This is a genomic window from Mumia sp. zg.B21 (assembly GCF_019550855.1).
In the GTDB taxonomy this organism is placed as follows: domain Bacteria; phylum Actinomycetota; class Actinomycetes; order Propionibacteriales; family Nocardioidaceae; genus Mumia.
In genome coordinates, this window is the sequence record NZ_JAHWCJ010000001.1 from 387,454 (window position 1) to 499,965 (window position 112,512).

Genomic DNA, 112,512 nt, shown 5'->3' on the forward strand with positions numbered 1-112,512 from the left:
CGAGCCGCTGCAGGCGCCGAGCACGCCGGCGCCCAGCACGGTGGCCAGGACGAGGGTCACACGATGACGGGCGGACGAGGGGGAGAAGGCCATGCCCTCATCCTCACCCGCCGGAGGTTCATCGGTCGACAAGAGCGGCAGGGTGGGACGGAGCGTCGTTGAAACTCAGGCGTAACACAACCTGGTCAAGTGTCACCTCCATGAAACACAGCGTCGCTCGACCGGAAACGAACCGCCGCGAATCTGAACGCAACGAAGCCGACCCGGACACTGCCGTTCGAGCGCCGGTCACGTCTCAGATACCTAATCCCCTGGAGGTTCCATGGACACCGGCCACGCAGCCTGGATCCTGACCTCCGCGTCGCTCGTGCTCCTGATGACGCCGGCCCTGGCGCTCTTCTACGGCGGGATGACGCGGACCAAGTCCATCCTCAACATGATGATGATGTCCTTCAGCGCCATGGGCGTCGTCATGGTCGTCTACGTGTTGTGGGGCTACTCGATGTCCTACGCCTCCGGCGGCGAGGACAGCATCGGTGGCTTCTTCGACAACCCGTTCACCCTGTTCGGGCTGCGCGACGTCTCGGGCACCGACTACCTGACCGTCGCCTTCCAGGCGACGTTCGCCATCATCACGGCGGCCCTGATCAGCGGTGCGCTGGCCGAGCGCGTGAAGTTCTCCTCGTGGCTGCTGTTCCTGCCGCTGTGGGTCACGCTCGCCTACTTCCCGCTCGCGCACATGGTCTGGGGTGGCGGCTTCCTCTCCGGAAGCGCCGACGGCCTGGCCGCGGCCATCTTCGGCACCACCGACGGCGCCGCGACGATCGCCCCCATCGACTACGCCGGCGGTACGGTCGTCCACATCAACGCCGGTATGGCGGCGCTCGTCCTGGTGCTGCTGATCGGCAAGCGGAGGGGCTTCGGCAAGGAGCCGACCCGCCCGGGCAACCTCCCGCTGACGATGCTGGGTGCCGGCCTCCTGTGGTTCGGCTGGTTCGGCTTCAACGTGGGCTCGTACGTGTCGGTGCCCGACGAGCCGATCAGCGCCGGTGCGGAGGGCTTCGTCGAGAACACCATCGCCTACGCCACCGCGTTCTCCGGTGAGACCGGTCTCGTGTGGGTCAACACCTCCGTCGCCGCTGCGGCGGCCATCATCGGCTGGCTCGTCGTGGAGAAGATCCGTGACGGCAAGGCCACCTCGCTCGGTGCCGCTTCGGGCATCGTCGCCGGCCTCGTCGCCATCACCCCGGCGTGTGGCGCGCTGAGCCCGATCGGCGCGATCGCCCTCGGCATCGTCGCGGGTGGCCTCTGCGCCCTCGCGGTCGGCCTGAAGTTCCGGTTCGGCTACGACGACTCGCTCGACGTGGTGGGCGTCCACCTGGTCGGCGGCCTCGTCGGCACCCTCGGCATCGGGTTCCTCGCGGTCGAGGGCGGGCTGCTCTACGGAGACGGCATCAAGCTCTTCGTCGTCCAGGCCGCGATCGCTGCCTTCGCCATCCTCTGGTCGGGTGTCTTCACGCTGCTCATCGGCCTGGCCATCAAGGCGGTCATGGGCTGGCGCGTCGCCGAGGAGGACGAGGTGGAGGGCATCGACCTGGCCGAGCACGGCGAGTCGGGGTACGACCTCGCACCCGCGTCGGGCGTCGCCCGTCCCGTCACGGCGGCTACGCTGACCACCACCCCCGAAGGAGCCAAGGCATGAAGCTCGTGACCGCGGTGATCAAGCCGCACAAGTGGGAAGAGGTCCGCGAGGCCCTCGAGACCTTCGGCATCACCGGCATGACCGTGACGGAGGCCAGCGGCTACGGCCGTCAGAAGGGTCACACCGAGGTCTACCGTGGCGCCGAGTACGACGTTTCGCTCGTCCCCAAGATCCGGGTCGAGATCGTGACCGAGGACGAGGACGTCAAGGACGTCGTCGACGTGGTCGTGAAGTCGGCCGCGACTGGCAAGATCGGTGACGGCAAGGTCTGGGTCGTCCCGGTCGAGTCCGTCGTCCGGGTCCGTACCGGAGAGACGGACGAGGCGGCGCTCTGACCGAGGAGCTCAGCGCACGGCGCCGGTCCAGGGCGGACGCCCTGGACCGGCGCTTGCGTGAGTGCTTCACCGAGGCCGCCTCAGACCTGCCTGAGGGCGAGCGGCACGGCCTCGCGCTGGTCGCGGTCGGCGGCTTCGGACGTGCCGAGATGTCGCCCTTCAGCGACGTCGACGTGGTCCTCGTCCATCGCGACGGCGCTTCGTCTGCGCTCGTCGCGCAGGTCGCCGAAAAGATCTGGTACCCGCTGTGGGACGGGGGCGTCACGCTGGACCACGCGGTCCGCAGCGCCGGCCAGATGCTGCAGACCGCCGACGAGGACTACCGCGCCGCGCTCGGGATGCTCGACGCGCGTGCGGTGGCGGGTGACGCCGCCGCGGTGGTCGCGCTGCGGTCGGAGATCCTCACCGCGTGGCGCCGTACGGCCCGTCGTCGCCTCCCCGAGCTGGAGCGCGCCACCCACGAACGCGTCGAGCGGCTCGGCTGGCTCGCGCAGTCGGCGGTGATGGACCTCAAGGAGTCAGGGGGTGGCCTGCGCGACGGGACGGTCATGCGTGCCCTGGTCGCCAGCTGGCTGGTCGACGTGCCGCACCGTGAGCTCGAGGCGCTCCGCGCGGCGTTGCTGGACGTCCGTGACGTCCTGCACGAGGTCGCGGCCCGTCCCACCGACCGGTTGACACCCGACCTCGTGCCGGAGGTCGCGTCCGTGATGGGCTACGCGCCCGACCAGCTGGACCTCCACGTGCGCGACCTCGGCCGCCGCACCGCTCACCTGGCGAACCGCACGTGGCGACGCGTCGATGCCCTGCTCGGGGAGCGTCCGCGCTCCCGCAGCGCCCCAGGTCCTCGCCTGGACCCGGTCGCGCCCGGGGTGGCGGTCGTCGGCGACGAGGTCGTGCTGACGGGGTCGCCCGATCCCGACGAGGACGCGCTCGTGGCGCTGCACGCCGTGGCGGAGTCCGCCCGGCGAGGCCTCCCGCTGGCTGCGGCCTCCGCGGCACGGCTCGCCCGGGGCGCGGTGCCGCCCGAACCGTGGCCCCCTGAGGCGCGTCGTCTGCTGGTCGAGGGGCTGACCGCCGGACGCGGACTGGTCACCGTGTGGGACGAGATCGACCTCGCGGGTCTGGTCGACCGCTGGCTGCCGGAGTGGGCGCCCCTGCGGCTGCGTGGCTCGTCGTCCCCGGTGCACCGGTTCACCATCGACCGGCACTCCGTCGAGACGGCCGTCGTCGCCTCCGGCCTCATGCGCACGGTCGCACGCCCGGACCTCCTGGCGGTGGCGGCCCTGCTCCACGACGTGGGCAAGGGACGCGAGGGCGACCACAGTGAGGTGGGAGCACCGATCGCGCGTGCGGTGGCGACGAGGTGGGGCTTCGGGGAGGCCGACGCCGACACGATCGAGGACCTCGTCCGGCGGCACCTCCTCCTGCCCACCATCGCGACGCGTCGTGACATCGAGGACCCCGACACGGCCGCGAACGTCGCCGCGCTCGTCGGCGACGCCGACCGTCTCGACCTCCTCCTCGCGCTCACCGAGTCCGACGCCCGCGCGACGAGCCCGCAGGCCTGGTCCGCGTGGCGGTCCGGGCTGATCCGAGGGCTCGCGGCGAAGGTGCGGGTCGTGCTCGGCGACGCCGCGGCGCTGGACGACCCCTCGTACGAGGGCTGGCCGGCGGGACTCGCGGTCCCGTCGAGGGTGCTGGGGGACGCGCCGTTCCTGGTCGACGTCGCCGGGCACCACGAGGGATCGCTGGTCCAGGTCACCGCACCCGACCGTCACGGGTTGCTCGCCGATCTCGCCGGCGCCCTCAGCGTCGCCGGTCAGCAGATCCGGTCGGCGCGGCTGGTCGAGCGCGACGGGACGACGACCAGCATCTGGGAGGTGGCCGGTCGAGACGTGGACGAGGCACGTCTCGTCCGCCGGATCCGGCAGGTGCTGGAGGGTCAGCTGTCGCTGGACGACCGTCTCGCTCCGTCGGGGGAGGGGCCGACGGAGCCTCTTCAGGTGATGCTCCACCACGACTCGTCGACCTCGGCGGTGGTCGAGGTGCGCGCTCAGGATCAGCGCGGCCTCGTGTGGGCCGTCGCGCGGACCATCACCCAGGAGGGCTACGGCATCCGCTCGGCCCACCTCTCGACCTTCGGGCCGCAGGCTCGAGACGTCTTCTACGTCGTCGACGGCGCGGGCGCCACGCTGAGCACGGAGCAGGCGGACGCGCTGGTCGAACGGCTGCGAGGGCTTCCGCTCTGACGGGCGCATCCGCCCTCGACGACGCGACGGGCGTACGGGCGGAGGGTCGCTTCGGGGCAGCCGTTAGGCTGGAACCCGCGCACGCCGCACGTCGCGGCTGTCACGACACCTGTGAGGAACGGCTGTCTTGTTCGACACACTCCAGAACCGCCTGCAGACCACCTTCCGCAACCTCCGCGGCAAGGGCAAGCTGTCCGAGGCCGACATCGATGCCACCGCCCGAGAGATCCGGGTGGCTCTGCTCGAGGCGGACGTCGCGCTGCCCGTGGTCAAGGAGTTCGTCGCCCGGGTCAAGGAACGCGCCCGTGGCGCTGAGGTCAGCCAGGCGCTGAACCCTGCCCAGCAGGTCATCAAGATCGTCAACGAGGAGCTCGTCGGCATCCTCGGTGGTGAGACCCGTCGGCTCAGGCTGGCCAAGAACCCGCCGACCGTGATCATGCTGGCCGGCCTCCAGGGCGCCGGCAAGACGACGCTCGCGGGCAAGCTCGGCCTCTACCTCAAGGGTCAGGGTCACTCGCCGATGCTGGTGGCGGCCGACCTCCAGCGCCCCAACGCGGTGACGCAGCTGCAGGTGGTGGGCGAGCGGGCCGGGGTCGACGTGTACGCCCCGCAGCCCGGCAACGGTGTCGGCGACCCCGTCCAGGTGGCCAAGGACGCTCTCGCGGAGGCGCGCAAGTCCCTGCACGACGTGGTCGTCATCGACACCGCCGGTCGCCTCGGCATCGACGAGGAGCTGATGAAGCAGGCGTCGGAGATCCGTGACGCCACCGATCCCGACGAGGTGCTCTTCGTCGTCGACGCGATGATCGGCCAGGACGCCGTGCGGACCGCCGAGGCGTTCCTCCAGGGGGTCGACTTCACCGGCGTCGTGCTGTCCAAGCTGGACGGCGACGCGCGCGGCGGTGCGGCGCTCTCGATCGCGCAGATGACCGGCCGCCCGGTGATGTTCGCCTCCAACGGCGAGAAGCTCACCGACTTCGACGTGTTCCACCCCGACCGGATGGCCTCGCGCATCCTCGATCTCGGCGACATGATGACGCTGATCGAGCAGGCTGAGAAGGCCTTCGATGTCGAGCAAGCGCAGAAGGCCGCCGAAAAGCTCGCCGGCAAGAGCGGCGACTTCACGCTGGACGACTTCCTCCAGCAGATGCAGGCCGTCCGCAAGATGGGGTCGCTCAGCAAGATCCTCGGGATGCTGCCCGGCGCCGGCCAGTTCAAGGACCAGCTTGCCAACTTCGACGAGCGCGAGATCGACCGGATCCAGGCGATCATCCAGTCGATGACGCCGGCGGAGCGCCACAACCCCAAGATCATCGACGGCTCCCGCCGCTCGCGCATCTCACGTGGCTCCGGGACCCAGGTCAGCGACGTGAACCAGCTCGTCGACCGCTTCTTCGAGGCCCGCAAGATGATGCAGCAGATGGCCAAGGGCGGCGGGATGCCGGGGATGCCCGGGATGCCCGGGATGCCCGGGATGCCCGGGATGCCCGGCATGGGTGGCAAGCGTGCGGGTGCCCGTCAGCAGGCCAAGAAGGGCAAGGGCAAGGGCAAGCGCGTCTCCGGCAACCCGGCGAAGCGCGCTGCCGCGGCGCAGGCCGAGGCGGCCAAGCCCAAGGCCGACGGCGCCTCGGCGTTCGGCTTCGGCGGCACCCCGCAGCCCGACGGCGACGTGGAGATCCCCAAGGAGATCCGCGACCTCTTCTGAGGTGCGACCCGTCGGGTCCGCGCCGCCCGGAGGTCCACGGCCGCCTGAGCCGTACGGCGCCTGAGCCGTACGGCCACAGGTCACTGCCCCCGCGAGGGAAACCAGCCGGCCCGGCCGAGCTGCGCAGGAGCCTGGGGGAGCCCGAGTTGCTCGGAGATCCACGCGCCGGTCTCGGCGACCTGGGTCGGGCCGACACCGGTGGTGAAGCCGGAGCGGTGGAGCAGGTAGAGCAGGTCCTCGGTCGCCACGTTGCCGGTCGCGCCCGGAGCGAAGGGGCATCCGCCGATCCCGCCGGCCGAGGCGTCGAGGACCGAGACCCCGGCCTGCACCGCGGCCAGCGCGTTGGCGTAGCCGGTGTTGCGGGTGTTGTGGAAGTGCGCCCGGAGCGGCACGTCGGGCGCGAGGTCGCCGAGCGCGGAGACGAGCTCGGTCACCTGGGTCGGCACCCCGACGCCGATCGTGTCGGCGACCGCCAGCTCGTCCGGCGCCTCGTCCAGGACCGCGGCGGCAACGTCGCGCACGCGGCTGGTGGGGACCTCGCCGTCGAAGGGACAGCCGAACGCTGCGGCGAGGATCACCGACGTCCGTAGTCCTGCGGCGCGTGCGACCGGTGCGATGGCATGCCACGCGGCCACCTGGTCGTACGTCCCGACGCCTTGGTTGCGCACGGCGAGGCCTTCGGAGGAGACCACGACGACGGTGACCTCGTCGCAGCCCGCCGCGATGGCGCGGTCCAGCCCACGACGGTTCAGGACCAGCCCGATCGCGCTCAGTCGCGGGTCGTCGCGCACCGCCGCCATGAGGTCCTCGGCGTCGGCCATCTGGGGGACGCGGTCGGGCCGGGCGAAGGCGGTGACCTCGATCCGTCGCACCCCGGCGTCGAGGCTGCGGCGCACCAGCTCGGCCTTCACCGACGTGGGAAGGATCGTGGCCTCGTTCTGCAGACCGTCGCGGGGAGAGACCTCGACGATCTCGACCGCCTGGGGCATGGTGCTCGCTGTCATCGCGTCCTCCTGGGATCCCTGGGCGTCGGAGTCTATCTGATATACGATCTTGTCCATGTCAATGGAGCAGACGCCCGGCGCTCTCGCCGGGGTGCGTGTCGTAGAAGCGGGCCAGCTGCTCGCGGGTCCCTTCGCCGGACAGCTGATGGGTGACCTCGGCGCCGACGTGGTCAAGGTAGAGGCGCCGGGTGTCGGTGATCCGATGCGCCAGTGGGGCCGCGAGAAGCCGCACGGCCACTCGCTGTGGTGGCCCGTCGTGGCGCGCAACAAGCGCTCGGTCACCCTCGACCTCCGCCGACCCGAGGGCCAAGAGCTCTTCCTGCGCCTCGTCGAGCACGCCGACGTCGTCCTCGAGAACTTCCGGCCCGGCACGCTCGAGCGGTGGAACCTCGGCTACGACCGGCTCAAGGAGCGCAATCCCGGCATCGTCCTCGTCCGGGTCAGCGGCTACGGCCAGACGGGCCCGTACGCCGGCCGTGCCGGGTACGGGTCCATCGGTGAGGCGATGGGTGGGCTTCGCTACATCACCGGTGAGCCTGACCGACCGCCGTCGCGGACCGGGCTCTCGATCGGCGACTCGCTCGCCGCGACCCATGCGACCGTGGGGACGCTCGCCGCGCTGCTGCACCGGGAGCGGACAGGTGAGGGACAAGTCGTCGACAGCGCGATCTACGAGGCCGTGCTCGCGATGACCGAGAGCCTGGTGACCGAGTGGGACGTCGCCGGCTACCAGCGTGAGCGGACCGGTCCGATCCTTCCCAACGTCGCTCCCAGCAACGTCTATCCGACCGCGGACGGCCACACCATCCTCATCGCCGCCAACCAGGACACCGTCTTCCGACGCCTGGCTGCGGCGATGGGGGAGCCGGAGCTCGCCGAGCTTCCGTCCTACGCGACCCACGGGGCGCGCGGGGCCCACCAGGAGGAGCTCGACAGCCGGATCGCCGACTGGACGGCGAAGTACGACGCCGACGCCCTGCTGGTGCTGCTGCACGAGGCCGGTGTCCCCGCAGGGCGCATCTTCCGTGCCGCCGACATGCTCAAGGACCCGCACTACGCGGCGCGTGAAGCCGTGGTCCGTGTCCCGGACCCGACCTTCGGCACGCTCGCGATGCCCAACGTCGTCCCGCGCCTCTCGGGCACTCCCGGAAGCATCCGTTGGACGGGCCCGTCGCTCGGCGAGCACAACGACGAGGTGTACGGCACGCTGCTCGGTCTCTCCGACGACGAGCGGGCGGCGCTTGCCGAGGCCGGCGTCATCTGATGGAGCGCGGCGACGACTACGCGGCGGCGGGCTTCCTCGGCCGCCTGGGCTTCGGTGAGCGTCCGGCTGTGGTCGTGGTCGACGTCGTGACCGCCTATCTCGACCCGGAGTCACCGCTCAGCGATCGCGGTGGCCGCTTCGAGCGGGCTCGTGAGGCCGCAGCGCAGGTCGTCGACGCGGCCCGGACCGGCGGTGTCCCCGTGGTCTTCACCGAGGTACGGTTGATGGCCGGCGGCGCCGACGGCGGTCTGTTCCGGCGCAAGGTGCCGGCGCTCGCCGCCTTCGAGGCGGGCTCGCCGTGGGCGGCGTTCCCCGACGAGCCGGCTCCGCTGCCGGGAGAGGTCGTCGTGTCCAAGCAGTACGCGTCCGCCTTCTTCGGCACCTCGCTGGCCTCCACCCTGACGGCGTGGGGCGTCGACACGGTCGTGGTGGTCGGGTTCTCGACCAGCGGCTGCGTGCGCGCCACGGCGGTCGACGCCCTCCAGCACGGCTTCCGCCCGATCGTCGCTGCCGACGCCTGTGGGGACCGCGACGTGGACGTGCACGAGCACAACCTCTTCGACCTCGACGCGAAGTATGCGGACGTGGTCGCGGTGAGCGACGTGGTCGCTCACTTTCTCGCCCCATCCTTGTCCCGCACCTCAGAAGGAGCCGTACCGTGATCGAGCAGGATCTCTTCGACGATGCGCTGGAATGGGCGAGCTTCGCCCCTGCCGGTGCCGACCAGAAGGCGGAGATGGTGCTGCTGCACCAGTCCGCCGACGCCACCTCCCGCACCGTCCTCGTCCGTTTCCCCGCACGGTGGCAACGGGCCATGACCGGCAACCAGCCCGCCGGCGAGGAGATGCTGGTGCTCGAGGGAGCGCTGTCGATGTCGGGCAGCACGTGCCGTCCGGGGCAGATCCTCGTCGTGGAGCCGCGTGCCACCCGCTCCGAGACGGGCGTCGAGGACGAGACGCGTGCGCTCGTCTGGTTCAGCGGGGCGGCCGGCGGCTGGGTCGAGGGCGTCGCCCCTGAGCCCGGAACGATCGCCGTCACCGACCTCGCGCCGGGCGTCGTACGCCCTGGCGGAGGAGCGCTGTCCGGATCGGTGGAGCTGCGTGACGGCGCCGACCTCGGCGCTTTCCCGACGGACGCCGACGTCTACTGGCCCGCGCTGGGACGGTGGGCGCACCTCGCGGCCGGAGAGACCGCTCCCTCGGGTGAAGGCACGGCGGTCGTCCGCCACTGGGCCTGACGACGTCCCGAAACGAGTGCGAGCCCTCCACCCGACATCGGGTGGGGGGCTCGTCTGTCGTGTCAGCGTCCTGACAGCGCTCGTGCCGCGTCCTTGTCGTACGTCCGAGCGGCCCACCGCAGGATCAGGACGCTGGTGAACAGCGGCGGCACCAACGCCAGGAACGCGGTGTTGATCGATCCGGTGGCGTCGGAGACGGCGCCGATGAGCAGCGGCCCGCCTGCGCCACCGAGGCTGAGCAGGAACTGCACGACGGCGAAGCCGAGGCCTCGTCGTTCGGCGGGTACGACGTCGGCGGAGGCGGCTGTCAGGTTCGGGATGGCTCCCGAGAAGCCCACGCACGCCACCGCGACGAGAGCGATCCGAAGCCCGAGGCCCGGGAGCAGGACGACGCCGGTGATCGACACGGCGCCGACGAGCAGGAACCACATGCTCACGCGGATGCGCCACCCCGACCGCGTGCCGTGGTGCCGGTCGCCGATCCGGCTGCCGAGGACGATGCCGACCACGATGCCGACGCCGCCGATCCCTCCGGTGATGGCCGCCGCGGAGTCGTTCGCCAGTCCCTCGGTGCGCTCGAGCAGCGTCGGGAGCCAGTAGAAGAGGCCTCCCAGACCGAGGTAGAGGAACGCCAGGCTGATGGTGATCCCCCGCAGCGACGCGATGGCGAGGACCGCGCGCGCCTCCCTGAACATCGAGGTCGTGAGGCTCGGCGGCGTCGCCTCACCGTCGGGATCGGCAGCCGCGCCCGCCACCGTCGCGGCGCGGAGGCGGTCGATGCGGTCGCCGATCCCGCGGATCGGCTCGCGGACCGTGAGGACGAGCGCCGCGACGAGGACCCCGGGGACCGCGACCAGGAAGAACACGGACCGCCAGTCGAGCGCCTCGGAGATCGCGCCACCGACGGCGACGCCGATGGGGAGGCCCATGTAGTAGCCGGCCCGCTCCAGGCCGAATGCCTTCCCGCGGGAGGTCCCCGGGTAGAAGTCGGCGAGGAGACTGGACGACGGGGGGTTGTAGAGCTGACCCGCGGCACCGAGCATGATGCGCGTCATGAAGAACAGCGCGAACGTCGTCGCGAGGCCGCTCAGCACGGAGCAGACCGCCCAGACGAGCACGACGAGAGCGACGATGCTCGTCCGGCGACCCTTGTCCGCGAGCCGACCGGCAGGGAGGAGGAGCACGACGCCGGCCAGGGCGGCTGCGGTCGGGATGGCGCCGGCCATGGTGTCGCTGAACCCGAACTCCTCCTGGATGGCGGGCAGGGCGCCGGCGATGAGGTTGACCTCCACGCGGTCGATGAACGCCACGAGGGCGATCACGATGGCCGGCCACCACCCGAAGGGAGCGGGACGGGCCAGGTCGACATCGACCGGCGGGCGTCCCACGAACACGTCGAGCGGGACAGTGGTCTTCGCGCCGGCCGGGGGAGGCACCGCGTCCTGCTCGAGCGCCGGCGGCTCTTTCGGCTCGCTCACGTCCGGGTCCTCTCGTCGGCATTCAGGTTCGTGAAAGTCTAGGGGACGATCGTAGAAGGATATATGGTTTAGGCATGACAGTCGTACGCGTCGCCGCGATCCAGCTGGCCGTGACCGAGGACACCCAGGCCAATCTCGCCGGTGCCGTCCGCCTCGTCGAGGCCGCCGCCGGCCAGGGAGCGCAGATCGTCGTGCTCCCGGAGTTCGGCAATCACGTCTCCTGGTACGCCGACCGTGACCACGCGCGCCGGATGGCGCAGACGCTGGACGGCCCCTTCGTCGGGACTCTCGCCGCGACCGCTGCCGAGCACGAGCTCTATCTCCTCGTCAACTGCACGCTCGCCCAGGAGGATGGCCGGACGACCGGCAGCAACGTCCTCCTCGGGCCCGACGGTTCGGTCCTCGCCACCAGCGACAAACAGGTCCTCATGGGGAGCGAGCGTGACCACCTCGACCCGGCCACCGAGGCGTCGCCGGTCGTCGAGACACCGCTCGGCAGGATCGGCCTCTACTCCTGCATGGACGGCGTCATCAACGAGACGCCGCGCATGCTCGCCGTCGGCGGGGCGCAGATCCTGCTCAACAGTCTCAACTCCTTCGCGCTCGACGAGGCGTCGTTGCACGTCCCGGTGCGCGCCGTCGAGAACCGGGTGTGGGTGGTCGCGGCGAACAAGGTCGGTCCGCTGGTGCCCGGGCACAGCATCGACGCGGTCGCGACCGCGGTGGGCGTGCCGACCGAGCTGCTCCACGGGGCGGGGGAGAGCCAGATCGTGGCCCCCGACGGGACCGTCGTCGCTCGCGGGCCCCGGACCGGTGAGGCGGTCGTGATCGCCGACATCGACGTCGCCGAGGCTGACGACAAGCGACGGCCCGACGGCACCGACCTCCTCGCCTCACGTCGGCCGGAGCTGTACGGCGCGATCGTCGAGGCGCCGCGAGGTCGTCGCGCGCCAACCGGGAGGGCGACGCTCGAGGCCGCCGTGCTGGCCCCGCGCGAGGGCGACGACGTCCTCGCCCTCGTCCGCGAGGCGGCCTCCGGCGGCGCCGAGCTGGTGGTCCTCCCCGAGCTCGCCGGGTGGGCGCACGGTGTGGCCACTCCCGGTGCGTCTCCGCAGCTCACCACGGAGGCGCTCCGAGACGCCCTTGCCGGTACGACGACGCTGGCCGTCACCTCGGTCGTCGACGACGACCGGCACGTCGGCCTGGTGGTGGGTGCCGGTGGCGTGGTGCACTCGCAACCGCAGCTGCACACCTGCGCGCGGCACGCCGCCTGGGCGACAAGGCTCAGCGAGGGTCTCGACGTGATCGACCTCCCCTGGGGCCGACTGGCCGTGGTGGTAGGCGACGACGCCCTCTATCCCGAGACCTTCCGACTCGCGGCACTGCAGGATGCCGACGTGGTCGCGGTGCCGTTCACCACGGCTGCCGCGCACGACCTTGATCTCCTGCTGCTCGAGCGGGCCGCCGAGAACCGGCTCAATCTCGCTGTCGCCTCCCGACCGGGCACGCACGGTGCGGGCATGCTCGTCCCGCTGTCGGCCGACTTCACCCTGTGGAGCGGCGGATGGCAGTTCGACGGCGTCATCAGCAGGTCCGAGCCTGTCTTCTCGGCCGGCTCGGTGACGACCGCGACGTTGAGACCCGAGCAAGCGGTCAACCGCCTCGTCTCTCGCGGCACCGACGTCGTCGACGGTCGCCCGTGGGCCCTGGCCGACGCGCTCGTCCGCCCGCACGACCTGGCTGAGGCCTCCGCGTGAGCGGCGCGTCAGCCTGAGCGAGGACGCCGGCGCCAGATCGGGCGCGGCAGATCAGGCGGGGTCGATCAGGCGCTGTCGGCCACGTCGCGGCTGCCGAGAGCGGCCATCAGCGACCGCTCACTGGCGTCGAGATGGGCGATCCACGACTTCTTGAAGGCGGCAGCCTTGCCGTCTCGCGCGAGCTCGAGGAGCTCGCGGTGCTCGTCGATGCGCTGCTCCTTGGTCTCGGGAGCGTGGTCGAGGTCCTTCATGAGCAGGTGCAGGTAGCGGTCGGCCGAGTGCCAGAGGAGCTCGAGGACGTTCCTGTCGACGTTGCCCATCACATCGAGCAGGAGCGTCTCGTGGAAGGCGTGGTGGGCGGCCGCGAGAGTCGCGGGCTCGCGCTCGATCGCGGCGTACTCCTCGAGGGCCTGCTCGGCGTCGGCGAGGCGTTCCTCGGTCATGCTGCGGGCCGCCTTGACCGCGAGGTCGCCCTCGATCAGGCGGCGGAGGCGGTAGATGTCTGCCAGGTCCTCCGGGCTCAGCGCTGCCACGAGGGCGGACCGTCCGGGACGCAGGCTGACGATGCCCTCGCTCTCGAGGCGGCGCAGTGCCTCGCGGACGGGGATGTGGCTCACGTCGTACAGCTCGCAGAGCTCGACGATCGACACCGACGACCCGGGCTGGATCTCCCCCGTGAGGATCGATGCCCTCAACTCGCTCGTCACACGGTCGACGAGCGACACGTGGGCGATCGGGCGGGTGGCCCGGTCGGACCGGCTTCGTCGTGCCATGCGGGTGCTCCTCGGATCCGGGTACGGCGCTGTCCCTACATCATAGATTCTTGCGCATCTCACGCCGACTGGCGAGCAGCCGAACTGTCGTGTTGTAAAGATGGCGCAGGCGCAAGTTGATATTGTATATTCTCTACCACCTGAGGAGGTGGTTCGGTGGTGGAGTCGTCGACGTTCCGCGACGTGCTGGCCCAGTGGCCGAGCGGTGTCACCGTCGTCACGACCGTCGTCGACGGTGTGCGCCACGGCATGACGGCGAGCTCGTTCTCGAGCGTCAGCCTCGACCCGCCGCTCGTCTCCATCTGTCTCGACCGTCGGCTCTACACCCACGGTCTCCTCACCTCGAGCGGCGTGTTCGGCATCAGCGTGCTCGCGAAGGACCAGGGCGAGGTGGCGCGTCGGTTCGCCGGCATGGCGGGTGACGTGGGCGACCGCTTCGACGGCGAGACGTGGTCCACCGCGGCGACCGGCGTCCCGCTGCTGGACTCCGCGCTCGGCTGGCTGGACTGCCGCATCGTCCATGCCTATCCGGGCGGCGATCACACGATCTTCGTCGGCGAGGTGCTCGCAGGGCACGCGGCCCGCCGTACGGCGCCGTTGCTGTTCCACTCGCGAGGATGGGGGCAGTTCGCCGACGTGCTCCCCGACGTCGCGACGCTCGCGGACAGCGGACTCGTCTCGTCGTTGATCAGCCGCGGCGAGAGTGGTGACACCGTCCGCCAGACAGCGCACCACGTCGGCAGGTCCGGCATCCGCGTGCGCGTCGCCGATCTCACCGCGGACGCGCCGCTCGAGGCTCTGCCGTGGACGGGCCGTCAGCCGGAGGCCGGTGCCCGGGCTCCCCAGGAGCACAGTGCGCTCGTCGAGTCGCTCGTCCAGGCTCGTCAGGCGGTCGAGCGGGGGATCCCCGTCCTCGAGATCCGTGCCGACTGTCGCGACCTGCGCTCGGTCGAGGACGCCGCGGTGCTGCTGCGAGAGCTCGAAGCCATGCCCGACGTCCACGGCCGGGTGGTGATCCTCGAAGACGTGTTCGCGGTGCCGGGGGGCGACCACCCGCTCGCCGCGATCGACCTGCTCGCCAGCGCCGGCGCGACCGAGATCTGCCTCGACGACACCGAGGGTGCCGCGACCCCGCTCCAGGTCCGCGCCCTCCTCCAGGACGCCGTCGGCCTCGCGCGGCCCGTCCCGCTACGGCTGCGGCTGCGAGACAACGATCGGCTCGGCCTGGTGAACGTGCTGACCGCCTTGAAGTCCGGCGTCCACCACTTCGACACGACGCTGGGCGGTCTCGACGGCGCAGTCGCCACCGAGGACCTCATCCGTCTGCTCGGCACGCTCGACGTCACCACGCCGGCCGACGCCGTGGCGCTGGATCGTCTCGCACGCCGTGTCCGCGGTCGCACCGCGGTTCCTGCCGTCGCTCCGAACGGTTCTCTTCCGAACGGCTCCACCGCGAGCACCTCTCCCGAACCGACCCCCCTCCCCACTCTCTAGGAGCTGATGACGGCCATGCTGACCGCCGAACACCTCTTGACCGATCTCACTCCCGACGAGCGCGAGCGGGCGGCGCGGGTCGAGGCGATCCTCCCCGCCGTCCGAGACGCGGCCCAGGAGGCCGACGCCCGCGGCCAGTTCCCCGAGGGCCACGTGAAGCTCCTCGCCGAGGCCGGCCTGCTGGGGCTCGTCGTCCCCACCGAGTACGGCGGTCTCGGTGGCGGCCTGCGCGACCTGGTCGCCACGACGTACGCGCTCGGCACGGTCTGCGGATCGACCGCCCTCGCCTTCTTCTTCCACTGCTCGGCGTCCTCGCGTGGGTTGCTGCCGCTGGCCGCGCTCGACGCCGGCCTGTACGAGGACGACGAGGTCGCGGAGGTGCGAGGGTTCGCCGAGCGCGTCCTGCACCTGATGGGCACCGACAAGCGCTGCCTCGCCAACTTCGCGAGCGAGGCTGCGAAGGCCAGCAATGCCAACGTCCTCATCTCGACCACCGCGACCCCGGTCGAGGGCGGTTGGAGCCTCGACGGCGAGAAGTCGTTCGGCTGCCTGTCGGGCACGGCCGACTTCTATCTGGTGACCGCCCGCCGCGCCGACATCGACGGGATCGACGGCATCTCGCTGTTCCTCGTCGCCCGCGACTCCGAGGGCATCCGCCCGCGGCAGGAGTGGAGCGGCCTCGGCATGCGCGCGTCCGACAACTTCGGGCTCGTGATGGAGGACTGCTTCGTCCCTGCCGACCACGCGCTGGCGGTGCCCGCCGGGTTCGCCCGTGCGACGTCGATGTCGCGCGGGTCCTGGGTGGGCAACCAGATCGCGATCGCGGCGATCTACGCCGGGATCGCCCAGGGGGCGTGGGACTACGCCTTCGAGCGCACGATGAAGGCGCGCTTCGCCGACACGGGCAAGCCGATCGCCTCCTCGCCGATGCACCAGGTGCTGATCGGCGAGGCCCAGACCGACCTGACCGACATGCACCTGTGGCTGCGCTACCAGGTGGAGCTCGAGTCCAGCGACCCGCCGATCCTGCCCAAGCCCGAGGTCATCAAGAACTGGAAGCTCGCCAAGGGCTCGATCTGCGAGAAAGCCTTCGCCGTGGCGGTCGGATCGTTGAAGATGTGCGGGACGTCGGGCGCACTGCTCGACAACGTGATCGGTCGTTCCGTACGCGACACCGCGATGGGTCTGGTCCAGGCCTTCCCCGCCGAGCGGGGACGCCTCGACCTCGCGCAGCTGCTCGTCTCCGACGAGTCGTGGAGCGGCCTCACGACCCCCGACGCGGCCGATGCGGCGGCGAAGGCGAAGACGGAGGCGGGACGAGGATGACGAGTACGGCGGACACTGCGGGTCCGGCGGCGGTGACGCTGCCGGAGCTGGTCGAGGTCGTGGCGGGGGAGGTCGCCCCGGCGACCGGCACGCTCGACCTGTACCTGGAGGACCCATCCCGTGCCGTGCGTCTCGGCCCCGCGGTCGAGAGTGCACCGGAGTCGGTGGAGCGAGCCCTTCGCGCCGCCGACGCCGCCCACACCACGGGGACGTGGTCGTCGACCTCGCCGGCCGAGCGGGCCGACCTGCTCGACGCCGTCGCGACCGCGCTCGAGGCGCGTCAGCCCGAGCTCGCCGCTCTCGAGGCCTTCGCCACCGGCGTCCCTGTCCGTCAGACCTCCATCGTCGGCATGATCGTGCCGGGCGCCTTCCGCCTCGCCGCGGAGATGCTCCGCTCGGGCGCGCTGGTCGAGGCGCCGGTCACCGGCGCGAGCGGCCAGCCGGTCGAGGTGCTCCGGCTGCCGGTCGGACCGGCGGTCTGCCTGGTCCCGTGGAACGCGCCGGCACCGATGGCGGCCCACAAGGTGGCGAGCGCCCTGGCGGCCGGGTGCCCGACGATCCTCAAGCCCAGCGAGTACGCGCCGTACGCGACGACTCTGCTCGGGACGACCGTGGCGGAGGTGCTCCGTGACGCCGGCGTCGACGGGGGAGTCTTCCAGCTCCTCCAGGGCGGCCCTCGTGTCGGTGGGTCGGTCGTGACCGACCCCCGCATCCGCGCCGTCTCCTTCACCGGGGGTGCCGCCGGCGGCAGAGCGGTCGCGGTGGCCTGCGCCGAGAACCTCAGTGCGCTCCAGCTCGAGCTGGGTGGCAACAACCCTCTCGTCGTCATGCCCGACGCCGACCCGGAGGTCGCTGCGCGCGCCGCCGTCGACCTGCTCACGACGCTCAACGGTCAGTGGTGCCGCGCGCTGGGCCGCCTCGTGCTGCCCGAGGCGTCGGCCGACGCGATCATGGCTCTGGCGCTCGAGCGGCTCGCGGCGCTCAAGGCGGGGGACCCGCTCGACGAGTCGTCCGACCTGGGTCCGATCGTCCACTCGGTCCACCTCGCGCGTCTCGAGGGTGCGCTTGCGAGCCTCAAAGCCGCCGGTGGCGAGATCCATCGCGCGACCACGCTTCCTGACGCCGGCAACTACCTGGCGCCTGCGCTCGTCACGGGCGTGGCGCCCGAGGACGCCGTCGAGGAGGTCTTCGGGCCGATCGCCACGGTCCACACCTACGCCGACGAGGCGGAGGCGCTGGCGATCGCCAACGGCACGGCGTACGGGCTCGAGGGCTACGTCGTCGGGACCGACACCGAGCGCGCGCTGGCCTTCGCACGGCGCGTCCGCGCGGGCGAGGTCAAGGTCAACGGCTCTTCGATCATGAGCCTGCACCTGATGACGCCGCGACCCGCCTGGGGCATGTCCGGGCTCGGCGAGGAAGGCACGATCGAGACGATCCGCTGCTTCACCGGGGCTCGCGTCGTCGGCGTCGAAGGCAGCTTCGCGCTGCACGGCCGATGAGCGCCGAGGGGTCGTCGGCCGAGCGGCTCCGCGAGCTCCTGTCCGGCGACGCAGTCGTCCACCTGCCCGGCGTCCACGACGCGGTCACGGCACGACTGGCCGTCGCGTCCGGCGCACGGGCGGCGTGCCTCTCCGGCGCGGTGGCCTCGGCCGTCGGGCTCGGACTGCCGGACCTCGGCTTCGTCCACGGGAGCCAGATCGCAGCGCGCGCTCGCGACGTCGTCCCCTCGCTGGCGGGTGTGCCGCTGCTCGCCGACGCCGACACCGGGTACGGCAACGCGCTCCAGGCCCGCGAGACGACCCGCGTCTATGCCGCGGCCGGCATCGCGGGCCTCCACCTGGAGGACCAGGTGGCCCCGAAGCGGTGCGGCCACATGAGCGGCAAGGCGGTGATCGGGGTCGCCGAGGCCGCAGGCCGCGTCCGCGCGGCGGTCGACGCCCGCACCGGCATCGTGGTCGTGGCGAGGACCGACGCCCTCTCGGTCGAGGGCATCGGCTCGGTCGTGGAACGGGCGCGCGCGTTCGTCGACGCCGGCGCCGACGCGGTCTTCGTCGAGGGTGCCGCACCTGCCGACCTGGCCGAGGTCCGTGCTGCCCTCGGCACGCCTGCCCCGTTCGTGCTGAACCGTTCGGAGGCAGCGGGTTCCGACGGCGAGGTCCCGGACGACGCGACCCTGGCCGCGCTCGGCGTGCGGCTGGTGATTCATCCGGTCTCGGCCCTTCTCGCGGCGACGCGCGCGGTGGCCGACGTCTATGCGGCGATCGCGCGGTCCGGACGCGCCGGGGAGGCTCCGCGCTGGGCGTGGGACGACCTGACCGCCTTGCTCGGACTCGATGACCAGCTCCTGCTCGAGGAGCGCTATGCAGAGGAGGTGACCGTGCGATGACCGACACGGTCGTTGTCGTGGGCGCAGGCCCGGTCGGACTCACCGCGGCGTTGACGCTGGCTCACGCCGGCCATCCGGTGACGGTGCTCGAGGCGGGGGAGACCCTCTCGGCGGAGTCGCGCGCGAGCACGTACCACCCGCCGACGCTCGAGATGCTCGAGCAGCTCGATGTGCTCGACGCGCTGATGGAGCGCGGCATCGTCTCCCGGCTCTTCCAGTATCGTGACCGGCACGAGGGTCCGATCGCCGAGCTCGACCTCGGCGCGCTGGCCGGTGACACCCCGTACCCGTTCCGTGTGCAGTGCGAGCAGAGCAAGCTGACTCCCATCCTCCTCGAGCGGCTGCTTCAGCACGAGGGCTGCACGGTCGAGTTCGGCGAGCCGGTGACCGGCGTCGTCCAGGACGACGCCGGAGTGCGCGTGACGAGCGCGACCGGACGGGAGTGGTCGGCCGGCTGGGTCGTCGGAGCGGACGGCGCGAGCTCCGTGGTGCGCAAGGCCGTCGGTGCCGCGTTCGAGGGCATCACCTATCCCGAGCGCTTCCTCGTGGTCTCCACGACGGAGGACCTCACTGCCGCCCTCCCGGGGATCGCCGACGTCAACTACGTGTTCGACCCGTCGGAGTGGTTGGTCCTGCTGCGGACGCCGGAGCACTGGCGCATCCTCTTCCCGACCGACCCCGACAGCCCGGCGGAGGACGAGGTCGCCGCCGCCCGCGTGCAGGAGCGGCTTCGGCGCGTGGCCGACCTGGGGCGCGACTGGGCGGTGCTCCACGCGTCGCTGTACGCCGTGCACCAGCGCGTCGCCGACCGGTTCCGGACCGGTCGTGTGCTCCTGGTCGGAGACGCCGCCCACGTCAACAACCCGCTCGGCGGGATGGGGATGAACAGCGGCGTCCACGACGCGGTGCTCGCCGCGACCGCCCTTGCCGACGTGCTGGCCGGCACCGCCATCGTCGCCGACCTGGACGACGTGATGGAGCGCAGACGTGACGTCGCCCTCTCGTACGTACGCACCGTCACGCACGACAACTGGAAGCAGCTGCGCGAGCAGGACCCTGCCGCGCGCGCCACCCACCACGCCGAGCTCCGCGCCCTGGCAGCCGACCCGGCCGCAGAGCGGGCCTACCTTCGCCGGACGTCCATGATCGACTCGTTGCGGCCGCTCGACCCGACTCTCGGGGGCGCCCGGTGAGCGGTGCGGCCACCACGCCGCGGGAGAACCCGGCCCGCACCACCGAGATCGTCGGGGAGACGCCGGTCGCCAGCGCTGCTGAGGTCGACGTCGCGGTGGCCCGAGCCCGCACCGCCCAGGCCGGCTGGCTCGTCGTGGCACCTGCCGACCGCGCCGCGACGCTGCGCGCCGCGGCGGACCTGCTCGAGCCTGGCCTCGACGATCTCGCCGTCCTGATGGCGCGGGAGACGGGCAAACCGCTCGCGGACTGCCGCGGCGAGGTCGGGTTCGGCGTGGCCGTCCTGCGGTGGGCCGCAGACCGCGGGGAGGCCCTGCTCGTCGACCACGTCGTCGACGACGCCGAGGGCCGGCTCGTCCGCCGCCACCGGCCGTACGGCGTGGTCGCGGCGGTGACCCCCTGGAACGCACCGGTCGTCCTCACCATGCTCAAGGTCGCCCCGGCGTTGGTCGGCGGCAACGCCGTCGTCGTCAAGCCGTCACCCCTCGCTCCGTTCGCGGTCGAGCGGCTGCTCGCCACGATGGGGGAGGTGCTCCCCGAGGGGCTCCTCCAGACCGTCCACGGTCACGCCGACACCGCGACCGCGCTGGTCGGGCACCCCGGGGTCGATCGGGTGGCCTTCACCGGGGGCGACGTCGCCGGACGGGCGATCGCGCGGACCGCCGCCTCTGCGCTGACGCCCTCGTTGCTCGAGCTCGGAGGCAACGACCCGGCGATCCTGCTCCCCGACGTCTCGCTCGACGACGCCGCCATGGACCGTCTCGTGATGGCGTCGTTCGCGACGAGCGGGCAGGTCTGCATGGCGGTGAAGCGCCTCTACGTCCACCGCTCGCGCTACGACGAGGTGGTCGGCGCCTACCGCGAAGCAGCGGCCCGTGTGCTGCGCACAGGCGACCCGCGCCACCCCGGCGTGACGATGGGACCGGTCGTGAGCGCGGCCTCGGCCGAGCGTGTGCGCGGGCTCGTCGCGGGGGCGAGCGCCCGCGGTGCCGAGGTGCTCGAGCTGGGGTCGCTCGACGACGCGACCGCGTTCGAGGGCGGATACTTCGTCCGACCCACCCTGGTCCTCGGTGCTGCCGACGACGACGACGTGGTGGCGACGGAGCAGTTCGGTCCGACGCTTCCCATCCTCGCGTTCGACTCCGAGGACGAGGTGGTCGCGAGGGCGAACGCCGGCGACCTGGGGCTCGGCGCCTCGGTCTGGTCGCGCGACGAGGAGCACGCGTTCGCCGTCGGGGCGCGTGTCGATGCCGGGTTCACCTTCATCAACACGCACAACCGCACCGGCCTGGCGCTGAGGGCGCCGTTCGGTGGCGTGAAGCGCTCGGGGTGGGGGAGGGAGTACGGCGACGAGGGGATCCTCGAGCACGTGCAGACCTGCGTCCTCCACGCGCCGGCCGCGTTCAGGGCCGGCGGCGTCGCGTTGGCGGCGACGGCGTACCCGAGCTGACGCCCTATCAAGTTTCGGTCACGGCTGCCCTCATGGCCGTCCTCGGCCGCCCGCGACGGGCCAAGATTCTCATTCGAACCCTGTCCGCCGAGGGAATAGATCATATATAGTCTGAGCAACGTGACCCACGTCGCACGCCCTAAAGGAGCCCCCGTGAGCCAGAGTCTGAAGTACGTGCAGGAGCACCTCGACGAGTCGGGCCCCACCGACGTCAGCGAGACCTTCGCGACCTGGGCGGCGCTCGTGGAGCGGCTCAAGGCCCGCGTGTCCGAGCGGTTCGCCCTCGAACGCGACCCGTCGTCGGAGGCCCTCGAGGACTTCGGCGGAGAGACCGGGGCCAAGGGCCGGGTCCGCACCTACTCCGGTCCGGAGATCGACTGGATGGTCCACTCGCACATGGAGAACGCCGCCGCCGGCTTCTGCAACGTGCACCTGACGATCTGGCTCGGCCCCCAGGTCAAGGTCCCGCACTTCGGGATGGCGCTGGGCTGCTTCCCGCAGGGATGGGTCTATCTCGACTCCGTCCCCCGCAGCTACCTGGTCACCGACACCGACTCGTTCGACCGCTACTACGAGCCGGTCAACGAGCGGTGGGAGCAGGTCCGCAACGAGAACTCCTTCCTGGAGCCCTTCGTCAGCCGGTCGGCGTTCGTCCGCGCGGGTCTGTCACCGACCGCGTTCTGCTACATGGCGCCCGCCGCCGACGAGATGACGAGCCTCGTCACCGAGCTGGCCGAGGAGCACCTCGATCGCTGGCTCGGCTGGGTCGACCAGGCCGAGACCGTCCCGGTCGAGGAGCAGGCTGCCCTCGCGGCCGACGACGAGGCCATCCGACGCAACATCGCCGAGCGCGACCCGGCCAACGTGATGGGCGACCGCTACTTCGGTGCCGAGACCACCCAGCAGCTCGTCCGCGCGCTGTGGGGCGGCGACCGGGTGCTGCCCCGCGCCCACGAGCACGAGGCACACCGGTCCCGATGAGCCCTGCCGTCCTCGTCCGCGCGGTCCGTACCGCCGTCGGTGTCCCCGGGGCTCCTGCCCCGTACGACACCGCGCACGTCACCGTGCGCTACCCGGCCCTGCCGGCGACGACCACGGCCGAGCGGATGAGCGGCCGCCTCCCGGCGGACCCAGCAGGTGCCCCGTACCCGCTGGCCGTCATCCTCTCCGGCGTCAACGTCGCCGCCGACGCGTACTCGTGGTTGGCGGTGCGGCTCGTCGAGGCCGGCTTCGTCGCGGTCACCTATGACTGGGTCGCGGAGCTCTTCCCCGGCAAGGACGGTCCCGCAGACGTCGGGCTCACCCCCGGCGTCGATCTCGCCACCGTCGGCCCGCAGACCTACGGGAGCGGTCCGACGACCCCGGCGCTGCGTCCGGTGCTCGACGCCGTCGCCGCGCTCGGGGAGGCAGGACCGCTCGCGGGCCTCCTGGACGTCGACACCGTCGCCCTGTTCGGCCACTCGGCCGGTGGCACCGTCGCGCTCCAGTCGGCGAGCCCTCGGTGGTTCCCCGAGGTGCGCGCCGTCGTCACCTACGGCGCGCACACGATGGCGTCGCAGATGCTCGGCCACCCGCCGCGCACCCTGCTGCCGGCACCGGTCGAGGCCCCCGTGATGCTGCTGGCCGGCACGGCGGACGGTGTCGTCGCCGCCAGCGCCGTCCGGTACGGCGAGGAGCCCGGCGCGCCTACGCACGACCCGGTGACAGCCACCTGGGAGCGGGCGCTCCCGTCGACGACCGAGGCGTGGCTCGTCCACCTCGCGGGCGCATCGCACATGCTCGCCGCCCATCCCCACGATCCGACCACCGCACGCGGGTTCCTCGAGGACCCGCCGACCGGCGACGACGCCGCACGACGCGACGCGCTCGCCACCACCGTCACCTCGTTCCTCCGCGCCAGCCTGCGCGGGGATGCCGAGGCGAAGAACGCCCTGGAGCTGCTGGCGGAGCAGCCCTGCCCGGAGATCGCCGAGATCCGGCGACGCTAGGAGGAGACCCGCGATGTTCAAGAATTTCTGGTACGCCGTCGATTTCAGTGAGGACCTCCCGGCGGGGCAGCCCAAGAAGGTGAAGCTCCTCGGGCAGCAGCTCGTCATCTATCGCAAGTCCAGCGACAACAGCGTGGTCGCGATGTCGGACCTCTGCGTGCACCGCGGTGCCGCGCTGTCCGGTGGCGAGATCAAGGACGACTGCCTCGTCTGCCCGTACCACGGCTGGGAGTACGAGCCCGACGGCTCGGTGCGCAAGATCCCCGCGCACCCCGACAAGGGCATCCCTCGCAAGGCGCGCATCGACTCCTACCCCGTTCAGGAGAAGCACCGCTTCATCTGGATCTACATGGGTGACCTGCCCGAGGCCGAGCGCCCGCCGCTGCCCGACTGGTCCGCCATCGACGACACCGAGACCTATCGTGCGGTGACCGGCAGCTTCCTCTGGAAGTCCAACTACGAGCGCATCCTCGAGAACGGCGTCGACGTCGCGCACACGCCGTTCGTGCACGGCGGTGTCTTCGGCAACCGCGAGAAGCCGGAGGTCCCCGACTTCGAGGTCGAGGAGTCCGAGTGGCACTGCAAGGTGTCGGTGAAGCTCAACCCGCCGCGCTCCAAGGGCATCTGGGGGATGATCAACCCCAACAAGCAGGACCTCAAGAACCGCCCGCCGGTCCCGGTGTCGACCACGTGGTGGCTGCCCAACATGATCCTCCTCGAGATCGACACGCCCATGGGTGCGCTCAAGATCTTCGACGTGAACATCCCGATCGACGAGGAGACCACGCTCGTCAAGTTCATCGCCCTGCGCACGTTCTTCAAGGGCAAGTGGGCCGACCGTGACGCCCGACGCCGGGTGTTCAAGGTCCTGTACGAGGACGAGGCCGTCGTCAACGCGGTCCGACCCGAGCTGCTCCCGTTCGACCTGTCGGCCGAGCTGCACGTCAAGAGCGACTACAACGCCGTGCTCTACCGCCGTCGGCGCCAGGAGCTCATCGACAGGGGCTGGTCGGTCGAGGGCAACACGATCGTCGGCGAGGGGCCGGCCCGGGTGGAGGCGCGCGTGATCCCGTCGCCCATCCGCAAGGAGGTCCCCGAGCTGGCGTCGGCGTGGAACTTCAAGGAGGTCCGCAGCAAGGAGCTGCTCGGCAAGCGCGTCGAGCGCGAGGCGCGCGGCGACGTCCCCCGCACCGACACCAACGGCACGACCGAGTCGACCGATCAGACCCGTGGAGAAGAGGTCCCCGCATGAGCACCACCGAGTCCGAGGCCCCGGTCAGCCTGCCCGAAGGCCTGTGCCGCCGTACCTGGGAGCGCATCGTCACCGAGCGCCGCCTGGTCGAGGTCACCGCCGACGACGGGTCGGCCCTGCGGACGCTCACCTCGCCGATGACGCCCGAGCCGGTGGGACAGGTGCGGGTCTTCGTCTCCGAGGACGAGGCCGAGCCGGTCGCCAAGCTCGTCTACGTCGGCCTCGCCGTCGAGATGATCGGTCTCGACAGCCACATGGTGTTCGCGTTCACCCGCGGCGGTTCGCCGATCCCGCACTTCACGCTCGACTCCGTGCAGGGTCAGGGCACGTACGCGTTCCACCTGGACCTCATCCCTCGGGCCGACCTGGGCACCCACCTCCCGTACCTCGACTGGGCCTACGAGCCGCTGACGGAGACGTACGAGGAGGTGTCGACCTGGTCGGGCCTGAGCAAGGCGGCGATCGGCCCCCGGCAGAACGCGATGATGTCTCCGTGGATGCTGGTCAACCGTGCGGATGCGGACGCCTTCGTGGCGATCGAGAGTGCGGTCACCACCTACCTCGAGCACTGGTTCGGGCTGCTCGACGCCGAGGTGCCGTCCGAGGTGCTGGCCGACGTCGAGGACACCGACCTGGTGGCCCGTGACGCCCGCAGCCGGGCCCTGGTCTTCAGCCCCGAGGTCGACAAGGTCTGGGCGCAGATCTCGCGCCTCATCGGCGAGGAGTCGGCCGAGGACGTGCGGACGCACCTGCTCGACAACGAGGTGCGCGCGTGACGGCGACCGCCGATCCCGAGGTAGGAGCCGACACCACCAGCGAGTGGCAGCAGCGCATCGAGGGGGAGTGGCACGGCCGGCCGTCGCTGTTCGACGCCCAGGGCAACCACGTCGGCTACGAGCACGTGGTCCGCGCGAGCGTCGTCGAGGACGGCGTCTCCCGCTACTGGATGCGCACGAACCTCGAGGGCAGCGGCCCGCTGCGCAACCGCTTCGAGCTCGGCGCGGACTTCGACTTCGGCATCGTCGACTCCGACCAGAACCGCGTCTACTGCGGTCCCGACTTCTACGGGACGGGTCAGCCGTACGGCTTCTTCGTCGAGGCGAACTACTACTCGCCCGGCTGGCAGGCGGACCTGCGGACCTGGAACCAGGTGCTGCCCGACGGCGTGACTCAGGTCTACTCGTCGGTCCTCCACGACGGATGGGCCGTCTGTGCGGTCTTCAACGGCGTCTACAAGCGCACGCTGGACCACGAGACGAACCCTGAGACCCAGACGTTCGTCGACGAATGGATCGCCGCCGAGACCCGTCGCGGGTCCATCCCTCAGGTCCTCCCCACCAAGGAGGCGGGCGCCTGGACAGGCAGCCTCTCGGTCGAGGACGCCGCGACGCAGACGACCGTCGGCCAGACCGACGTACGCATCGACCACGAGCCGCTCTCTCTCCTGCGCGCCCGCCAGCGCGTCACCTGGGAGGGCGCGCTCGACCGCTCCTACACCCTCGAGCGCTACCGCGACGGTGCGCGGGTGCAGTACGACGGGCCGGACGTCTTCGGCAACGCGGTCTCGTACGGCCGGGCGCTCTTCACCACGCAGCACCTCATGGGGGCTGACGCGCGCGGGGTCGAGAAGATCCGCGGTCGTGAGTTCCTCCTCGACCCGCAGACGCGAGAGCTCTCGATCGTGTGGCAGCTGCTCAGCGGTGAGCGGACGACGCACTTCGTCCACGGACTGCTGACCTGGGAGCCTGCGACGTGAGCGCCTCCCGGGTGGTCGTCGTGACCGGCGGCACTCGAGGCATCGGCCTCGGGCTCGCCGGCCAGCTCCTCGAGCGGGGCTGCCGTGTGGTCGTCTGCGGCCGGTCGTCGGCAACGGTCGACACCGCCGTCGCCGAGCTCGGCGCCGTCGGTGGTGACCGCGTGAGCGGGATCGCCGCCGACGTCACAGACCGGGAGTCCCTGCAGAAGCTGTGGGACCACACGACCGAGACGTTCGGCCGGGTGGACGTGTGGATCAACAACGCCGGCGTCTCCGCGCCCCGCCGTCCGTTGCCGGAGATCCCCGCGGCTTCGGTCGAGAGCGTGATCCGTACCAATCTCGTCGGTGCCATCAACGGCAGCGCCGTCGCGCTCGCCGGATTGTCGGCCCAGGCCGGCGGCGGATGGATCTGGAACATGGAGGGCTTCGGCTCCGACGGCCAGCTCCAACCCGGCATGGCGGTCTACGGGGCGAGCAAGCGCGCGGTCACCTACCTCACCGCCGCGATGGTCAAGGAGGCGAAGGGCACCGACGTCCGAGTCGGCTACCTGTCGCCCGGCATCGTCGCGACCGATCTGCTCGTCGACGACTACGACGGCCAGCCCGAGGCGTTCGAGAAGGCGCGCAAGATCTTCAACATCCTCGGTGACCGGGTCGAGACCGTCACCCCGTGGCTGGCCGACCACGTGCTCGCCGCGAGCAAGAACGGGACAAGGGTCGCCTGGCTGACCCGGTCGAAGGCGATGGGCCGGTTCCTCACCGCCGGCTTCCGCTCACGGGACATCTTCGCGACCGACGAGTCCCCGGCCACGAGCAGGGGAGCGGTGGCCTGATGGCGATCGATCCGTGCACCGAGTACGGCCTGGCGCTGGCGATCGAGGACTTCGTGCCGGTGCTGCTCGCCGGCGCGGGCCTGGTCGTCCTGGCGAACGCGCTCGGCAAGGTGATTCCCGCCGTACGGGTGGGCGCACTTCTGGGTGGTCTCGTCGTCACTGCGGGCGGCCTCGGCAAGGCGGTCTGGAAGCTGCTCGTCGCAGGCCCCTGCGTGGAGATCCCCTTCCTCGAGCAGATGCTCTTCCCCTGCCTGGCGATCGGGTTCTCCGCGATCGCCTGGGCACTGGCCAGCGTGTACGTCGGCAAGGTCGTGTCCTGGGCGCCGTTCGCCCTCGTGCCCTTCGTCGGTGCATGCATCTCCGGCGCCGCGCGCAACCTCACCCCGATGCTCGCCATCGCCGCCCTCTCCGCGGTCGCGGTCGGAGCCATGGCCTCGGCGCTCGCCCGTCGCCACGACGACCAGCTCGGACGCTGGCTGTTCATCTTCTACCTCGTCGGAACCCTCGTGCTCCCTCCGCTCGCCGCTCGGCCGAACCAGACCGAGGCCTTGCAGTGGATCGAGCAGCTCACGAACTCCGGCGTCCAGCTCTGCTTCCTCATCGGCGCGCTCCGCCTGAGCAGGCGGCTCCCGCACGCCGAGCGTCCCTCCGTCCCCGAAGGAGCCTCCCTCTCATGACCGACCGCCTCGGCTACCGCCGCAAGTTCGGTGTGATCGCCCCGAGCACCAACACGATCGTCCAGCCCGAGTTCGACATGATGCGCGTCCCCGGTGTCACCTCGCACTACGGACGGATCCTCATCCGAGACGGCCGTATCGCCGACGACGAGGGCATGCAGAACCTGCTCGTCCAGATCCGAGCCGCGATGGCCGACTGCGTCGAGGGCGTCGTGACGATGGAGCCCGACTACATGGTCATGGGCATGAGCGCCGAGACCTTCTGGGACGGCGTCGAGGGCAACCGCCAGTTCGTCCAGCAGATCCAGGACCTCTCGGGCGGGCTCGGCGTCGCCACCGGCGCCGAGGCCTGCGAGCGCGCGCTCCAGCTCTACGGTGCCAGGAAGATCGGCATCGTCACGCCGTACACCCCGATCGGTGACGAGAACGTCCGGAAGTTCTTCACCGAGCTCGGCTTCGAGGTCGACAAGATCAAGGGCCTCAGCTGCGAGAGCGCCGTCGCGATCGCGCACGTCAGCGAGCAGACGCTGCGTGAGGCGATCATCGAGGTGGACGGACCCGACGTCGACGCGATCGTCCAGTGCGGAACGAACCTCTGCATGACCCAGCTGGCCGACGAGGCCGAGCGTTGGCTGGGCAAGCCGGTCATCGCGATCAACGCCGCCACCTGGTGGATGGCGCTGCGCGAGAACGGCATCGAGGACAAGCTCCACGGCTTCGGATCGTTGCTGCGCGACCACTGACCGCCCCCCGTCTCCGTGCAGGGCCGTGTTCCCCCGGCCCGGCCCTGCACGGTCTGCACCGTCCACGTCTCCGCCGCCCGCGCCTCCGGCCGGGCGGCGGAGACGTGCTGTGCCGGGCGTGCTGTGCCGGGCACTGAGACGGTTCCTGGAATCGCGAGACAGTGTTCCAGTTCGGAGGTTACGGTTCCCCCACCCCGGACTCGCCGCCGACCGTGCCCGCCGTCTGCTCGGGCTCGAGGGTGATCTGGTCGAACGGCAGCAGCGGTTCCACCTCAGGGAACACCACGAGGAACAAGATGAGGACGACCCCCACGAACAGGGCCACGGCGATCAGCGCCTTCACGGCCGTGGGCCCGGGAAGGATCCGCCACAGGGCTGCGTACACGTCAGGCCTCCGATCCGGAGCGGGTCTCGACGAGGTGTCCGTGCACGATGAGGCGCTCGCTGGAGCCCCATCGGGGATGGCAGGTCACGATGGTCAGCCGGGCCTTTCGGGCTCTGGCCGCGGGCTTTCCCGGGACGGGGAGCAGGATGTCGACCGCGGTCGGTGCGACGATCTCGGTGCGGTCGACGACGTAGGTGTAGGTGTCTCCGACCGCCTCGACGACCACGGTGTCGCCCTTGCGGACGCGGTCGATGTGCGCGAACGGCTCACCGTGGGTGGCGCGGTGACCGGCAACGCCGAAGTTGCCGACCTGACCCGGCTGCGCCGTCTCGGGGAAGTGTCCGGGACCACGCGCGAGCTGCTCGTCCGACACGCCTTCCACCACGACCCACGACCAGTCGTCGCCGAGCCGGGGGATCCTCATGACGGCGATACCCGACCCTCGTGGGGGAGCGACCTTGGCCGGCTCGGCGGGCACGTTCGAGCTCGGTGTGGCGGCGGCGGCCTCGACTTGGCTCTCGAAGTCGTCTCGCAGGTCGACCTGTGCGGCCGCGGTCTGCACATCGCTCCAGACCACGAGGTAGACGGCGAAGAGCAGCACGACCACGCCACCGGTGACCAGCAGCTCCGCGCCGGAGCGCACCACGGTGCCGGCCACCCTCGCGGACTGGCTCATCACGGACCTGCGCATCAAAATCCTCTCGGATATATCATTGACAATATCGTCTGCGTGGTTGAGCCTATCCCTACTTGCACTCCCGATGTGTGCAATGCAGTGGACAGGACTGCGACTCAGGTCGGGCCCCTCGGGGCCCCCTACCCGAAGAAGGAGCGCGGGTAGATGAGATCTAAGAAACGCGTCGTGGCCCTGCTGGCTGGAGCCAGCATGCTTGCGACGACAGCAGTCACCGTGGGCGCCACCTCGGCGTCCGCGGCGACCCCGTCAGGCGGGTGTTGGGTCTACTCCGTGGCGGCTGGTGCCGCCCTCGAGGACACCTCGACGACGGGCAACCTCTCCAGCTCGCTGGCGGCGTGGGGCAACAATGCCGACTACACCCTCACCACCAGTGGCGGGAGCACGGTCGGCAGCTCACGCAACTTCACGCTGACCTTCAACACCGGACCGACCAACGGCGGTCCGGCGGCGTCCGGCACGGTCTACTACTACTTCTCGGTCAACGGCGTGAACCTGCCGGTGGTCCAGAAGGGGTTCTCCGCGCCGGGCTTCGGTCCGATCCCCGGGGACACGGTCCAGGGCTCGTTCCCGGTCACCAGCTCGGGGACCAACACCCTGAAGCTTCGCAAGGTGATCTACGACATCCCCGACTACACGCTGCGCGTCCAGTGCAACGGGCAGTCGGGCGGAGTGGCGAACGGGGTCAACCCGGCCACCACGCCGGTCGACACCAACATCAGCGCGAGCTTCTCGGCGGTCGGTCCGTCGGCCTCCATCACGGGGATCAGCAACCAGGTCGTCACCAACGCGGCACGCAAGAACGACGTGATCAGCTTCGGCGTCACGAACTTCTCAGCGGCCGGCACCGGTACGGCCGAGCTCTGCAACACCAGCGGGACCAGCTGCGACGCGACGTCCTCGACGCTCTCGATCGCGGGCGACGGCACGGGCTCGGGCACCCTCGCGGTGTCCGCCACGCCGACGACCGGGGCACGGTCCCTGAAGGTCACCTCGGGCGGTGAGACGAGCCTGACCCCGATCACCATCCTGGGCAACGTCACCGTCTCGACGAACGTCACCGGCGGTGGCGCCGGCACGGTCGTCACCGTCACGGGCTCCAACTGGGACCCGAACCAGCCGGTGAGCGTCAGCGGCACCAAGAGCGGTCCGCCGTTCCCGCCGCCGGCCTCGTCCGACCCGGCTGTCACGACGACCGCCGACTCCGCGGGCAACATCTCGGCCACGTTCATCGTGAACGATTCCGGGACTGCCTACATCGGTGCGAGTCGCATCCACGCGCCCGGCCCCCCGCCGGTCGCCATCTTCGCCTCGCAGGCGTTCACCTTCTCCGGTGACACCTGCACGGCGAAGCAGGGAGCGGCGACCACGGGCAGCTGCTCGCTGCTCGAGACGCTCGACCTGACGGTCGTCGCGGGCGACCTGAAGATGTCGAAGGACGCAGGAAACGTTCTGATGTCGGGCGTCTCGCTCGACGGTACGGACCAGACCTCGACCGGCGATCTCAAGGACGTCACGGTGAAGGACTACCGCGGAGGTTCCCTCGGGTGGTCGCTCGTCGGTCGCTTCTCGGGCCTCAACGGTCCCGCGAAGCCGAGCGGCGGCAACTTCACCATCGCTCCGAACGCCCTGACCTGGACGCCGAAGTGCGCCGCCCAGAGCAACACCGACGACACCGTCGTCGCGGGCGCATCGGCATCGTTCGCCGATGCCTCGACCGACCTGCCGCTGTGCGCGGTGGCGACGTCGGGTCTGGGTGCCGACGGGACCAGCGGAGGCGACGCTGTCGCCGACGCCGGGCTCTCGCTCGAGGTCGGAGCCAGCCAGGCGGCCGGTACCTACACCGGCCTCCTCACGTTGACGCTGTCGTGAGTCCGCTCTCGACACGTCATCTGTCATGACACGCACCACGTAGCACCGGTCCGGGTGGGTGCCGCTCTCGCGGCACCCACCCGGATCGCCACGTCCCCCTTCGGCGAGGAGTGCCGACCGATGATCCGAACCAAGCACCTGGCGGGTGCCCTGATCGCCTTCGTCATGCTCGCCGTGGCGACGGCCGTCGTGCCGTCGCCGGTGCATGCTGCGGACAACGGCGCCTGGTCGGTCACGCCCACCCCCGGCTCCGAGTCGTCGCCGACGCCTCGCAGCTACTTCGTTCTCGAAGGCGCTCCCGGCGCGACGCTCACCGACAAGGTGCGGATCCGCAACTACACGAAGCGGGCGCTGACCTTCTCGCTCTACGGAGCCGACGGCTACAACACCGAGCAGGGCGGTTTCTTCGCGCTGCGGACGCTCGACCGTCCGCAGGTCGACGTCGGTGCCTGGGTGAAGCTTCCCGTCCAACAGGTCAAAGTCGCGCGCCGGACCCAGGTGGACGTCCCGATCACCATCCAGATCCCTGCCAACGCGACCCCCGGCGACCACGTGGGTGGCATCGTCGCCCTCAACGGTGCCATCGAGGGCTCGGCCGAGTCCGGCGGACTCGACGTCGGCATCAAGCGCGCGGTCGCCGCACGCCTCTACCTCCGCGTGAGTGGTCCGACGACCCCCGCACTCGAGGTCAGTGACGTCCAGCTCGACCACGACCGTGGACTCTTCCCCTGGTCGGGGTCCGGCAAGGGCCGCGTGACCTACACCGTCGAGAACACCGGCAACCTGCGGCTGTCGCCGGCGAGCGTGATCACTGTCTCCGGCCTGGGGGGCCGCGAGCTCGACGAGGTGGAGACCGCAGCCGTGGTCGATCTCCTCCCGGGTCAGACCGCGAAGCTGAGCGCCGACGTCGCGGGCATCGGCTCTGCCGACCGGGTGTCGGTCGACGTCACCCTCGCGACGCCGGAGGGCGTCCGCGACGAGAGGTCGACCACCGCCTGGATCGTCCCCTGGCCGCTCGTCGTGATTCTCCTGCTCGCCCTCGCCGGCGCCCTGTGGTGGTGGCTGAGACGACGGGCCGAGCGACGGCGAGCCTTCGAAGCCGTCGCGACCGCCCCCACGCTTACGATCGGGAGCAGCCGGTGAGGACAGCACGAAAGCTCGGGATCCTGCTGGCACTGCTGGCGACGCTGACGTTCGCCGGTGGTTTCTGGGCGCCGACCCAGGCCGCGGACGAGCCGGCGAGCGGTCTCTCCGCCACGGTCTCTCCGGGCACCGCCGGGTACGCCGACCGGGTGAAGGTCAAGGGCGTCGGCTGGCCGGCGATGACGCAGGTGCAGGCCGTGGTCTGCGGCGACCTCGCGATCGGCGGGTCGTCTGCCTGCGACCAGGGCACCGCCGTCCTCGGGGTCGCCAACGTCGACGGTGAGGTGGATCTCGACCTCGTCGTCGGCAACCCGCCGCGACCCTGCCCGTGCGTCGTCCGGCTCGCCTCGTACACCGGGCCGGCGCTCGCCGTGGACTCTCCGCTCGTGATCACCGGACACCCGACGGGGACGCCCCCGACACCCGTGCTGCCGTTGCCGAACCTCCACGTGAAGGAGGTCAGGCTCGAGGGCAGCGGCGGGTTCTGGGGCCTCTTCGGGGCCGCTCCCGCCCGCAAGCTGGTCGTGACCATCGAGAACCGCGGCACCGCGCCGGCCGTCAACCCGCCGATCAAGATCGGCGTCGGCCAGTCGGCGGAGACCGAGCCGACCGTGGGGGTCGGCCGTGACCTGACGATCCAGCCCCTCCAGAGCAGTCGTCTGGAGATGAACGTCGAGCTGCCGTTCGCCGCGTTCGGCACCTACCACGTGGTCGGGTCCGTCGGCGAGGGCGATCTCGGGACGACGTTCGAGACCACGTGGGGCGCCTACCCCTGGGCACTGATCGCCTTCACCATCATGTGCGCGGCACTGCTCGCCCTCGGGATCTACGTGCGCCTGAAGGCGGCTCAGGAACGCAGGAAGGCCCGGATGCCGGGGGAGTCCGCCGCGGCGCTGGCGAGCAAGCCGTACGGCCTCCCGGACGTGGTGTACGTGGAGTCGCTGGGCGGCTTCCTCGTGAGCCCGAAGGCCGTCGGCAAGACGCGTCTCATCAACCGCCTCGACGGCCGCCTCGAGGGTCCTGACCTGGTGGCGCTGCTCGGCGACCCCGGCTTGGCCTCGCAGACCCGCGTCCTCTCCGGCACGGCTGCCGACGGGGGAGGGGGCGGTGCAGCGGTGGTTGACCTGCCGTCGCTGGACGCGTGGCTGACTCGACGTGACCCGTCGGGGGCGCCTTCCGGTGACGATCCGGCGGCTCCGGTCTCCGCGGACGCCGTCGTCGACGTCGACGCGGTCGATACCTGGCTGGCGCACCGAGAGGGCAAACGCTCTTCTCAGACCACCTAATATCGTATATTCTAGCGACTCAACGTAGGCGGGCTGGAGGGCTGATGCGGCACCAGAAAGACCCTGTGGGCGGACCGGATCGATCGTTGGTGATCCGGGCCAGCGCGGCATTCGCGTGCTTCGCGCTCGCCCTCGTCGGCTGCGGAAGCATGATGCCTGGAGCGGTGGTCGGAGACGGCGCCGGAGGCACCTCGGTGTCTGCCGAGGGAGTCGGTCCGGGCGTCACCGACGATGCGGTCAAGGTTGTGTTCGTCGGTGTGGACCTCGAGGGTGTCAAGGACATCACGGGCTTCAAGACGGCCAACGCCGGCGATCCCGAGAAGCAGGTCGAGGCCCTCGAGGCCTGGGTCAACGCCAACGGTGGAGTCGCTGGGCGCAAGCTCGACGCCGTCTTCCGGATGTACGACGCGGCGGTCGACTCCCCGGCGGCCGAGGAGCAGCTCTGCAACAAGGTGACGCAGGACGACAAGGCGTTCGCCGTCGTGCTCACCGGTCAGTTCCAGAGCAACGCGCGCCCGTGCTACGCCCAGCGCAAGACCCTGGTGCTGGACGCGACGCTCGTCGCCACCGACGACGCGACGTACGAGAAGCTCTCGCCCTACCTCTGGTCGCCCAGCTACCCGTCGTACGACGGCTTCGTCCGTGCGTACGTCTCGACACTGAAGGAGAACGGCTTCTTCAAGGGGCGCAAGCGCGTCGGTGTCATCGCCGCCGACAACCCGATCAACCGCTCGACGATGGAGAAGCTGGCCGTCCCCCTGCTCGAGGACGCCGGTGTCAAGCCCGAGATCGCGTGGGTCGACACCACCGACCAGGGCAGCCTCTTCCAGGGCAACGACCAGGGGGCGGTGACCTTCCGGAGCGGCGGCATCGACCGCGTCATGTTCCTCGGTGGCGCGCGACTGGCCTCGATCTTCGCGTCCGTGGCCAGCGCGCAGAGCTTCTCGGCGCGCTACGCGATCTCCTCGTTCGACAACCCCAGCTTCTTCGTCAACAACCCCGAGACGGTCCCGTCCGACGTCCTCAAGGGGATGGTCGGAGTCGGCTTCGCCGCCGGCCAGGACGTCACCGACGACCAGCTTCCGTTCCCCGGCACCGAACCGGAGAAGCGCTGCATCGACATCTACGCCGATGCCGGCATCACGTTCTCCTCCCGCGAGGCGGCACGCGTCGCCCTCCCGTACTGCGACGCCGCCATGCTGCTGCAGGCGGGAGCCACCGAGCTCACCGACAACCTCAACGCGGCTGCGTGGGGCGCGGCGGTGGAGGACCTCGGGTCGGCGTTCGTGCCGGCCACCGGGTTCACGGGGACCCTCGGGCCGGGCCGCCACGCGGCCTCCGGCGCCTACCGGGTGCTCTCGTTCGACCGCGACTGTCGCTGCTTCGTCTACAAGGGGGGCGACGTTGACTTCCCGACGTCGTAGCCCGGCCTCGTACGCGCCTCGCTCCGGAGCCCCCGCCCTGGCGGTGGAGGGCATCCAGTGCTCGTACGGCCAGGTCCAGGTGCTCTTCGACGCGGGACTGGTCGTCGAGGAGGGCGAGATGGTCGCGCTCCTCGGCCCGAACGGCGTCGGCAAGAGCACGATGCTGAAGGTCATCGCCGGCCTGCTGCGCCCCGATGCAGGCAGCGTCCAGCTCGGCGGGGTCGACGTCACGTCGGCACCGACCCGCGAGCGCATCGCTCGCGGGCTCGGTCAGGTCGTCGGCCAGGCGACGTTCAGCTCGCTGACCGTCACCGAGAACCTCCGGATGCACGCCTACACGATCCAGGACCGTGCCTGGGCCGAGGAGGCCGTCGAGGCGGCCCTCGCGGTGTTCCCCCGGCTTCGGGCGCGTCAGGACCAGCCGGCGTCGACGCTCTCCGGTGGCGAGCGGCAGATGCTGGCGCTCTCGAAGGCGATCGTCCAGGACCCGCGCATCCTCGTCATCGACGAGTTCTCGCTCGGACTCGCGCCGGTCGTCGTGGGCGGCCTGCTCGAGCTCGTCCGCCGCCTCAACGAGCGCGGCACCGCGGTGCTCCTCGTCGAGCAGTCCGTGAACGTCGCGCTGTCGCTGGTCGACCGCGCCTACTTCATGGAGAAGGGCCAGATCGTGGCCTGCGAGACCGCGGCCGAGCTGAGCGCCGATCCCGAGCGGGTGCGTGAGCTGATGCTCGGCGGACACGTGGCGGTGGCCCGATGATGGGATTCGAGATCGGCATCGACCGGATCCTCATCGGTGTCTTCACCGGCCTCACGTACGGGCTGCTGGCCGTCGGCCTGGTCCTCGTCTACCGCTCGAGCCGCTTCGTCAACTTCGCGCACGGCTCGATCGGTGCGTTCGGCGCCTCGGTGCTCGGACTCCTCGTCGTCGACTGGGGCGCTCCGTACTACCTCGCGTTCCCGGTCGCCATCGCGGTCGCCGCGGGGCTCGCCGCCGGCATCGAGATCGGCGTCGTCCGCAGGCTCGCCGGACGGCCCAGCCTCATCGGCATGATCGCGACGCTCGGACTCTCGCAGTTCATCCTCATCATGGCGCTGCTGCTCAACAGCGACGGCGTCAGCGGATTCACGTTCCCCATGCCCCCGCTGCTGCCGTCGTTCACCATCGGGCAGCTGCCGGTGACCCCGGCCCACGTCGCCATGATCGTTGTCGCACCGACGGTCCTGGTGGCGCTCGCGCTGTTCCTGCGCAAGGCGCGGCAGGGCCTCGCGATCCGTGCCGCCGCCGACGCGCCGGACACCGCCGCCCTCGAGGGCATCCGGGCGCCACGGATGTCGTCGTACGCCTGGGCGATCGCCGGCGGCATCGCGGCACTGTCGGCGATCCTCGTCACCCCGACGACGGCGGGCCAGTCGATCGACACCCTGGGGCCCGACCTGCTGCTCAAGGGTCTGGCCGGTGCCGTGATCGCGCGCATGACGTCGATCCCGATCGCCTTCGGCGCGTCCATCGGCATCGGCGTGCTCGAGCAGGTCCTGCTGTCCAACCCCGACACCCGCGGTCTCGTGCCCGTGGTGCTCGGCCTGGTCATCGTCATCGCGTTGCTTCGTCAGCCGACCCTCGGTCGTGCCGACGCCGAGCGAGGCAGCTGGCGCCGGGTCGGCGCCCCCCCGGTCCCTGCCGCGTACGCCGCCCTGCGCGGCGTCCGCGTCACGCCGTACCTCCTCGTCGGAGGCTGCGCGACGATCGCCGTCGCCCTGGCGTACGTCGTCAGCAACGAGACCGCGTCGGTCCTCACCAGCGTGGCGGGCTTCGCGCTGGTCGGCCTCAGCGTCGGTCTCATCACCGGGGTCGCGGGACAGCTGTCCCTCGGACAGTTCGCCTACGCCGGCATCGCCGCGGCGGTCTCGGTCCACCTGGTCGACTCGTGGGGGAGCTTCGTGCTCGGCACGCTCGGTGGTGTGCTGGCCGCCGCGCTCGTGTCGGTGCTGGTCGGGATCCCCGCGCTACGTCTCAAAGGTCTCGCGCTGGCGGTGTCGACGCTCGCCTTCGCCCTGGCGACGACGGCCTGGGTGCTGCGGCTCGACATCTTCCTGGGAGACGGCGTCTCACCGGCGAAGCCGCAGTGGTGGGGCTACTCGATGGACGTCGCCCGCGACTACTACCTGTTCGCGCTGCTCATGCTCGCCCTCGGCATGTTCGTGTCGGCGAACCTCTGGCGCAGCGGCTTCGGTCGGACGCTGCAGGCGCTGCGTGACAACGAGGACGCGGCCCGTGCCTTCACGGTGCCGCGCACCTTGCGCAAGCTCCAGCTCTACGCAGTCTCGGGAGCGCTCGCCGGCCTCGGTGGCGTCGTGATCGGCCACGGTCAGACGCAGCTGACGGTCAACTCGTTCCCGGCCTCGGCGAGCATCGACGTCGTCGCCCTCACCGTCGTCGGTGGCCTGGGACTCGTCGCGGGGCCAATGGTGGGTGCGCTGATCATCGTGGGCCTCCCGGGCCTGGTGGCTCTCGGCATCCCCGGCCAGGCCCTCCTGGCGCTCGGGTGGTTGCTGGTCGTCGTCCTGCTCCCCGACGGTCTCGGTGGGATCGCGATGCGGATGCGGGACCGGTGGTACGACCGGCTCGCCGTGCGTGCCGGCATCGACCCCGCTGTCGCGCGCGCCGAGCCGGACGTCACCCAGCGCTCGCCGCTGCAGAGCTCCGCGGCGCTGGACGGCCTGTTCGCCGTCGACGTCGAAGACCTGGAGGCCGGGCCGCAGGCCGCGCCGTTGCTGGTCGTCAACGACGTGAGCAGGCACTTCGGCGGCGTCGTCGCCGTGGACCACGTCGACCTCGAGGTGCACCCGGCGGAGATCGTCGGAGTCATCGGCCCCAACGGCGCAGGCAAGACCACGCTCTTCGAGATCGTCGCCGGATTCACCAAGCCCGACACGGGGTCGGTGATCTTCGCCGGTCACGACGTGACGACCGCGACCCCGGAACGCCGTGCCACCCGCGGACTAGTCCGCTCCTTCCAGGATGCGGCGCTCTTCCCGACGATGACCGTCCGCGAGACGGTCATGGTGGCCGGTGAGCGGACGGAGCCGAGCAGTCTGTTCGCCGCGTCGCTCGGGACCCCCCGACCCGACCGGATGAAGGCGCGTCGTGCCGACGAGCTGATCGACCGCATGGGTCTCGGACCGTTCGCCGGCAGGACCATCTCGGAGCTCTCCACCGGCACGAGGCGCGTCGTCGAGCTCACCTGCCTGCTCGCGCTCGAGCCGCGGGTGCTCCTGCTCGACGAGCCGTCGGCCGGCATCGCCCAGAACGAGTGCGACGCCCTCGGCGACCTGCTCCTCGACGTCCGGCGCGAGCTCGGGACGGCGATGGTCGTCATCGAGCACGACCTCCCGTTGCTGGCTCGACTCAGCGACCGGATGGTCGCGATGAACCTCGGTCGGTTGATCGCCTCGGGCACCCCCGACGAGGTCCGCAACCACCCCGACGTCGTCAGCTCCTACCTCGGGTCCGACCACTCGGCCATCGCCCGGTCGGGTCCCCAGCTGACGAGCGTCGAGCCCCTCCCCGCGGGGACACCATGACTCGTCCGATGCTCGACCGCCGTCCCACCGTCCGCCCGAACCTCACGACTCGGAGAACGAATGCCATGACTCCCAGGATCTCGACCCTCTTCCGTGCGACGGCCCTCGCGGCCGCGCTCGGGCTCGTGATGCTCCTCGGCGCGCCGGCCGCGTCGGCGGCACCGAAGCTGGACATGGGTCCCAGCACCGGAATGAAGGACGGGCAGCAGGTCACCGTCAAGGCGTCCGGCTTCGCGCCCAACCTCAAGAACATCGCCGTCGGACAGTGCAGGGCGGTCCAGAAGGGACCGTCGGACTGCAACCTGAAGGGTGGCGCGACCTTCCGGAACGCCGACGGGAGCGGAGCGATCGCCCCGGTCACCATCACTCTGTCCGAGAAGTTCGGTGCGATCGACTGCACCAAGGAGGCCTGTGTCGTGGCGGCGGCCCCGCTGCCGAACACCAGCCCAGACGACGTGGTCGCTGCCAACACCGTGTCGGTCAAGATCACCTTCGGCGGTGGCGACAAGCAGGCATCCGCCGAGCCTGCGGCGGCGCCGGCGGCGAACCCGGCACCGACCGTCCCTGAGGACGACAACGCGGGTGCGCTGCCCAAGACCGGCGGCACCGACAACCTGCCCGTCCTGCTGATGGCCGCCGCCGCCCTCGTCATGGGTGGCCTCGGCGTGCTCCTGGTGTTCCCGGGTCGTCGTCGTCACGGAGTCAGCGCATGAGGGCGCGCACGCGCCTCGGTGCGCTCGCACGGGTCGCGGGCGCCGTCGCGCTGATGGGCGGCTCGCTCGCGCTGGTGTCGAGTCCGGCGGCCGCGGCCGAGGGCACGCCGGCGGCAGGAACGGTCGCGTTCTCGTGCACGATGCCCGACTTCAAGAAGGACTTCGACTACGCGGCGAAGGTCTCGGTCGCGGGCTACCGTGCGGCGGAGGGTGGCCCCGTGACGTTGCGGGCCACGCTCAGCGACCTCCCGGGCGTGGCGCCGGTGGCGATCAACAACGCGTCGATGAGCGCGACGTTGAAGCTGACGATCGACGGTCAGGCGGTCACGCTCAAAGGCACGGGGCCGACCACGGCCGCCCCGAACGGGCCCGTCCCGGTGACCGACGTGTCCGGCACGGTGACCTCGAGCAAGGCCGAGCTGCCGGTGACGGCGACCGCGTTCACGTTCGTGGTCTCCGGCGTCGGTGGCCAGTGCACGGCGTCCACGGCGCTGTCGGTGCTGACGGTGAGCGATGAGCCGCCGCCTACGCCGACTACGCCTACGCCTACGCCTAAGCCGACGAAGGCGCCGACCACCGCTCCGGCGAAGGCGCCGACCTCGGCTCCGCCGGCAGGGAACCCTGGCAAGCCCGCCAAGGGCACGGTGAAGTTCGCGTGCGTCATGTCGATCGGGTCGAAGTTCGACTACAACGCCACGATCTCGGTCTCCGGATACCGCAAGAACGCGGGCGACCCGGTCTCCCTCCAGGCGACGATGAGCAAGCTCCCCGGCATCGCGCCGGTCCCGATCGACGGCTCGATGGAGTACACGCTCAACCTGTCGGTCGGGGGTACGGCGACCACGCTCACGGCGACGGACACGGTCAACGCCGCGCCCAAGGCCGTGGTCCCCGTCCCGACGCTCAAGGGCAGCGTCAAGGCGTCCGGTGACGAGCTCGACGTGAAGGCTTCGGGATTCTCGTTCGACTTCCCTTCTGCGTCCATCGGCGCGAAGTGCACGGGATCGGGGACGCTGTCCAAGATGACGGTCAGCAGCGAGCCTCCGGCCGACGGTGACGGTGGCGGGAGCGGCGGTGGGAGCAGCGACCCGGCCGCCACCCTTCCCAAGACCGGTGGCACGGGCTCGTTGCCCGTGATCGGTCTGGTGGCAGCATCCCTGGTGTTCCTGGGTGCCGCGGGTCTCGTCTGGCTCCCGTCGCGTCGGGGCACAGCGACGCGCGGCTGAGTCGGCATCCCGCCGACCTCACGGACAGCGGGCTCCCTGCGTACCTGTCGACGTCAGGGAGCCCGCTTCGGTGGCTGCCACACGATCACAGCGCACGGTCCCGGCATCTCATCCCTCATGGAGGGCAGATGCCGGGACCGTGTGCTGTGCCGAGGTCAGTGTGCCGTGACGAGCGGGTGCTCGACGTACGAGCGCTTGGCGACGAAGCCTGCGTCACGGAGACGGTCCACCGAGATCGGGACGGCCGGGGCCGCGATCTCGGCGCGGTAGACCAGCGGTGGGAGGCCCTGTGCCGCGCTGATCGCGTCGAAGAGCTCGGCGTTGGTCGGCGGGAGCTCGGGGTGGGTGAGGTTGTAGGTCCCGACGATCCGTGTCTCCACCGCGTGGACGATCGCGTCGGCGGCGTCCTCGACGTGCAGACGGTAGAGGAGCGCGTCCGCCCCGAACGGGACCGACCCGCCGAGGTACTGGTGGGCCATCGCGATCTTGGCGTCGATCGGCGGGTCGTCCGCGCCGAAGATGTCTCCGCACCGGAAGATCGTCGACCGGTCGCCGGCCTCGGTCCGGTAGACGTCCTCCATCGCCAGGAAGCGGTCGGGGCTCGGGTCGTCGGAGTCGGTCACGGGGGAGTCCTCGTCGACCATCTCGAGGTGGTTGGCGGCGCCGCCGTAGACCGACAGCGCGGACAGCGCGACGAGGTGCGGCGACCCGGGTGCGCTCGTGACGCTCTCGGCCGTGGCGACCAGGACCTCGTGGTAGGTCTTGGCGCGGTCCTCCGGTGTCATCGAGTGGGCAGCGACCGGTCCGGCGCTGACGACGACGGCATCCGCCTCGGCGACGGCTGCGTGCACCGCCTCACGGTCGGCCCCGCGCAGCACGACGACCTCGTCGAAGCGCGACGCGAGGTCGTCCACCCGCCCGGGGGTGGTGGTGGTGACGGTGACGTGGTGACCACGCTCGCGCAGCGTGGTGGCTGCCGAGGCACCCACGAGGCCGGCACCGATGACGAGGATCTTCACTGGGCGTTCTCCTTGCTCGTACGGATCTGGTCGAGGCCGGCGCGGACGGAGACGAGCTCGTCGACGCGTTCGGCTCCGAGAAACTTCTTCGAGAGCTCGTTCATCGGGTCGAGGGTGTAGCCGTAGGTGCGCAGCAGGTGGTCGCGCTCGCGCAGCGCGGCGCGCTCCTCGAGAGGCACCGGCCGGGCCTCGCGGACCCACCCCAGCCAGGTGTCGACCCGCTGCTCCACCGCCGCGCGCAGCGTCGCGACCACGTCGTCGGTCCGGTCGGCGACGTAGGAGCTCCCGACGGGGGAGAGGAACGCCCGCATGTACGTCCCGTGGCTGACCGACCAGGTGAACCGGTCGTCGCCGCGCAGCGAGAGCCACGAGGCGTTCTCGGGCTCGTAGTAGCGCTCGAGGTAGTCGACGTCGACGGCGAGATCACGCCGAGGCACGAGGTCGCTGAAGTAGAAGATGTTGGGGATGGTCCCGAACACGATGATGAGGTGGGGGACGTCGATGTGCGGGCCGAGCCAGACCTGGAGGTTCATGTCCAGGATCGATGCCTTGCGGTTGCCGATCCAGGAGTGCACGAGCCACTCCGCGCCGTTGTCGGCGTCGCCGGCGTAGGTGTTGAGCGATCCCTCGTACGAGTCGTCGGGGGTGCTCCAGGCGGCGAGCCCGTCGCTGTTGGGGTGCGGCTGCACCGGCAGCTCGGCGGTGATCTTGTCCTTGGCCGCGGTGAGGATCTCCCAGAACGCCTGCCACAGCTCTCGGCTGTCGACGTCGGGCGCCTCGGCGAGAAACTCCGGGATGGTCTTGGTCTGGCTACTGGTCATGGGCGAAGCATAATGATATATCATCTATCAGTCGAGAGCATCGAGGGGCCCATGATCGTCGTCGTCAGCCAGGCATGGACCAGACCGGGTGAGGAGCACGCCCAGGCCTACATCGCGCTGTCGGGCGAGTTCGGACGGTTCTTCCGCGACCATCCCGCCTATCGCGGCCGTCGCCTGGTCCGTGGGGTGGAGGACCCGACCCACTTCACGCACCTGCGGTTCTTCGACACCGTCGAGGCGTACGAGGAGTGCACCCGACACCCGGACTACGTGGCGCACACCGAGGCGATGTACGCGCACCTGCGCCCGTACGACTCCTATCCCCGTGAGTACCTCGAGGTCGTCCTCGACGAGCCGGACCCGCGATGACCACGTTCCTGCTCGTGCACGGAGCGTTCCGCGGTGGCTGGTCGTGGCGTCGGGTGCGGCCCTACCTGGTCGCCGCGGGTCACGACGTCTACGCCCCGAGCCTGACCGGCGCAGGGGAGCGGGCCGGGTCGGCCGGCGACGTCACCGGGCTGCACGTCTGGGTGGACGAGCTGGCAGCGCTGGTCGAGATCGAGGACCTCGACGACCTCGTCGTCGTCGGCCACAGCCAGGGCGGCGTCGTCGTGCGTGCGCTCGTCGACCGGGTCCCCGACCGGGTGCGACGGGTGGTCTATCTCGACGGGGCGGTCCCGGACCCCGGCGAGCGGGCCGTCGATCTGACGCCCGCTCCCGCGACGGCGCTCCCGCCCCGCGAGACCCTCGTCGCGGCGCGCCCTCCGGTCGCGGGCGGTGACCTCGACGAGGCGACGGCCGCCTGGACGGGAGCACGGCTCACGCACACCCCGTTCGCGCCGTCGCTGGACCCGCTCAGCGTCGCGGCGGAGCACCCCGTCCCGGCCTCGTACGTCTTCTGCGCCGGGACGCCCGAGGGCTATCCCTCGAGCACCACCCGTGCCCGCCTCGACGCTCGAGGCATCCCGTACGAGGTGCTCGACGCCGGGCACGACGCGCCGCTGACCGCTCCCGCGCAGGTCGCCGACCTCCTCGTCCGGGCCGCAGCGCTTCCCGTGTGACCCCGGGGGCGGCACACTCGGCTGAGCACGTCTTGTGCCGAGCCGAGTGGAACGGCGTCTTGATTCGGCGGTGGCTTCGTGAGAGAACTGATCCGCCCCGTGCTGGCCGACCGGCCTGAACGACGACGAAGGAGTCCCTCGATGTCCCCGAGGACGAAGCAGCTCGACCCGCGTGGTCCGGAGAGCACCAGCGCGACGATCGCGACGGTGGAACGCGCCGCGGACGTGCTGCTTCTCTTCACCGAGAGTGTCGGGCCCGATCTGGGCGTGACCGAGATCGCCGACGCGCTCGACCTCTCGAAGGCGGCGGTCCACCGCGTGCTCGCGTCGCTGCGCAGCCGTGACCTGGTCAGCCTCGACGAGAGGACCCGGCGCTACTCGCTCGGGGTCGCCGCGATGCGTCTCGGTCTCACCTACCTGGACCGCATCGACGTCCGCCGTGTCGGTCGGCCGTTCCTCGAGGACCTGTCGGCACGGACCGACGAGACGGCGACGCTGTCGGTGCTGCTGGGCGAGCGGAGCCGGATCTACGTCGACCAGGTCACCCCCGACCGCGAGGTCATCATGTCGGTGACCATCGGCGAGCCGTACCCGCTGCATGCGGGGGCCTCCTCGCGGTCCTTCCTCGCCTTCCTCCCCGACGAGGAGATCGACGACTACCTCGACTCCGTCCCGCTCGTCGCGCTGACCGACAGCACGATCGTCGACGCCGCCGCCCTGCGGGAGGACCTCGCCGAGGTCCGTCGCCAGGGATGGGCGCGCTCGCAGGGCGAGCGGATGGACGGCGCCGCCTCGGTGGCGGCGCCCGTCCGCGGCCACGACGGCCGTCCGGTCGCCGTCGTCAGCGTCTGCGGTCCGGCCGAGCGGTTCGAGCGTGAGCTGGACGCGTGCCGGGACGCGCTGCTGGAGACCACGGCATCGCTGTCGCACCGCTTCGGCTGGACCCCCTGACCGAGGCGGTCAGGCGCTCGGCCGCGCCAGGTAGCGGCCACCACCGGTCGCGGTGACCACACCGTCGGTCAGCACCCGCCGCCCGCGGACGAAGGTGTCGGTGACCTTGGCGGTGAGATCGGCGCCCTCGAAGGGCGTGTACTCCTGCGTGGACTCCGAGTCCGCCGCCCGTACGGTCCACGCGTGGTCCATGTCGACGATCGCGAGGTCGGCGTCCTTGCCGACCTCGATCGCGCCCTTGGTGGCGCCCAGCCCGTAGCGCTCCGCCGGGTTGGTCGCGGTCAGCTGCGCCACCCGGTCCAGCCCGAGGCCGCGCTTGCGGCCCTCGGTGATCATCCCGGCGAGCAGGTACTCCGCGCCGCCGAAGCCTGACTTCGCGAGGAACACGTCGTCACGGTCCGCGCCGAACTTCTTCTCGTCGCGGCAGCAGGCGTGGTCGCTGACGACCCAGTCGATGGTGCCGTCGAGCACGTGCTGCCACAGGGCCTCGACGTCCTCGCGCGGGCGCAGCGGCGGGTTGACCTTGCCGCCGACGCCGTGCGCGGTGTCGCAGTCGGCGAGCAGGTGCCCCACCGTGACCTCGCGGCGGAAGTCGACGTGCGGGAACGCCGCGGCCATCCGTACCGAGGCGTCGACCGCCTTGCGGGACGTCAGGTGCAGGAGGTTGATCGTGGGCAGGCCGGTCTCGTGCGCCAGGTACGAGGCGATGGTGACCGCCAGGCCCTCGGAGTGCGGTGGGCGTGACGCGCTGTAGGCGGGCAGACCCGAGAGCGAGCCGTCCTCCTCGACCAGCGCGGTGTACGCGCTCATGATCTCCGCGGTCTCGCAGTGCAGCGACAGCGAGATCTGGTCGGCGATCTCGGGGTGCTGCTCGCGGGCCGCCTGCACCCCGCGCATGACGAACTCGAAGTGCGCGTAGTCGTAGCGCTCGCCCTCCGGAGTCATCAGGAACGAGCGCTGGTCGTCGGAGCGGCCGTGCAGCCCGTGGCTCCCGTAGAACATGAAGATCTTGAAGGACGTGACTCCGTGCTCCTTGATCAGGGCCGGGATCTCGTCGATGTGGCCGCGCGACATCGGGGCGAGGTGGAACGCGTAGTCGATGACGGAGCGGTTCTCGGTCTGCGCCAGGACCTCGGGGAAGAACTCGGCGTACGAGCCCCCACGGTTGAGGTAGTACTGACCGGTCCGCATGTAGTTGAGGGCGGTGGTGACACCGCCCTGCGCGCAGGCGCGGCTCTCGGTCGCGGCGTCCTCGGACAGCGGGTTGTAGATGCCCCAGTGCTGGTGGGCGTCGACGACGCCGGGGAAGACGGTCCGGCCGCCGGCGTCGACGAGGTCGACGCCGGGCTCCACCTGCAGGTCGGGTGCGAGGACGGCGATCTTTCCGTCCTTGATGCCGATGTCGAGCTGCTGGGTCAGCTCGGAGCCGGCGACGACGACGTCGGCGTTCGTGATGATCAGGTCGAGGTCGCTCATGCGGACTCCTCCTCGGTGCGGGCGGTGGTCGGGGTGGGGCTGGTGAAGGTCACGAGGCGGCGCAGGACGCCGTCGACGCCGGCGAGCGAGTCGAGGTCGAGGACATCGGCCCGTACGGCGTCGGCGTCCTCCTCGCTCACCCGTCCGGCGACGTTGTCGCGGAACTTCCGGGCGAGCTCGTCGTCGGACAGCGGGCGCTGCGGGCCGCCCCGGTTGGTGAGGACCTCTTCGACGAGGACCTCGCCCGACGTCGTGCGCAGGGTGACGACGGCGGGGAACTGGTGCGGATAGATCGCGTCGCAGCGCTCGTCCGGGACGACCTCGACCTTCGCCATCAGCGCGCGCCGGACCGGGTCCTGAGCGAGAGCGTCGGTGTAGTCGTCGAGCCCGGTGCCGAGACCGCCGCCGCCCAGCAGGCCGGCGACGACCGCGTACGGCCCGCTGAACTGCGCCTGGTAGCCGGTCTCCGGTGCGCGCTTGGTCTCCAGCGGCGCGCCGATCGTGCGGATCACCGCCGTCGGGGCGCCGATGACGATCGACGCGACGTCCTCCGGCCGGACACCCCGCGCGCGCAGGGCGAGGCCGGCGTCGACGGAGGTGTGCGTGAAGTGGTTGGCGGGGTACGGCTTGAAGAAGATGTCCGGCACCGCCCACGTCTTGCCGAGGCCCTCGGTGATCGCCTCGGGGAAGAAGCGGCCGTGCAGCCACGCCTCGAAGAACCCGAACCGGCCCTCCAGGACGGTAGGCGGTCCGGTGAACCCGCGGCGGACGAGCTGGGCGGCGGTGACGCCGGCCTGAGCGGCGAGACCGCAGTGGAGGCGCTTGACGGTGCCGCCGGTGCGGTTGGCCTCGATGATCCCCGACGCCATGGAGGCGGTCAGGCCGAGAGCGTCGAGGACACCCTTCTCGTCGGCACCGTAGAGGAGCGACGCGGCGACCGCGCTGCCCATCGCCCCGGTGATCGAGGTCGCGTGCTGCCCGTGCTCGAAGAAGACGGAGTTGCCGAGCTCCTGGTCGTACCCGGCCATGCCGAGCCGGACGGCGACCTCGAGCCCGACCGCGATCGCGCGCACGGTCAGCGCGCCGTCGGCACCGGTGTGCTCGGCGGCCGCGAGTGCGGCGGGGACCACGCTGGCGCTCGGGTGGAGCACCGACGGGAGGTGCGTGTCGTCGTAGTCGAGGGAGTGCGCGAGCACGCCGTTGGCGAGCGCGGCCTGGGCTGCCGTCACACGCTGGGGCGAGCCCACGACGGTGGACTGCTCGTGCCCGCCCTGGTCGAGGACGTGCCCGATGATCGCGGCGCTGGTGTCCAGGCGGTGGGCGGCGACGCAGAGGCCGAGGACGTCGAGCACGCGCTGGCGCGTGCTCGCGGCGACCTCGTCGGGGAGGCCGTCGCGCGCGACGTCGGCGGCGAACGCGGCGAGGTGGCCGCCGAGGGTTGGATCACTCACCCGCGACCACCGCCAGTGGACGCACGGGCGACCCCGTGGCGCCGAAGAGCGGCAGCGGGGAGAGGACGAACACGAACTCGTGCAGGCCCTCGGCCGCAAGCTCCTCGAGCGCCATCGTCTCGATGATGTAGACGCCGTTCTCGACCAGCAGCACACGGTGGGCGGGCAGGGTGGCGTGACCGGCGCCGGGCGGAAGGCACTCGTACGCGATCGTGTCGGCGCCGGTGGCGTGGACCCCGCGGTCGACCAGCCACTGCGCGCCTGCGGCACCCACTCCGGGCACACCCGACGACTGGCCCATGAAGAGCTGGTCCGCGCCGCTGTCGAAGTGCTGCCCCCAGCCGCTGCGGACCAGGACGACGTCACCCGGCGCGATGGTGCTGCCCTGACGCTCGAGGGTCAGCTCGAGGTCGGCCACGGTGATCTCGTACCCGGCGTCGAGACGCCCGACGCCGAGGGCGGCGGGCACGTCCAGCAGGACGCCCGGCCGGACCATCGGCTCGATCGTGTGCGCGCCGAGCTGCGCGTAGCGCCCTCCCTCGAGCGCGTCCGCCACGTCGAGCCCGCCGTACAACCTTCCGTCCTGGGACACGTGGGCGAGGGCGTCGACGTGGGTGCCGACGTGCGTGCCCATGGAGATCATGTCGTTGGCCGCGGAGCCGCCGTCGACGCGCACCATGTCGCCGTGGCGGCGGGGGAGGGCGTGCCAGTACGGCGGGTGGTTGGGCGACTGCGGCATGCCGACGGTGAGGCGTCGGCCGAGGTCCACCACCCGGACCCCGGCGCGTACGGCGTCCAGGAGGCTCCGCGGGGGGGACGAGGTGGTCGAGAGGGTGGTCATGCCTTCTTCTTTCGGCTCGGCGTCGTTCACGATCAGCAGATGATGTTGCGGGTACGGAGGTCGGCGAGGGTGTCGGCGTCGACACCCAGGTCGCTCAGCAGCGTGTCGGTGTCGGCGCCGTGGTCGCGACCGGTGAAGCGGATGCGACCGGGGGTCTCCGACATCCGCCACATCACGTTGTGCTGGAGGACGGGTCCGAGGTCCTCGTCCTCGACCTCGAGCAGCATCTCCGTCTCGCGGACGTGGGGGTCGTGCGCGAGGTCGCGCGCGGAGTAGACCGGGGCGACGGCGGCGCCGGCGTCGGTGAACGCGCTGACGACGTCGTCACGCGTGCGGGCGAGGATCCAGTCCCCGACGTAGCCGTCGAGCAGGTCGGCGTGGAGGGCGCGGCTGTGGCCCGCTGCGAACCACGGCTCGTCGATCACCTCGGGGTGACCGACCAGACGCATCACCCGCTCGGCGATGGCCTGGGCACTGGTGGAGATGGCGACCCAGTGGCCGTCGGCGGTGCGGTAGGTGTTGCGTGGCGCGTTGTTGTGCGAGCGGTTGCCGTTGCGAGTCCCGACCTTGCCGAGCTGCTGGAAGACGGTGGGGCCTGGGCCGACGGCGGTCATGATCGGCTCGAGGAGGCTCAGGTCGACGACCTGCCCGTGGCCGCCGTTGCGTTCCCGGGCGAGCAGTGCCATCACCACGGCCGACGAGGCCGCGATCCCGCAGATGGAGTCGGCGAGGCCGAACGCGGGAAGGGTGGGCGGTCCGTCGGGCTGGCCCGTGAGGTGGGCGAACCCGCTCATCGCCTCCGCGAGCGTGCCGAACCCGGCGCGAGCGGCGTACGGGCCGCGCTGGCCGAACCCGGTGATCCGGGCGACGACCAGCCCGGGGTTCGCCTCGAGCAGGCGCTCGGGGGAGAGGCCCCAGCGTTCGAGGGTGCCGGGCCGGAAGTTCTCGACGACCACGTCGGCGGTCGCGGCCAGCCGCGCGAAGAGCTCAGCGCCCTCGGGAGCCGACAGGCTGAGGCCCACCGTCTGCTTGTTGCGGGCGATCTCCTTCCACCACAGTGGTGTGCCGTCCTTGCTCTCGCCGTGGCCGCGCATGCTGTCGCCGGCGGTGGGGTGCTCGATCTTGACCACCTCGGCGCCGAAGTCGCCGAGTATCTGGCAGCACAGGGGCCCCGCGAGGATCGTCGACGCGTCGAGGACGCGGACGCCGGTCAGCGGTCCATCGCTCATCGAGCCGTGGGGGTCTACTTGTTCCATTGTGCGAAACGCCATTCCAGAATCGTAAGCGCGTGCCCGTCATGGGTCAACGTGCCGGTAGCCGTGCGATAGCGTGCTGTGAAACATCGTTCCACTAGGCGGAGTCTCCTGTGATCGCTCGCTCGTACCTGTACGTCCCCGGCAACGCACCCGACAAGCTCGCGAAGGTGCTGGACCGGGGGGCCGACGCCGTGATCGTCGATCTCGAGGACGCGGTGCCGTGGGGGGCGAAGGACTCCGCCCGCGCCACCGTCGCCGAGTGGCTCACGTCGTTGCGCGGCGACTCCTCGGGCGTCGAGGTGTGGGTCCGGATCAACCCGGGGCCCCTCGGGATCGAGGACGTCGAGGCCGTAGTCGCCCCGGGACTCACCGGCGTCATGGTCGCGAAGACCGAGACCTGCGCCGAGCTCGAGATGGTCGACGGAGCGCTGACCCGGGCGGAGAGCGCGGCGGGACTCGAGCCGGGCTCCGTCGGAGTGGTCCCGCTGCTCGAGTCGGCAGCCGCCCTCCTCGACGCTCGGGCGATCGCGGCGTCCCCCCGCGTCGTCCGCCTCCAAGTCGGCGAGGCCGACCTGGGTGCTGATCTCGGGTTGGGCGACGACGCTGACGAGGCCGACTGGGCGCCGATCCGCAGCCAGGTCGTCGTGGTCAGCGCGGCCGCCGGCATCAATGCCCCGGTGGCCCCGGTATCGACCGACTTCCGCGACCTGGACCGCTTCGCCGCGACGACGCGTGCGCTCGCCCGCCGCGGGTACGTCGGCCGCGCCTGCATCCATCCGGCGCAGGTCGCCGTCGCCAACGAGGTCTTCACTCCCACCGCGGCGACGCTCGACCGGGCCAGGACGCTGGTCGCCGTCTTCGACGAGGCGGTGGCGCAGGGGCGTGGCGTCGTGATCGGACCGGACGGCCGGATGGTGGACGAGGCGGTCGTCCGCCGCGCGCGAGCCGTCATCGCGCTCGCGCGCTGACGGAGGGCCTGTCGCTCCCGCCGCGACCCGGCCCGCGCGCGCAGGGGAGACATGCTCGACGACCATGTCTTCTCCTCCTGGCACGCGGGCTCGGGTGCGCTCTCAGTACGCGGTCGAGCCAGGCTTGATCACGCCGAGCACGGCGGCGAGGAGCACGAATCCCCAGATCGCGAAGACGTACGGCTCGCACCCGCGCAGCGACGCACGAAGGTCACGCTCGACCTCGGGGGTCGACCCGGTCGCCATGAGACGGCCGAAGGCAGGCCCGAACGACCGCAGCTTCCAGCGGATGAGGACACCCGCCAGGATGCAGAGCGCGTAGGCGGCGAGCTTCGCACCCAGCCACTTGGGGTTGGTGTCGACCCCGAACGGCTCGCTGGCGACGATCGTGTAGCCGCCGATCGCGAGCAAGGTCGCGCCCAGGCCGTACCGGACCACCAGGTCCAGCTTCTGGATCACCTGGCCGAAGCGGGTCGCGGTGTCACGGAAGTAGTCGTACACCGCGATCGCCAGCCAGACGAGGGACGCGACCCACAAGAGTGCGAGAAGGACCCCGTTGACGAAGAACTCGTCACCGAGCGGCCCCCACGCCATCAAGGTCACACCGCTGGGCAGGAACAGCACGAGACAGATCCGTGGTGCCAGGTCCACCCCGTGCATGATCTTGAGCGCTGTGGCACGTGACTGCGGGGCGAGGTCCTCGCGCAGGATGTAGCGGCTGGAGTAGAAGACGCCGAGGTCTCCACCCAGCCAGTAGGCGAACAGCACGATGTGGAGGAGGATCGCCGCGCTGTAGCCGTTGAACCCGTGCACCGCTTCGACGGCGGCCAGCGGATCGGTCACATCCCGTCTCCGTCCCAGCGACCGCGCGACCGGCTGCGGACCGGCATGCTCGACAGGATGGGCGCGGGGATCGGGTCGCCCGGCTTCCAGACGCGGCCCGCGCCCCAGTTGTGCGCCTGCGCGTCCGTGCGCTCGTCGGCGTGCTCGGTCGCCCTGCCTGCCCAGCCCCAGTCGAGGTTGATGACCTCGCGGGGGGCCTCGGCGGAGTCGTGGTCGTGCTCGTGCGAGTGCGCGTGGTCGTGGTCGTGGTCGTGCGAGTGCGTGTGGTCGTGCCCGCCGTGGCCGCCCTGCAGGTTGTAGGCGTCCAGCGCCTTCGCGATCGCGATGGCGGACTTGTCCGCGCCCGAGCCGTGGTGCGCGACGGGAGCGTCGTACTGACCCTGGTCCTTCTGGAACTGCCACGACGCGGTCAGCTGACGCATGTCCTCGTCGGTACGCCACGGCTCCGCCATGTCGTGCGTCGAGTGCGCCCAGCGGGCGGCGGGGTGCGGCTTCTCGTCGAGGCCCTCGGGACCGTAGTTGACTCCTTCGCCGCCCCAGCGCACCCACTCGTTCTGCGTGTACCAGTTGGCGAGCTCGCCGTCGGAGCGCAGCAGCCAGGTGGCGCCGCCCTCCATGGTGGTGAAGTGGCCGTGCTTGACGCGCGCGGGGCGGAAGAAGTAGGTCCCGAGGTCGAGGGTGCCGAAGTTGTACTCCATGTGGCCCTGGGTCGTGTACGCCTCCTCGTAGCAGGGGTGGTGGGCGAGACGGTGGTCCGCCCAGCCCTCCTGCGCGTGCACCAGCCGGGTGTAGAAGCCGGTGACGGGGTCGACATGGAGGTACTTGATGAAGAGGCCCGGCATCGGCCCGGGGTTGGGGACGGCGTCCCACGTCATCGCCTCGGAGTCGACCACGATGACGTCCTCGCGGGCGTCGTCCCAGCGAGGGGCGGCGGGGGAGTCGACCGGGTCGAAGCCGGCGTCGCCGTACTCCCGGTAGTGCAGCATCCTCGTGCCCTCGACGAAGCGGATGGACTCGACCGGGACGCCGCGCGGCGCGTAGACGTACCCGCCCTTGCCGATCACCTGGTCGCCGTAGGTCATCTGGCCCTCGAGCACGTAGTACTCGGTGTTCGCGTGGTGGATCCCCGGACCGCGTCCCCAGTCGGTGTGGAAGTCGACGCGCAGCGAGCAGGAGCCGTCCTCCTCGTCGACGGAGAGACGGCGTTCGCTCGCCCGACCCTCGCCGCCGGGCAGCTCGGCGGCGTGCCAGACGTAGTCGTCCTCTTGGATCAGCTCGACGTGGGGTCGCACGGGTGCCTCCTGGGTGAAGTGGATTTCAGAATATACGATATCTGCCGGCCGGAGCGCTGGATAGAGGGATCGGTGAGACCGCGCGATCCCCTCGATCGGCAGAGGGCCGCGAGCCGTGCCACGCTCGCGGGCAGGAGGTGCACCATGAGCCAGCTGACCCCGCCCCCTCTCGTGGTGGTGATGGGAATCTCCGGCGTCGGGAAGTCGGAGATCGGACACAAGCTCGCTGAGCGTCTGGACGTCCCGTACGAGGACGGCGACGCGTTCCACTCGGAGTCGAACGTCGCCAAGATGTCCGCCGGGACACCGCTCACCGACGAGGACCGGTGGCCGTGGCTGCAGGCGATCGGGGTGTGGCTCCACGAGCACGACAGCCGCGGGGCGGTGGTGAGCTGCTCGGCGCTGCGACGGGCCTACCGCGACGTCATCGTCGACTCGGCGCCGCGTGCGACCTTCCTCCACCTCGCCGGTGACCATGCGCTGATCCGGGAGCGGATGGAGCGCCGTGACCACTTCATGCCGGTCTCCTTGCTGCAGTCGCAGGAGGACACGCTCGAGCCGCTGCAGCCCGACGAGAACGGGGAGGTGCTCGACATCGCGCCGCCGCCGGCCGAGATCGTCGACACGTTCCTCGGCCGCGTCGAGGCGGTGCAGGCGCAGGAGCGACGGCTGTGACCGGCCCCGGGGGACTCTTCGGTCTCGTCGGTGCCCAGGAGGCGGTGACCCCCGCCGCCGGCACCGCCCAGCTCGTCACCGCGGCGCTGATCGGTATCGGGCTGATCGTCGTCCTGATCGTGTGGCTGAAGGTGCACCCGTTCCTCGCGCTCACGCTCGGATCGCTGACGGTCGGTGCCGTCGCGACCATGCCGTTGGCCGACACGCTGGAGAGCTTCACCGCGGGTGTCGGCTCGACCGTCGCCGGTGTCGGCGTGCTGATCGCCCTGGGCGCGATGTTCGGCAAGCTCCTCGCGGACTCCGGTGGTGCCGACCAGATCGTCGACACGATCGTCGGCCGTGCGAGCCCGCGGATGCTGCCGTGGGCGATGGCCACGATCGGCGCCATCATCGGCCTGCCGATGTTCTTCGAGATCGGCCTCGTCCTGCTGATGCCGGTGATCTACCTCGTCGCCAGGCGCACCGGCCTCTCCCTGATCACCGTCGGCCTCCCGACCCTCGCCGGTCTCTCGGCGATGCACGGCTTCGTGCCACCGCACCCCGGTCCGCTCGCCGCGATCGACGTGCTGAGCGCGGAGGTCGGCCTCACGCTCGGCCTCGGGATCCTCGTCGCGATCCCGACGATCGTGGTCGCCGGCCCGCTGTTCACCAGGCTCGCCGAGCGCTGGGTGGGCGAGGTGCACGCCGAGGGCGCCCAGTTCGAGGCGTCCCGCGACACCGAGGGCGCCCGCCGGCCGTCGTTCGCGGTCACGCTCGCCACGGTGCTCCTCCCGGTGGTGCTGATGATGGCCAAGGCGGTCGCCGACCTGCTCCTCGACGAGGACGGGCTGCCGTACGCCTTCATGGACTTCGTCGGCGAGCCGCTCGTCGCGCTGCTCGTCGCCGTGCTGGTGGCGATCTTCACGCTCGGCGTCGGCTCGGGCATGGACCGTGATGGCATCAGCGCGAGCATCGGGGCGTCACTGCCCCCGATCGCCGGGATCATCCTGATCGTCGGTGCGGGCGGCGGCTTCAAGCAGGTGCTGATCGACACCGGGATCGCGGAGGTCATCGCCGACTTCGTCACCGACTCCGGCATCTCCGTGCTGCTGGTGGCGTGGCTGGTCGCGGTCCTGATCCGCCTCGCGACGGGATCCGCGACCGTCGCGACGATCACCGCCGCAGGGATCATGGTCCCGCTGACCGAGGGCATGGCGCAGGGGGACGTGTCGCTGCTGGTGCTGGCGATCGGGGCAGGCTCGGTGTTCTTCTCCCACGTCAACGACGCCGGCTTCTGGCTGATCAAGGAGTACTTCGGCATGTCGGTCGGACAGACGATCAAGTCGTGGTCGTTGATGGAGACGGTTCTGTCCGTCTCCGGCCTCGTCGTCGTCCTGCTCCTCAACGTGGTGGTCTGAGCCGCAGTACGCCGGGAGCGAAACCCGCGTATTTCGGTGTGGGTCGCAACCACGTCGGCGGTACCGTCAAGCCGTGCTCTGGACCCTCGCACGGACGTACCTGCGTCCGTACCGCGGCGCGATCGCGCTCGTGCTCCTCTTCCAGCTGGTCTCCACGCTGGCCAACCTCTATCTGCCGGGCCTCAACGCCGACATCATCGACAAGGGCATCGTCAACGGCGACACCGGCTACATCCTCCGCCTCGGCGGCATCATGCTGCTCGTCACCTGCGTCCAGGTGGTGTGCTCGATCGTCGCCGTCTACTTCGGCGCCCGTACGGCGATGGCCTTCGGTCGCGACCTGCGTGAGTCGGTCTTCCGCAAGGTCGAGTCGTTCGCCGCGCAGGAGGTCTCGCGGTTCGGAGCTCCGACCCTGATCACGCGCAGCACCAACGACGTGCAGCAGATCCAGATGGTCACCTTCATGGTGTTCGTGATGCTGGTCGCCGCGCCCATCATGTGCGTCGGCGGCATCGTGATGGCCCTGCGTCAAGACCTCGGGCTCTCCTGGCTGATCGCGGTCGTGATCCCGCTCCTGGTCGTCGCCGTCGGCATCATCATCGTCAAGATGCGTCCGTACTTCCAGCAGATGCAGGGCAAGATCGACGTCATCAACCGGATCCTGCGCGAGCAGATCATGGGGATCCAGGTCATCCGCGCCTTCGTGAAGGGCGGCTACGAGCGCGAGCGCTTCGCCGCCGCCAACGCCGAGTACCGCGACGTCGCGATCAGGGCCGGTCAGTGGATGGCCCTGATGTTCCCCACCGTCATGCTGGTGATGAACGCCTCCAGCGTGGCCGTGCTGTGGTTCGGCGGGCACCGCGTGGCCGACGGCACGCTCGAGGTCGGGACGCTCACCGCGTACCTCACCTACCTGGTCCAGATCCTGATGGCCGTCATGATGGCGACCTTCATGTTCGTCATGCTGCCGAGAGCCGAGGTCTCGGCCGACCGCGTCCAGGAGGTCCTCAGCACCGATCCCACCGTCGTCAGCGCCCCCGACGCCGACGCGTCGCCCGTCATCACCGGGCAGGTCGAGCTCGCCGGGGTCGGCTTCAGCTACCCCGAGGCAGAGGAGCCGGTGCTCTGCGACGTCGACCTGGTCGCCCGCCCCGGGGAGACGACGGCGATCATCGGGTCCACCGGCAGCGGCAAGTCGACGCTGCTGAACCTGATCCCGCGGCTCTTCGACGTGACCGACGGGCGGGTGCTGCTCGACGGAGTCGACGTCCGTGACCGCGTCCTCCCGCGGGTCTGGGAGGCGATGGGACTGGTGCCGCAGCGCGCGTTCCTCTTCTCGGGCACCGTGGCGACCAACCTCCGCATGGGCAGCCCCGAGGCCACCGACGAGCAGCTGTGGGAGGCGTTGGAGATCGCGCAGGCCGACGACTTCGTCCGCGCGATGCCCGAGGGGCTGAACGCGCCCATCGCGCAGGGTGGGACCAACGTGTCCGGCGGCCAGCGGCAGCGCCTCGCGATCGCGCGAGCCGTGGTGAGCCGCCCGCTCGTCTATCTCTTCGACGACTCCTTCTCCGCGCTCGACTTCGCCACCGACGCCGCGCTGAGGCGCGCCTTGCGGACGGTCACCGCCGACGCGGCCGTGATCGTGGTCGCGCAGCGAGTCAGCACGATCCGCGACGCCGACCGCATCGTCGTCCTCGACCAGGGCCGGGTCGTGGGGACGGGCACGCACGCCGACCTGATGGACACCTGCGAGACCTATCGCGAGATCGTTCTCTCCCAGCTGACAGCGCAGGAGGCGGCATGAGCGCCCGTGGCCCCGGCCCCATGCTGGGCGCGCGAGCGCCGGAACGTGCCAAGTCCTTCGGGTCGTCAGCCCGTCGTCTGCTCGCGACACTCGTCCGCGACCGTGTGAGCTCGGGCGCGATCGCCGTCCTCGCCGTCATCGGGGTGGCCCTCAGCGTGATCGGGCCGCGCATCCTCGGGCTCGCCACCGACATCGTGTTCGACGGCTACATCGCCAGCGGTCTCCCGGAGGGCGCCTCCAAAGAGCAGGTCGTCGAGGACCTGAGGGCGAAGGGTGACGACCGCGTCGCCGACATGGTCCAGACCATGGACCTCCAGCCGGGCCAGGGCATCGACTTCGACGCGCTCGGATGGATCCTCGTCGGCCTCCTGGGCATCTATGTGCTGTCCTCGATCTTCATGTACGTCCAGGGCGTGATGACGACCCGGCTCGTGCAGCGGACGGTCGCCGGTATGCGTGGCGAGGTCGAGGACAAGATCGGCCGGCTGCCCCTGTCCTACTTCGACTCGCGTCCGCGAGGGGAGATCCTCTCGCGGGTCACCAACGACCTGGACAACATCGCCCAGTCCCTCCAGCAGACGATCAGCCAGCTGCTCGTCTCGCTCCTCACCGTCGTGGGAGTGCTGGTGATGATGCTGACGATCTCACCGGTGCTGACGCTGGTGGCCGTCGTGACGATCCCGATCGCCGTCGTCGTCGCGGGCGGCGTCGCGAAGCGCTCCCAGCCGCAGTTCGTCGCGCAGTGGGCTGCCACCGGGCGGCTCAACGGTCACGTGGAGGAGAACTTCACCGGCCACGAGGTCGTCAAGGTCTTCGGCCGCCAGGAGCAGGCGCGACTGGAGTTCGACGCCGCCAACGAGCGGGTGTACGACGCCGGCTTCCGCGCGCAGTTCGTCTCCGGCCTCATCCAGCCGGTGATGATGTTCGTGTCCAACGTCAACTACGTCGCGATCGCCGTGATGGGTGCGGTGAAGGTCGGGACGGGGGCGATCACCGTCGGCGACGTCCAGGCGTTCATCCAGTACTCGCGCCAGTTCACCCAGCCGCTCACGCAGGTCGCGTCGATGATCAACCTGCTCCAGTCCGGGGTCGCCTCGGCGGAGCGGGTGTTCGAGCTCCTCGACGAGACCGAGGAGGTCCCCGACGCACCGGACGCGCTGGCGCCGCAGGCCGTGAGCGGACGGGTCGCCTTCGAGGACGTGTCGTTCTCGTACGACCCCGAGTCTCCCTTGATCGAGCACCTCGACCTGGTCGCCGAGCCGGGTCAGACCGTCGCCATCGTCGGTCCGACCGGTGCCGGCAAGACGACCCTGACCAATCTCGCCCTGCGGTTCTACGACGTCGACGGTGGTCGCATCACGCTGGACGGGATGGACATCCGGGCGATGGACCGCGACGTGCTCCGTGCAAACTTCGGCGTCGTGCTGCAGGACGCGTGGGTCTTCCACGGGACGATCCGCGACAACATCGCCTACGGCGCGGAGGGGGCGACCGAGGAGCAGATCGTCGCGGCGGCACAGGCGGCTTACGTCGACCACTTCGTGCGCACGCTGCCCGACGGCTACGACACCGTGATCGACGACGACGGGGGGAACCTCAGCGCGGGCCAGCGGCAGCTGCTCACGATCGCACGCGCGTTCCTCTCCGACCCGTCGATCCTGGTGCTCGACGAGGCGACCAGCTCCGTCGACACCCGGACCGAGGCGTTGGTGCAGCAGGCGATGGAGAAGCTCCGCTCGGGGCGGACCAGCTTCGTGATCGCGCACCGCCTCTCCACCATCCGCGACGCGAGCCGCATCGTGGTGATGGAGCAGGGCCGGATCGTGGAGCAGGGCACGCACGACGAGCTCGTCGCCACGGGCGGCGCCTACGCGCGGCTCTACCAGGCGCAGTTCGCCGGCGCGGAGATCTGACCCCGAGGCGTCGGCGGCGGAGTCAGCCGGCCGACGACACGTCCTCCGGCACGTGGGCGCCCTGTCCCTGGGCGACGAGGCGGGCGCGCAGCCGCTCCGCGGCCTCGTCGAGGGAGGCGGCGGGCGGGTCGGGGTCCACGGCGGCGAAGCTGAAGTCGTCGAGGTCCCACACCGGCCAGACGTGGACGTGGAGGTGGGGGATCTCGAAGCCGGCGATCATCGTGCCGACCCGTGGACTGTCCCACTCCGCCTGCTGGGCAGCGCCGATCCGCTTCGCCACGGAGGTCAGCCGTGCGAGCAGCACGTCCTCGGCGTCGATCCAGTGGTCGACCTCCGTGCGCGGGACCGCGAGGGTGTGGCCCTGGCGGATCGGCCCGATGCTGAGGAAGGCGACCACCTCGTCGTCGGCCCACACGAAGCGTCCCGGGATCTCTCCGGCGATGATCTTGGTGAAGAGCGTGCTCATACGGAGCAGTGTGCCGTACGCGCACCGAGCACGGATCGTCTCGACGGTGCCGCGAGTTGGAGCCGTGGGACGCGGTCTGGCACAATGGACGGCGATTCCGTCTCGCGTCTGGACCCTCTCATTCGGACGCGTTCGGATCCACGATCAGGCGGCCCCGTTCCCCACACGGTGGCGGCTGGATCACCACACCACGTTCATTGAGGAGACACCACACCCGTGGCCGTCAAGATTCGTCTTAAGCGGATGGGCAAGATCCGCACGCCGTTCTACCGAGTCGTCGTCGCCGACGCGCGCACCAAGCGCGACGGACGCGTCATCGAGGAGATCGGCACCTACAACCCCAAGGCCGATCCCTCGATCATCACGATCGACTCCGACCGTGCCCAGTACTGGCTCGGCGTCGGCGCTCAGCCGAGCGAGGCCGTGACCGCGCTGCTCAAGCTCACCGGTGACCTCCAGCGGTCCAAGGGCGAGACCGCCGAGTCGACGGTCAAGCTCGCCGAGCCGAAGCGTGACAAGGCCGAGGTCTTCAACGAGGCGCTCAAGGCCGTCCACGGCGAGCCCGGCACCGAGGCCGTGACCAAGAAGGCCGCGGCCAAGAAGGCGCCGGCCAAGAAGGCTGCCAAGGGCGACGAGAAGGCCGCCAAGGGCGACGAGAAGGCCGCCAAGGCCGACGAGTCTGCCAAGAAGGCCGAGGAGCCGGCGGCTGCCGAGTCCACCGAGACCTCCGAGTCCTCGGAGGCCTGATCACCGTGATGGTGGGCGAAGTGATCGAGCACCTGGTCGGCGGCATCGTCGACCACCCGGACGAGGTCGACGTCACCCCGAAGCAGCTTCGCCGCGGCACGCTCTTCGAGGTGCGAGTCCACCCGGAGGACCTCGGCAAGGTCATCGGGCGCCAGGGCCGCACGGCCACGGCGATCCGGACCGTCGCCGGCGCTCTCGCCGGCAGCGGCGGTGCGCGCATCGACTTCGTCGACGTCGACCGGCGTCGCTGATCCGGTGGAGATCGTCGTCGGCCGGATCGGCCGGGCGCACGGCATCCGCGGTGAGGTCAGCATCGACCTGACGACCGACGAGCCCGAGAGGCGTTTCGCCCCGGGCTCGTCGGTCGTGCTGCGTCCGCGGTCCGGTGGTGCCGACCAGAGCATGTCCATCCGGAGCACTCGTCCGCACCAGGGCAGGCTCCTGGTGATGTTCGACGCCGTGCCCGACCGCACGGCCGCTGAGGCGCTCCGGGGGGCGCAGATCATCGCCGACGTGGACGAGACGGAGCGTCCGGACGACCCCGAGGAGTTCTACGACCACCAGCTCGAGGGCCTGCGCGTCCTGTCGGGTGGGGTCGAGCGCGGAACGGTCAACCAGGTGCTGCACCTGCCCGGCCAGGACATGCTCGCCGTGGAGCGCCTCGACGGCACCGAGGTGCTCGTCCCGTTCGTCGCCGCCCTGGTCCCCGAGGTCGACCTCGAGGCAGGGGTCGTCCAGGTGACCGAGGTGGCGGGTCTGCTCGACCCTGAGCAGGCCGAGGACGCCGGCCCGCAATGATGCGCATCGACGTCGTCACGATCTTCCCCGACTACCTCGCGCCGCTGTCGCTGTCGCTGCCGGGCAAGGCGCAGCAGCGTGGCCTGCTCGACCTTCACGTGCACGACCTTCGTGAGCACGCGCACGACCGGCACCGCTCGACCGACGACACGCCGTACGGCGGTGGCGCAGGGATGGTGATGCGACCCGAGCCGTGGGGCGAGGCGCTCGACGGACTCCTGGCCGCCGGATCCGCGGAGGAGGGGCCCGCCAGCACACCCCGCCTTCTCGTCCCGACCCCCTCGGGACGGCCGTTCAAGCAGGCCGACGCCGAACGCCTCGCGCGCGAGCCCTGGCTCGCGTTCGCCTGCGGACGATACGAGGGCATCGACCAGCGGGTGATCGACTGGGCTGCCGACCGGATGCCCGTCGAGGAGATCTCGCTGGGCGACTTCGTCGTCAACGGCGGCGAGGTCGCGGCACTCGCGGTCATCGAGGCCGTCATCCGCCTGCTCCCGGGATTCATGGGCAACCCGGAGTCGCTGGCGGAGGAGTCCCACGGGTCCGACGGTCTGCTCGAGTACCCCGTCTACACCAAGCCCGCGGTGTGGCGCGACCACGAGGTCCCGTCGATCCTGTTGTCCGGCGACCACGCCCGCATCGCCGCGTGGCGGCGCGCGCAGGCAGAGGCGCGCACCACGCTCCGGCGGCCCGACCTGCTCGCCGGCGACGACGGCTGATCCTCAGCCGATGCTGGAGACCTCGCCGCCGCGGGGTGTGCGCTCGCGGATCACCGCGACCGTGCCGGCGCCGGGGAACAGTCCGCGCCGCTGGGCAGCTGTCACGGCGGCCACCCGGTCGCTCACGCCGAGCTTGCGGTAGACGTTCTCGAGGTGCTTGTGCACCGTCCGGACCGAGATCCCCAGGCTTCGTCCGATCGACTCGGCGGTGCGGCTCTCCGCCAGCATCGCCAAGATGGTGCGTTCGCGCGGGGTGAGGCCGGCGTCGTCGCTGGTGGGCTCGGCCACCTCGGGCGCGGCGACCCGGAGCCGAAGGTGCTGGTCGAGCCCGCGGACGAGGGCGTGCAGCGCGCGGGCACGCGGGAGTGACCATCGCGGGAAGGGGTCGTCGCGGACGAGGACGTATGCCTCGATGCCGACTCCCACCTCGTTGCGGAGCGGCAGCACGAGCTGGTGCAGGCCGATGCCGACCGAGTCGAGCAGGTTGACGAGCACGGTGGGGAGGGTCCGCGTGCTCTCGCCTGGCTGCAGGAGAACCTCCGGCTCGAGCGAGCCGGTGCGTACGTAGTGCAGGACGAGAGGGTGTGTGCGCGTCAGCGTCACCAGCCCGTACGGCCAGCGCTCGGTGTCGAAGGCGATGTCTCCGGGGAAGCCGTGGAGCGTCAGTGTGCCGGTCGGCGCGTCGAGCTCGACCCGTGCTCCGGCACTGGCGCCGAACTCGTGGAGGAGGTGGTCGGTGAGCCGCTGCCGCGCAGCGCAGAGGTCGTCGCCGGTCAGGACGTCCGCGGCGACTCCGATCCACTGTGCGGCGTCGGGCATCGCTCCCCGTCCTTCCTCGACTGGGCCTGTGCGGCGAGCCTAGCGAACGGCGGTGAGAACGTCGCCCCGTGGTCGAGGACTGAACGTCGCCACCGTGGCGCCGATGTGACACCAGGCTCCGGCCTGTCTCGCCAGAGGCCCGTGCGTACGTACCACTGCGTATTCCGCCGGTCCCCTTCGGAGACCTACGCTCGCACCAGAGCCCAGGACCGCAGTTCGCCGGCGTCGGCGGGGGTGATGCCGAGAGGACGGCGGTCCTGGGCGCTGCCGTCGGCCGATTAACGGACGCTGACGGCGGTGTGGCAGACTGGGAGGTCGGTGCTGGGCTCTGCTGCCACAGGGGTCTCGAGCCGCGAGGACCGTCGCACGCGACGTGTCGCAGCACCGTTCTGAAGCATTCACACCACGCATTCCGTGGGTGACCTGTGGCACCGACGAGGAAGAGTTGAGATGACCAACGTAGTCGATGCCGTCGCGAGCGAGTCGCTCCGTGACGATGTCCCCGCATTCCGCGCCGGGGACACCCTCAAGGTCCACGTCAAGGTGATCGAGGGCAACCGCTCCCGCGTGCAGGTGTTCCAGGGAGTGGCGATCCGCGTGCAGGGCTCGGGCGTCGGACGTACGTTCACCGTCCGCAAGGTGAGCTTCGGTGTCGGCGTCGAGCGCACCTTCCCCCTCCACACCCCGATCATCGACCGGATCGAGATCGTGAGCCGCGGCGACGTGCGCCGCGCCAAGCTGTACTACCTGCGCAACCTGCGGGGCAAGGCGGCCAAGATCAAGGAGAAGCGCGAGGCCTGAGCAGTCTCGGGGGGGACTGTGGACCATGCGTGACGAGCCGGTCGTCGGCCGTGCCGACGACGAAGTACGAGGGACGCACCGGGCACTCCGCTCGGCGGGGGGTCCGGCGCGTCGCTGGCTCGGCGCGGCGCGATGGGGCGATCGACGGATCCCACTCTGGATGGAGATCGTCGCGCTGCTCCTCGCCGCGCTCCTGCTGTCGTTGATCGTGAAGTCGCTCTTCCTCCAGACGTTCTACGTCCCGTCGGAGTCGATGGAGCCGACGCTGACCGGGAACGCGGGCGGCGTCCAGGACCGGATCGTCGTCCAGAAGGTGTCGTACTGGGGGCGTGAGGCCCGCCGCGGCGAGGTCGTCGTCTTCGAGGATCCCGGCGGCTGGCTGAGTGCGGGAGAGGTCCACGGATCCTCGAACGCAGCCCAGAAGCTTCTCTCCTCGGCCGGCCTGTTCCCGTCGGGCGGCCACCTCGTCAAGCGCGTGATCGGCGTCGGTGGCGACACCGTCAAGTGCTGCGACACGGCCGGACGGATCGAGGTCAACGGCGTCGCGATCGAGGAGCCGTACGTCAAGGACGTGACGGCGACCGGCCGTACGCCCTTCAGCGTGACCGTGCCCGCGGAGCACCTCTGGGTGATGGGCGACAACCGCGGCAACTCCGCAGACTCGCGCGCCCACGTCGACGAGGCGGGCGGCGGATTCGTGCCTGACGGCAACGTCGTCGGCAAGGTCGCCTTCGTGGTCTGGCCCTGGAAGGACCGGTCCGTCCTCCACGATCCTGAGTCCTTCGCCTCGCTCGACTGAGGCGCCCCGGCACCTCCGTCACGCGAGGGCGCCCGGCTACGCTGTCGGTGTGACATCCCACGATCAGGCCGCGAAGGCCGCCGAACGCCCTGCCCGGCAGAAGCGCAAGCCGCTCCCGCTGTGGCAGGAGACGATCTTGCTGGTCGTCGTGGCGCTGGTGCTGGCCCTGGTCGTCAAGACCTTCCTCGTCCAAGCGTTCTGGATCCCCTCGGGGTCGATGGAGGACACCCTCCAGATCGACGACCGCATCCTCGTCCAGAAGGTCAGCTATTGGACGGGCGAGCCCGAGCGTGGTGACGTGGTCGTGTTCGACGACCCCGGTGACTGGCTCGGTCCCCAGGTCGAGGAGGACCTCGGGCCGGTGCAGAAGGCGCTGTCGATCTTCGGGCTCTATCCGTCGGGCGGCCAGCTCGTGAAGCGCGTCATCGGCGTGGGCGGCGACACGGTCGTCTGCTGCGACGCCCAGGGACGGCTCCAGGTCAACGGCACCTCGATCGATGAGCCGTACGTCAAGAACCCCGACGCGACCGCGAGCCAGCGCTTCAGAGTGAAGGTGCCCGAGGGGCGGCTGTGGCTGATGGGTGACAACCGCGACAACTCCCAGGACTCGCGTGCCCACATGGGCGGTCCCGGTGGCGGGTTCGTCAAGACCGACGCCGTGGTGGGCAAGTCGTGGGGGATCGTGTGGCCGTTGAGTCGTGCCGGCTCCGGCGGCTCGGACAACGAGCCGTTCAAGAACGTCCCCGACGCCGGCTGAGCCGATGGCCCCAGGGCGACGCGTGAGCTCGGCGGCACCGCCGTCGCTGCGGATCGAGCGACGCATGCTGCGCGGCGGGCTGACCTCGCTGGCGTGCAGCGACGAGGTCGGCCGAGGCGCGCTGTGCGGCCCGGTGACCGTGGCGATGGTCGTCGTGACCGAGTCGACGAAGACCGCTCCTCAGGGCGTGCGCGACAGCAAGCTCCTCACTGCCGAGGCGCGTCGCCGCCTCGTGCCACGGATCAAGCGGTGGGCACCGTCGCACGGCGTCGGCCATGCGACCCCGAACGAGATCGACGAGTTCGGGATCATCGCTGCGCTCCGGCTGGCGGGTCATCGTGCCCTCGCCCAGCTCGACGTGGCACCGGACTCCGTGCTGCTGGACGGCAACCACGACTACCTCACGCCGCCCGAGCAGACCAGCCTCTATGGGCCGCCGCAGGTGGTCGAGCAGGTGCCTCCGGTGGTGACGATGATCAAGGCCGACATGCGCTGCGCGGCGGTCGCCGCCGCGAGCGTCCTCGCCAAGACGGCTCGGGACGCGATCATGGTGGCCCTCGCCGAGGAGCATCCCGAGTACGGATGGGCGGACAACAAGGGGTACGCCGCCCCGGAGCACATCGCGGCGCTCGCCTCGTTGGGCCCGACGCCGCACCACCGCGTCTCCTGGCGGTTGCCGGGCTTGATCACGGACGGTGCCGGCCCGGCGGCAGCGCTGGGTGAGGCGCTCCCGCCCGGCATGACGGACGAGTGGGGCCTCGAGGTCGAGGAAGCCGCTGGGGAGGAGAGCGATGCCGTCGCGTCGCAGACGGACGACCTCTGGTGGTCGTCGGTCGCTCCCGAGGGCCTGATCGGTCCCGAGGAGCGGTCGGCAGAGCGCCACGCGTGAACGGACCGCGCGCGGCGGACGCCGTACGCGGTAGTTTCGCAGGGACGGTCCCGACCGAGGGAGGACGATGAGCGCGGAGGATCTCGAGCGGTACGAGGCGGAGATGGAGCTCGCGCTCTACCGCGAGTACCGCGACGTCGTCGGCATCTTCACCTACGTGGTCGAGACGGACCGCCGCTTCTACCTGTGCAACGCCGTGGACGTGAAGGTGCGTTCGGAGACGGGTGACGCCTACTTCGAGGTGACGATGACCGACGCGTGGGTGTGGGACATCTATCGCCCCGCCCGGTTCGCGAAGAACGTCAAGGTCCTCACGTTCAAGGACGTCAACGTCGAGGAGCTGGCGACCTCGGACTTCGAGCCACCGAAGGGCTAGGCGTGGCGGCCGTCTGTCCACAGACGGTGCTCGTCCCCAGGCGCGGATGACGCGCGTCCCGGTCGTGCCGGAAGGCGCCACCTTGTCCGTGGAGGTGGCGACATGGCATCGAGCTATGAGCAGCGGCGCGCGGTCGGAGTGCACGGCGAGAACGTCGCGGCCGACTATCTGCGTGCCCAAGGCATGCGGGTCATCGACCGCAACTGGCGGTGCCGGTGGGGTGAGATCGACATCGTCGCCCAGGACGACGACGCGCTCGTCTTCTGTGAGGTCAAGACCCGCCGGAGCGCCGCGTACGGGACCCCGCTGGAGGCCGTGACCCCCCAGAAGGCAGCACGCCTCCGGCGTCTCGCGGGCGTCTACCTGTCCGAGCACCAGCCCGGTGCCGGACTCGTGCGCATCGACGTCGTCGCGGTCGTCGTCCCCGCGCGTGGAGCGGCCGAGGTCACGCACGTGGTGGGGGCGGCGTGACGGGCCTGGGCCGGACCATGTCGGTGTCGCTGGAGGGGATGCGGGGTCGGGTCATCGACATCGAGGTCGACGTGAGCCCTGGGCTGCCCCGGACGACGCTGGTCGGGTTGCCGGACGCCTCGCTCGCGGAGTCCCGTGATCGTTGCCGTGCCGCCATCGCCAACAGCCGGTTCGCGTGGCCCGACACCAAGGTCACCATCAACCTGTCACCTGCCTGGCTCCCCAAGGCGGGCTCCCACTTCGACCTCGGCATCGCGCTCGCCGTCCTCGCCAGCCAAGGGCACGTGCCCCAGGAGAGGCTCGCGAGCGCGGCCGTGCTCGGTGAGCTCGGACTGGACGGGCGGCTGCGTGCCGTTGCGGGCGTCCTGCCGGCGACCGCCGCGGCGGTGGCAGCAGGCTGCGGGCTCGTCATCGTTCCGGAGTCCAACGCTGCCGAGGCCTCCGTCGTCGCGGGCGCGCGGGTGCTCGGCGTGCGGTCGCTGCGTCAGACCGCCGCGCTGCTCCGCGGCGAGGATCCCCCGGACGACCCTCCGGTCGACGCCCTGGTGCCCGGTGAAGCGGCGCGCCCGGACCGGTTCGAGGGGCTCGACCTCGCCGACGTCGCGGGGCAGGACGACGCGCGTGCTGCTCTCGTCGTGGCGGCGGCGGGTGCTCACCACCTGCTCCTCTCGGGTCCGCCAGGGGTCGGCAAGACCATGCTCGCGCAGCGACTCCCGTCCCTGTTGCCGGACCTCGACGACGAGCAGGCGATGGAGACGAGCGCCGTCTACTCGGTCGGGGGGATGCTCTCTCCCGACGCGCCGCTGCTGCGTCGACCTCCGTTCGTCGACCCCCACCACACGGCGTCGGCGGCGGCGCTGGTCGGGGGAGGGAGCCGCACCGTGAGGCCTGGTGCGATGTCGCTGGCGCACCACGGGGTGCTGTTCCTCGACGAGGCCCCGGAGTTTCGTCGCGACGTGATCGACGGTCTGCGTCAACCGCTCGAGAGCGGCCGCGTGACCGTGTCCCGTGCGGTCCAGACCGCGGAGTTCCCTGCACGGTTCCTGCTGGTCCTCGCTGCCAACCCGTGTCCGTGCGGTCGGCGGACCGGTGAGCTGTGCGAGTGCAGCGCGGTGGTCAAGCGACGCTACGGCGAGCGTCTGTCCGCACCGGTCCGCGACCGTATCGACCTCCAGCGCGAGGTCGGTCCCGTCTCGGCCCACCACTACGGACCGGGTGCGGAGCAGCCCGAGTCGTCGAAGGTCGTCGCGCAACGGGTCGTCGAGGCGAGAGACCGTCAGCGTCGACGGCTCGAGGACACGCCGTGGCGGACCAACGCCGACGTGCCCGGCGCTGCGCTACGTCGTGACCTCCCGACCCCGACACGTCTCGTGGTGGCTGTCGGTCGGCTGGTCCGGGCGGGGACGGTCAACGCCCGGACGGCCGACCGCCTTCTCCGGGTCGCGTGGACGGTGGCCGACCTGCGACAACGGCCGGCACCCGACGACGACGACCTGGAGACGGCGACGGCGCTGCGGCGCGGCACCACACCCGAGGGCTCCCTGTGGGAGCGGGTGACCGCGTGACTGCGACAGAGCAGGACGGCGTGTCGCCCCGTGGTCGGCGAGACGAGCGGCGCGCCCGCCTCGGGCTGAGCCTGGTGGCCGAGCCCGGTGATCCGAGGCTGGCCGCCGGCCTGCTCGAGCGCACGCCGACGGAGCTGCTGGCCGCAGTGACGTCCGCAGACGCGGGGACACCGGAAGCCTGGCGTGCTCGTGCCGTCGCACTCGACACGCGGCTCGAGGCAACAGTCACCGTCGCGCGCGGTGCCGGGTTGCGCTGGGTCTGCCCCGGAGATGCAGGCTGGCCGGAGCGGTTGGACGACCTCGATCAGGTCGGTGCCGTGTCGGGGGTCGTCGGGCGCCCGCTCGGCCTCTGGGTCCGCGGCCGGGGCCGTCTCGACGACCTGACCGCTCGGTCGGCTGCCGTCGTGGGAGCGCGCGACGCGACGACCTACGGCCGTGACGTGGCGGGGGACCTGGCGGCCGACCTCGTGGACGCCGGGACAGCGGTGGTGAGCGGGGCGGCGTTCGGCATCGACGCAGCGGCGCACCGTGGTGCGCTGGCCCTCGGCGGGCCAACGGTCGCGGTCCTGGCCTGCGGCCTCGACATCGACTACCCCCGTGCCCACGCGAGCCTGCTGCGCGCGATCTCCGAGTCCGGGCTGCTGGTGAGCGAGCATCCTCCCGGCGCGACTCCCACCCGGTCGCGGTTCCTCACGCGCAACCGGATCATCGCAGGTCTCACCCAAGGCACCGTCGTCGTCGAGGCGGCGCGACGCAGCGGAGCGCTCAACACGCTGAGCTGGGCCAACGAGCTCGGTCGGCTCACCATGGCCGTGCCCGGCCCGGTGGCGCACCAGTCGTCGGTCGGCGTGCACCAGGCGATCCGCGAGGGTCGTGCCGTGCTCGTCACCAACGGCGCGGAGGTTCTCGAGGACCTCGACGTGCTCGGGCGTCGTGACGCCACCCCACCGTCGGCACCAGCGACCGTCTGGGACGGTCTCGACCCGACGTCACGGGCCGTGATCGAGGCCCTGCCTGCGCAGGGACCCCGGACCACCGACGAGATCGCCTGGCATGCCGGTGCGTCCCCGGAGGCGGTCGCCGCAGCACTCGACCATCTGGAGCGAAGCGGATTCGTCCGGCCGTCGGGTCGGGGATGGCACCTTGCGCGGCGCGCCGACCTCGCGCGCGCCGGCGATGGCGCGGGCGAGAGGGCGGGAGACCCTGCCGCCGGGGACCAGGACCGGTGACGGCGTGCCCGCTTGGAGGTCACGCGACCCACCGTCACACTCGGGGTCATGGCCACGACCGACCGCAGTCCTGCCTGGACCGACGCCCTCGAGGCCTACACGCGGCATCTGCGCTCCGAGCGTGGGCTGAGCGAGCACACGGTGCGCGCGTACGCCGGCGACCTCGACCTGCTGGCCGCCCATGCGGAGGCGCTCGGCGTCCGCGATCCGGCGTTGCTCGAGCTGAGGTCGCTGCGGAGCTTCCTTGCCGCACAGCAGGTCCGCGGCCGAGCCCGGAGCACGCTGGCGCGTCGGGCGGCAGCCGTCCGTCGCTTCACGGCGTGGCTGGTGCGCACCGGTCGCGCCGACCAGGACGCCGGCGCGTTGCTGGTCAACCCCAAGCGGCACCGCGAGCTGCCCGGCGTCCTCCGCCAGGACGAGGTGCGCGCCCTCCTCGACTCGGCCGCCGCGGTCGCCACCGGAGGTCCGGGCGGCGCCGACGAGGCGGAGGCGGGCGCTCCACGACCTGCGCACCCGTCGGACTCCGACCCCGTCGCGGTGCGCGACGTGGCGGTCCTCGAGCTCCTCTACGCGACCGGCATCCGGGTCGGCGAGCTGTGCGGGCTCGACATCGACGACGTCGACCGTTCGCGCGACGTGGTGCGGGTCATCGGCAAAGGCGACAAGGAACGCAGCGTGCCGTTCGGTCGCCCGGCCGGTCGCGCCGTCGACCGGTGGTTGACGGTCCGGCCGGAGCTGGTGGTCGCCGGGAGCGGGCCTGCGCTCTTCCTCGGCCGACGGGGCGGGCGCGTCGACCCCCGGACGATCCGCCGGATGGTCCACTCCCGCCTCGCCGACGTCGACGACGCCCACGACCTCGGCCCGCACGGACTCCGCCACACCGCCGCCACGCACCTTCTGGAGGGCGGTGCCGACCTGCGCAGCGTCCAAGAGCTCCTCGGCCACGCGTCGCTCGCGACCACCCAGCTCTACACCCACGTGAGCTCCGAGCGGCTGCGCAGCGCCTACGCCCAGGCACACCCGCGGGCCTGACCGGCAGCGCGAGAGACTCTTCCCGCGTCGGGCGGGGCAGCCGCGACGAAGTAGGCTGCCTGTGGAGCGCCTTCCTACCGGCGGACCACCAGCACCTGGTGCATCCCCTCCCGCGCCGCGCGCGGGCTCGTAGGACTAGACCCCCCAGCACGCCGAACCATCCTGGGAAGCGGGATGGTCGAACGCAGGAATGGAGCCTCGGAGTTGGACTCGAAGGTCATCTACACCCACACGGACGAAGCGCCGCTGCTCGCGACGTACTCGTTCCTCCCGATCATCCAGGCCTACGCGGCCAAGGCGGGCGTCACGGTGGAGAGCCGCGACATCTCCCTCGCCGGGCGGATCCTCGCGCAGTTCCCCGACCGCCTCCCGCCCGAGCAGCAGGTCGGTGACGCCCTCGTCGAGCTCGGCGACCTCGCGAAGCGGCCCGAGGCCAACATCATCAAGCTCCCCAACATCAGTGCGTCGGTTCCTCAGCTGAAGGCCGCCATCACCGAGCTGCAGGGCCAGGGGTACGCGATCCCCGACTACCCCGACGATCCGTCGACCGACGAGGCCCGCGACGTGCGCGCCCGTTATGACAAGGTCAAGGGCAGTGCCGTCAACCCGGTGCTCCGCGAGGGCAACTCCGACCGCCGGGCGCCGGCGTCGGTCAAGCAGTACGCCCGCCAGCACCCGCACTCGATGGGTGCGTGGAGTGCCGACTCCAAGACCAACGTCGCACACATGGACTCGGGCGACTTCCGGTCCAACGAGAAGTCCGCCGTGATCGACAAGGACGGCTCGCTGCGGATCGAGCTGGTCGCCGAGGACGGCTCGACCACCGTGCTGCGCGAGTCCGTGCCGGTGCTCGCCGGCGAGGTCGTCGATGCGACCGCCATGGACGTCGCCGCACTGCGTGAGTTCCTGACCGCGCAGATTGCGCGGGCGAAGGCGGAGGGCGTCCTGTTCTCCGTCCACCTCAAGGCCACGATGATGAAGGTCTCCGACCCGATCATCTTCGGGCACGTCGTGCAGGCGTTCTTCCCCGAGCTGTTCGCCGAGCACGGCGAGGCGCTCGCCGCGGCCGGCCTGAGCCCCAACAACGGTCTCGGCAGCATCGTCTCCGGTCTCGGGACGCTCCCGGCCGACAGCCGCGATGCCGTGCAGGCCGCGATCGAGCAGGGGATCGCGGACGGTCCCGCGCTCGCGATGGTCGACTCCGACAAGGGGATCACCAACCTGCACGTCCCGAGCGACGTCATCGTCGACGCGTCCATGCCCGCGATGATCCGTACCTCGGGTCACATGTGGGGACCGGACGGCGTCGAGGCCGACACGCTGGCGGTCATCCCCGACAGCAGCTATGCCGGCATCTACCAGGTCGTCCTCGACGACTGCCGGGCTCACGGCGCGTACGACCCGACGACGATGGGCTCCGTACCCAACGTCGGCCTCATGGCGCAGGCAGCAGAGGAGTACGGCAGCCACGACAAGACGTTCGAGATCCCCGCTGCCGGCACGGTCCGCGTGACCGACCAGGACGGCTCGGTCGTCTTCGAGCACCCGGTCTCCCAGGGCGACATCTGGCGCATGTGCCAGACCAAGGACGTCCCGATCCGCGACTGGGTCAAGCTCGCCGTGACGCGGGCCCGCGCCACCGGCGCCCCTGCGGTCTTCTGGCTCGACGAGTCGCGGGCGCACGACCGCAACCTCATCGAGAAGGTGACGACCTATCTCGCCGACCACGACACCGACGGTCTCCAGATCGAGATCATGTCCCCGGTCGACGCGACGGCGTTCTCGCTGGAGCGCATCCGCAAGGGCGAGGACACCATCTCGGTCACGGGCAACGTCCTCCGCGACTACCTGACCGACCTGTTCCCGATCCTGGAGCTGGGGACGAGCGCCAAGATGCTCTCGGTGGTGCCGCTCATCAACGGAGGTGGTCTCTTCGAGACCGGCGCCGGCGGCTCAGCGCCCAAGCACGTGCAGCAGCTCATCAAGGAGAACTACCTTCGGTGGGACAGTCTCGGCGAGTTCCTCGCCCTGGCCGTCAGCCTGGAGCACCTCGCCCAGGTCACCGACAACCCGAAGGCTCAGGTTCTCGCCGACACGCTCGACCGAGCGACCGGCACCTTCCTCAACGAGAACAAGTCGCCCAGCCGCCGCGTCGGCGGGATCGACAACCGTGGAAGCCACTTCTACCTCGCGCTCTACTGGGCGCAGGAGCTGGCCTCTCAGACCGAGGACGCCGAGCTCGCGGCGGCGTTCGCGTCGTTGGCAGAGCAGCTCGCTGCCAACGAGCAGGCGATCACCGAGGAGCTCATCGGGGTCCAGGGCTCGCCCGTGGACATCGGCGGCTACTTCCGCCCCGATGACGCACTCGCGTCGTCGGTCATGCGGCCCTCGAAGACCCTGAACGACGCGCTGGCGGCACTCGGCTGACAGGCCACCGCTGACGACGAGACCCGCCGGGTGCACACCCGGCGGGTCTCGTCGTCTACAGCACGGAGGTCGGATCCACCGGGTGTCCCTCGTCGACGACCATGAAGTGCAGGTGGCAACCGGTCGAGAAGCCGGTGGACCCGACCGACCCCACGACGGTGCCTGCCTCGACCGACGTGCCGGCGGCTGTGCCCGGCCGGATCAGATGGTTGTAAGTGGTCGACAGCCCGCCGCCGTGCTCGACCACCACTCGGTTGCCGTACGCGGGGTCGTACCCCGAGCCGACCACGCGTCCCGCCGCCGCCGACCGGACCGGCGTCCCGCACGGGACCGCGAAGTCCGTGCCGTCGTGCAGTCGGAGCTCTCCGGTGACCGGGTGCACGCGCATCCCGAACGGGGAGCTGATCGGACCGTCTACCGGATGGACCAGCCCTCCCGGGGTGCCACGTCCCAGTGCCGGGGTCGGCGGCGGCACCGGTGGCGGTCCGTACGGCGTCACGAGCCGCACCGCAGCCGCACGGCCGAGGAGCGCGAGCGGATCGGCGTACGCGCGCCCGTGACGACGACCGAGGTGCAGGCAGGCGACGGGAAAGCAGTGTCCGCCCGCGAGGAGGACCCTGCCGAGGACGGCGCCGCGAGCGACGCGGTCGCCCTTCACGACGTCGGCGCCGACCGGTTGGTACGTCGAGCGCACGCCGTCGTGGTCGACGCTGACCACCTCGACGCCGGCGACCCGGCCGGCGAACGCCACCACCCCGCCGTCCACCGCCCGGACGATCGCGCCCGGCGCCGCAGCCAGGTCGACCCCGCGGTGACCGGCGGCGTACGGGCCGGTGGGGGCCTCGTAGGCGCGGACGATCGACGGTCGCGGCTCCAGGGGCCACGACCAGGACGACTCCTCGGCGGCTGCCGGGGGAGAGAGGGCGGCGGCCGCGGCCATCACAGGAAGCGCGACGAGGCGAAGACGGTGGGTGTTCATCCGAAGATGCCATCGCAGACAGCGCGGTTAGCGTAGGGACAAGTCGGACATCTGTGGACGAACATCTCGAGCGGACACCTGGGGACGATCTCGGCGTCGCTCGTTCTGCGAGTGGGGGTTCGCATGAGAAGGATCGGTCCTGTCGCAATCATCACCGCCGCGCTGATGGCGGCGCCCGGGGCGTGGACGTCGGCGCAAGGGGCGTCCGCGGCCGCCCCCGTGACGGCGACGGCCGTGACCGCTGTCGCGGTCTCGGCTCCTCCCGGCCCCTCGCGCTACGAGAGGAGAGTCGTCCGGCACACCAACCGCGCGCGCTCGGCCCGCGGCCTGCGCGCGCTCGGCAGGTCCGCGTGTCTCGACCGCTACGCCCAGCGCAGTGCCGACCGCATCGCGCGGACCGGACGACTGACGCACCAGAACCTCCGACCGGTCCTGCGGGCCTGCGGCGGCCACAAGGTGGGGGAGAACATCGCCTACGGCTATCGCTGGCCCGTCCGGGTCGTCCGGGCGTGGATGAACTCACCAGGCCACCGGGCCAACATCCTGGAACCGCGCTACCGGCGGATCGGGGTCGGAGTCCGGCGGGACCGCCGGGGCATCATCTGGGTGAGCCAGGTCTTCGCCTACCGCCGTTGACGCGAAGGACCGGGATTTCGCCGGCTGGACCCTGTGTCCTAGACTGGGAGAAGCGCTCAGACCGTCTGCTGTTCCCTTCACCAGGAACGCCGGCGTGACGAGTGACTTCGCGTGCCCTTCGCCCAGCAAGGCTGGGATGTGCGGCCCTGGTCCTCCCCACACGGGAGGCGGTCCGCGCAAGGGTGCCAGGGTGTCGGCGCCGCCGGCACGTCAACCAGGATCGGGCGCACCCGTGCGCCCTGGCAAGAAAGAGGAACGCCATGGCCGTCGTGTCCATGCGCCAGCTGCTCGAGAGCGGTGTCCACTTCGGGCACCAGACCCGCCGCTGGAACCCCAAGATGAAGCGCTTCATCCTCACCGAGCGCAACGGCATCTACATCATCGACCTGCAGCAGTCGCTGGCCTACATCGACCGCGCGTACGACTTCGTCAAGACGACCGTCGCCCGCGGCGGCACGATCCTCTTCGTCGGGACCAAGCGTCAGGCGCAGGAGGCCATCACCGAGCAGGCGACCCGCGTCGGCATGCCGTACGTGAACCACCGCTGGCTGGGCGGCATGCTCACCAACTTCCAGACCGTCCACGAGCGGATCAAGCGCCTCAAGGAGCTCGACGAGGTCGACTTCGACGACGTCGCCGGCTCGGGCCGCACCAAGAAGGAGCTCCTGCAGCTCAAGCGCGAGCACGACAAGCTCGACCGCACCCTGGGCGGCATCCGCGACATGAGCCGTACGCCGTCGGCGCTGTGGATCATCGACACCAAGAAGGAGCACCTGGCGGTCGACGAGGCCAAGAAGCTGGGCATCCCGGTCGTCGCGATCCTCGACACCAACTGCGACCCCGACGACGTCGACTACCCGATCCCGGGCAACGACGACGCGATCCGGTCCGTCACGCTGCTCACGCGCGTCGTCGCCGACGCCGTCGGTGACGGCCTGATGTCGCGCGGCGCCGGCAAGGAGTCAGAGGGCGCCGAGGCGGCCGCCGCGGGTGCCGTCGCTGCCGACGAGCCGCTGGCGGAGTGGGAGCGCGAGCTCGCACAGGGCACCGACCCTGTCACCACCGAGGCTGCCGAGGCCGAGGTCCAGTCGTCGGCCAGCGCCGACGACACCCCGTCCGAGGTCGTCGAGGAGACGGCTGAGGCCCTCGAGGACAAGCCGGCCGACGCGACCGCCGAGGACGCGACCGTCTCCGACGAGCCGTCCGAGGACAAGCCCGCCGACGACAAGCCCGCCGAGGCCTGAGCGCTCCCGCGACACGTCACCACCACTTCGGCCGGTCTCCGGCCACGGACACAGACGAGAGAGATAGAGATGGCAATCTCTGCAGCAGAGGTGAAGAAGCTCCGCGACGCCACCGGCGCGGGCATGATGGACGCCAAGAAGGCGCTCACCGAGGCCGAGGGCGACTACGACAAGGCCGTCGAGATCCTGCGCGTCCACGGTCAGGCCAAGGCCGACAAGCGTGGCGCCGAGCGCCAGGCGACCGCCGGACTGGTGGCCGCGTCGGGCAACGCGATCGTGGAGCTCAACGCCGAGACCGACTTCGTCGCCAAGAACGAGCAGTTCGTCGCGCTGGCGCAGGAGCTCGCCACGCTGGCCGACGAGACCAAGCCCGCCGACGCGACCGAGTTCGCGTCGACCAAGACCGCTGACGGCTCGACCGTCGCCGAGCGGATCTCGGGCCTCGCCGCGATCATCGGCGAGAAGCTCGAGCTCGGGCGCGTCCAGGTCCTCGAGGGCAAGGGCCGCGTCGCGACCTACCTGCACCGTCGCGCGAGCGACCTTCCGCCGGCCGTCGGCGTGCTCATCGAGTACGAGGGCGACGGCGAGGAGACGGTCGCGCGCAGCGTGGCCATGCAGGTCGCCGCGATGCGCCCGCGCTACCTCACGCGTGAGGACGTCCCGGCGGAGGTCGTCGCCAAGGAGCGCGAGATCGCCGAGGCCGCGGCCCGCGAGGAGGGCAAGCCCGAGCAGGCGATCAGCAAGATCGTCGAGGGCAAGGTCAACGCGTTCTACAAGGACTTCGTGCTCCTCGACCAGCCGTCGGTGACGGAGCAGAAGAAGTCCGTGCGTCAGGTCCTCGACGAGGCCGGCCTGAGCATCACGCGCTTCGCGCACATCGAGATCGGCGCCTGACGCGCTCCGATTTGGCAGGATGATCTGACGACGACGCGCGATACGGAGGCCGGTGTGGTGGACGAGAACGAGACAGTCGACCCGCCGGCCTCCGTGCCGTCCGGGCTGGAGCAGGATGCCCCTCCGGCGGAGCCGGCGCGTCGCGTGCTCCTCAAGCTCTCCGGCGAGGCGTTCGGCGGTGGCAGCCTCGGAGTCGATCCCGACGTCGTCAACACGATCGCGCGCCAGATCGCGGAGGGCGTCGCGGCCGGTGTCGAGGTCGCGATCGTCATCGGGGGCGGCAACTTCTTCCGTGGCGCAGAGCTTCAGCAGCGGGGGATGGACCGGGCGCGTGCCGACTACATGGGCATGCTCGGGATCGTCATGAACTGCCTCGCCCTCCAGGACTTCCTGGAGAAGCGTGACATCGAGACCCGTGTCCAGACCGCCATCACGATGGGCCAGGTCGCGGAGCCGTACATCCCGCGTCGGGCGATCCGCCACCTCGAGAAGGGGCGCGTCGTGATCTTCGGTGCGGGGGCGGGCATGCCCTACTTCTCCACCGACACGGTCTCGGCCCAGCGTGCGCTGGAGATCAAGGCCGACGAGGTGCTGATGGGCAAGAACGGTGTGGACGGCGTCTACACCGCCGATCCCCACAAGGACTCCAGCGCCACCAAGATCGACTCCATCTCGTACACCGAAGCGCTCCAGCGCGGGCTGCGGGTCGCCGACGCGACCGCGTTCGCGCTCTTGATGGAGAACAAGCTGCCGATGCGCGTCTTCGGGATCGAGGGAGACGGCAACATCTCCTCGGTCCTGAGAGGTGAGAAGATCGGCACGCTGGTCTACGCAGACTGATCGACCAGAGACCTCTACGAAGGAGCAGGCCAGTGATTGACGAGACCCTGCGCGACGCTGACTCCAAGATGGACAAGGCCGTCGAGCACGCGCGCGAGGAGTTCGCCGCGATCCGCACCGGGCGTGCGCACCCCGCGATGTTCGCCAAGATCACGGCCGACTACTACGGCACCCCGACACCGATCCAGCAGCTCGCGGGGTTCCAGATCCCCGAGCCGCGGGTCGTCATCGTGAGCCCGTACGACATCGGTGCCAAGACCGCGATCGAGAAGGCCATCCGTGACTCCGACCTCGGCGTCAACCCGACCGACGACGGCAAGGTGCTGCGGCTCGTCCTCCCGCAGCTGACCGAGGAGCGCCGCAAGGAATACATCAAGCTCGCCAAGTCCAAGGCCGAAGAGGGCCGGGTGGCCGTCCGCAACATCCGCCGCAGCGCGAAGCAGGCGATGGACAAGGCGGAGAAGGACGGCGAGATCAGCAAGGACGACGTGACCGGCGGCGAGAAGCGCCTCGACGGGCTCACCAAGAAGCACGTGGACCGCATCGACGAGCTCGTCAAGAACAAGGAGCAGGAGCTGCTCGAGGTCTGATGAGCTCACCAGACGTGCCCGCGGCGCCCCAGCAGCGCGGCGGGCGAGACCTTCCTGCCGCGATCGGGGTCGGTGTCGGCCTCGCGGGCGCCGTCATCATCTCGCTCTTCTTCGTGAAGGCGCTGTTCGTGCTGGTGGTCGTCACCGCGGGCGCGGTGGCGATCTGGGAGCTCTCGTCCGCGCTCGCGAAGGCCGGCATCGCCGTCCCGCTCCCGCCGCTGATGGCCGGTGGTCTGGCGACGCTGGCCGCGGCGTACGTCGGTGGCACGGAGGCGATCGCCATCGGTGCCGCTCTGACGGTGCTCGGCGTGTTCGTCTACCGGATGCCCCGCGGCGCGGACGGGTTCGTGCGCGACACCTCCGCCGCCGTCTTCATCTTCGGGTACGTCCCCGTGCTCGGGTCCTTCGTCGTCCTGATGGCGGCCGAGGACGACGGTGCGTGGCGGATCGTGACCTTCATCGTCGTCACCATCGCCTCCGACATCTTCGGGTACGCCGCGGGCTACAAGCTGGGCAAGCACCCGATGGCTCCCACGATCAGCCCCAAGAAGTCCTGGGAGGGCTTCGCCGGATCGGTGCTGGGCTGCGTGCTCGCCGGCGTGCTGTGCGTGGTGCTCCTCCTCGACGGTCGCTGGTGGGTCGGAGTGCTGCTCGGTCTGGCCGCGGTGGCGATGGCCACGCTCGGCGACCTCTCGGAGTCGATGATCAAGCGCGATGTCGGCATCAAGGACATGAGCGATCTGCTGCCGGGCCACGGAGGCCTCATGGACCGCCTCGACTCGCTGCTGGCGGTCGCGCCGATCTGCTGGCTGGTGCTGCACTTCCTCGTCCCCGTCGCCTGACCGCCGGACGGCGCGCGGGGTTGGTGGCGGATGGGACAATGAACCTGACATGTCTCACGTGAACCCGAACCCGCTCCCGCTCGTCTTCGAGCAGCCCAAGGGACGGGGCAAGCCGCCGCGTCACCTGGCCGACCTCGACCTCGCCGCCCGCAAGGAGGCCGTCGAGGCGCTCGGTCTCCCCGGCTACCGCGCCAAGCAGCTCTCGACGCACTACTTCACCCGGCTGGTCTCCGACCCCGGCGAGATGACCGACCTGCCGGCAGGCATCCGCGACCAGCTCGTCGCCGGTCTCATGCCGCAGCTGATCACGCCCGTCAAGACGCAGACCGCCGACCGGGGCACCACCCGCAAGACGCTCTGGCGGCTCTTCGACGGTGCGCTCGTCGAGTCGGTGCTCATGCGCTACCCCGACCGCGCGACGATCTGTGTGTCGAGCCAGGCCGGGTGCGGGATGGCGTGCCCGTTCTGCGCCACCGGCCAGGGTGGGCTGCAGCGCAACATGTCGACCGGCGAGATCATCGAGCAGGTCGTGGACGGAGCCCGGGCGATGGCTCGTGGCGAGGTCCCCGGTGGGCCTGGCCGGCTGTCGAACGTCGTGTTCATGGGCATGGGCGAGCCGATGGCCAACTACAAGGCCGTGATCGGCGCCGTACGCCGGATGGTCGACGACGGCCCCGAAGGGCTGGGCATGTCGGCCCGCAACATCACGGTCAGCACCGTCGGGCTGGTGCCTCGGATCAAGCAGCTGACGGAGGAGGGCATCCCCGTCACGCTCGCGCTGTCGCTGCACGCCCCCGACGACGAGCTGCGCGACGAGCTCGTCCCGATCAACACCCGCTTCAAGGTCGCGGAGGCGGTCGAGGCAGCGTGGGACTACGCGCGGACGACCAAGCGGCGTGTCTCGATCGAGTACGCCCTGATCAAGGACATCAATGACCAAGCCTGGCGTGCGGACATGCTGGGCGACCTGCTCCGCTCCTACGGGGACTGGGGCTGGGTCCACGTCAACCTGATCCCGCTCAACCCGACCCCGGGCTCGATCTGGACCGCGTCCGAGCCCGAGGACGAGCGGGAGTTCGTCCGCCGGCTCGAGGCCAAGGGCATCTCGACGACGGTCCGTGACACCCGCGGCCAGGAGATCGACGGGGCGTGCGGCCAGCTCGCAGCGGCCGATGCCTGATCCCACCCACCGGCTCAGCCGGGCCGGGCTGCCGGCGGTGCTCGCCACCGACCTCGACGGGACGCTGCTGCGCTCCGACGGCAGCCTGTCGCCCCGTACCCGCGAGGCGATCGCCCGCGCGGAGGAGTCCGGGGTGCCGACGGTCTTCGTGACCGCGAGGCCGCCCCGGTGGTTGGACGCGTTCGCCGACGCGGTCGGAGACGCCACCGGGGGAGTGGCGCTCAGTGCAAACGGCGCGTTCGTCTACCACGTGGCGAGCCGGACCGTCACCGACCACGGCACGATCGCCCCCGGTCTGCTCCGTGACCTCGGGGCGTCGCTGCGGGAGGCGTTGCCCGGTATCGCCTTGGCGGTCGAGCGTGCCGACGGCATGCGCCGCGAGGAGGCCTTCGCCTACGTCCGGGAGTCTCCCGAGGTCGACGACCTCGACGACTGGGACGCCATCGCGTCGCAGCCCGCGGGGAAGCTCCTGGCCAAGCTGGACGGGAGTGATCCCGACGAGTTCCACAGGCGGGTGGCGGCCGTGCTCGACGGACGGGCGGAGCTCGGCTTCTCCGGTGCCGTCGGCCTCGCCGAGATCACCGCGCCGGGTGTCACCAAAGCGAGCGGGCTGGCGGCCTGGTGCGCCGGGAACGGCTTCGACCGTGAGTCGGTCTGGGCCGTCGGAGACATGCCCAACGACCTGCCGATGCTGCGCTGGGCCTCCCGTTCCTTCGCGGTCGCCAACGCCCACCACGACGTCCTCGACACGGTCGACGAGGTGGTGCCGAGCAACGACGACGACGGTGTGGCTGCCATCCTGGACCGGATCTGCGACGAGCACGGCGCGCTGCGCCGTACCCCCTGACCGACAGGAGCACCCGTGATCGACGTGACCCGCGACGGAGTCGTGACCACCGTGGAGCTGCGCCGGCCCGAGCGCCGCAACGCCCTCGACCTCGACACCTGCCACGAGGTGCGTGAGGCGGTCGAGACCGCGGCCGGCGACGGGTCACGAGCAATGGTGATCACCGGCCAGGGCACCAGCTTCTGTGCGGGCGCCGACCTCACGGGCGTGTACGGGTCGGACTTCGTCGACGCCCTGTACGCGATGCTCCGCACCATGACCCGGGTCGAGATCCCGGTCGTCGCCGCGGTCAACGGGCCGGCGATCGGCGCCGGGACTCAGCTCGCCCTCGCGTGCGACCTGCGGGTGGCCGCGCCGACCGCGGTGTTCGGCGTGCCGACCGCGCGCAACGGGATGGCGGTGGACGCGTGGACGATCCGCACGCTGGCGGCAGTGGCCGGTGCCGGCACGGCCAAGGCCCTCATGCTCGGCGCAGACCTGCTCGACGCCGAGACGGCGTACTCGCGCGGGCTCGTCGACCGGCTGGGTGACACCGACGCCGCAGCGGCGTGGGCGCACGAGATCGCGACCTTCGCGCCGCTGACGCTGGCCTACAACAAGCTCGTCCTCAACGGTGACCCCACCGATCCCGAGACCGCGGAGCGCATCGCCCGCGGCTGGGAGGCGTGCTGGGGGAGCGAGGACGTCCGGGAGGCCGCGCTCGCCCGTACGGAGAAGCGCGCTCCGGTGTTCCGGGGGGTGTGATGTCTGCTCAGGTGCTCGTCTTCGACGGCGACTGCGGCTTCTGCTCCTCGTCGGTTCGGTGGTTGCGGCGCTGGGCGCCGTCGCGTCGCGCCCGGATCGTCGCCTGGCAGCAGGCCGACCTCGACGCCCTCGGGCTGACGGCTGTGCAGTGCTCGGCGGCCCTCCAGTGGGTCGACTCCGGGCGTCGGGCCGCTGGGCCCGAGGCTGTCGCCGCCTACCTCCGTACGGCTCGCCCGCCCTGGCCGGTGGTCGGACGCGTGCTCGTGACACGACCGGCGACGGCGTTGGCGTGGCCGGTCTACCGGTGGATCTCCGCACACCGTCACCAGCTTCCGGGCGGCACCCCGCGGTGCGCGCTGCCCACGACCCCGGGCGAGCCGGGAGACGCTCCCGACGGAAGGACGGCCCCATGAGCGGACCTCGCTGGTTCACTCCGCCGAAGGATCCGGCCGACCCCTCGACGGGTCGGCTCAACGCCGTCTACGACGCCCTCGACCACCTGGTCGTCGCGGGAGCCGCCGAGGTGCCCGCCCTGCGAGCGCCGACGGGGACGACCTCGTACGCGGTGCTGCTGGAGCAGGTCGCGGCGATGGGTGGGTTGATGCGCGCTCTGGGCGTGCGTGAACGCGACGCGGTCGCCGTGGCGTCCCTGCCCTCGCCCGAGTCGGTCGTCGCGTTACTCGCTGCCGGTCGGGTCGGAGCGACGGCCTGGGTCGGTGAGCAGCCCGCGCCGTTGATCGAGCGGAGCGACCCCGCGCTCGTGGTCGCCGACGGGGAGCAGATGCCCGTGGTCGCGACCGCCGTCGACGCGCTCGACCCTGCGCGTCCGCGTGCGGTGGTGGTCGTACGCCCGGGGGAGTGGTCTCTTGTCGAGACCCGCGACGTCGCCTGGGACCCCGCGTTGAAGGCCGGGGCCACCGATCCCGCGCCCGTCGTCCCGGTGGCCGGCGGGACCGCGCTGGCCGTGACCGGTGACGGGGACCGGGTGGTGCACGAGCGTGCCGGCCTCGTCACCCCGTACGAGGAGCCGGCCGCCCTCGGGTCGGCGTGGGACGAGGCCACCGTGGTCGCCGTCCTGGCCGGGCTCATGTCCGGTCGGGGGCTCGTGCTGCCCGGCGCCTGACGGGCTACTGCACGCCCCACGCGTAGGTCTGCTTGCGCAGCCGCAGATAGACGAACGTCTCGGTCTGCGTGACCGCCGGGATGGCGCGGATCTTGCTGGTGATGACGTCGAGGAGGTCGTCGTCGCTCTCGCACACGATCTCGGCCAGCACGTCGAACCGCCCGGTCGTGATCACCAGGTAGTCCAGCTCGGGGATGTCCGCAAGAGCGTCGGTCACCGCGAACACGTCTCCGTCGACCCCGATGCCGACCATGGCCTGGCGCGCGAAGCCGAGCTCGAGCGGGTCGGTGACCGCCACGATCTGGATCACGCCGGCGTCGGTGAGCTTCTGGACGCGTTGGCGTACGGCCGCCTCGGAGAGCCCGACCGCCTTGCCGATCGCGGCGTACGACCTCCGGCCGTCCATCTGGAGCTCGGCGATGATGCGCTTGGAGACCTCGTCGAGGACGACACCGTTGGTGGACCTGCGCTCCGTCATGCGCACATCCTGCCCGAGCGCCGGGTCCTCTGCCTCCGCACGTCAGTCGTTTCAGCGTGGTGATTGTCACGCATTCTGGGCAGATCGGCCCCGCTGGCTCGCGATTTCGTTGCGAGACAGTAAACAACTGCGGAATCCCTTGTCCCGGTTGCTCCCGACGTGTGACGATCCCCGCAGGTCGAACGCCACCGCGGTGCCCGCGAGGCACCCCGTACGGATCGAGGTCGCGTCACTTGGTGAGGCAGATGAGCCGCCGGACGATGCTCCGGGGCGTAGGAGGAGCCGCGTTCCTCGCCGGGAGCGCCGCCGTGCTGCCGATGTTCGGCACACCTGACCGCCGGCAGGACCCGGCCGACTGCAGGGCACCGGACCGCAGCTCGGACCGTCGTCTGATCGTCTCGAACTGGCCGGAGTACATCGACCAGCCCGACGACGGCTACGTCACCACGATGGACCAGTTCATGAAGGAGACGGGCATCCGGGTCAGCTATACCGCCGACGTCAACGACAACAACGAGTTCTTCGCGAAGGTCGTCAACCAGCTCGGCGCCTGCGAGCCTGTGAACCGCGACATGTTCATGCTCACCGACTGGGCCGCGGCACGGACGATCGAGATGGGGTGGATCCAGCCCCTGGACGCCGCGAAGGTGCCCAACCTCCACAACAACCTCATCTCGTCCCTGCAGGGACTGGGCTGGGATCCGGACCGGACCTACTCGGCACCGTGGCAGGCCGGGTTGACCGGCATCGCGTACAACAAGGCCAAGGTCTCCGAGGTGGGCTCGTTCTCCGACCTCCTGACGCGGCCGGACCTCAAGGGGCGCGTGAGCCTGCTGACCGAGATGCGCGACACCATGGGCTTCCTGCTGCTCAAGAACGGCGCCGACCCAGCCGACTTCAGCGACGACGAGTGGGGCGTCGCGATGGAGGATCTCCGGCGTGCCTCCGACGGCGGGCAGATCCGGGCCTTCACCGGCAACGACTACGTCCAGGACCTCGCGGCGGGCAACATCGTCGCGTGCGAGGCCTGGTCGGGCGACGTCCTCGCGGCGGGCGACCCCAACATCGAGTTCGTCGTGCCCGAGGAGGGCCTGATGATCTGGGCCGACAACATGCTCGTCCCCAACCAGGCCGAGCACCAGGCCAACGCCGAGACGTGGATCGACTACTACTACCGGCCGGACGTGGCCGCCAAGCTCGCGGCGTGGGTCAACTACATCTGCCCCGTGGAGGGCGCCCAGGCCGAGATGGAGAAGATCGATCCCGACATGGCGGCCGACCCGCTGATCTTCCCCGACGACGCGACGCTCGCCATGACCCACTCGTTCATGGCGCTCGACGAGTTCACGATGCGTGAGTACGAAGGAGACTTTGCCGATGTCACTGGTGGCTGACGACGACGCGACGACGCGCGACGACCAGGAGGCGAGCAACCGCGACCTGCGGCTGACGGCCCTCACCAAGTCGTACGGCTCCTTCACCGCGGTGCGGTCGCTGGACCTCGTCGTGCCGCAGGGATCTTTCTTCGCGCTGCTCGGTCCGTCGGGGTGCGGCAAGACCACGACGCTCCGGATGGTCGCGGGTCTGGACACGCCCACCTCGGGGACGATCACCCTGGGCGACCGCGACATCACCTACGACAAGCCGTACAAGCGGCCGGTGAACACCGTCTTCCAGAGCTACGCGCTCTTCCCGCACCTCGACGTCTCCGAGAACGTCGCCTTCGGGCTGAAGCGGCGCGGCGTCAAGGACACCAAGGCGAAGGTCGCCGAGATGCTCGACCTGGTGGAGCTGGGCGGTCAGGGGCACAAGAAACCCACCCAGCTCTCGGGTGGCCAGCAGCAGCGCGTCGCCCTCGCACGGGCCTTGATCAACAGCCCCGAGGTGCTCCTCCTCGACGAGCCGCTCGGTGCGCTCGACCTCAAGCTGCGACGCGGCATGCAGATCGAGCTCAAGCGGATCCAGACCGAGGTCGGGCGGACCTTCGTCCACGTCACGCACGACCAGGAGGAGGCCATGACCATGGCCGACACGGTCGCGGTGATGAACGCGGGCGTGATCGAGCAGATGGGCCCGCCGGCCGCCCTGTACGACAACCCCCGGACGACCTTCGTGGCGAACTTCCTCGGCCAGTCCAACCTCCTCGCGGGAGAGATCCTCGGCCCGGACGGTGACGCCGTCACGGTGTCGGTCCAGGGCACGACCGTCTCCATCCCGGCCGAGCGCAGCCACGCCGTCGGCGGCAAGGGCTGGGTCGGCATCCGCCCGGAGAAGGTGATGATCGCCGAGGTCGGTGGCGAGATCGACGCACCGGGCAACCGCTTCGCGGGGGGTGTGGTGACCGACGTGAGCTTCGTCGGCGTCAGCACCCAGTACCTCGTCCGCATGCCGTGGGGCCAGGAGCTCATGGTGTTCGAGCAGAACACCGGTCGACGCCCGATCTTCGCGGTCGGGACGCCGGTCGACCTGTCGTGGCGCCCCGAGTACGCGTTCCTGCTCGACGCGAGCCAGGACGCGAAGGCCGGCGTCGAGGACGGGGACGACTGATGACCCACCAGCCGCAGGAGGCGCTGGTCGAGCCCGACGCCGTCGGGCTCGGGTCGTCCGGCGACGACCCGGGGGAGGGGCACGAGACGGTCCGCGGACGCGGCGGCCGGTTCACCGGCTACTGGCTGATGCTCCCGTCGGCGCTCTGGCTGGCGCTGTTCTTCCTCGTGCCGTTCTACTCGCTGATCGCGATGAGCCTGTACGACCCCACAGGGTCGAACCTGACCGGCTACGACATGACGTGGCACGTCGCCAACTACGTCGACACGATCCAGGCCTACTGGCGGCCGCTGCTGCGGTCGTTCTGGTACGCCGCGATGGCGACCGTCGCGTGCCTCGTCCTCGGCTACGTGCTCGCCTACGCGATCGCGTTCAAGGCGGGGCGCTGGAAGAACCTGATGCTGGTCCTCGTCATCGCGCCCTTCTTCACCAGCTTCCTCCTCCGCACGCTGTCGTGGAAGCTGATCCTGGCCGACGAGGGCTGGATCGCCGAAGGGCTCCGGACGCTGCAGATCCTCGGCGAGGACGGCCGGCTCCTCGCGACGCCGTTCGCCGTGGTCGCGGGACTCACCTACAACTTCCTCCCCTTCATGGTGCTGCCGCTCTTCGCGAGCCTGGACAAGATCGACAACCGGCTCGTGGAAGCGGCCGGCGACCTGTACGCATCGCCGGCGCGCGCCTTCTTCAAGGTGACGCTGCCGCTGTCGATGCCGGGGGTGGTCGCGGGGACGCTGCTGACGTTCATCCCGGCCGCCGGCGACTTCATCAACGCCGAGCTCCTGGGCAGTCCCAACCAGCGGATGATCGGCAACATCATCCAGAACCTGTTCACCAACCAGGGCGACTATGCCGCCGCCGGCGCGCTGTCGATGACGCTGATGATCGTGATCACGGTCGGCGTCGTGTTCTACATCCGCCGCGCAGGAACGGAGGACCTCGTATGAGTGCGCTGCACAGGCTCGGCCGCTGGGTCGGCGAGCACCTCGTCCTCGCCCTCGGCGTGCTCGTGCTGGTCTACATGTTCGTGCCGGTGGCGATCGTGGGCCTGATGAGCTTCAACGACCAGGCGTCGCGCAACGTCTACCGGTTCGACGGGTTCACGCTGGACAACTGGCTCAACCCGTGCGACCCCTCGGGGATGTGCTCGTCGGTGGTCCGCAGCGTCGAGATCGCGCTGCTCGCGACGGTGGTCGCCACCATCCTCGGGACCCTCGCCGCGTTCGCGCTCGTGCGACACCGGTTCGTCGGTCGCGGCCCGCTCAACACCCTCATCATCCTGCCGATGGCCGCGCCGGAGATCGTGCTCGGGTCGTCGTTGCTCGCGCTGTTCGTCTCGGCCGGGTTCGGCGGCCAGCTGGGGTTCTGGACGATCTTCGTCGCCCACGTGACGTTCTGCCTGTCCTTCGTGATCATCACGGTCCGAGCGCGGTTGTCGGGGCTGGACGACAATCTGGAGCAGGCCGCGATGGATCTCTATGCGACGGAGACCCAGACGTTCTGGCGGGTCACGTTCCCGCTGGTGTTCCCGGGCATCCTGGGCGCGGCCCTGCTGAGCTTCTCGCTGTCCTTCGACGACTTCATCATCACGAACCTCAACGCCGGCCAGACCGTCACGTTCCCGATGTACGTGTGGGGCGCCGCGCAGCGCGGCATCCCGATGCAGGTCAACGTCATCGGCACGGCGATGTTCCTGGTCGCGGTGCTGATCGTGCTCGGCAACGAGGTCGCCCGACGCCGGCAGTCGAAGGTCACCGCCTGAGCGTGCGCTCGCAAGCGCAGGCCAGCGCACGAACGACGGCCGCCGCTCCCGGGGTACCGGGGAACGGCGGCCGTCGCCGGGTCAGAGCAGGTTCTGGCCCTGGGTGATCACGGAGCGCAGGATGCTCTCCATCTCGTCGAAGTGCTCCTGGTCGCAGATCAGCGGCGGTGCCAGCTGCACGACCGGGTCGCCGCGGTCATCGGCGCGGCAGTAGAGCCCGGCGTCGTACAGCGCCTTGGAGAGGAAGCCGCGCAGCAGGCGCTCGGACTCGTCCTCGTTGAAGGTCTCCTTGGTCGCCTTGTCCTTGACCAGCTCGATCCCGTAGAAGAAGCCGTCGCCGCGCACGTCGCCGACGATGTCGAGGTCGAGGAGCTTCTCGAGCGTCGACCGGAAGCCGTCCTCGTTGGCGCGGACGCCCTCGTTGATGCCCTCGCGCTCGAAGATGTCGAGGTTGGCCATCGCGACCGCGGTCGAGACCGGGTGACCACCGAAGGTGTAGCCGTGGAGGAAAGAGGTGTGACCCTTCAGGAACGGCTCCATGAGCCGGTCGGAGGCGATCATCGCGCCGAGCGGTGCGTAGCCGGAGGTGAGGCCCTTGGCGCAGGTGATGATGTCGGGCTGGTAGCCGTAGCGCACCGCGCCGAACATCTCGCCGAGCCGCCCGAACGCGCAGATGACCTCGTCGGAGACGAGCAGGACGTCGTACTCGTCGCAGATCTCGCGGACCCGCTGGAAGTATCCCGGCGGGGGAGGGAAGCAGCCGCCGGCGTTCTGGACGGGCTCGAGGAACACCGCCGCGACCGTGTCGGGGCCCTCGAACTCGATCGCCTCGGCGATGCGGTCGGCTGCCCAGCGTCCGAAGGCCTCCGGGTCGTCGCCGTGCTCCGGGGCGCGGTAGATGTTGGTGTTCGGGACGCGGAAGGTGCTCGGCACGAGCGGCTCGAACGGCGCCTTCATGTCGGGGATGCCGGTGATCGACAGGGCGCCCTGCGGGGTGCCGTGGTAGGCGATGTGACGGCTGATCACCTTGTGCTTGGTGGGCTTGCCGGTCAGCTTGTAGTACTGCTTGGCGAGCTTCCAGGCGGACTCGACCGCCTCGCCACCGCCGGTGGTGAAGAAGACACGGTTGAGGTCGCCGGGTGCGTACGAGGCGACGCGCTCGGCCAGCTGGATGGCCGGCGGGTGCGCGTACGACCACAGCGGCATGAACGACAGCTCGCGGGCCTGCTTCGCGGCGGCCTCGGCCAGCTCCTCGCGGCCGTGCCCCACCTGGACGACGAAGAGGCCGGCGAGCCCGTCCAGGTAGCGCTTGCCGGCGGTGTCGAAGAGGTATGCGCCCTCCCCCTTCGCGATCACGGGCACGTCCGCGGTGTCGTACGTGCTGTGACGCGTGAAGTGCATCCAGAGGTGATCCTTGGCAGCGCGCTGGAGGTGCGCGTCGTCCCACTGTTCGCTCATGGACCGAGTATCGCGCAGGAAGGGTCTCGGGGCAAAGGTTCTCGACAGTGATAGGCCTTACGAGGTACGGAATCCGAAGGCCGACACCTCCCTGACCATTCAATCCATTGTCAGCCTCTCCGGCCTGTGCCAGATTGAGGGCATGACCGAGACCCTCACGAACTTCGTCAACGGCGACAAGGTGGCGGCCCTCGACGGCGCCACGTACGACGTCATCGACCCCTCGACCGGACAGGTCTACGCGCAGGCGCCGATGTCTCGCGAGGCCGACGTGGACACGGCGATGAAGGCCGCTCAGCAGGCCTTCGACAACGGCTGGCGCGACACCACGCCTCGGGAGCGCCAGGCCGCGCTGAACAAGCTCAACCAGGCGATCCACGACCGCCTCGACGAGATCGTCGACGTGGAGGTGAAGAACACCGGCAAGCCTCGCGGCCTCACCGTGAGCGAGGAGATGCCCATGGTGGACGACGCGCTCACCTTCTTCGCCGGTGCCGCGCGCGTGCTCGAGGGCCGCGCGGCGGGTGAGTACATGGCCGGCCACACCTCGATGATCCGCCGCGAGCCCATCGGCGTCGTCGCGCAGGTGACGCCGTGGAACTACCCGCTGCTCATGGGCATCTGGAAGATCGCCCCCGCCCTGGCCGCCGGCAACACGATCGTGATCAAGCCGAGCGACACGACGCCCGCCTCGACGGCGCTGCTCGCGGAGATCGCTGCGGACATCCTCCCGCCCGGCGTGCTCAACGTCGTCTGCGGCGACCGAGACACCGGGCGCGCGCTGATCGCTCACCCCACCCCGGCGATGGTTGCGATCACCGGGTCCGTCCGCGCCGGGATGGACGTCGCCCGCTCGGCGGCGGAGGACGTCAAGCGCGTGCACCTCGAGCTCGGCGGCAAGGCGCCGGTGGTGGTGTTCGACGACGCCGACATCGAGGCCGCGTCTGCCGCGATCGCCGAGGCCGGCTACTTCAACGCCGGCCAGGACTGCACCGCCGCGACCCGGGTCCTGGCGTCGCCGCGCGTGTACGGCGACTTCGTGGACGCGATCGCCGAGCAGGCCAAGGGCCTGAGGACAGGACTGCCCGACGACGAGGAGGTGCTGTACGGCGCCCTCAACAGCTCCGACCAGCTGGCGCGGGTGTCCGGCTTCGTCGACCGTCTCCCGGACCACGCGACGCTCGCCGCCGGCGGGTCGCGTCCCGGCGGAGACCTCGCCGACGGCTACTTCTACGAGCCGACTGTCCTCGCAGGGCTGCAGCAGGACGACGAGGCCATCCAGAACGAGATCTTCGGTCCGGTCATCACCGTCCAGCAGTTCTCCGACGAGGACGAGGCGGTCCGCTGGGCCAACGGCGTCCCGTACGGTCTCGCGTCGTCGGTGTGGACCAAGGACCACGGGCGCGCGATGCGGATGGCGCGGCGTCTCGACTTCGGCTGCGTCTGGATCAACACCCACATCCCGCTGGTCGCGGAGATGCCGCACGGCGGCTTCAAGCGCTCTGGGTACGGCAAGGACCTGTCGATGTACGGCCTCGAGGACTACACCCGCGTCAAGCACGTGATGAGCAACCTCGAGGCCTGAGCGCCGCCCTGTCCGGTCACACCAGGCCGGCCTCGTGGACCGCGATCGCGACCTGGACGCGGTTCGCGGCGTCGAGCTTGGTGAGGATCCGCGACACGTGCGCCTTCGCGGTCGCGAGGCTCATGTGCAGGTCGACGGCGATCTCGGCGTTGGACATCCCGCGTCCGACGGCGACCGCCACCTCGCGCTCGCGCTCGCTGAGCACGGCCAGCCGCTCTTTCGCGTCGCCGTCGCCGTCCCCGAGGTCGCGGACCCGCCGGATCAGCTGTTCGGTCACGCTCGGCGACAGCATCGGGTCGCCCGCGGCAACTTTGCGCACAGCATCGACCAGCACCTCCGGCGCGGTGTCCTTCAGCAGGAACCCGCTCGCGCCGTGCCGCAGCGCGCGCAGCACGTAGTCGTCGGCGTCGAAGGTCGTCAGGACGATCACGTGGGGCGCCGACGGGGCGCGCTCGAGCTCGGCCGTGGCGGAGAGCCCGTCCATGCGGGGCATCCGGATATCCATGAGCACGACGTCGACGGGTGTCGACCGGAGGACACGGAGGGCGTCGAGACCGTCGGCGGCCTCGGCGACGACCTCGACGTCGTCGGCGCCGCCGAGGATCAGCCTCAGCCCGGCCCGTACGAGGGCGTCGTCGTCGACCAGCGCGACCCGGATCATGCCGGCCACGGTAGTACGAGGGTCAGGACGAACTCGTCCCCGGTCACCCGATGCGAGAGCGTCCCGCCGACGAGGTCGGCACGCTCCGAGAGGCCGACCAGCCCCAGCCCCGACGTAGGCAGACGGTCCTGTGTCGACCCCACCCGCAACGGGTTGCGAGCCTCGATGACGATCCCGTCGCCTGGCTCGCCCCGCATCACCACCGACAGCATCGTGTCCGGAGCGTGCTTGTGCGCGTTGGTGAGTGCCTCCTGGACGACGCGGTAGGCGGTCCGGCCGATGCGCTCGGGCGGCGCGTGCGGTGAGAGGTCATCGGTGAGGGAGACCCGCATCCCCGCGGCGCGCGCACCGCTCACCAGGTCGGGCAGGTCCCGCCACGACGGCTGAGGGCGGTCGCCCGCCCCGGCGTCCTCGTCGGCGCGGAGGATGCCGAGCACCTCGCGCAGGTCGGTGAGCGCGAGGTGGGCGTTGTCCCGGATCACCTCCGACGAGGTGCGGACCTCCTCCGGTGGCAGGTCGGTGCGGTACGCCAGCGCGCCGGCGTGCATCGCGACCATCGAGATGCGGTGGGCCAGCACGTCGTGCATCTCGCGTGCGATCCGGGCCCGCTCTGCCGTGCGAGCCTGGGCGACGCGGCTCGCCTGCTCCGCCTCCGCCACCCGAGCACGCTCCCGCAAGGTGTAGAGCAGCTCGCGGCGCGACCCCACGTACATGCCCACCGCGAACATCGTGACCACGATCGGCACGCTGAGAGCCAGGACGATCCTCCAGTCGTCCTCGAGAGTCGGGTCGATGAGCGTGACGACGACGGTCTGCACGGCCACGAGCAGGCCGATACCGACGATCTCGCGCAGCCTGCGCCGCGTCGCGAGCGAGACCACCGCGAGGACGGCGGGACCGGCGGCGGCGTACGAGAACGCTCCGATCACCGTCACCGCGGCGGCCACCGCCACGGGGTGCTGCCGGCGCCTCGTGACCAGCGCAAGAGCGACCAGACCTCCGACGAGGTCGGCCCAGAACCACCGGGGTGCGTGCTCTGCCTGCCACTGCGCCACACCCGACAGCCAGGTCACAGCGCTGATCAGGACCGCCAGGACGTAGCGCCAGAGCTGGCTCCACCACCGCAGCGGCGGCTGGTACGCCGCGGGGTCGACCTCGTTCACAGCCACAGCCTAGGCACTGGGCACGGTCGGCGAACCGGCCGAAGGTCGGTCTCCGACCCCGTACCCCCTACTTTCGGCCACGTCGGCCGAGCCAATGGGCCGATGTGGATGACCGCGCGCTGCGCGATGCTGGAGCCATGATTGAAGTCCAGAACCTCTCGAAGAGGTACGGCGACCACCTCGCGGTCGACGACATCTCCTTCACCTGTCGTCCCGGCTCGGTGACCGGCTTCCTCGGTCCGAACGGTGCCGGCAAGTCGACGACCCTGCGGATGCTCGCCGGGCTCACGATCCCGACCGCCGGCTCGGCGACCATCGGCAGCCACCGCTACACCGACATCCCCAACCCGGGCACCCAGATCGGCGTCCTCCTCGACGCGTCGGCCCAGCACAACGGCCGCACCGGTCGTGAGGTCCTCACGATCGCGAGCCGCACGATGGGCCTGGACCGCGGGCGCGTCGACCAGATGCTCGAGGTCGTCGGGTTGTCTCCCAAGGAGGCCAAGCGGCGGGTCGGCAACTACTCGCTCGGCATGCGCCAGCGGCTGGGCATCGCGCAGTCGCTCCTGGCCGACCCCCAGGTGCTGATCCTCGACGAGCCGGCCAACGGTCTGGACCCGGCAGGCATCCACTGGATGCGCCAGCTGCTGCGCCACTACGCCGACCGCGGCGGCACGGTGCTGCTCTCCTCGCACCTGCTGCACGAGATCGAGGTCATCGCCGACGAGATCATCGTGATCGGCAACGGCAAGATCGTCGCGCAGGGGCACAAGGAGGAGCTGCTCGCCGGTGCCGGCACGTTCGTACGGGCGGAGGAGGCGGACGCGCTGGCGCGGGCGCTGTCCGTCGCAGGCATCCACGTCACGCCGGCGACCGCTGACGGCTTCGTCACCGACGCTGATCCTGTCGCCGTCGGCAAGGCGGCGGCTGCTGCCGGCGTCGCTCTCGTCGAGCTCCGACCCGGTGACCGCGCGGGGTTGGAGGACCTGTTCCTCCAGCTCACCGCCGACAACCAGCGCGACCCGCTCGCGCCCACCCCCGCCCCGGACGCCGGGCCCCGGCCCGGCTTCGGCCCGCCCGATCCCCAAGGAGGACAGGCATGACCGCGCTCGCCCCGGAGGTCGGGATCGACCTCACCCGTCCTCGGGTGCCCTTCACCCGCCTGGTGGCCGTCGAGCTGCGCAAGCTCGCCGACACCCGTGCGGGCAAGTGGTTGCTCGGCACCGTGGCCGTGATCAGCGTCGTCGTGATGGTGATCATGCTGTGGGTCGTGCTGGCCAACGACATCTCGGTCTCGTTCAAGGACTTCCTCACCGCCATGAGCGTCCCGATGGGAGTTCTGCTGCCGGTGCTCGGAGTGCTGTCGGTGACCAGCGAGTGGTCGCAACGGACGGCCCTCGTCACGTTCACCCTCGAGCCGCACCGCGGCCGCGTCCTCGCGGCGAAGGTCGTCGTGGGGCTGATCGTGGCGCTGTTCGCGGTGGTCGTCGCGGCGATCGCGGCCGCGTTCGGCAACGTCTTCGCCGGGCTCGCGTCGGACACGACGGTCTGGAACGTCAACGCGGTGGAGCTCCTCGGCTTCTACGCGATGCAGGCTCTCGGGATCCTGATGGGGCTCACGTTCGGCGCTCTGCTGCTCAGCTCGCCGGCGGCGATCGTCGTCTACTTCGCCTGGGCCTTCGTCCTCCCGACGATCTTCGCGGTGGCGTCGGTCTTCATCGACTGGTTCGGCGACCTGCTCCCGTGGATCGACTTCGCGACCGCACAGATGCCGTTGTTCGACGGAGGCTGGACCGGGGAGAAGTGGGCCCAGCTCCTGGTCTCCGGGACGATCTGGCTGATCATCCCGTTCGTCGTCGGGGCGCGGCGCGTCCTGCGCAGCGAGATCAAGTAGCCGGCACCAGCCGAGGACGACGTCGCGGGCGCACCTGAGACACTGGTCTCATGGTGCAAACCCGCGACGTCGTCGTGCTCGGATCGACCGGCTCCATCGGGACACAGGCGCTCGAGATCGTCGCCGCGAACCCTGACCGCTTCCGGGTCGTCGGCATCGCCGCCGGCGGCAGCGACCCGGTCCTCCTCGCCCAGCAGGCGATCGCCCACGAGGTCGAGGTGGTCGCGGTCGCGCAGGCCACGGCCGCCCAGGACGTGCAGCTGGCCTTGTATGCCGAGGCCCAGCGGCGCGGGTATGCCCACGGGCAGCACCGGCTGCCCCGCATCCTCGCCGGCCCCCGCGCCGCCACCGAGCTCGCGGCGACCCGCTGCGACGTGGTCCTCAACGGCATCACCGGCGCCGTCGGCCTCGGTCCCACGATCGCCGCCCTCGAGGCAGGCACGACGCTCGCCCTGGCCAACAAGGAGTCGCTGATCATCGGTGGGCCGGTGGTCACGGCGCTGGCACGACCCGGTCAGATCGTCCCCGTCGACTCCGAGCACTCGGCGATCGCGCAGGCGCTGCGAGGCGGGACCGCGGAGGAGGTGCGCCGCCTGGTGCTGACGGCCAGCGGTGGCCCGTTCCGCGGCAGGTCCCGCGCCGAGCTGCAGGATGTGACCCCGGACCAGGCCCTGGACCATCCCAACTTCGCGATGGGTCGGGTCATCACGATCAACTCGGCGACCCTCGTCAACAAGGGCCTCGAGGTCATCGAGGCGCACCTTCTCTTCGACGTGCCGATGGACCGCGTCGACGTCGTCGTGCACCCGCAGCAGATGATCCACTCGATGGTCGAGTTCGTCGACGGGTCCACGCTGGCGCAGGCATCGCCGCCCTCGATGCTGATCCCGATCGCCCTCGGCATGGGGTGGCCCGACCGCGTCCCGGACGCCGGTCCGGGATGCGACTGGACCCAGGCGTCGACCTGGGACTTCGCCCCGCTCGACGACGAGGCGTTCCCGGCCGTGCGCCTCGCCCGCGAGGCCGGCGCCTTCGGCCGTACGGCACCGGCGGTCTACAACGCCGCCAACGAGGAGTGCGTCGGCGCGTTCCTCGAAGGGAACCTTCCGTTCCTCTCGATCGTGGACACGGTGGGCGCCGTGCTCTCGGAGCACCTCACCGACGCGGGCGTACGCTCGAAGACGGAGCCGGTGACCGCGGACGACGTCCTCGCCGCGGACGCGGCCGCCCGCGAGCGGGCGCAGGAGCTGATGGCAGCGACGACCAGGACGAGGCAGGAGAGCCGATGAACGCGACACCGTGGCTGTACGCCCTCGGCGTCGTCGTGCTCGTCGTCGGCATCGCGGTCTCGATCGCCCTGCACGAGCTCGGTCACATGGTGCCCGCCAAGCTCTTCGGCACCAAGGTCACCCAGTACTTCATCGGCTTCGGACGGACGCTGTGGTCGACCCGCAAGGGCGAGACCGAGTACGGCGTCAAGGCGATCCCACTCGGCGGCTACGTCAAGATCGTCGGCATGCTTCCGCCCAACAAGGGTGACGATCCGGGCACCGTCCGCAAGTCCAACACCGGCATGTTCACGCAGCTGGCGTTCGACGCCCGCTCGGCCGAGTACGAGCACGTCACCCCCGAGGACGAGCCGCGCCTCTTCTATCGCCTGCCGTGGTGGAAGAAGGCGATCGTGATGGCCGGCGGACCGGTCGTCAACCTGGTGATCGCCTTCATCCTGTTCGCCGCGCTCTTCATGACGATCCCTTCCCAGAACGTCGAGAACGCCACGACGACGGTCGAGACGGTGTCCGACTGCGCGATCCCCGCCGCCGAGGCCGGTCGCAAGTGCACCGCCGCCGACCCGGTCACTCCCGCCAAGCAGGCAGGTCTGACCCCGGGTGACACCATCACCTCCTTCAACGGCACGTCCATCAGCAGCTGGGACCAGCTCACCGACCTCATCCGGGCGAACGGCGACAGCCCTGCCACGATCGAGTACGTCCGTGACGGTGCCGAGCAGCAGGTCACCGTCAACACGTCGGTCCAGCCGCGGCCAACCAAGACCGACCCCGACAAGGTCGAGCGCGTCGGTTTTCTCGGAGTCAGCCCCTACGTCCCCGCTCAGCGCGAGGACCTCGGTTTCGCCGTGGCGACGATGGGGGACATGACCGTCAGCACGGTGAAGGCCATCGGCTCGCTGCCGGAGAAGATGGTCGAGGTCACCAAGGCGGCGTTCGGGGCCGAGCGCGGCCAGGACACCCCCATGAGCCCGGTGGGCGCCAGCCGGGTGGCGGGTGAGCTGACCTCGGCCGAGGGCGCCACCTGGAGCGACCGCGTCTTCAGCGTCGGCCTGCTGCTCGCGGGGCTCAACCTCTTCCTCGGGCTCTTCAACCTGATCCCGCTCCTGCCGCTCGACGGCGGCCACATCGCCGGAGCGCTGTGGGAGGGCCTGCGCAACGCGATCGCTCGACTTCGTCGTCGGCCGATCCCCGGGCCGGTCGACGTCGCCAAGATGCTGCCGGTCGCCTACGCCGTGGGTGCCGTCCTCTTGGTGATGGGCATCATCCTGGTCTACACCGACATCGTGAACCCCGTACGCCTCACCTGAGGCCCGACTGCACGCACGCGAGGAGATTCGTACCCGCATGGACGTCAACCTGGGAATGCCGGCCGCCCCGCCTCCGGTGCTCCGGCCCCGTCGGCCGACCCGCAAGATCAAGGTCGGCAAGGTGGAGGTCGGGGGAGACGCGCCGGTCTCGGTGCAGTCCATGACGACGACCCCGACCGTCGACGTCAACGCGACGCTGCAGCAGATCGCGGAGCTCACGGCGGCGGGGTGCGACATCGTCCGCGTCGCGTGCCCGAGCCAGGACGACGCCGAGGCGCTGCCCGAGATCGCGCGCAAGTCGCAGATCCCGGTGATCGCCGACATCCACTTCCAGCCGAAGTACGTCTTCGCTGCGATCGAGGCCGGCTGCGCGGCCGTCCGCGTCAACCCCGGCAACATCCGCAAGTTCGACGACCAGATCAAGGAGATCGCGCAGGCCGCGAAGGACCACGGCACGTCGATCCGGATCGGCGTCAACGCGGGCTCGCTCGACAAGCGCCTGCTGGAGAAGTACGGCAAGCCGACCCCGGAGGCGCTCGTGGAGTCGGCCGTCTGGGAGGCGTCGCTGTTCGAGGAGCACGACTTCCACGACTTCAAGATCTCGGTCAAGCACAACGACCCCGTCGTGATGGTCCGGGCGTACGAGCTGCTCGCCGAGAAGGGCGACTGGCCGTTGCACCTCGGTGTCACCGAGGCAGGCCCCGCGTTCCAGGGCACGATCAAGTCCGCGACCGCCTTCGGGGCGTTGCTCAGCCAGGGCATCGGCGACACCATCCGGGTCTCGCTGTCGGCCCCGCCGGTCGAGGAGGTCAAGGTCGGCATCCAGATCCTCCAGTCGCTCAACCTCCGTCCCCGCAAGCTCGAGATCGTGTCCTGCCCGTCGTGCGGGCGGGCCCAGGTCGACGTCTACACGCTCGCCGAGGAGGTCACCGCCGGGCTCGAGGGCATGGAGGTGCCGCTGCGCGTCGCCGTGATGGGCTGTGTCGTGAACGGCCCCGGTGAGGCGCGCGAGGCCGACCTCGGCGTCGCGTCGGGCAACGGCAAGGGGCAGATCTTCGTCAAGGGCGAGGTCATCAAGACCGTGCCGGAGTCCAAGATCGTGGAGACCCTGATCGAGGAGGCGATGAGGATCGCCGAGGGGATGGAGCCGATCGAGGGCGCGTCGCCGGCCGTGGCGGTCTCGTAGGCGATCGCCTACTCGCCGAGGCCGCCGCCGGCCAGCTCGACGACGATGTCGAGGTGGCCGACGTGCCTCGCGTACTCCTGCACGAGGTGGAGCAGGATCCAGGCAAGGTTGGGCGGGTGGCGCCGGTGATGGCCCGGGAGCGTTCGACCTGCTCCTCGAAGCGTGCGCGCAGCACCTCGTACGTCTCGTCGTCGGCGACGAACCATGCGTCCGACCCAGGTCGCTCGTCGCCCCACGGGTCTGCGACCTGCTCGCCGAGGAAGCCCCACTGGAGCCACCGGCGCTCGACGTGGCGCAGGTGCTTGAGCAGACCCAGCGGCGTCCACCCCGAGGGCAGGCGGCTGCGGGAGCGCTCGGCGTCGGAGAGGGAGGCGAGCTTGCGCAGCAGCGCGTCCCGCTGGTGGTCGAGCTGTCCCTCGGCGATGGCCTGGGGATCGCGGAGAGAGGTGGCGGGCTCCCCGAGCGGTGCGGTCGTCATGCCGCGCACCCTACGCCGCGACGGCGAGACATGGTCGTGGGCGACCGCGCCAGATAGGCTCGTCCCACCGACGGCGTGAGGAGGCCCGGTGCTGAGCACGGCTGAGGGTGTCCGCGTCCTGCGCGAGGGAGACATCCCCGCGCTGCAGGAGCTGATCGACCGCGACGCGATCGTCAACCTCTTCGTCGACCACCGCACCAGCAGCACGCGGCTGTCTCCCCGCTGGCTGGGCGGAGAGATGTGGGGCTACTTCGAGGGCGACACCCTGGTGTCCGCGTGTCACGTGGCCGCCAACTTCGTCCCGGTCGAGGCGACGCCGCCCGCGGTGGAGGCGTTCGCCGAGCGTGCGCGCACGACGGGGCGGCTGTCGTCGTCGATCGTCGGACCTCGCTCCGCTGCCCTCGGCCTGTGGGAGCGCCTGGAGGAGTCATGGGGACCTGCTCGCTCGCTCCGCCTCGACCAGCCGTTCCTCCAGATCGCCGGGCCGCCGCTCGTGGCTCCTGACTGGCGCGTCCGACCGGTGCTCATCGACGAGGTCGACATCCTCTATCCGGCGAGCGTCGCGATGTTCGAGGAGGAGGTCGGCGAGAGCCCGGAGCTCCCCGGCCGCAACAGCTATCGTGCTCGGGTCACCCAGCTGGTCGCGCGCGGCTGGGCGTACGCGATCATTCAGGACGGCCAGGTGCTGTTCAAGGCGGAGGTCGGCTCGGCCTCGGCCAAGGGCTGCCAGATCCAAGGCGTCTACGTGGCTCCCGAGCACCGGGGGAGCGGGCTCGGGACGGCGGGGATGGCGGCGGTCGTCGAGCGCGCCCGCCGCGAGATCGCACCGGTCGTCTCGCTCTACGTCAACGACTACAACGTCGCCGCGCGACGGGTCTACGAGAGGGTCGGGTTCGTGCAGACCGAGACGTTCGCGTCGGTGCTGTTCTGATGAGGCGCCTCGCTCCGGTCGGCGCCGCGGTGGCGCTGGTCCTCGCCACCGGTCTCCTCGCGTCGCCTGCCGATGCGGCGGCGCGCACGGTCCGCGACCAGCGTGGTGACGCGCTCTCGGCCGTCGACATCACGTCGCTACGGGTCCGCAACGCCGAGCACCGGGTGCGTGTCACGATCCGCGTCCCGCGTCTGGAACGCCGCCGCGTCGGGGGCGTCACGGTGTTCCTCGGGCGCAAGGTCGCGGGCCGCCCCGAGTACGCCGCGTCGAAGGTACGCCGCGCCGGGGGTTGGAAGACCACCTGGCAGCAGCTGGATGCGAGCCGCCTGCGGTGCTCCGGGATGCGCTTCAGGATCCGCCCCCGGAGCGTGGTGCTGTCGGTGCCGCAGCGCTGTCTGGGCGACAACCGCGCCGCCGTGCGGGTGCAGGTCGCGGTCTTCACGCGTGCGTACCTCCACGGCAACGTGCCCGAGGAGGTCCTGATCGATCCGAAACCGGGCCCCCGGCTGCCGATCGACGGTGTCCCGAAGGCCCGTGGCGCACGGATGACGCCCTGGGTCGCTTACCGCTAGGCTTCGGCGACCCCGATTGGCGGGGTCACCTTTCGCAGGAGCACACCCCATGATCCGTACGATCCGTACCCTCGTCGTCGGCGCGGCCGCAGCGGGCCTCGTCCTCGCGACGACCGCTTCCCCCGCGGCAGCCAAGACCCGCACCTTCAGCGACCCGCGCGGTGACGCCGTCGCCGCGCTCGACGTCACCAAGATCAAGGTGACCAACAAGAAGCACGCCGTCGTCGTCCGGATGACCGTGCCCGGCTTCAAGAAGTCGAAGCTCGGCGGGGTCCTTGTCGGCCTCCGCACGAAGGCCAAGGGCCGCCCGGACTTCGCCTCGATGAAGATTCGGATCGAGGGCGCCGGGTGGATGCCGCTGATGTTTTCCGGTGAATCCGACGAGGACTTCGTCTCCTGCAAGGGTGACCGGATCAGCTTCGGCAAGCGTTCCGTGACGGTCCGCATCCCTCAGCGCTGCCTGGAGCGCAACAAGCGCGCCGTCCGCGTGTCGGTCGCTCTGATCGGCCGCGACGACGCCTCGGAGATGGAGGAGATGCCCGAGCCCGGTCCCGATGCCGTCGTGGACGCGTACCCCAGCCTGACGAGCACCAAGATGTCGCCGTGGGTCCGCTACCGCTGATCCGCACCTGTCGGCTGCTGGTGACGGGTACGGCGGCTGCTCTCGTCGTCTCGGCGGCCGCCTCGCCGGCGGCCGCCGAGACGCGGGTCCTCACCGATCCGCGCCACGACGCCGCCGCCGCGCTCGACCTCACGAAGGTCACCGTCGCCAACACCAAGCGCGCCGTCGTCGTCCGCATCACCGTGCCCCGGTTGCGACGCTCCAAGCTCGCGGCGATCTCGGTCGTCGTCCGGACCAGGGCTGCGGGGCGTCCCGAGTTCGTCTCCCTCAGGACGCGGGGCGTCGCGCGGTGGGACCGTGCCGTCCTGACCGACGACACCGGGGCGACCGTGCGGTGCTCGGGCGACCGTGTTCGGATCGGCAAGCGCTCGGTGACCGTCCGCCTCCCGCAGCGGTGTCTCGGTGGCAACCGCCGCGCGGTGCGCGTGGGGGTGGCGCTCGTCGGCACCGACCTCAAGGGCGTGGGCCCGCTCGAGGTCGACGACCCGGGTCCCCGCACGGCGATCGACGTCTTCCCGAGGCTCGACTCCGACCGGCTCTCCCGGTGGGTGCGCTACCGCTGAGCCGCGCGGTGCCCGGCCGTTAGGCTGGGCACCGCACCGTCTCGACCAGAGACTGCCATCCCGAAACCAGGAGTACGCCCGTGGTCACCCGCATGTCTCGTCTCTTCCTCCGCACGCTTCGCGAGGACCCGGCGGACGCGGAGGTGCCGTCGCACCGGCTCCTGGTCCGCGCCGGCTACGTCCGCCGCGCGGCCCCTGGCATCTACTCCTGGTTGCCTCTCGGCCTGAAGGTCCTGCGCAAGATCGAGGGGATCGTGCGCGAGGAGATGGACCGCATGGGTGCGCAGGAGGTGTCGTTCCCCGCGCTGCTCCCCAAGGAGCCGTACGAGGCGTCGGGTCGCTGGGGGGAGTACGGCGAGAACCTGTTCCGGCTCAAGGACCGCCGTGACGTCGACATGCTCCTCGGTCCCACCCACGAGGAGATGTTCACCCTCCTCGTCAAGGACCTCTACTCGTCCTACAAGGACCTCCCGCTCTCGATCTACCAGATCCAGACGAAGTACCGCGACGAGGCGCGTCCGCGCGCCGGCCTGCTGCGCGGACGCGAGTTCATCATGAAGGACTCCTACTCCTTCGACGTCCACGACGACGGCCTGGCCCGGTCGTACGAGGCTCACCGCGAGGCCTACATCCGGATCTTCGACCGGCTCGGCCTCGACTACGTCGTGGTGCAGGCGATGTCGGGTGCCATGGGCGGATCCGCGAGCGAGGAGTTCCTCGCCACCGCCGTCAACGGCGAGGACACCTACGTCCGCTCGCCCGGCGGCTACGCCGCCAACGTCGAGGCCGTGAGGACGGTGGCTCCCGAGCCTCTGGACGACGAGGCGATCGCCGCCCTGCCTCCCGCACACGTCGAGGACACCCCTGACACGCCGACGATCGAGACCCTGGTCGACGTGGCCAACGAGCGATTCCCGCGCGCGGACCGTCCCTGGACGGCCGCCGACACCCTCAAGAACGTCGTGCTCTGGGTCCGCCAGCCCGACGGGACGCGCGAGGTGCTGGTCGTCGGGGTGCCCGGCGACCGCGACGTCGACGTCAAGCGACTCGAGGCGCAGCTCGCTCCGGGGGAGATCGACCCGTTCGAGGATGCCGACTTCGCCAAGCACCCCGCGCTCGTGCGCGGTTACATCGGCCCCGAGGCGCTGGGGGAGGAGTCGGAGTCCGGCATCCGCTACCTGACCGACCCCCGTGTCGTGCGCGGGTCGGCCTGGCTCACCGGGGCCAACCAGCCCGGCAAGCACGTCTTCGACCTCGTCTGCGGACGCGACTTCACCCCGGACGGCGTCATCGAGGCCGCCGCGGTGCGCCCCGGTGACCCCGCCCCCGACGGGTCAGGACCGCTCGAGCTCGCGCGCGGTATCGAGATGGGTCACATCTTCCAGCTCGGACGCAAGTACGCCGACGCGCTCGGCCTGAAGGTCCTCGACGAGAACGGCAAGCTCGTCACGGTGACGATGGGGTCGTACGGCATCGGCGTCTCGCGTGCCGTCGCGGCCATCGTCGAGAACAGCCACGACGAGGCCGGCATCGTCTGGCCCGCCGCGGTGTCGCCGTACGACGTCCACCTGGTCGCCACGGGCAAGGACGCGGCGGTCTTCGACGCGGCGGCAGCGCTGGCCGACGAGCTGGAGGCCGCTGGTGTCGAGGTCCTCTACGACGACCGTGCCAAGGTGTCGCCCGGCGTGAAGTTCAAGGACGCCGAGCTGATCGGTGTCCCGACCATCGTCGTCGTCGGCCGGGGACTCGCCGAGGGCGTCGTCGAGGTGAAGGACCGCAAGACCGGCGTGCGTGAGAACGTCCCGCTCGACGACGTGGCGGCGTTCCTGCGCGAGCGCACGTCGCGGTGAGCGTCGGCTAGATCCCGAGGAGAGGGTTGACGCGCTCGAGGACGAGCATGTCGGCGATGGTGCCGTCGCGGCGTACGGTGCCGGCCCGCTCGGCGCCGGCCATCTCGAAGCCGCACGCCCGTGCGACGTCGAGCGAGTCGCGGTTGCCCTCGTCGATGCGCACGTAGGCTCGCAGCGCCCCGAGCCCGCCGCGGTCGCGCGGCGTGAACGCGTGGTCGACGACCAGGTCGACGGCCTCGCGGGCATAGCCCTTGCCGCGCTCGTCGGCGAGCAGCCAGTAGCCGATCTCGGCACCGGTGTCGCTGCGGTGGGGGACGCCGACGGCGCCCAGCAGGTCGTCGGTCACGGAGTCGACGAGGGCCCACGAGAACGCGGCGCCGTTGGCCGCCGCGTCGAGGGTCGTCGCCCGGAACGCCGCGGCGTCGGGCAGACCGTACGGCGAGGGGAAGGACGGCATCCACTGCTGGACGGCGGCATCGTTGCCGCCCTCGACCAGCCGGTCGTCGTCGGCGGGCTCGAAAGGGCGCGCACAGATGCGGTCGCCACGCAGCGTCGGCAGATCCCACCAGAGGGTCGAGGCCTCGCGCACGTCGTCGCGGTGGAGGGTCGCGACCCATCCGTCGCGGTACTCGCCGCGCTCGGGCAGCCACCGGTGCACGGTGCCCCCGAAGGTGAAGCCGCATCGCCACACCACCTTGCGCGACGCCCAGTTGCCCTGGTCGGCCCACCAGATGACGGTGTGCAGCCCGAGCGTCTCGAACCCGTATCCCAGGAGCAGCTGCAGCGCGGACGTCGTGACCCCGTCTCCGCGGACGGCGGGATGGGCGACGAAGCCGATGTCCGCGCGTCCGGCACCGACGTCGCGGAGCGAGACGGTGCCGGCGTAACGCGGGCTGCCATGCGCGTCCGTGACCTCGACCGCGAACGCGTGCTCGGCGCCCGAGCCCCACCCCTCGGGCACCATCTCGGTGACGAAGCCGGTGCCCATCGCGGTGTTGTAGCCGAGAGGAATGGTCGTCCACCGCAACGTCTCGGGGTCGCGGCACTGCTCGACGACGGCGGCGACGTCGTCGAGCCGGTGGGGGCGCAGCGTGACGCGTCCGTCGGTGAGGACCGGGACGCCGTCAGGGAAGCGGAGGGGAGCGAACGGCATGCCTGAAGTCTGGCATGGCGACTGCGACGGATCAGTCGATCCCGGGCAGGGCGGTGGGCTTCCCGCCCCACGCGAGCAGCGCGGTGGCCGACTCGTCGACCGCAGCGCAGGCGTAGGCGCGGCGCTCGCCCTCGGTCACACCGACGACCGCCAGCCAGCTCCGTACGAGTCCGGACTCCACCTGCTGCGCGAGCCGACGTGCGTCGGACGCCGTGGCGACCTGGCCGGTGGCGTACGCGGGCTCGGGGTCGACCGGGGCCTGCTTGTCCTGTGCGAGCCAGGCCCGCAGGTCGTCGCGACGCTTGCGGTGGAGCGCGAACGCGCCTGCTGCCTGGCGCTGGACCGGTGACCGTGCCTCCAGACGACCGGCGACCAGGCCATAGGAGTAGACCGCCGCATGCTCGCCCGCGAGCGCATTCTGCAGGGCGTCGGTGGGATCGGTCTCGAACCCCGCGGGATCCTCGTCGGTCGCCCTCATGTCCCGCTCCTGGTGGTCCGCAGGATGACCGCGTCCTGGCCGTCCCCGGCCGCGACCGACGCGAGCAGCCGTGCGACGCCCGGGTCGCTCGCGCGCACGCAGTCGGCCGCATGGTCCCGCTGGGCGGTCTGGCTCACCGTCACCAGAGCACGGAGGGCGGCCGCCGGGCGCGCCGGGACCGCTGCAGTCGCCGTCGGTGGTGACGCCTCAGGGGCGGGGGAGGGGGCGCCGCCGGTCCCGAGGGCCTCCTCCAGAGCGGTGACGCGCTCCTGGGCGCGCGCCGCGACCGGCGACAGCGAGGGCGCCAGGCCGGCGTGCCTCTGTGCCGTCGCCTGGACGGTAGCGACGACGGCGGACTCGCGGGCGTACGCGCCGGAGAGCAGATCGTGGTCCGGATGCTCCTGCGGCGAGGGCGTCTCGGGCTCGCGGTCCAGCCACGAGCAGCCGGGTACGGCGGCCAACGCGACCAGCCCGGTCCCCCCGAGCAGCAGTCGACGCCGTCCGACCCCAGGACGTGGCGGTGGCGATCCGAGACTCACACCGGTGAATGTATCGGAGTAGAGGTGTGCCGGGGTCGCCCGCCGCCGCGCCACCGGGGCGACCGCCTAGACTTGGAAGCGATCGTCACAGCGGCACCCGCGACACCACCCTCGCGGCACAACAGAAGACGGAGGCGTGCCATGGCTACGACACCGGTCCCCGACAGCCTCCAGGAGCTGCTGGAGCAGATCGTCACCTCCCACGGGATGGATCTCGACGCCGTCGAGCTGACCAACGGGCGCATTCTGCGCGTGGTGCTCGACGCCGAGGGCGGACTCACTCTCGACGACATCGCCGAGGTCACGCGAGCGGTCTCCAGCGCCCTGGACGCAGCCGACCCCCTCGGAGACGACCCCTACACGCTCGAGGTCGGCTCCCGTGGGACGAGCCGGCCGCTGACGCTTCCGCGGCACTGGTCGCGCAACGTCGGCCGGCTCGTGAAGATCACCCCCCTCGAAGGCCCCACGTTCGTCGGTCGCCTCCTGTCCTCCGACGATGCGGGAGCAGTCGTCCGCACCGAGACTGGAAGCCGGGACGTTGCGTACTCGGACGTGAAGAAGGCCAAGATCGAGCCCGAGCTCAATCGGAAGGACGTCTGATGGACATCGACATGGCGGTGCTGCGCACCCTGGAGCACGAGAAGGACCTGCCGCTGGACGTCGTGGTGACGGCCATCGAGCAGGCGCTCCTGGTCGCGTACCACCGGACGCCCGGTGCCCGCAGCAACGCCCGCGTGGAGCTCGACCGCAAGTCGGGCCACGTCGTGGTCTGGGCTCGCGACCGCGTCGAGGGCGACGAGGGCAGCACGTTCACCGAGGAGTTCGAGGACACCCCGAGCGACTTCGGCCGGATCGCGGCCACGACGGCCAAGCAGATCATCCTTCAGCGGCTGCGCGATGCCGAGGACGAGCAGCGGTTCGGCGAGTTCGCCGCGCGCGAGGGCGACATCGTCTCGGGCGTGGTCCAGCAGGGGCGCGAGCCCGGCGACGTGCTCGTCGACCTCGGACGGGTTGAGGCGCTGCTCCCGGTCGCCGAGCGGGTGCCGGGGGAGTCCTACGAGCACGGCGACCGCATCAAGGCGCTGGTGACGAGCGTTCGGCGAGGGCCTCGCGGCCCGCAGGTGCAGGTTTCGCGCACGCACCCGACCCTTGTCAAGAAGCTCTTCGCCCTCGAGGTGCCGGAGATCGCCGACGGCACCGTCGAGATCGCCGGGATCGCCCGCGAGGCCGGCCACCGGACCAAGATCGCCGTCCGCTCCACGATGCCCGGCGTCAACGCCAAGGGCGCCTCCATCGGCCCGATGGGCCAGCGCGTCCGCAACGTGATGTCGGAGCTGCACGGCGAGAAGATCGACATCGTCGACTTCTCCGAGACTCCCACCGACTACATCGCCCACGCGCTGTCGCCCGCCCAGGTGACATCGGTCACGGTCGTCGACGCCGACGCCAAGGCGGCGCGGGTCGTCGTTCCCGACTTCCAGCTGTCGCTGGCGATCGGCAAGGAGGGCCAGAACGCCCGGCTTGCCGCGCGACTGACCGGCTGGCGCATCGACATCCGTCCTGACACCGAGGTTCCGGAAGGCGGCACGGCGTCCTGACGCGGCCGGGCCCTGTCGGGACGGGGTGCGCGACACTCCCGGGGCGGACCCGCTAGACTGGCGGCGGTGAATCACTCGACTCCGTCCGGCGGTGTGTCGCAAGATGCAGCGTCGGGCACCCCGGTACGCGTGCGGCCTGTCCGTACTTGCATCGGGTGCCGAGCTCGAGTCGACAAGACCGATCTGGTTCGGGTCGTGGCTGTTCACGGTGAGACGAGCATCAGCGTCACGCCTGACCTCCGCGGTTCAGCACCGGGACGTGGGGCGCACCTGCACCCCGATGTCACGTGCCTCGAACGAGCAACCCAGCGCAAGGCGTTCGCGCGGGCCCTCCGGGTGGAGGGGCCGATCGACACCGGTCCGCTGGAGGCCTACGTCCGAGGAACGACCAGACCGACACAGCCCGCACCGCTCACCGGCGGTGCATAGACAGAAGTGGAGCACACGCTCATGAGCCCTCGATGAGTTCCGTTCGATGAGCATGCACATCAACTAAGCGGTCTGTGCCCCACCGGGCTCGGATCGCCCTTGAAGGAGAGAAGTGGCAAAGGTCCGAGTCCATGAGCTCGCTAAAGAGCTCGGAGTCACCAGCAAGGACGTCCTGTCGGCACTGAACGACATGGGCGAGTACGTCCGTTCAGCCTCGTCGACCGTCGAGGCACCGGTCATCCGTCGCCTCACCGAGAAGTACGGCGACCAGTTCCGCACCCAGAGTGCGAAGAAGACTTCCAAGAAGGCCGCGCCGACGGCCGACGCCGGCTCGGCCGCTCCCGCGGCCACCCCTGCCCCGCGACGGGCAGCAACGCCCGGTGCACCCATGCCAGGTCCGCGCAGGAAGCCCGAGGCTCCCGCAGCCGAGGCTCCCGTGGTGGAGACGCCCGCCGCAGCTGCGCCGGCCGCTCCCGCAGCACCCGAGGCGCCGGCGGCCCCCGCCGCGCCGCAGGCACCTGCGGCTCCCGCCGGTCCCAAGCCCGGTGGTCCGCGCCCTGCCCCGCGTCCCGCACCCCGCGCCGAGGCTCCGGCCGCGCGTTCCGAGGCCCCGCGCCCCGGTGGCGCTCCGGCCCCGCGCCCGGGTGGCGGCGGTCGTCCCGGTCCGCGTCCTGGCGGCAACGCCGGTGGCGCCGGTCGACCCGGTGGTGGCCCGCGTCCGGGCAACAACCCGTTCTCGTCGACCCAGGGCATGCAGCGCCCGGGTCGTGGCGAGGGTGGCGGCGGCGGTGCCACTGGTGGCACCCGCGAGGGTGCGCCGCGCGAGGGCCAGCGTGAAGGCGCCCCGCGTCCTGGCATGCCCCCCCGTCCGCCGGCCTCGCGCGACGGTGCTCCCGCGCCGCGTCCGGGCATGCCGCGCCCCAACCCGGCGATGATGCCCAAGCAGAGCTCGGTCGGCGGTCCCGCACGTGGTGGTGGTGCGGGCGGTCGTGGCCGTGGTGCTCCGGCGGGTGCCGGTCGCCCCGGTGGCGGCGGCGGTCGTCCCGGTGGACCCGGTGGCGGCGCAGGCGGCGGCGGCGGCCCTCGTCCCGGCGGCTTCGCCGGTGGCGGCGGACGTCCGGGCCCCGGTCGCGCTGGTCGCGGTGGCACTCAGGGTGCGTTCGGTCGCGCGGGTGGACCCGTTCGTCGTGGACGCAAGAGCAAGCGCGCGAAGCGTCAGGAATTCGACCAGATGCAGGCGCCGTCGGTCGGGGGTGTCCGCGTCCGCAAGGGTGACGGGCAGACCATCCGTCTGTCCCGTGGCGCGTCGCTGACCGACTTCGCCGAGAAGATCGGCGCTGACGCGGCGTCGCTCGTCCAGGTGCTGTTCGCGCTCGGCGAGATGGTCACCGCGACGCAGTCGGTCAACGACGAGATCCTGCAGATCCTCGGCGATGAGCTGAACTACGACGTTCAGGTCGTCTCCCCCGAGGACGAGGACCGCGAGCTGCTCGAGTCGTTCCAGATCGAGTTCGGCAACGACGAGGGTGACGAGACCGACCTCACCGCGCGTCCGCCGGTGGTGACTGTCATGGGTCACGTCGACCACGGCAAGACCAAGCTGCTCGACGCCATCCGCTCGGCCAACGTGGTCGACAAGGAGGCCGGCGGCATCACGCAGCACATCGGCGCCTACCAGGTGGCGACCGAGGTGGACGGCACAGAGCGCCGCATCACCTTCATCGACACACCGGGCCACGAGGCGTTCACCGCCATGCGTGCCCGCGGTGCGCAGGCGACCGACATCGCGGTGCTGGTGGTCGCGGCCGACGACGGCGTCATGCCGCAGACGGTCGAGGCCCTCAACCACGCGAAGGCGGCCGGCGTGCCGATCGTGGTCGCGGTCAACAAGATCGACAAGCCCGACTCCGACCCGACCAAGGTGCGCGGCCAGCTCACCGAGTACGGCCTGGTGCCCGAGGAGTACGGCGGCGACACGATGTTCGTCGACGTCTCCGCGAAGTCGCAGCTCAACATCGAGGGTCTGCTCGAGTCCATCGTGCTGACCGCTGACGCGTCGCTCGACCTGCGTGCCAACCCGCACCAGGCAGCAGAGGGCATCGCGATCGAGGCACACCTCGACCGTGGTCGTGGCCCGGTGGCCACCGTCCTGGTCCAGCGCGGCACGCTCAAGGTGGGCGACTCGATGGTCGCCGGCCCCGCCTACGGCCGCGTCCGCGCCATGCTCGACGAGCACGGCGACCCGGTCAGCCAGGCAGACCCGTCTCGTCCGGTCCTCGTGCTCGGCCTGACGGCCGTGCCGGGTGCCGGTGACAACTTCATGGTCGTCTCCGACGACCGGATGGCCCGGCAGATCGCCGAGAAGCGTGAGGCGCGTGAGCGCAACGCCGCTCTCGCGCAGCGTGCCGGCCGCCGGACGCTCGAGGACTTCATGCAGCACATGGAGAAGGGCGAGACCGACGAGCTGCTCCTCATCCTCAAGGGTGATGGTTCCGGCTCGGTGGAGGCGCTCGAGGATGCCCTGAGCAAGATCGACGTCGGTGACGACGTGGCGCTGCGGGTCATCGACCGTGGTGTCGGTGCGATCACCGAGACCAACGTGATGCTGGCGGCCGCGTCGAACGCCGTGATCATCGGCTTCAACGTGCGTCCGCAGGGCAAGGCGACCGAGGTCGCCGACCGCGAGGGTGTCGACATCCGCTACTACTCGGTCATCTACCAGGCGATCGACGAGATCGAGGCGGCGCTCAAGGGCATGCTCAAGCCCGAGTTCGAGGAGGCCCAGCTCGGCCGTGCGGAGATCCGCCAGATCTTCCGCTCGTCCAAGATCGGCAACATCGCGGGCTGCATGGTCACCTCCGGCTCGATCCGCAGGAACTCCAAGGCCCGGCTGCTGCGTGACGGCGCCGTGGTCGCGGACAACCTGGACCTCTCCAGCCTGCGGCGTGAGCGCGACGACGTCACCGAGGTCCGTGAGGGCTTCGAGTGTGGTCTGACGCTCAAGGGATTCAACGACATCAAGATCGGCGACATCGTCGAGACGTTCGAGATGCGGGAGATCCCTCGGGCCTGACGCCTGACGGTCATGACTGAACGAGGCGGGGTGCTGCGGACAGCGGCGCCCCGCCTCTCGTTTCGAAAAGGAGTTCGTGATGGGAAGCATGCGCGTCAACAAGGTCGCCGACCGGGTGAAGGTCATCGTGGCGGAGATGCTGGAGCGCCGGGTCAAGGATCCGCGGATCGGCTTCGTGACGGTCACCGACGTCCGCGTCACCGGCGACACCCAGCATGCGACCGTGTTCTACACGGTGATGGGTGACGCCGATGAGCTGGAGGGCACGGCCGCCGCTCTGGAGAGTGCCAAGGGCCTCATCCGGTCCGAGGTGGGCAAGCAGCTCGGCATGCGGCACACGCCGTCGCTGGAGTTCGTGCGCGACGCCGTCCCGGAGAACGCACGTCAGATCGAGGACCTGCTGACCCGGGCCCGCGAGCGCGACGCCAGGGTCGCCGAGAAGGCTGCTCGCGCGGAGTACGCCGGTGACGCCGACCCGTACAAGGCGAAGGCCGAGGAGCTCGAGGAGCAGGTCGCCCTCGAGGATCAGGCTCCCCGGATCGACCGCGACCCCGAGGCGTGAGCCCCGCCGAGCCGCCGACCGGCCTGGTGGTCGTCGACAAGCCCGCGGGCCTGACGTCGCACGACGTGGTGGCACGGGTCCGGCGGCTGGCGGGGACGCGCAAGGTCGGCCACGCCGGCACGCTCGACCCGATGGCGACCGGCGTGCTGGTCCTCGGGGTCGGTCGGGCCACGCGTCTGCTCGGGCACGTCTCGGGCCACGACAAGGAGTACGAGGCGACCGTTCGGCTCGGCGCGACGACGGTGACCGACGACGCCGAGGGTGAGGTCGTCGCGACGGCCGACGCCTCGGGGCTCGACCTCGAGGCGGTCCGTACGGCCGCACTCCCGCTGGTCGGGGAGATCGACCAGGTCCCGTCGGCTGTGTCGGCGATCAAGGTCGACGGCCGCCGGGCCTACGCGAGGGTCCGCGCCGGTGAGGAGGTGGACCTGCCGGCCCGCCGGGTGACCGTCGAGCGGTTCGACCTGCTCGACCTGCGCCCGGGGGAGGGGAGCACGATCGACGTCGATGCCCGCGTCACGTGCTCGAGCGGCACCTATGTCCGAGCGCTTGCTCGCGACCTGGGGGCGTCGCTCGGTGTCGGCGGACATCTCACGGCGCTGCGCCGTACCCGCGTCGGCGGCTTCGGCATCGACGTCGCGCGCACGCTCGACCAGCTCGCGGAGGAGCTCGTGGTGGTCTCGCTCGAGGACGCCGCCCGGTTGGCGTTCCCGTCGGTCGACCTCGACGCCGAGCAGGCGCGGATCGTCCGGCACGGCCGGGCTCTGACGTCGTACGATCTCGGCGCGCGGGGGCCCGTCGCGGTGTTCGACCCTGGTGGTGCTTTCCTGGCGTTGTACGAGCAGCGGGGGGCCGACGCTCGTTCGGTCGCGGTGTTCGTGGGCTGATACGAGCAGTGAGACGTCGTTCACGGCGGTGAGCCCCTAGTCTGTGGTGCATGGTGACGGTCCTGCGGGTCGCACTCTGGGTGGTGGCGATCTGGTTCGTCCTGATCGTCGTGGTGGCAGCCGTCCTGACGGCGATCGACACCCACCGCAAGCGCCGGGTCGACGACACCGCGGAGGTGACGTTCCCGCGCCTTCCTCCGATATCGGAGAAGCTCGGCGACTCCACCGTCACCGTCTACACCTACGGCCACGACCTCTTCGACGCGATGCTTGCGGAGATCAGGGGCGCGCAGCACGAGATCCACCTCGAGTCCTACATCTGGAAGGGCGACTCCCTCGGCGAGGAGTTCAAGCGCGAGCTGGTCGCCGCCGCGGAGCGCGGCGTCAAGGTCCATGTCATCTACGACGTCTTCGCGAACCTGGTGGTCAAGCGGTCGTTCAAGAAGTTCCCACCGTCGGTGCAGGTGATGCGGCACCCATGGTTCAGCCCGTGGATCTTCCTGCTGCGGATCCGCAAGACCGGGCGTGACCACCGCAAGATCCTGGTCGTGGACCGCAACGTCGGGTTCGTCGGGGGCTACAACATCGGCGCCGACTACGCGAGCAAGTGGCGCGACACCCACCTGCGGGTCGAGGGGCCCCACACCTGGGAGCTCAACAACGCGTTCGTCGACTTCTGGAACGCCCACCGCAGGACCGAGCAGCCAGAGCTGCTGGACACCGGTGACATCGACTGGGAGCCGCGGTTCCGCGCCCACCGCAACGCCCCGCTCCACCTGTCGTTCCCGATCCGCAACATGTACCTCGACGCCATCGACCGTTCGAGCGTCCGGGTCTGGATCACCCAGGCCTACTTCATCCCCGACCGCGACGTCCTCGCCGCTCTCCTGCGAGCAGCCGCACGCGGCGTCGACGTCCGCGTGATCGTGCCGGA

109 protein-coding genes and 1 pseudogene (2 of these 110 cut by a window edge) are annotated in these 112,512 nt (G+C 70.7%); 85 read left to right on the forward strand and 25 right to left on the reverse strand.

The window, feature by feature from the left end; genetic code table 11:
• A protein-coding gene (locus KV100_RS01995) for a penicillin-binding transpeptidase domain-containing protein (RefSeq protein ID WP_220341235.1) crosses the window boundary here: on the reverse strand, positions 1 to 93 show its 5' portion. The gene continues 1,797 nt to the left of window position 1, outside the view; only the first 93 of its 1,890 coding nucleotides appear in the window; the start codon lies at positions 91 to 93; its stop codon lies off the left edge, out of view.
• A 229-nt stretch (positions 94 to 322) separates the two neighbouring features.
• Between KV100_RS01995 and KV100_RS02000 the strand changes: the two genes are divergently transcribed.
• The 4 genes from KV100_RS02000 (at position 323) to ffh (ending at position 5,991) form a co-directional block, all read left to right on the forward strand.
• On the forward strand, positions 323 to 1,702 hold the full coding sequence (locus KV100_RS02000; RefSeq protein ID WP_220341236.1) for an ammonium transporter: 1,380 nt from the start codon (positions 323 to 325) through the stop codon (positions 1,700 to 1,702).
• On the forward strand, positions 1,699 to 2,037 hold the full coding sequence (locus KV100_RS02005) for a P-II family nitrogen regulator (protein WP_220341237.1): 339 nt from the start codon (positions 1,699 to 1,701) through the stop codon (positions 2,035 to 2,037). The genes KV100_RS02000 and KV100_RS02005 overlap by 4 nt, the downstream gene beginning before the upstream one ends.
• Complete coding sequence (locus KV100_RS02010; protein ID WP_255565963.1) at positions 2,034 to 4,286, forward strand: [protein-PII] uridylyltransferase; 2,253 nt, start codon at positions 2,034 to 2,036, stop codon at positions 4,284 to 4,286. The genes KV100_RS02005 and KV100_RS02010 overlap by 4 nt, the downstream gene beginning before the upstream one ends.
• A 127-nt stretch (positions 4,287 to 4,413) precedes the next feature.
• The gene (gene ffh / locus KV100_RS02015) at positions 4,414 to 5,991 is read left to right on the forward strand and encodes a signal recognition particle protein (RefSeq protein ID WP_220341238.1); all 1,578 of its coding nucleotides are present in this window, start codon (positions 4,414 to 4,416) and stop codon (positions 5,989 to 5,991) included.
• A gap of 80 nt (positions 5,992 to 6,071) precedes the next feature.
• On the opposite strand, the gene KV100_RS02020 is transcribed toward ffh, so the two are convergent.
• A complete protein-coding gene (locus KV100_RS02020) occupies positions 6,072 to 6,995 on the reverse strand; it encodes a hydroxymethylglutaryl-CoA lyase (RefSeq protein ID WP_220341239.1) in 924 nt (307 codons plus the stop codon).
• A gap of 55 nt (positions 6,996 to 7,050) precedes the next feature.
• Here KV100_RS02020 and KV100_RS02025 point away from each other — a divergent pair, with 55 nt between their 5' ends.
• Genes KV100_RS02025 through KV100_RS02035 form a run of 3 tightly spaced genes read left to right on the forward strand, consistent with a single transcriptional unit; the run spans position 7,051 to position 9,496 of the window.
• Positions 7,051 to 8,259, forward strand: coding sequence for a CaiB/BaiF CoA-transferase family protein (locus KV100_RS02025; protein ID WP_220341240.1), 1,209 nt, complete (start codon positions 7,051 to 7,053; stop codon positions 8,257 to 8,259).
• Positions 8,259 to 8,921, forward strand: a complete 663-nt coding sequence (locus KV100_RS02030) for an isochorismatase family protein (RefSeq protein ID WP_220341241.1) — start codon at positions 8,259 to 8,261, stop codon at positions 8,919 to 8,921. Before KV100_RS02025 ends, KV100_RS02030 begins: the two co-directional genes overlap by 1 nt.
• Positions 8,918 to 9,496, forward strand: coding sequence for a hypothetical protein (locus KV100_RS02035; protein WP_220341242.1), 579 nt, complete (start codon positions 8,918 to 8,920; stop codon positions 9,494 to 9,496). The genes KV100_RS02030 and KV100_RS02035 overlap by 4 nt, the downstream gene beginning before the upstream one ends.
• Before the next feature lie 62 nt (positions 9,497 to 9,558).
• Here the strand turns inward: KV100_RS02035 and KV100_RS02040 are convergent, their stop codons facing one another.
• A complete protein-coding gene (locus tag KV100_RS02040) occupies positions 9,559 to 10,974 on the reverse strand; it encodes an MFS transporter (protein ID WP_220341243.1) in 1,416 nt (471 codons plus the stop codon).
• A 74-nt stretch (positions 10,975 to 11,048) separates the two neighbouring features.
• Here KV100_RS02040 and KV100_RS02045 point away from each other — a divergent pair, with 74 nt between their 5' ends.
• On the forward strand, positions 11,049 to 12,731 hold the full coding sequence (locus KV100_RS02045; RefSeq protein WP_220341244.1) for a nitrilase-related carbon-nitrogen hydrolase: 1,683 nt from the start codon (positions 11,049 to 11,051) through the stop codon (positions 12,729 to 12,731).
• Between the two features lie 65 nt (positions 12,732 to 12,796).
• Here the strand turns inward: KV100_RS02045 and KV100_RS02050 are convergent, their stop codons facing one another.
• Positions 12,797 to 13,504, reverse strand: a complete 708-nt coding sequence (locus tag KV100_RS02050) for a GntR family transcriptional regulator (RefSeq protein WP_220341245.1) — start codon at positions 13,502 to 13,504, stop codon at positions 12,797 to 12,799.
• 156 nt (positions 13,505 to 13,660) lie between these two features.
• Between KV100_RS02050 and KV100_RS02055 the strand changes: the two genes are divergently transcribed.
• The 14 genes from KV100_RS02055 (at position 13,661) to KV100_RS02120 (ending at position 28,603) form a co-directional block, all read left to right on the forward strand.
• Positions 13,661 to 14,998: a flavin reductase gene (locus KV100_RS02055; protein WP_220341246.1), complete on the forward strand. Its 1,338-nt coding sequence runs from the start codon at positions 13,661 to 13,663 to the stop codon at positions 14,996 to 14,998.
• A gap of 6 nt (positions 14,999 to 15,004) precedes the next feature.
• Positions 15,005 to 16,324, forward strand: a complete 1,320-nt coding sequence (locus tag KV100_RS02060) for an acyl-CoA dehydrogenase family protein (RefSeq protein ID WP_220341247.1) — start codon at positions 15,005 to 15,007, stop codon at positions 16,322 to 16,324.
• Positions 16,321 to 17,826 (forward strand): aldehyde dehydrogenase, encoded by a 1,506-nt coding sequence (locus tag KV100_RS02065; RefSeq protein ID WP_220341248.1) that lies wholly within the window; start codon positions 16,321 to 16,323, stop codon positions 17,824 to 17,826. Before KV100_RS02060 ends, KV100_RS02065 begins: the two co-directional genes overlap by 4 nt.
• Positions 17,823 to 18,713, forward strand: a complete 891-nt coding sequence (locus KV100_RS02070; RefSeq protein ID WP_220341249.1) for an oxaloacetate decarboxylase — start codon at positions 17,823 to 17,825, stop codon at positions 18,711 to 18,713. The genes KV100_RS02065 and KV100_RS02070 overlap by 4 nt, the downstream gene beginning before the upstream one ends.
• On the forward strand, positions 18,710 to 19,906 hold the full coding sequence (locus tag KV100_RS02075) for an NAD(P)/FAD-dependent oxidoreductase (RefSeq protein ID WP_220341250.1): 1,197 nt from the start codon (positions 18,710 to 18,712) through the stop codon (positions 19,904 to 19,906). The genes KV100_RS02070 and KV100_RS02075 overlap by 4 nt, the downstream gene beginning before the upstream one ends.
• Positions 19,903 to 21,354, forward strand: coding sequence for an aldehyde dehydrogenase family protein (locus KV100_RS02080; RefSeq protein ID WP_220341251.1), 1,452 nt, complete (start codon positions 19,903 to 19,905; stop codon positions 21,352 to 21,354). Before KV100_RS02075 ends, KV100_RS02080 begins: the two co-directional genes overlap by 4 nt.
• Before the next feature lie 153 nt (positions 21,355 to 21,507).
• On the forward strand, positions 21,508 to 22,335 hold the full coding sequence (locus KV100_RS02085; protein WP_220341252.1) for a hypothetical protein: 828 nt from the start codon (positions 21,508 to 21,510) through the stop codon (positions 22,333 to 22,335).
• Complete coding sequence (locus KV100_RS02090; protein WP_220341253.1) at positions 22,332 to 23,342, forward strand: hypothetical protein; 1,011 nt, start codon at positions 22,332 to 22,334, stop codon at positions 23,340 to 23,342. The genes KV100_RS02085 and KV100_RS02090 overlap by 4 nt, the downstream gene beginning before the upstream one ends.
• A 13-nt stretch (positions 23,343 to 23,355) precedes the next feature.
• Positions 23,356 to 24,594 carry an aromatic ring-hydroxylating dioxygenase subunit alpha gene (locus KV100_RS02095; RefSeq protein WP_220341254.1) on the forward strand — a complete coding sequence of 413 codons (1,239 nt, stop codon included), beginning with the start codon at positions 23,356 to 23,358 and terminating at the stop codon, positions 24,592 to 24,594.
• A complete protein-coding gene (locus KV100_RS02100) occupies positions 24,591 to 25,370 on the forward strand; it encodes a hypothetical protein (RefSeq protein WP_220341255.1) in 780 nt (259 codons plus the stop codon). The genes KV100_RS02095 and KV100_RS02100 overlap by 4 nt, the downstream gene beginning before the upstream one ends.
• The gene (locus tag KV100_RS02105) at positions 25,367 to 26,350 is read left to right on the forward strand and encodes a hypothetical protein (protein WP_220341256.1); all 984 of its coding nucleotides are present in this window, start codon (positions 25,367 to 25,369) and stop codon (positions 26,348 to 26,350) included. Before KV100_RS02100 ends, KV100_RS02105 begins: the two co-directional genes overlap by 4 nt.
• Positions 26,347 to 27,183, forward strand: a complete 837-nt coding sequence (locus KV100_RS02110; RefSeq protein ID WP_220341257.1) for an SDR family oxidoreductase — start codon at positions 26,347 to 26,349, stop codon at positions 27,181 to 27,183. Before KV100_RS02105 ends, KV100_RS02110 begins: the two co-directional genes overlap by 4 nt.
• Complete coding sequence (locus KV100_RS02115; RefSeq protein ID WP_220341258.1) at positions 27,183 to 27,860, forward strand: hypothetical protein; 678 nt, start codon at positions 27,183 to 27,185, stop codon at positions 27,858 to 27,860. Before KV100_RS02110 ends, KV100_RS02115 begins: the two co-directional genes overlap by 1 nt.
• Positions 27,857 to 28,603 carry a hypothetical protein gene (locus KV100_RS02120; protein WP_220341259.1) on the forward strand — a complete coding sequence of 249 codons (747 nt, stop codon included), beginning with the start codon at positions 27,857 to 27,859 and terminating at the stop codon, positions 28,601 to 28,603. Before KV100_RS02115 ends, KV100_RS02120 begins: the two co-directional genes overlap by 4 nt.
• A gap of 178 nt (positions 28,604 to 28,781) precedes the next feature.
• Here the strand turns inward: KV100_RS02120 and KV100_RS02125 are convergent, their stop codons facing one another.
• Positions 28,782 to 28,988 (reverse strand): hypothetical protein, encoded by a 207-nt coding sequence (locus KV100_RS02125; RefSeq protein WP_220341260.1) that lies wholly within the window; start codon positions 28,986 to 28,988, stop codon positions 28,782 to 28,784.
• A gap of 1 nt (position 28,989) precedes the next feature.
• Positions 28,990 to 29,679 carry a class E sortase gene (locus KV100_RS02130; RefSeq protein ID WP_220341261.1) on the reverse strand — a complete coding sequence of 230 codons (690 nt, stop codon included), beginning with the start codon at positions 29,677 to 29,679 and terminating at the stop codon, positions 28,990 to 28,992.
• A gap of 171 nt (positions 29,680 to 29,850) precedes the next feature.
• Here KV100_RS02130 and KV100_RS02135 point away from each other — a divergent pair, with 171 nt between their 5' ends.
• From KV100_RS02135 to KV100_RS02170, 8 genes are all read left to right on the forward strand, one after another.
• Positions 29,851 to 31,554: a hypothetical protein gene (locus tag KV100_RS02135; RefSeq protein ID WP_220341262.1), complete on the forward strand. Its 1,704-nt coding sequence runs from the start codon at positions 29,851 to 29,853 to the stop codon at positions 31,552 to 31,554.
• A gap of 120 nt (positions 31,555 to 31,674) precedes the next feature.
• On the forward strand, positions 31,675 to 32,697 hold the full coding sequence (locus KV100_RS02140; RefSeq protein WP_220341263.1) for a WxL protein peptidoglycan domain-containing protein: 1,023 nt from the start codon (positions 31,675 to 31,677) through the stop codon (positions 32,695 to 32,697).
• The gene (locus KV100_RS02145) at positions 32,694 to 33,983 is read left to right on the forward strand and encodes a hypothetical protein (protein ID WP_220341264.1); all 1,290 of its coding nucleotides are present in this window, start codon (positions 32,694 to 32,696) and stop codon (positions 33,981 to 33,983) included. The genes KV100_RS02140 and KV100_RS02145 overlap by 4 nt, the downstream gene beginning before the upstream one ends.
• 89 nt (positions 33,984 to 34,072) lie before the next feature.
• Entirely contained in the window at positions 34,073 to 35,407 is a 1,335-nt protein-coding gene (locus KV100_RS02150) for an ABC transporter substrate-binding protein (RefSeq protein WP_220341265.1), read from the forward strand.
• Complete coding sequence (locus KV100_RS02155) at positions 35,388 to 36,164, forward strand: ABC transporter ATP-binding protein (protein WP_220341266.1); 777 nt, start codon at positions 35,388 to 35,390, stop codon at positions 36,162 to 36,164. Before KV100_RS02150 ends, KV100_RS02155 begins: the two co-directional genes overlap by 20 nt.
• Positions 36,164 to 38,989, forward strand: a complete 2,826-nt coding sequence (locus KV100_RS02160) for a branched-chain amino acid ABC transporter permease/ATP-binding protein (RefSeq protein ID WP_220341267.1) — start codon at positions 36,164 to 36,166, stop codon at positions 38,987 to 38,989. Before KV100_RS02155 ends, KV100_RS02160 begins: the two co-directional genes overlap by 1 nt.
• Positions 38,990 to 39,054: 65 nt before the next feature.
• Complete coding sequence (locus KV100_RS02165) at positions 39,055 to 39,702, forward strand: neocarzinostatin apoprotein domain-containing protein (RefSeq protein ID WP_220341268.1); 648 nt, start codon at positions 39,055 to 39,057, stop codon at positions 39,700 to 39,702.
• The gene (locus tag KV100_RS02170; protein ID WP_220341269.1) at positions 39,699 to 40,928 is read left to right on the forward strand and encodes a hypothetical protein; all 1,230 of its coding nucleotides are present in this window, start codon (positions 39,699 to 39,701) and stop codon (positions 40,926 to 40,928) included. Before KV100_RS02165 ends, KV100_RS02170 begins: the two co-directional genes overlap by 4 nt.
• A 155-nt stretch (positions 40,929 to 41,083) precedes the next feature.
• Here KV100_RS02170 and KV100_RS02175 read toward each other — a convergent pair whose 3' ends face one another.
• Positions 41,084 to 41,947, reverse strand: coding sequence for an NAD-dependent epimerase/dehydratase family protein (locus KV100_RS02175; RefSeq protein WP_220341270.1), 864 nt, complete (start codon positions 41,945 to 41,947; stop codon positions 41,084 to 41,086).
• On the reverse strand, positions 41,944 to 42,768 hold the full coding sequence (locus tag KV100_RS02180) for a hypothetical protein (RefSeq protein ID WP_220341271.1): 825 nt from the start codon (positions 42,766 to 42,768) through the stop codon (positions 41,944 to 41,946). Before KV100_RS02180 ends, KV100_RS02175 begins: the two co-directional genes overlap by 4 nt.
• Positions 42,769 to 42,819: 51 nt before the next feature.
• Between KV100_RS02180 and KV100_RS02185 the strand changes: the two genes are divergently transcribed.
• From KV100_RS02185 to KV100_RS02195, 3 genes are all read left to right on the forward strand, one after another.
• A complete protein-coding gene (locus KV100_RS02185; protein ID WP_220341272.1) occupies positions 42,820 to 43,137 on the forward strand; it encodes an antibiotic biosynthesis monooxygenase in 318 nt (105 codons plus the stop codon).
• Positions 43,134 to 43,829: an alpha/beta fold hydrolase gene (locus KV100_RS02190; RefSeq protein ID WP_220341273.1), complete on the forward strand. Its 696-nt coding sequence runs from the start codon at positions 43,134 to 43,136 to the stop codon at positions 43,827 to 43,829. The genes KV100_RS02185 and KV100_RS02190 overlap by 4 nt, the downstream gene beginning before the upstream one ends.
• Before the next feature lie 141 nt (positions 43,830 to 43,970).
• Complete coding sequence (locus KV100_RS02195; RefSeq protein ID WP_220341274.1) at positions 43,971 to 44,780, forward strand: IclR family transcriptional regulator; 810 nt, start codon at positions 43,971 to 43,973, stop codon at positions 44,778 to 44,780.
• A gap of 9 nt (positions 44,781 to 44,789) precedes the next feature.
• On the opposite strand, the gene KV100_RS02200 is transcribed toward KV100_RS02195, so the two are convergent.
• Genes KV100_RS02200 through KV100_RS02215 form a run of 4 tightly spaced genes read right to left on the reverse strand, consistent with a single transcriptional unit; the run spans position 44,790 to position 49,819 of the window.
• Positions 44,790 to 46,256, reverse strand: coding sequence for a dihydroorotase family protein (locus KV100_RS02200; RefSeq protein ID WP_220341275.1), 1,467 nt, complete (start codon positions 46,254 to 46,256; stop codon positions 44,790 to 44,792).
• Positions 46,253 to 47,707: an MmgE/PrpD family protein gene (locus tag KV100_RS02205; protein ID WP_220341276.1), complete on the reverse strand. Its 1,455-nt coding sequence runs from the start codon at positions 47,705 to 47,707 to the stop codon at positions 46,253 to 46,255. The genes KV100_RS02200 and KV100_RS02205 overlap by 4 nt, the downstream gene beginning before the upstream one ends.
• Positions 47,700 to 48,548: a cyclase family protein gene (locus tag KV100_RS02210; RefSeq protein ID WP_220341277.1), complete on the reverse strand. Its 849-nt coding sequence runs from the start codon at positions 48,546 to 48,548 to the stop codon at positions 47,700 to 47,702. The genes KV100_RS02205 and KV100_RS02210 overlap by 8 nt, the downstream gene beginning before the upstream one ends.
• A gap of 32 nt (positions 48,549 to 48,580) precedes the next feature.
• A complete protein-coding gene (locus KV100_RS02215; RefSeq protein WP_255561176.1) occupies positions 48,581 to 49,819 on the reverse strand; it encodes a CaiB/BaiF CoA-transferase family protein in 1,239 nt (412 codons plus the stop codon).
• Between the two features lie 95 nt (positions 49,820 to 49,914).
• On the opposite strand from KV100_RS02215, the gene KV100_RS02220 reads away from it, so the two are divergent.
• The gene (locus KV100_RS02220) at positions 49,915 to 50,772 is read left to right on the forward strand and encodes a CoA ester lyase (protein ID WP_220341278.1); all 858 of its coding nucleotides are present in this window, start codon (positions 49,915 to 49,917) and stop codon (positions 50,770 to 50,772) included.
• Positions 50,773 to 50,874: 102 nt separating this feature from the next.
• Here KV100_RS02220 and KV100_RS02225 read toward each other — a convergent pair whose 3' ends face one another.
• Together KV100_RS02225 and KV100_RS02230 are read right to left on the reverse strand one after the other, a co-directional pair.
• Positions 50,875 to 51,615 carry a hypothetical protein gene (locus KV100_RS02225; RefSeq protein ID WP_220341279.1) on the reverse strand — a complete coding sequence of 247 codons (741 nt, stop codon included), beginning with the start codon at positions 51,613 to 51,615 and terminating at the stop codon, positions 50,875 to 50,877.
• On the reverse strand, positions 51,612 to 52,907 hold the full coding sequence (locus KV100_RS02230; protein ID WP_220341280.1) for a DUF4437 domain-containing protein: 1,296 nt from the start codon (positions 52,905 to 52,907) through the stop codon (positions 51,612 to 51,614). The genes KV100_RS02225 and KV100_RS02230 overlap by 4 nt, the downstream gene beginning before the upstream one ends.
• Before the next feature lie 144 nt (positions 52,908 to 53,051).
• Here KV100_RS02230 and KV100_RS02235 point away from each other — a divergent pair, with 144 nt between their 5' ends.
• From KV100_RS02235 to KV100_RS02250, 4 genes are all read left to right on the forward strand, one after another.
• Positions 53,052 to 53,582, forward strand: coding sequence for a gluconokinase (locus KV100_RS02235; protein WP_220341281.1), 531 nt, complete (start codon positions 53,052 to 53,054; stop codon positions 53,580 to 53,582).
• The gene (locus KV100_RS02240; RefSeq protein ID WP_374106981.1) at positions 53,579 to 54,979 is read left to right on the forward strand and encodes a gluconate:H+ symporter; all 1,401 of its coding nucleotides are present in this window, start codon (positions 53,579 to 53,581) and stop codon (positions 54,977 to 54,979) included. The genes KV100_RS02235 and KV100_RS02240 overlap by 4 nt, the downstream gene beginning before the upstream one ends.
• Before the next feature lie 73 nt (positions 54,980 to 55,052).
• Complete coding sequence (locus KV100_RS02245; RefSeq protein ID WP_220341282.1) at positions 55,053 to 56,786, forward strand: ABC transporter ATP-binding protein; 1,734 nt, start codon at positions 55,053 to 55,055, stop codon at positions 56,784 to 56,786.
• Positions 56,783 to 58,699, forward strand: a complete 1,917-nt coding sequence (locus tag KV100_RS02250; protein ID WP_220341283.1) for an ABC transporter ATP-binding protein — start codon at positions 56,783 to 56,785, stop codon at positions 58,697 to 58,699. Before KV100_RS02245 ends, KV100_RS02250 begins: the two co-directional genes overlap by 4 nt.
• Before the next feature lie 22 nt (positions 58,700 to 58,721).
• Here KV100_RS02250 and KV100_RS02255 read toward each other — a convergent pair whose 3' ends face one another.
• On the reverse strand, positions 58,722 to 59,165 hold the full coding sequence (locus KV100_RS02255; protein WP_220341284.1) for an HIT family protein: 444 nt from the start codon (positions 59,163 to 59,165) through the stop codon (positions 58,722 to 58,724).
• Positions 59,166 to 59,381: 216 nt separating this feature from the next.
• On the opposite strand from KV100_RS02255, the gene rpsP reads away from it, so the two are divergent.
• The 4 genes from rpsP to trmD are packed head-to-tail and all read left to right on the forward strand — an operon-like array spanning position 59,382 to position 61,429.
• Positions 59,382 to 59,912, forward strand: coding sequence for a 30S ribosomal protein S16 (gene rpsP, locus KV100_RS02260; protein WP_220341285.1), 531 nt, complete (start codon positions 59,382 to 59,384; stop codon positions 59,910 to 59,912).
• An 8-nt stretch (positions 59,913 to 59,920) separates the two neighbouring features.
• The gene (locus tag KV100_RS02265; protein ID WP_220342460.1) at positions 59,921 to 60,163 is read left to right on the forward strand and encodes an RNA-binding protein; all 243 of its coding nucleotides are present in this window, start codon (positions 59,921 to 59,923) and stop codon (positions 60,161 to 60,163) included.
• Between the two features lie 4 nt (positions 60,164 to 60,167).
• Positions 60,168 to 60,710, forward strand: a complete 543-nt coding sequence (rimM, locus tag KV100_RS02270; protein ID WP_220341286.1) for a ribosome maturation factor RimM — start codon at positions 60,168 to 60,170, stop codon at positions 60,708 to 60,710.
• Positions 60,707 to 61,429: a tRNA (guanosine(37)-N1)-methyltransferase TrmD gene (trmD, locus tag KV100_RS02275; protein WP_255565896.1), complete on the forward strand. Its 723-nt coding sequence runs from the start codon at positions 60,707 to 60,709 to the stop codon at positions 61,427 to 61,429. Before rimM ends, trmD begins: the two co-directional genes overlap by 4 nt.
• Before the next feature lie 3 nt (positions 61,430 to 61,432).
• Here trmD and KV100_RS02280 read toward each other — a convergent pair whose 3' ends face one another.
• The gene (locus KV100_RS02280) at positions 61,433 to 62,248 is read right to left on the reverse strand and encodes a LuxR C-terminal-related transcriptional regulator (protein WP_220341287.1); all 816 of its coding nucleotides are present in this window, start codon (positions 62,246 to 62,248) and stop codon (positions 61,433 to 61,435) included.
• Positions 62,249 to 62,698: 450 nt separating this feature from the next.
• Between KV100_RS02280 and rplS the strand changes: the two genes are divergently transcribed.
• The 10 genes from rplS (at position 62,699) to KV100_RS02330 (ending at position 72,594) form a co-directional block, all read left to right on the forward strand.
• The gene (gene rplS, locus KV100_RS02285) at positions 62,699 to 63,049 is read left to right on the forward strand and encodes a 50S ribosomal protein L19 (RefSeq protein ID WP_220341288.1); all 351 of its coding nucleotides are present in this window, start codon (positions 62,699 to 62,701) and stop codon (positions 63,047 to 63,049) included.
• 25 nt (positions 63,050 to 63,074) lie between these two features.
• A complete protein-coding gene (gene lepB, locus KV100_RS02290; RefSeq protein WP_255559259.1) occupies positions 63,075 to 63,848 on the forward strand; it encodes a signal peptidase I in 774 nt (257 codons plus the stop codon).
• A 49-nt stretch (positions 63,849 to 63,897) separates the two neighbouring features.
• Positions 63,898 to 64,605, forward strand: a complete 708-nt coding sequence (gene lepB / locus KV100_RS02295; RefSeq protein WP_220341289.1) for a signal peptidase I — start codon at positions 63,898 to 63,900, stop codon at positions 64,603 to 64,605.
• A 22-nt stretch (positions 64,606 to 64,627) separates the two neighbouring features.
• Positions 64,628 to 65,494, forward strand: coding sequence for a ribonuclease HII (locus KV100_RS02300; RefSeq protein ID WP_308291320.1), 867 nt, complete (start codon positions 64,628 to 64,630; stop codon positions 65,492 to 65,494).
• Between the two features lie 67 nt (positions 65,495 to 65,561).
• Positions 65,562 to 65,870, forward strand: coding sequence for a DUF2469 domain-containing protein (locus KV100_RS02305; RefSeq protein ID WP_220341290.1), 309 nt, complete (start codon positions 65,562 to 65,564; stop codon positions 65,868 to 65,870).
• A 102-nt stretch (positions 65,871 to 65,972) separates the two neighbouring features.
• A complete protein-coding gene (locus tag KV100_RS02310) occupies positions 65,973 to 66,341 on the forward strand; it encodes a YraN family protein (protein WP_220341291.1) in 369 nt (122 codons plus the stop codon).
• Complete coding sequence (locus tag KV100_RS02315) at positions 66,338 to 67,906, forward strand: YifB family Mg chelatase-like AAA ATPase (RefSeq protein ID WP_301021654.1); 1,569 nt, start codon at positions 66,338 to 66,340, stop codon at positions 67,904 to 67,906. Before KV100_RS02310 ends, KV100_RS02315 begins: the two co-directional genes overlap by 4 nt.
• Positions 67,903 to 69,135: a DNA-processing protein DprA gene (gene dprA / locus KV100_RS02320; RefSeq protein WP_220341292.1), complete on the forward strand. Its 1,233-nt coding sequence runs from the start codon at positions 67,903 to 67,905 to the stop codon at positions 69,133 to 69,135. The genes KV100_RS02315 and dprA overlap by 4 nt, the downstream gene beginning before the upstream one ends.
• A gap of 48 nt (positions 69,136 to 69,183) precedes the next feature.
• Positions 69,184 to 70,167 (forward strand): tyrosine recombinase XerC, encoded by a 984-nt coding sequence (locus tag KV100_RS02325; protein ID WP_220341293.1) that lies wholly within the window; start codon positions 69,184 to 69,186, stop codon positions 70,165 to 70,167.
• Between the two features lie 174 nt (positions 70,168 to 70,341).
• The gene (locus KV100_RS02330; protein WP_220341294.1) at positions 70,342 to 72,594 is read left to right on the forward strand and encodes an NADP-dependent isocitrate dehydrogenase; all 2,253 of its coding nucleotides are present in this window, start codon (positions 70,342 to 70,344) and stop codon (positions 72,592 to 72,594) included.
• 55 nt (positions 72,595 to 72,649) lie between these two features.
• Here the strand turns inward: KV100_RS02330 and KV100_RS02335 are convergent, their stop codons facing one another.
• Positions 72,650 to 73,573, reverse strand: a complete 924-nt coding sequence (locus KV100_RS02335; RefSeq protein ID WP_220341295.1) for a peptidoglycan DD-metalloendopeptidase family protein — start codon at positions 73,571 to 73,573, stop codon at positions 72,650 to 72,652.
• A gap of 123 nt (positions 73,574 to 73,696) precedes the next feature.
• Here KV100_RS02335 and KV100_RS02340 point away from each other — a divergent pair, with 123 nt between their 5' ends.
• The 11 genes from KV100_RS02340 (at position 73,697) to KV100_RS02390 (ending at position 82,513) form a co-directional block, all read left to right on the forward strand.
• Positions 73,697 to 74,209, forward strand: coding sequence for a CAP domain-containing protein (locus KV100_RS02340; protein ID WP_220341296.1), 513 nt, complete (start codon positions 73,697 to 73,699; stop codon positions 74,207 to 74,209).
• A 260-nt stretch (positions 74,210 to 74,469) separates the two neighbouring features.
• Positions 74,470 to 75,453, forward strand: a complete 984-nt coding sequence (gene rpsB, locus KV100_RS02345) for a 30S ribosomal protein S2 (RefSeq protein ID WP_220341297.1) — start codon at positions 74,470 to 74,472, stop codon at positions 75,451 to 75,453.
• Between the two features lie 69 nt (positions 75,454 to 75,522).
• Complete coding sequence (gene tsf, locus KV100_RS02350; RefSeq protein ID WP_220341298.1) at positions 75,523 to 76,347, forward strand: translation elongation factor Ts; 825 nt, start codon at positions 75,523 to 75,525, stop codon at positions 76,345 to 76,347.
• Between the two features lie 105 nt (positions 76,348 to 76,452).
• Positions 76,453 to 77,187, forward strand: a complete 735-nt coding sequence (gene pyrH, locus KV100_RS02355; RefSeq protein ID WP_220342465.1) for a UMP kinase — start codon at positions 76,453 to 76,455, stop codon at positions 77,185 to 77,187.
• A 35-nt stretch (positions 77,188 to 77,222) separates the two neighbouring features.
• Complete coding sequence (gene frr / locus KV100_RS02360) at positions 77,223 to 77,777, forward strand: ribosome recycling factor (protein ID WP_220342466.1); 555 nt, start codon at positions 77,223 to 77,225, stop codon at positions 77,775 to 77,777.
• Positions 77,777 to 78,619, forward strand: a complete 843-nt coding sequence (locus KV100_RS02365; RefSeq protein ID WP_220341299.1) for a phosphatidate cytidylyltransferase — start codon at positions 77,777 to 77,779, stop codon at positions 78,617 to 78,619. Before frr ends, KV100_RS02365 begins: the two co-directional genes overlap by 1 nt.
• A gap of 49 nt (positions 78,620 to 78,668) precedes the next feature.
• Positions 78,669 to 79,799, forward strand: a complete 1,131-nt coding sequence (gene rlmN, locus KV100_RS02370) for a 23S rRNA (adenine(2503)-C(2))-methyltransferase RlmN (RefSeq protein WP_220341300.1) — start codon at positions 78,669 to 78,671, stop codon at positions 79,797 to 79,799.
• Positions 79,792 to 80,646 (forward strand): HAD family hydrolase, encoded by an 855-nt coding sequence (locus KV100_RS02375; protein WP_220341301.1) that lies wholly within the window; start codon positions 79,792 to 79,794, stop codon positions 80,644 to 80,646. Before rlmN ends, KV100_RS02375 begins: the two co-directional genes overlap by 8 nt.
• Before the next feature lie 15 nt (positions 80,647 to 80,661).
• Positions 80,662 to 81,390: an enoyl-CoA hydratase gene (locus KV100_RS02380; RefSeq protein WP_220341302.1), complete on the forward strand. Its 729-nt coding sequence runs from the start codon at positions 80,662 to 80,664 to the stop codon at positions 81,388 to 81,390.
• Positions 81,390 to 81,803: a thiol-disulfide oxidoreductase DCC family protein gene (locus KV100_RS02385; protein WP_220341303.1), complete on the forward strand. Its 414-nt coding sequence runs from the start codon at positions 81,390 to 81,392 to the stop codon at positions 81,801 to 81,803. Before KV100_RS02380 ends, KV100_RS02385 begins: the two co-directional genes overlap by 1 nt.
• On the forward strand, positions 81,800 to 82,513 hold the full coding sequence (locus KV100_RS02390; RefSeq protein ID WP_220341304.1) for an AMP-binding protein: 714 nt from the start codon (positions 81,800 to 81,802) through the stop codon (positions 82,511 to 82,513). The genes KV100_RS02385 and KV100_RS02390 overlap by 4 nt, the downstream gene beginning before the upstream one ends.
• 4 nt (positions 82,514 to 82,517) lie before the next feature.
• On the opposite strand, the gene KV100_RS02395 is transcribed toward KV100_RS02390, so the two are convergent.
• Positions 82,518 to 82,991 carry an Lrp/AsnC family transcriptional regulator gene (locus KV100_RS02395; RefSeq protein WP_220341305.1) on the reverse strand — a complete coding sequence of 158 codons (474 nt, stop codon included), beginning with the start codon at positions 82,989 to 82,991 and terminating at the stop codon, positions 82,518 to 82,520.
• Positions 82,992 to 83,236: 245 nt separating this feature from the next.
• Here KV100_RS02395 and KV100_RS02400 point away from each other — a divergent pair, with 245 nt between their 5' ends.
• From KV100_RS02400 to KV100_RS02415, 4 genes are read left to right on the forward strand one after another with little or no spacing between them, the layout of a single operon-like run.
• Positions 83,237 to 84,385 carry a PotD/PotF family extracellular solute-binding protein gene (locus KV100_RS02400; RefSeq protein WP_220341306.1) on the forward strand — a complete coding sequence of 383 codons (1,149 nt, stop codon included), beginning with the start codon at positions 83,237 to 83,239 and terminating at the stop codon, positions 84,383 to 84,385.
• Positions 84,369 to 85,538, forward strand: a complete 1,170-nt coding sequence (locus KV100_RS02405; protein WP_220341307.1) for an ABC transporter ATP-binding protein — start codon at positions 84,369 to 84,371, stop codon at positions 85,536 to 85,538. The genes KV100_RS02400 and KV100_RS02405 overlap by 17 nt, the downstream gene beginning before the upstream one ends.
• Positions 85,538 to 86,482 (forward strand): ABC transporter permease, encoded by a 945-nt coding sequence (locus KV100_RS02410; protein ID WP_220341308.1) that lies wholly within the window; start codon positions 85,538 to 85,540, stop codon positions 86,480 to 86,482. The genes KV100_RS02405 and KV100_RS02410 overlap by 1 nt, the downstream gene beginning before the upstream one ends.
• Entirely contained in the window at positions 86,479 to 87,297 is an 819-nt protein-coding gene (locus KV100_RS02415; RefSeq protein WP_255565898.1) for an ABC transporter permease, read from the forward strand. Before KV100_RS02410 ends, KV100_RS02415 begins: the two co-directional genes overlap by 4 nt.
• A gap of 81 nt (positions 87,298 to 87,378) precedes the next feature.
• Here KV100_RS02415 and KV100_RS02420 read toward each other — a convergent pair whose 3' ends face one another.
• Positions 87,379 to 88,755, reverse strand: coding sequence for an aspartate aminotransferase family protein (locus tag KV100_RS02420; RefSeq protein WP_220341309.1), 1,377 nt, complete (start codon positions 88,753 to 88,755; stop codon positions 87,379 to 87,381).
• A gap of 142 nt (positions 88,756 to 88,897) precedes the next feature.
• On the opposite strand from KV100_RS02420, the gene KV100_RS02425 reads away from it, so the two are divergent.
• Positions 88,898 to 90,340 (forward strand): gamma-aminobutyraldehyde dehydrogenase, encoded by a 1,443-nt coding sequence (locus KV100_RS02425; protein WP_220341310.1) that lies wholly within the window; start codon positions 88,898 to 88,900, stop codon positions 90,338 to 90,340.
• 16 nt (positions 90,341 to 90,356) lie between these two features.
• Here the strand turns inward: KV100_RS02425 and KV100_RS02430 are convergent, their stop codons facing one another.
• The gene (locus KV100_RS02430; RefSeq protein WP_220341311.1) at positions 90,357 to 91,001 is read right to left on the reverse strand and encodes a response regulator transcription factor; all 645 of its coding nucleotides are present in this window, start codon (positions 90,999 to 91,001) and stop codon (positions 90,357 to 90,359) included.
• Complete coding sequence (locus tag KV100_RS02435; protein WP_220341312.1) at positions 90,998 to 92,164, reverse strand: sensor histidine kinase; 1,167 nt, start codon at positions 92,162 to 92,164, stop codon at positions 90,998 to 91,000. Before KV100_RS02435 ends, KV100_RS02430 begins: the two co-directional genes overlap by 4 nt.
• A gap of 137 nt (positions 92,165 to 92,301) precedes the next feature.
• Between KV100_RS02435 and KV100_RS02440 the strand changes: the two genes are divergently transcribed.
• Genes KV100_RS02440 through ispG form a run of 5 tightly spaced genes read left to right on the forward strand, consistent with a single transcriptional unit; the run spans position 92,302 to position 97,843 of the window.
• Positions 92,302 to 93,267, forward strand: a complete 966-nt coding sequence (locus tag KV100_RS02440) for an ABC transporter ATP-binding protein (protein ID WP_220341313.1) — start codon at positions 92,302 to 92,304, stop codon at positions 93,265 to 93,267.
• Positions 93,264 to 94,058 carry an ABC transporter permease subunit gene (locus KV100_RS02445; protein ID WP_220341314.1) on the forward strand — a complete coding sequence of 265 codons (795 nt, stop codon included), beginning with the start codon at positions 93,264 to 93,266 and terminating at the stop codon, positions 94,056 to 94,058. Before KV100_RS02440 ends, KV100_RS02445 begins: the two co-directional genes overlap by 4 nt.
• A gap of 50 nt (positions 94,059 to 94,108) precedes the next feature.
• Positions 94,109 to 95,347 (forward strand): 1-deoxy-D-xylulose-5-phosphate reductoisomerase, encoded by a 1,239-nt coding sequence (gene dxr / locus KV100_RS02450; protein WP_220341315.1) that lies wholly within the window; start codon positions 94,109 to 94,111, stop codon positions 95,345 to 95,347.
• A complete protein-coding gene (locus tag KV100_RS02455) occupies positions 95,344 to 96,657 on the forward strand; it encodes an RIP metalloprotease (RefSeq protein WP_220341316.1) in 1,314 nt (437 codons plus the stop codon). Before dxr ends, KV100_RS02455 begins: the two co-directional genes overlap by 4 nt.
• A 37-nt stretch (positions 96,658 to 96,694) precedes the next feature.
• Positions 96,695 to 97,843, forward strand: coding sequence for a flavodoxin-dependent (E)-4-hydroxy-3-methylbut-2-enyl-diphosphate synthase (gene ispG / locus KV100_RS02460; protein ID WP_220341317.1), 1,149 nt, complete (start codon positions 96,695 to 96,697; stop codon positions 97,841 to 97,843).
• Positions 97,844 to 97,851: 8 nt separating this feature from the next.
• Here ispG and KV100_RS02465 read toward each other — a convergent pair.
• Positions 97,852 to 98,456, reverse strand: a pseudogene (locus KV100_RS02465) (DinB family protein).
• Here KV100_RS02465 and KV100_RS02470 point away from each other — a divergent pair.
• From KV100_RS02470 to KV100_RS02490, 5 genes are all read left to right on the forward strand, one after another.
• Positions 98,410 to 99,252, forward strand: coding sequence for a GNAT family N-acetyltransferase (locus tag KV100_RS02470; protein ID WP_220341319.1), 843 nt, complete (start codon positions 98,410 to 98,412; stop codon positions 99,250 to 99,252). The pseudogene KV100_RS02465 and the gene KV100_RS02470 sit on opposite strands and share 47 nt — an antisense overlap.
• Positions 99,252 to 99,824 carry a hypothetical protein gene (locus KV100_RS02475; protein ID WP_220341320.1) on the forward strand — a complete coding sequence of 191 codons (573 nt, stop codon included), beginning with the start codon at positions 99,252 to 99,254 and terminating at the stop codon, positions 99,822 to 99,824. Before KV100_RS02470 ends, KV100_RS02475 begins: the two co-directional genes overlap by 1 nt.
• A 49-nt stretch (positions 99,825 to 99,873) precedes the next feature.
• Positions 99,874 to 100,446: a hypothetical protein gene (locus KV100_RS02480; RefSeq protein ID WP_220341321.1), complete on the forward strand. Its 573-nt coding sequence runs from the start codon at positions 99,874 to 99,876 to the stop codon at positions 100,444 to 100,446.
• A complete protein-coding gene (locus KV100_RS02485) occupies positions 100,428 to 101,009 on the forward strand; it encodes a hypothetical protein (protein WP_220341322.1) in 582 nt (193 codons plus the stop codon). Before KV100_RS02480 ends, KV100_RS02485 begins: the two co-directional genes overlap by 19 nt.
• Positions 101,010 to 101,089: 80 nt before the next feature.
• A complete protein-coding gene (locus KV100_RS02490) occupies positions 101,090 to 102,859 on the forward strand; it encodes a proline--tRNA ligase (protein ID WP_220341323.1) in 1,770 nt (589 codons plus the stop codon).
• A gap of 7 nt (positions 102,860 to 102,866) precedes the next feature.
• Here the strand turns inward: KV100_RS02490 and KV100_RS02495 are convergent, their stop codons facing one another.
• Genes KV100_RS02495 through KV100_RS02505 form a run of 3 tightly spaced genes read right to left on the reverse strand, consistent with a single transcriptional unit; the run spans position 102,867 to position 105,029 of the window.
• The gene (locus tag KV100_RS02495) at positions 102,867 to 104,012 is read right to left on the reverse strand and encodes a GNAT family N-acetyltransferase (RefSeq protein WP_220341324.1); all 1,146 of its coding nucleotides are present in this window, start codon (positions 104,010 to 104,012) and stop codon (positions 102,867 to 102,869) included.
• 31 nt (positions 104,013 to 104,043) lie between these two features.
• The gene (locus KV100_RS02500; protein WP_220341325.1) at positions 104,044 to 104,490 is read right to left on the reverse strand and encodes a ferritin-like domain-containing protein; all 447 of its coding nucleotides are present in this window, start codon (positions 104,488 to 104,490) and stop codon (positions 104,044 to 104,046) included.
• The gene (locus tag KV100_RS02505; RefSeq protein ID WP_220341326.1) at positions 104,487 to 105,029 is read right to left on the reverse strand and encodes a hypothetical protein; all 543 of its coding nucleotides are present in this window, start codon (positions 105,027 to 105,029) and stop codon (positions 104,487 to 104,489) included. Before KV100_RS02505 ends, KV100_RS02500 begins: the two co-directional genes overlap by 4 nt.
• Positions 105,030 to 105,170: 141 nt before the next feature.
• Here KV100_RS02505 and rimP point away from each other — a divergent pair, with 141 nt between their 5' ends.
• The 7 genes from rimP to KV100_RS02540 form a co-directional block, all read left to right on the forward strand.
• Entirely contained in the window at positions 105,171 to 105,629 is a 459-nt protein-coding gene (gene rimP / locus KV100_RS02510) for a ribosome maturation factor RimP (RefSeq protein WP_220341327.1), read from the forward strand.
• On the forward strand, positions 105,629 to 106,627 hold the full coding sequence (gene nusA / locus KV100_RS02515) for a transcription termination factor NusA (protein WP_220341328.1): 999 nt from the start codon (positions 105,629 to 105,631) through the stop codon (positions 106,625 to 106,627). The genes rimP and nusA overlap by 1 nt, the downstream gene beginning before the upstream one ends.
• Positions 106,628 to 106,756: 129 nt before the next feature.
• Positions 106,757 to 107,056 carry a YlxR family protein gene (locus tag KV100_RS02520; protein WP_301021448.1) on the forward strand — a complete coding sequence of 100 codons (300 nt, stop codon included), beginning with the start codon at positions 106,757 to 106,759 and terminating at the stop codon, positions 107,054 to 107,056.
• Between the two features lie 112 nt (positions 107,057 to 107,168).
• Positions 107,169 to 110,129, forward strand: coding sequence for a translation initiation factor IF-2 (infB, locus tag KV100_RS02525; protein WP_220341329.1), 2,961 nt, complete (start codon positions 107,169 to 107,171; stop codon positions 110,127 to 110,129).
• 79 nt (positions 110,130 to 110,208) lie between these two features.
• Positions 110,209 to 110,691 (forward strand): 30S ribosome-binding factor RbfA, encoded by a 483-nt coding sequence (rbfA, locus tag KV100_RS02530; protein ID WP_220341330.1) that lies wholly within the window; start codon positions 110,209 to 110,211, stop codon positions 110,689 to 110,691.
• The gene (gene truB, locus KV100_RS02535) at positions 110,688 to 111,578 is read left to right on the forward strand and encodes a tRNA pseudouridine(55) synthase TruB (RefSeq protein WP_220341331.1); all 891 of its coding nucleotides are present in this window, start codon (positions 110,688 to 110,690) and stop codon (positions 111,576 to 111,578) included. Before rbfA ends, truB begins: the two co-directional genes overlap by 4 nt.
• A gap of 50 nt (positions 111,579 to 111,628) precedes the next feature.
• Positions 111,629 to 112,512 carry the 5' portion of a phosphatidylserine/phosphatidylglycerophosphate/cardiolipin synthase family protein gene (locus tag KV100_RS02540; protein WP_220341332.1) on the forward strand. The gene runs 352 nt beyond the window's last position, so 884 of the gene's 1,236 nt are visible here — the first part of the coding sequence; the start codon lies at positions 111,629 to 111,631; the stop codon falls past the right edge of the window.

What these genes read in the sequence shown, in the direction of transcription:
- KV100_RS02000 (WP_220341236.1), top strand. Translation starts at nt 323, where the DNA reads ATGGACACCGGCCACGCAGCCTGGATCCTGACCTCCGCGTCGCTCGTG.
- KV100_RS02005 (WP_220341237.1), top strand. Translation starts at nt 1,699, where the DNA reads ATGAAGCTCGTGACCGCGGTGATCAAGCCGCACAAGTGGGAAGAGGTC.
- KV100_RS02020 (WP_220341239.1), bottom strand. Translation starts at nt 6,995, where the DNA reads ATGACAGCGAGCACCATGCCCCAGGCGGTCGAGATCGTCGAGGTCTCT.
- KV100_RS02025 (WP_220341240.1), top strand. Translation starts at nt 7,051, where the DNA reads ATGTCAATGGAGCAGACGCCCGGCGCTCTCGCCGGGGTGCGTGTCGTA.
- KV100_RS02030 (WP_220341241.1), top strand. Translation starts at nt 8,259, where the DNA reads ATGGAGCGCGGCGACGACTACGCGGCGGCGGGCTTCCTCGGCCGCCTG.
- KV100_RS02045 (WP_220341244.1), top strand. Translation starts at nt 11,049, where the DNA reads ATGACAGTCGTACGCGTCGCCGCGATCCAGCTGGCCGTGACCGAGGAC.
- KV100_RS02050 (WP_220341245.1), bottom strand. Translation starts at nt 13,504, where the DNA reads ATGGCACGACGAAGCCGGTCCGACCGGGCCACCCGCCCGATCGCCCAC.
- KV100_RS02060 (WP_220341247.1), top strand. Translation starts at nt 15,005, where the DNA reads ATGACGGCCATGCTGACCGCCGAACACCTCTTGACCGATCTCACTCCC.
- KV100_RS02065 (WP_220341248.1), top strand. Translation starts at nt 16,321, where the DNA reads ATGACGAGTACGGCGGACACTGCGGGTCCGGCGGCGGTGACGCTGCCG.
- KV100_RS02070 (WP_220341249.1), top strand. Translation starts at nt 17,823, where the DNA reads ATGAGCGCCGAGGGGTCGTCGGCCGAGCGGCTCCGCGAGCTCCTGTCC.
- KV100_RS02075 (WP_220341250.1), top strand. Translation starts at nt 18,710, where the DNA reads ATGACCGACACGGTCGTTGTCGTGGGCGCAGGCCCGGTCGGACTCACC.
- KV100_RS02090 (WP_220341253.1), top strand. Translation starts at nt 22,332, where the DNA reads ATGAGCCCTGCCGTCCTCGTCCGCGCGGTCCGTACCGCCGTCGGTGTC.
- KV100_RS02095 (WP_220341254.1), top strand. Translation starts at nt 23,356, where the DNA reads ATGTTCAAGAATTTCTGGTACGCCGTCGATTTCAGTGAGGACCTCCCG.
- KV100_RS02100 (WP_220341255.1), top strand. Translation starts at nt 24,591, where the DNA reads ATGAGCACCACCGAGTCCGAGGCCCCGGTCAGCCTGCCCGAAGGCCTG.
- KV100_RS02115 (WP_220341258.1), top strand. Translation starts at nt 27,183, where the DNA reads ATGGCGATCGATCCGTGCACCGAGTACGGCCTGGCGCTGGCGATCGAG.
- KV100_RS02120 (WP_220341259.1), top strand. Translation starts at nt 27,857, where the DNA reads ATGACCGACCGCCTCGGCTACCGCCGCAAGTTCGGTGTGATCGCCCCG.
- KV100_RS02130 (WP_220341261.1), bottom strand. Translation starts at nt 29,679, where the DNA reads ATGCGCAGGTCCGTGATGAGCCAGTCCGCGAGGGTGGCCGGCACCGTG.
- KV100_RS02140 (WP_220341263.1), top strand. Translation starts at nt 31,675, where the DNA reads ATGATCCGAACCAAGCACCTGGCGGGTGCCCTGATCGCCTTCGTCATG.
- KV100_RS02160 (WP_220341267.1), top strand. Translation starts at nt 36,164, where the DNA reads ATGGGATTCGAGATCGGCATCGACCGGATCCTCATCGGTGTCTTCACC.
- KV100_RS02165 (WP_220341268.1), top strand. Translation starts at nt 39,055, where the DNA reads ATGACTCCCAGGATCTCGACCCTCTTCCGTGCGACGGCCCTCGCGGCC.
- KV100_RS02170 (WP_220341269.1), top strand. Translation starts at nt 39,699, where the DNA reads ATGAGGGCGCGCACGCGCCTCGGTGCGCTCGCACGGGTCGCGGGCGCC.
- KV100_RS02180 (WP_220341271.1), bottom strand. Translation starts at nt 42,768, where the DNA reads ATGACCAGTAGCCAGACCAAGACCATCCCGGAGTTTCTCGCCGAGGCG.
- KV100_RS02185 (WP_220341272.1), top strand. Translation starts at nt 42,820, where the DNA reads ATGATCGTCGTCGTCAGCCAGGCATGGACCAGACCGGGTGAGGAGCAC.
- KV100_RS02190 (WP_220341273.1), top strand. Translation starts at nt 43,134, where the DNA reads ATGACCACGTTCCTGCTCGTGCACGGAGCGTTCCGCGGTGGCTGGTCG.
- KV100_RS02195 (WP_220341274.1), top strand. Translation starts at nt 43,971, where the DNA reads ATGTCCCCGAGGACGAAGCAGCTCGACCCGCGTGGTCCGGAGAGCACC.
- KV100_RS02200 (WP_220341275.1), bottom strand. Translation starts at nt 46,256, where the DNA reads ATGAGCGACCTCGACCTGATCATCACGAACGCCGACGTCGTCGTCGCC.
- KV100_RS02210 (WP_220341277.1), bottom strand. Translation starts at nt 48,548, where the DNA reads ATGACCACCCTCTCGACCACCTCGTCCCCCCCGCGGAGCCTCCTGGAC.
- KV100_RS02215 (WP_255561176.1), bottom strand. Translation starts at nt 49,819, where the DNA reads ATGGCGTTTCGCACAATGGAACAAGTAGACCCCCACGGCTCGATGAGC.
- KV100_RS02235 (WP_220341281.1), top strand. Translation starts at nt 53,052, where the DNA reads ATGAGCCAGCTGACCCCGCCCCCTCTCGTGGTGGTGATGGGAATCTCC.
- KV100_RS02250 (WP_220341283.1), top strand. Translation starts at nt 56,783, where the DNA reads ATGAGCGCCCGTGGCCCCGGCCCCATGCTGGGCGCGCGAGCGCCGGAA.
- KV100_RS02255 (WP_220341284.1), bottom strand. Translation starts at nt 59,165, where the DNA reads ATGAGCACGCTCTTCACCAAGATCATCGCCGGAGAGATCCCGGGACGC.
- KV100_RS02265 (WP_220342460.1), top strand. Translation starts at nt 59,921, where the DNA reads ATGGTGGGCGAAGTGATCGAGCACCTGGTCGGCGGCATCGTCGACCAC.
- trmD (WP_255565896.1), top strand. Translation starts at nt 60,707, where the DNA reads ATGATGCGCATCGACGTCGTCACGATCTTCCCCGACTACCTCGCGCCG.
- KV100_RS02280 (WP_220341287.1), bottom strand. Translation starts at nt 62,248, where the DNA reads ATGCCCGACGCCGCACAGTGGATCGGAGTCGCCGCGGACGTCCTGACC.
- rplS (WP_220341288.1), top strand. Translation starts at nt 62,699, where the DNA reads ATGACCAACGTAGTCGATGCCGTCGCGAGCGAGTCGCTCCGTGACGAT.
- lepB (WP_255559259.1), top strand. Translation starts at nt 63,075, where the DNA reads ATGCGTGACGAGCCGGTCGTCGGCCGTGCCGACGACGAAGTACGAGGG.
- KV100_RS02305 (WP_220341290.1), top strand. Translation starts at nt 65,562, where the DNA reads ATGAGCGCGGAGGATCTCGAGCGGTACGAGGCGGAGATGGAGCTCGCG.
- KV100_RS02310 (WP_220341291.1), top strand. Translation starts at nt 65,973, where the DNA reads ATGGCATCGAGCTATGAGCAGCGGCGCGCGGTCGGAGTGCACGGCGAG.
- KV100_RS02325 (WP_220341293.1), top strand. Translation starts at nt 69,184, where the DNA reads ATGGCCACGACCGACCGCAGTCCTGCCTGGACCGACGCCCTCGAGGCC.
- KV100_RS02330 (WP_220341294.1), top strand. Translation starts at nt 70,342, where the DNA reads ATGGTCGAACGCAGGAATGGAGCCTCGGAGTTGGACTCGAAGGTCATC.
- KV100_RS02335 (WP_220341295.1), bottom strand. Translation starts at nt 73,573, where the DNA reads ATGAACACCCACCGTCTTCGCCTCGTCGCGCTTCCTGTGATGGCCGCG.
- KV100_RS02340 (WP_220341296.1), top strand. Translation starts at nt 73,697, where the DNA reads ATGAGAAGGATCGGTCCTGTCGCAATCATCACCGCCGCGCTGATGGCG.
- rpsB (WP_220341297.1), top strand. Translation starts at nt 74,470, where the DNA reads ATGGCCGTCGTGTCCATGCGCCAGCTGCTCGAGAGCGGTGTCCACTTC.
- tsf (WP_220341298.1), top strand. Translation starts at nt 75,523, where the DNA reads ATGGCAATCTCTGCAGCAGAGGTGAAGAAGCTCCGCGACGCCACCGGC.
- KV100_RS02365 (WP_220341299.1), top strand. Translation starts at nt 77,777, where the DNA reads ATGAGCTCACCAGACGTGCCCGCGGCGCCCCAGCAGCGCGGCGGGCGA.
- rlmN (WP_220341300.1), top strand. Translation starts at nt 78,669, where the DNA reads ATGTCTCACGTGAACCCGAACCCGCTCCCGCTCGTCTTCGAGCAGCCC.
- KV100_RS02375 (WP_220341301.1), top strand. Translation starts at nt 79,792, where the DNA reads ATGCCTGATCCCACCCACCGGCTCAGCCGGGCCGGGCTGCCGGCGGTG.
- KV100_RS02385 (WP_220341303.1), top strand. Translation starts at nt 81,390, where the DNA reads ATGTCTGCTCAGGTGCTCGTCTTCGACGGCGACTGCGGCTTCTGCTCC.
- KV100_RS02390 (WP_220341304.1), top strand. Translation starts at nt 81,800, where the DNA reads ATGAGCGGACCTCGCTGGTTCACTCCGCCGAAGGATCCGGCCGACCCC.
- KV100_RS02395 (WP_220341305.1), bottom strand. Translation starts at nt 82,991, where the DNA reads ATGACGGAGCGCAGGTCCACCAACGGTGTCGTCCTCGACGAGGTCTCC.
- KV100_RS02400 (WP_220341306.1), top strand. Translation starts at nt 83,237, where the DNA reads ATGAGCCGCCGGACGATGCTCCGGGGCGTAGGAGGAGCCGCGTTCCTC.
- KV100_RS02405 (WP_220341307.1), top strand. Translation starts at nt 84,369, where the DNA reads ATGTCACTGGTGGCTGACGACGACGCGACGACGCGCGACGACCAGGAG.
- KV100_RS02410 (WP_220341308.1), top strand. Translation starts at nt 85,538, where the DNA reads ATGACCCACCAGCCGCAGGAGGCGCTGGTCGAGCCCGACGCCGTCGGG.
- KV100_RS02415 (WP_255565898.1), top strand. Translation starts at nt 86,479, where the DNA reads ATGAGTGCGCTGCACAGGCTCGGCCGCTGGGTCGGCGAGCACCTCGTC.
- KV100_RS02420 (WP_220341309.1), bottom strand. Translation starts at nt 88,755, where the DNA reads ATGAGCGAACAGTGGGACGACGCGCACCTCCAGCGCGCTGCCAAGGAT.
- KV100_RS02425 (WP_220341310.1), top strand. Translation starts at nt 88,898, where the DNA reads ATGACCGAGACCCTCACGAACTTCGTCAACGGCGACAAGGTGGCGGCC.
- KV100_RS02430 (WP_220341311.1), bottom strand. Translation starts at nt 91,001, where the DNA reads ATGATCCGGGTCGCGCTGGTCGACGACGACGCCCTCGTACGGGCCGGG.
- KV100_RS02440 (WP_220341313.1), top strand. Translation starts at nt 92,302, where the DNA reads ATGATTGAAGTCCAGAACCTCTCGAAGAGGTACGGCGACCACCTCGCG.
- KV100_RS02445 (WP_220341314.1), top strand. Translation starts at nt 93,264, where the DNA reads ATGACCGCGCTCGCCCCGGAGGTCGGGATCGACCTCACCCGTCCTCGG.
- dxr (WP_220341315.1), top strand. Translation starts at nt 94,109, where the DNA reads ATGGTGCAAACCCGCGACGTCGTCGTGCTCGGATCGACCGGCTCCATC.
- KV100_RS02455 (WP_220341316.1), top strand. Translation starts at nt 95,344, where the DNA reads ATGAACGCGACACCGTGGCTGTACGCCCTCGGCGTCGTCGTGCTCGTC.
- ispG (WP_220341317.1), top strand. Translation starts at nt 96,695, where the DNA reads ATGGACGTCAACCTGGGAATGCCGGCCGCCCCGCCTCCGGTGCTCCGG.
- KV100_RS02475 (WP_220341320.1), top strand. Translation starts at nt 99,252, where the DNA reads ATGAGGCGCCTCGCTCCGGTCGGCGCCGCGGTGGCGCTGGTCCTCGCC.
- KV100_RS02480 (WP_220341321.1), top strand. Translation starts at nt 99,874, where the DNA reads ATGATCCGTACGATCCGTACCCTCGTCGTCGGCGCGGCCGCAGCGGGC.
- KV100_RS02495 (WP_220341324.1), bottom strand. Translation starts at nt 104,012, where the DNA reads ATGCCGTTCGCTCCCCTCCGCTTCCCTGACGGCGTCCCGGTCCTCACC.
- KV100_RS02500 (WP_220341325.1), bottom strand. Translation starts at nt 104,490, where the DNA reads ATGAGGGCGACCGACGAGGATCCCGCGGGGTTCGAGACCGATCCCACC.
- rimP (WP_220341327.1), top strand. Translation starts at nt 105,171, where the DNA reads ATGGCTACGACACCGGTCCCCGACAGCCTCCAGGAGCTGCTGGAGCAG.
- nusA (WP_220341328.1), top strand. Translation starts at nt 105,629, where the DNA reads ATGGACATCGACATGGCGGTGCTGCGCACCCTGGAGCACGAGAAGGAC.
- rbfA (WP_220341330.1), top strand. Translation starts at nt 110,209, where the DNA reads ATGGGAAGCATGCGCGTCAACAAGGTCGCCGACCGGGTGAAGGTCATC.